This is a genomic window from Streptomyces sodiiphilus, from assembly GCF_039529215.1.
In the GTDB taxonomy this organism is placed as follows: Bacteria; Actinomycetota; Actinomycetes; order Streptomycetales; family Streptomycetaceae; genus Streptomyces; species Streptomyces sodiiphilus.
The window spans coordinates 1-113,339 of the sequence record NZ_BAAAMJ010000008.1 but is presented as its reverse complement, the minus strand read 5'-3'; the positions used below and the strand labels follow the sequence as shown (position 1 = coordinate 113,339).

Genomic DNA, 113,339 nt, shown 5'->3' with positions numbered 1-113,339 from the left:
ATGGCACCGGTGGGGTCCTCGTGGCCGGCGTCCACGAGGTGTTCCAGGGCCCGCAGGCGGGCTGCCCGTGCGGGGTGGCGTTCGATGGCGACGAAGACGGCCCAGGAGTGGATGAAGGCTCGCAGCGGGGCGAGACTCCGGATCTGCAGGGCGTTGGCGGTCGCTTCGAAGAGATGACGAGTGAGGGCCGGGACCTTGCCGGGAGCGATGCGGGACACGGCGGCCCGGAGGGCATCGGGGGTGAGCTCGGGCATCGGGATCAGCGGGTCGTACGCGTCGGACGGTTGCACACCCACGTTGTCCCCCACGATCGCTGGTCAGGCCCGCTGCTGACGTGCGGGCTGAACCGGACCCAATGCTACGAACACTCTACTTTCCGTAGCTGCTCAGCAAGCACCGAGAGACTCCGCTGTCGGCGGGAGGGCGAACCGGCGGCTCTCCTGGACTCCCGGAATGCTTGATACGGACGCGGTCGGCAGGCGTGAGTGACGTACGGTTGCACAGGTGGCTTCGGCCGGTGGTGCGCCGCGCTCGGGTGGAGCGATGGGGCGGTCTGCCGGTCTTCTCAACTCGACAGGAGATGCCCAGCGATGCCCAGGACCACGCAGTTGCGTACATACACCGTCCGCGACGGGCTGCTCGACGAGTGGGTGGAGCGGTGGCGCAGCGACATCGTGCCGCTGCGGCTGGACTTGGGCTTCGAGATCGGTGGGGCTTGGGTTGACCGGGAACGCAGCCAGTTCATCTGGCTGATCTCCTATGACGGTCCCGAAACCTTTGAGGAGCGGAACGCGATGTACTGGGCGTCGCCGGAGCGCGAGGCGATGAGCCTCGATCCGGACGACTACCTCGTGCGCACTGACGACCGTACGGTTGAGCCTTGTTACTGATTCACGCGGGATCCGGCGGCAGCAGGTGCTGCCGCCGCTCCTCGGCGTCGAGGGTGCGGAAGACCCGCCCCCGCGCCCGGGCCTCCAGCCGGTCGTAGTCGGGGTCGGCCGACCACACGCGCGAGGTCCCGTCGGCGGACGCGGTGAGCAGCCGGGTACCGTCCCCGGACCAGGCCACCGAGGTCACCTTGTCCCGGTGCACACCGATGACGCCTGTCTCCTCGAAGGTGATGGCGGACCAGAGCCGTACCGTCCGGTCGTCGGACCCCGTCGCGAGGCGACGGCCGTCGGGTGACCAGGCGATGGCGCGGACCCGTCCCTCGTGGCCTTTCAGCACGTCGACACGTCTCCCCGTGGCGGAGTCCCACACGGCGGCCGTCCAGTCGCCGGAAGCTGTGGCCACACGCTCCTCGTCGGGTGACCAGGCAACGTCCTCCACGTAGTTGCCGTGCCCGCGCAGCACGGTCAGTTGAGTGCCGTCGGTGGTGTCCCACAGGCGGCAGGTGCGATCGTCCGAGCAACTGGCCAGCATTCGCCCGCTCGGAGACCAGGCCACACGCCCCACCCAGTCCTGGTGCCCCGTCAGTTTCATCAGTTCCGTGCCGTCGAGGGTCGACACCATGCGTACCGTGCCGTCGTGTCCGCCGGTCGCGATCCGTCGGGCGTCCGGAGACCATGAGCACCCCTCGACGGGTTCGCCCCGTGACTCGAACACGGTGCCGCCCGCGCCGTCGACAACACGGAAGAGGCCGTCCGCGGTGCTGAGGGCGAAGCGGTCACCGTGCGGTGCCCACGCCACGCTCCACACGCGTACGCCGGGCGCTGCCACCGGCCCGGCGGGCGTACCCGAGTCCGAACTCCAGACCCGCACGGTGCCGTCGTCCGAGGTGGTGACGAGACGAGCACCGTCGCCGGACCAGGCGGCCTGGTTGACCGGCCCGTCGTGCCCGCGGACCAGGACCGACTCGGCGCCCCGTGGCTGCAGATCCCATACCCGGCCGGTTCCGTCCGTCGACGCGGTGGCGAGCCGGGTACCCGACGGTGACCACACGACGGACCACACTGTGTCGGTGTGCCCGCGCAATACCGCGACCACCTTTGCGTCGTCGGTGGTGACGACACGAACGGTCCGGTCGGACGACGGGGTCGCGAGCATCCGGCCGTCCGGCGAGAAGGCAGGTTTCCACACGTAATCCGTGTGACCGCGCAGCAGCAGCCGCAGCGCGCCCGTACGGGTGTCCCAGACCCGTGCGGTGTGATCACCGGAACCGGTCGCCAGCAACTCCCCGTCCGGGGACCACGTGACGCCCTCGACGAACTCCGTGTGGCCGGTCAGGGTGGTCGTGGGTGATCCCGTCGCCGCGTCCCAGACGATCACCGTCCGGTCGTGCGAGGCGGTGGCGAGGCGAGTGCCGTCGGGTGACCAGGCGACGCCCCAGACGTCGCCTGTGTGGCTGCGTAGTTCGTGCACGAGCCGACCGGTGTCAGCCGCCCACACCCGTACGACCCGGTCCCTGAACGTCGCGGCCACTCGCAGCCCGTCCGGCGACCACGCCACCTGTCGTCCGATGTCTCCGGCACCGGTGAGCTGCCGGGCCAATTCACCGGATGTGACGTCCCAGACCCGTACGACGTGATCGCGGCCCGCGGTGGCCACCCGTGTCGCGTCGGGGGAGAAGCACACCGACTCGACCATGACCCCGTCGCAGGGCAGCACCCACAGCTGACGTCCCGACCCCGCGTCGTACACCCGGGCGGTGCCGTCTCTGGAAGCGGTGGCCAGCAGCTTGCCGTCGGCGGACCAGTCGATGTCCCGGACCGTGTCCGAATGCCCGTCCAACCGGGCACGGAGGTGGCCGGCAGCCAGCGCCGTCAGCAGCCCGCGCCGCGCTGCCGGTGTCGGCGCACACTCGCCGAGCGCGGCCAGGGAGAGCAGCAGCGCCCGTTCCGGCTCGGTCTCGGCACTCACGACCACCTGGCGGCCGATGCTGTCGGAGACACGGTTGAGAAAAGCCAGGTCCCGCCGCTGTGAGGCGTCCACGAGCGCGCGGGCAGGAGCCGACGCCTGCCCTGCCTCCTCCAGCGCGACCAGCCACCTCTGGGCCACCGCGAGCCGCTCACCGGTGAGGAGATAGTCCACGCTGCGCCCGGACCGTTCCCAGTCCGCGGCCCACCGCTCCAACTCGGCACGCTCCCGCAGACGTTCCGCCCGGGCCTCCGCCTCCTGCCGCAGAGGGGCCCACTGGCGGAACAGGGCTTCGTGCGTCACCTCGGCGTACGCCTCCCGGTGCCCACTTCCGTCCCCCGTCGTTCCGTCCGCCGCATCGGACCGGATGAGGCGCGCGTCGATGAACGCGTCCACCACGTACCGCTCCTGGTCACTGAGTTCGGACAGAGGCACCGGGCGGCGGGCGAGGTCACGCTCTTCGAGCGTGACGAACTTCAGTAGTACCCGCAGGACGAACTCGATGCCGTTCGGGGGGCCGAGGGCTGCCACGGTGTTGTCGGCCTGCCTCGCAAGCGCCCCCGCAACGCCCCCGAGCCGCTGGTACGTCTCCTCGCTGACCGTGCCGCCCGGTCCGCAGGCGAAGTACAGCTCTTGGAGGAGGTAGGCGAGGAGGGGAAGCGCATCATCCGTGCCGGTGTCGTCCATGATGGTCTCGACGAGACCTGGAGCGAACGAGATACCCACCAGAGCGCCCGGTCGCTCGACGACCTGAGCGAGCTGGGCCCTGTTCAAGGTGCCGATCGTCACCGGATGCTGCAGAAGCTGCGCGTGCCTGGTGGCGAGGAGCCTCCCGAGCAGGTCCACCCGGCAGGTGGCAAGGACCCGGACCGTGGGCTCCTGCCGGAGGCAGGTGTCCAGCGCTTCCAGGAACTGTTCCCGTTCCCGCTCGCCCGCAAGGGTGACGAGTTCCTCGAACTGGTCGATCACGAGCAGGATTCGCCGGAACTGCCCGCCACGCAGCCGTGATACCTCGGCCGCCAGGCTGTCCGGCCCCTGCCGAAGCCGTCGCACCACCGCGCTGGCCGGCTCGGTGCCACCGCCGGCCAAGGCCAGGGACGCGGCAACAGCGTTGAACGGGTTCGACCCCGGCGCGAACTTCGGCACGACGGTCCACCGGCGCCGACGCAGCCGCGGCATCACTCCGGCCTGTACCAGCGAAGACTTGCCGCTGCCGGAGGCCCCGGTCAGCAGCAGAAACCGGTCGGCCGGGCGGGAGCCCGAAGCGTGCAGCCTGCGTGTCAGCTCGGCAGCCTGGGCCTCCCGGCCGAAGTAGACGGCGGCTTCGTCCTCGCCGTAGGCGTCCAGCCCCGGGTACGGAATCCTGTCACGCGGCCACTCCGGCTGGTCGGGTGCCGGGTTCTCCAGCCGGTACACGACCACCTGGCCGACCACCATGGCTACGACGAGCAGCCCGATGGCCGGAATCGATACCCGCCGGATGGCCTCCAGCGCCCAGGGCACATCGGTTTCGTTGGTGGCGTAGTTGGTCGCGATGGCGAGAAGGCAGGCGACCAGCACCAGCATGATCTGGAGCACGACCTGCAGGCGCTGCCTCATGCGGGAACAGCCCCCCGCCGGCCTGTTCGACACCCGAGCATCACTGTCACGCCCCCGTCGCGCTCGTCATCCTGTGCCCTTTCGCGCACTCGGATCGTGCGCGTCCACGGTCCGGAGGTGCGAGGAAACCCCGGACATCATCCGCGGGTGACGAGGGAGGATCAAGAACATCAGCGGAAACCGGCCACTGGGACGCTCAGCCAAGAGGAATCGAGAAAGGGCACCGATCGCGGTGCCCTGGGTGGATGAGCATGGCAGACAGCGTGCCTCTTGTTCGTGTAAGTGCCCCCGGCAGGACTCGGACCTGCGCACACGGTTCCGGCTAGCGTTGAAAGCGGCAGTGAGGTGACGTGCCTATGTGAGCCCTTGTTCGATGCGGTCGGCCCATTCCCTCAGGGTCCTTCTCAAGGCGCTGACACCGGTGGCGTCGAGGCCGTAGGCCATGTAGTCCTCATCGTCCCAGTGGTCGACAGCCCGCAGGGCCTGGACGAAGGAACCGTGGTCGAAGCCCGGGTCGCGTTCTTCCGCCAGGCGCAGCAACTGATCGCCGGTGTAGTGGCCGGAGGAGAGGGCTGCGGCCACGTCCACGTAATCGCGTGCTTCTGCCCGGCTGAAGACCGTTGAGACCTTGTTCGCAACCGCGTCGTCAGGGTGCAGGACGGGGCCGATGTCCATGACGGCCGGTGGCTCGGCACGCCAGTCGTATCCCATCTCGACCTTTGTGGTCCGGCCGGCTGCGTCGGTGACGAGGAGCCGGGCGAACGTCTCGCCCTTGTTGGCGACTTCGACGGTCAGGCCGCTCGCGACGTATACGTCGTGGACGCGCCGGACCGCGTCGTCGAAAGCGGTTGGGTCGGACTGATCGGTGAACAGGTCCACGTCCTCCGAGATTCGCCGGAGAAAGCCGTGGGCCTGGACCGCGTACCCGCCGGCCAGTACGAATCCGTGGTCGGCCGTGGCCTGTAGCCCCGGCCGGGCCAGACGCGTGTGCAGGGGATTTATGGCCTCAGACTACGCGGCTGCCCGGTGTCGCAGCTCTGGAAAGCGCTCTTCCCACAGCCTCCAGACCTGCGGTGGCAACCACGGTGTCGGCCACAGCCGTACCAGCAGGTCGGCGTTGAGAAACGAACACAGGGCATCGAGGCTCATGGCTTCACGAATAACAGTTTCGTGCAGGCGTCGGCGGTCCTTGTCGACGGCGAGATCGTAGCGACGCTGCTGGGACCAGTCCAAGTCGATGGGCAGCACGACAGCCCCGTCTGTCGGCCCGACCAGCTCATCGAGTGAATCCGGAACCATGTACGGCAGGTGACCACGAAGGTGATCACCTGCAGGTCGTCGGCGCGGGCAAGGGCGACCATCGGCTGATCTTGCGGTCCCAGAAGCTCGGTCACTCGCTGTCGAGGGCGGGGAGGGTGGACGAGAGAGTCACGCGGTGTCCGCCTCATCGGTGTCCGTGCCCGGCGGGTTGCCTGAAGGCGGCCAGGAGGCGCATGCACGCCCTCGTCGGTTACGGGGCCGTGTTCCGCCTCGGCCGCCGTGATGAGTTCGTAGGGAACATCCCGCTCGATCTGGCGGGCGACGTCACAGGCGACGCAGGCGGGCTGTCCGTGCTGGGTGGCGTTCGATGGTGAGGAAGACGGCCGAGGAGTGGATGAAGGCCCGCAGTAGGGCAAGGCTCCGGATCTGCCTCGGTCGCGGGCCAGCCCTCTGGCGGTGCTCGGGCTGGAGTGCCGATCTCAAGGGCGAGCACGGTATTCGGCGGGTGCGCGGCACGTACCGAAAGGCCCCGCGGCCGACCTGTGAGTCGGTGGCGGGGTCCGGTGGCAGCAAGTGTGCCCCCGGCAGGACTCGAACCTGCGCACACGGCTCCGGAGGCCGATGCTCTATCCGCTGAGCTACGGGGGCGGGCTGCCGCTCGTCTGCGGCAACGACATGAACCTTACCAGTTCGACAGGGGTGGGTCGCACACCGTTTTGGGGGCCGGTGGATGTCGGGCGGGCGGGGGTTGCGCGTGCCGGGACGCGCGCGGGGGAGAGGGGCCTACGCGCGGGTAGAAAACTTCGGCAAAGCCCGGACGCGGGGTGCGGGGCGTGCCTACGCTGGTCGGGTGCCAGGCGTTCTGGGCCGGGTTCTCGTCGTTGACGACAGCCAGGCCATCAGGCAGCTGATCAGGGTCAATCTCGAACTTGACGGGTTCGAGGTCGTGACCGCGGCCGATGGCGCCGAGTGCCTGGAGCGGGTGCACTGCTTCCGCCCCGACGTGATCACGCTGGACGTGTCGATGCCCCGGCTGGACGGCCCGGGGGTGGTCGAGCGGCTTCGCCGGGATCCGGGCACTTGGCACATCCCGGTGGTGCTGGTCAGCGCCAGCTCCTCGCGGCTGCGGGTGGCCGCGGTGGACGCGGTGCTGGTCAAGCCGTTCGAGCCGGCCGAGCTGGTGCGGGAGGTGCGCCGGCTCTCGGAGAAGGGGCGGCTGCCGCAGGTCGTCCAGCTGGTGAAACCGGTGGCGGCACACCGGCGGTCCTCTCGTACGCTGACTCCGTGACCCCCGCGCAGCTCTCCGACGCCGTGCTGGACACCGTGCGATCCGTCGTCGGCAGCGGCGAGCTCAGCGCCCCGGTGCCCGAGCGCGCCGGTCTGCGGCGCCCGCCGCACGGCACGGCGCACTGGGCCACCGGCATCGCGCTGGCGCTGGCGGGCCCCGCCGGGCGCCCCGCCCGGGAGATCGCCGGATTGCTGCGGCAACGCCTCGCGGGCACCCCCGGGGTGCGGGCCGTGGAGGTGGCCGGGCCGGGGTTCCTGAACATCACCCTCGGGGAGGCCGGGGCGGCCGAGGTGCTGCGGGAGGTCCTGAGCGAGCCGGCGCCCGCGCCGCTCCCGGAGGACCCGGCGCGCGACGCGGACCTTTGGGCCGCCGCGGCCGGGGGAGACCGTCCCGCACTGCTGGTGCAGCGGGAGGACAACCCGCTGTTCCGGGTCCGGCACGCCCACGCGCACGTCCGGCGGCTGGCGCGCGGCGCCGCCTCGCTGGGCATAGCCGCCGGTCCCGCCGGCGGCCGGTGGCACCCCGCCGAACTGCGGGTCGTGCCGCTGCTGGCCGAGCGGCAGCGGTTCGCCGCCGCCGGGGCCGGGAAGCTCGCCCGCCACCTCGTGGCGGTGGCGGACACCTGGTCCGAGGCGGCCACGGCCGTCCCCGTGCTGCCGGTGGGCGACGAGAAACCCGGGGCCGTCCACCGCTCCCGGCTGGCCCTCGCCCTGGCCGCCGGGAGGGTGCTCGCCGGCGGCCTGCACCAGCTGGGCATCAGCGCCCCCGAACATCTGTAGACGGAAGAGACTTCACCTCATGAGCCGTTCCGCTCACCCCGCCGGGCCCCGGCACGCCGACGTGCTTCCCGAGGGCCACTACAGCCCTCCGCCCGCCGACCTGAACGCCCTCGACCCGCGGGTGTGGGCCCGCACCGTCACCCGGCGGCCGGACGGCCTGCTGGAGGTCGGCGGCATCGACGTGGCGACCCTCGCCCGGGAGCACGGCACCCCGGCCTACTTCCTCGACGAGACCGACTTCCGGGCCCGCTGCCGGGCCTGGCGCGACGCCTTCGGCAGCGAGGCCGACGTCTTCTACGCCGGCAAGGCGTTCCTGTCCCGGGCCGTGGTCCGCTGGCTGCACGAGGAGGGCCTGAACCTCGACGTGTGTTCCGGCGGGGAGCTGGCCACCGCGCTGGCCGCCGGCATGCCGCCCGCCCGGATCGCCCTGCACGGCAACAACAAGTCGGACGCAGAGATCGGCCGCGCCGTGGAGAGCGGCGTGGGCCGCATCGTGCTCGACTCCTTCCAGGAGATCGACCGGGTGGCCGGCGCGGCCGAGCGCGCCGGGCGCCGGCAGCCGGTGCAGATCCGGGTGACGGTCGGCGTCGAGGCGCACACCCACGAGTTCATCGCCACCGCGCACGAGGACCAGAAGTTCGGCCTGGCGCTGGCCGGCGGGCAGGCGGCCGAGGCGGTGCGGCGGGTGCTGGCGCGCCCCTCCCTGGAGCTGATCGGCCTGCACTCGCACATCGGGTCGCAGATCTTCGACATGGCCGGCTTCGAGGTGTCCGCCCGCCGGGTGGTGGGGCTGCTGACGGAGATCCGCGACGAGCACGGCGTGGAGCTGCCGGAGATCGACCTCGGCGGCGGTCTGGGCATCGCCTACACCTCCGAGGACGACCCGTGCGAGCCGCACGAGATCGCCAAGTCGCTGGGCGACATCGTGGCCCGGGAGTGCGAGTCGGCGGGTCTCGCGGTGCCGCGGCTGTCCGTGGAGCCGGGCCGCGCGGTCGTCGGCCCGACGGCGTTCACGCTGTACGAGGTGGGGACGGTCAAGCCGCTGGAGCACCTGCGTACCTACGTGAGCGTGGACGGCGGGATGTCCGACAACATCCGCACGGCGCTGTACGACGCGGAGTACTCGGTGGCACTGGCCTCCCGGGCCTCGGACGCGGGCCCGATGCCGGCCCGGGTCGTCGGCAAGCACTGCGAGAGCGGGGACATCGTGGTGCGGGACGCCTACCTGCCGGCCGACACCGCCCCCGGGGACCTGCTGGCGGTGCCGGCCACCGGCGCGTACTGCCGGTCGATGGCCAGCAACTACAACCACGTGCCCCGCCCGCCGGTGGTCGCCGTCAAGGACGGCGAGGCCCGGGTCATCGTCCGCCGCGAGACCGAGGAGGATCTGCTGCGGCTGGACGTCGGCTGAAGCGGGAGCCGATCCCACATACTGAACTGAGTACGGATGTGTCCGGCCGGTGCGGGAAACTGGCGGACCGTGGTGAGCTGAGAGGCGAGAATCAATGGTGCGTACGCGTCCTCTGAAGGTGGCGCTGCTGGGCTGTGGTGTGGTCGGCACCCAGGTGGCCCGCCTCATGACGGTGCACGCCGAGGACCTCGCGGCCCGGATCGGGGCCCCGCTCGAACTCGCCGGGATCGCCGTGCGCCGGCCCGACAAGCTCCGCGAGGGCGGCTTCGACCCGGCCCTGATCACCACGGACGCCGCCGCGCTGGCCGCGCGTGAGGATGTGGACGTCGTGGTGGAGATGATCGGCGGCATCGAGCCGGCTCGCTCCCTGATCACCGCGGCGTTCGAGCACGGCGCGAGCGTGGTCACCGCGAACAAGGCGCTGCTGGCCGAGGACGGCCCCGCGCTGTACGCGCAGGCCGAGAAGTACGGCGCCGACCTGTACTACGAGGCGGCCGTCGCCGGGGCCATCCCGCTGCTGCGCCCGCTGCGCGAGTCGCTGGCCGGCGACAAGGTCAACCGGGTGCTCGGCATCGTCAACGGGACCACCAACTTCATCCTGGACCGCATGGAGTCCAGCGGCGCCGGCTACGGCGAGGCGCTGCAGGAGGCGACGGCCCTGGGGTACGCGGAGGCGGACCCGACGGCCGACGTCGAGGGCTTCGACGCGGCGGCGAAGGCGGCGATCCTGGCCGGCATCGCCTTCCACACCCGGGTGCGGCTGGACGACGTCCACCGCGAAGGACTGACGGAGGTGTCCGCGGCGGACATCGCCTCGGCGCGCCGGATGGGCTGCACCGTCAAGCTCCTGGCGATCTGCGAGCGGGCGGCCGACGGCCGGTCGGTCACCGCCCGGGTTCACCCGGCGATGATCCCGCTCACCCACCCGCTGGCCTCGGTCCGCGAGGCGTACAACGCCGTCTTCGTGGAGGCGGACGCGGCGGGCCAGCTGATGTTCTACGGCCCCGGGGCCGGTGGCGCGCCCACCGCCTCGGCGGTGCTGGGCGACCTGGTTGCCGCCTGCCGCAACAAGCTGGCCGGTGCCCGCGGGCCCGGCGAGTCCGCCTATACCCAGCTGCCCGTCAGCCCGATGGGCGAGGTCGTCACCCGCTACCACATCAGCCTGGACGTGGCCGACAAGCCGGGTGTGCTCGCGCAGTGCGCCATGGTGTTCGCGGACCACGGGGTGTCCATCGACACCGTGCGGCAGACCGGCAAGGACGGTGAGGCGTCCCTGGTCGTCGTCACCCACCGTGCGCAGGACGCCGCGCTCAGCGCGACCGTGGAGTCGCTGCGCACACTGGACACCGTACGCGGCGTCGCGAGCATCATGCGGGTCGAGGGCGAGTAGGAGCCGAGGAAAGCCGTGAGCATCATGGACGTACCCACCACCCCCGCCGGTACCACCCCGGCCGGAACCAGCCGCCAGTGGCGCGGCCTCATCGAGGAGTACCGGGACCGGCTGCCCGTGGGTCCCACGACCCCGGTGGTGACGCTCCGTGAGGGCGGCACGCCGCTGGTGCACGCGCAGGAGGTCTCCGCCCGCACCGGCTGCGAGGTCCACCTGAAGGTGGAGGGCGCCAACCCGACCGGCTCCTTCAAGGACCGGGGCATGACCATGGCCATCAGCAAGGCCAAGGAGGAGGGCGCGAAGGCGGTCATCTGCGCCTCCACGGGCAACACCTCCGCCTCCGCCGCGGCCTACGCGGTGCGGGCCGGGATGGTCTGCGCGGTGCTGGTGCCGCAGGGCAAGATCGCGCTGGGCAAGATGGGCCAGGCGCTGGTGCACGGGGCGCGCATCCTGCAGGTGGAGGGCAACTTCGACGACTGCCTGACGCTGGCCCGCGGGCTGTCGGAGAAGTACCCGGTCTCCCTGGTGAACTCGGTGAACCCGGCGCGGATCGAGGGGCAGAAGACGGCCGCCTTCGAGGTCGTGGACATGCTCGGCGACGCCCCGGACATCCACGTCCTGCCGGTGGGCAACGCCGGCAACATCACCGCCTACTGGCGCGGCTACCGGGAGTACGCGGCCGACGGCCCGGCCTCCCGCACGCCGCGGATGTGGGGCTACCAGGCCTCCGGTGCCGCCCCCATCGTGCGCGGCGAGCCGGTCAAGGACCCGACCACCATCGCCACCGCCATCCGGATCGGCAACCCGGCCTCCTGGGAGCAGGCGGAGCGCGCCCGGGACGAGTCGGGCGGCCTGATCGACGAGGTGACGGACCGCCAGATCCTGGCGGCCTACCGCCTGCTGGCGGCCCGTGAGGGCGTCTTCGTGGAGCCCGCCTCGGCCGCGTCGGTCGCCGGGCTGCTCAAGGCCGCGGAGGCCGGTGCGGTCGAGCCCGGGCAGCGGATCGTGTGCACGGTGACCGGAAATGGCCTGAAGGACCCGGACTGGGCGGTGGCCGGTGCCCCGCAGCCGGTCGTCGTGCCGGTGGACGCCGACGCGGCGGCCGAGCGGCTGGGGCTGGCCTGAGGGCGTGAGCCGGGAGGTGCTTCGTGCGCCTCCCGTACGCCCTGTACCGCATGTGAACCGTCCTTCGATAGGCTGGTATTCGTCCCCCCGGGGATCAGCAGCGCGCGGGCCCGCCGGGCCGGTCGCCTCTCGTCCCCTTCCGGCCGCACGTGTGCCCCTGGGGACGTGCCGCACATCTGAGCAAGGAGCGTCATCGAGCGATGGCCCACCCCGCCTTCCGCGCCGCCGCCATACGGGTCCGGGTGCCCGCGACCAGCGCCAATCTCGGTCCGGGTTTCGACGCCTTCGGCCTGGCCCTCGGGCTGTACGACGACGTGGTCGTCCGGGTGGCCGACGCGGGTCTGGAGATCGACATCGCGGGGGAGGGGGCGGACACGCTCCCGCGCGACGAACGGCATCTGCTGGTGCGGTCCATGCGGACGGCCTTCGAGGCGCTCGGCGGGCAGCCGCGCGGCCTGGAGATCGTGTGCGCCAACCGCATCCCGCACGGGCGCGGCCTCGGCTCCTCCTCGGCCGCCATCTGCGCGGGGCTGATAGCGGCCCGCGCGGTGACCACCGGCGGTGACAAGCGGCTGGACGACGCCGCGCTGCTGGAGCTGGCCACGGAGATCGAGGGCCACCCGGACAATGTCGCCGCCTGCCTGTTCGGGGGCTTCACCCTGGCGTGGTCGGAGGCCGGCGCGGTGCGGGCCATCCGGATGGAGCCCGCCGCGTCCGTGGTGCCGGTGGTCTTCGTGCCCGCGCAGCCGCTGCTGACGGAGACGGCGCGCGGGCTGCTGCCGGAGACCGTCCCGCACGTCGACGCGGCGGCGAACGCCGGCCGGGCCGCGCTGCTGGTCGAGGCGCTGACCAGGCGTCCGGAGCTGCTCCTGCCCGCCACCGAGGACCGCCTGCACCAGGAGTACCGGGCCCCGGCCATGGCCGGAAGCGTCGACCTGGTGCACCGGCTGCGGGCGGACGGGGTGCCGGCCGTCATCTCCGGTGCGGGGCCGACGGTGCTCGCGCTGGCCGAGGAGGGCCAGGCGGACAAGACCGCGCGGCTGGCGGGCGACGGCTGGGCGGCCAACCGGCTGGCCCTGGACGGGGCCGGGGCGAGTGTGCTTCCCCTGGCGGGAGCCGGGCAGTGACGCGAATACCGGACACGGAGAGGGGGAATACAGGCAGCATCCGGTAGTGTTAACCTCAAGTCTGTAACGTACCGTCCTCGGGGGTCGGCCCGCACAGCGCATTCGCGGGTTGTTTTTCGGCGGCACGGTACCGACGGTGTCCCGGTTACTGGGACCACCTCTTCTTCCGGGAGCCTCCACTCTGCCTCAGCAGCCTGCAAGGCAGCACGAGCATGCTCCGGATGGTGCGACGATCCTTGGCGGTCCTTCGCACCGGACAGTGAACCGATCTCTCCGCCGCGTTGACCGGCGGGACCACCGCACCGGCCGGCCCTCGCAGGGACCGCAGCCGGAGAGCACGACCGGTCGCCGAGCCAGACAGGCCGACGTCCGCTCCAGGGAAGGACCCTTCGTGAGCGACACCACCGATCTGATGGGCGCGAGTGCCGACAGCGCCGACAAGACTGCCGGTGATGCCACCGCGTCCGCCACGGGCGCCGCCACCGCAACGGCCGCGCCGCGGCGCCGGCGTTCCGGTACCGGCCTGGAGGGCATGGTTCTGGCCGAACTGCAGCAGGTCGCTTCCCAACTCGGGATCCGGGGCACCGCGCGGATGCGCAAGAGCCAGCTGATCGACGTCATCAAGGAGCGGCAGGCCTCCGGCGGCGCCCCCGCGGCGGCCCCGGCTGCCACGTCGCCGGCCGAGGAGGACAAGCCGCGCCGCCGCACGACGTCCCGCGCCCGCACCGGTGACACCGGCGCGGACAAGTCCGCGCCGCAGCAGCAGATCGACATCCCCGGCCAGCCCGAGAGCAAGCCCGCCAAGGACGGTGGCCGCAAGGAGTCCGGCCGGGACGAGGCGCAGAAGACCGAGGCCCCCAGGTCCGACGCCGGCAAGGCGGACGGCGGCAGGGGCGAGGGCGGCCGCAAGGACGACGGCGGCAAGGGCGACGGCGGCCAGGGCGACCGTCAGGCCAAGCGGGAGCGCCGCGGCAAGGGCGGTCAGAGCCAGGGCGGTGGCCAGGGTCAGGGCGGCCAGGGCGGCGGCCAGGGCCAGGGCGGTGGCCAGGGTCAGGGCGGCGGCCGGGGCGCCAGGGACGACGACTTCGAGGGCGGGCGCCGCGGGCGCCGCGGCCGCTACCGGGACCGCCGGGGCCGCCGCGGGGGCCGCGAGGAGTTCGGTCCCGAGCCGCAGGTCTCCGAGGACGATGTCCTGATTCCCGTGGCGGGCATCCTCGACATCCTCGACAACTACGCGTTCGTGCGCACCTCCGGCTACCTGCCGGGCCCCAACGACGTGTATGTCTCGCTCGCCCAGGTCCGTAAGAACGGCCTGCGCAAGGGCGACCACGTGACCGGCGCGGTCCGGCAGCCCAAGGACGGCGAGCGCCGCGAGAAGTTCAACGCCCTGGTCCGGCTGGACTCGGTCAACGGCATGGGCACCGACGCCGGGCGCGGGCGCCCGGAGTTCAACAAGCTGACCCCGCTGTACCCGCAGGAGCGGCTGCACCTGGAGGGCGAACCCGGCGCGCTGACGCCGCGGATCATCGACCTGGTCGCACCGATCGGCAAGGGCCAGCGCGGGCTGATCGTGTCGCCGCCCAAGGCGGGCAAGACGATGATCATGCAGGCCATCGCGAACTCCATCACCCGCAACAACCCCGAGTGCCACCTGATGGTCGTCCTCGTCGACGAGCGGCCCGAAGAGGTCACCGACATGCAGCGGTCGGTCAAGGGCGAGGTCATCTCCTCGACCTTCGACCGCCCCTCGGAGGACCACACCACGGTCGCCGAGCTCGCCATCGAGCGGGCCAAGCGGCTGGTGGAGCTGGGCCACGACGTGGTCGTCCTGCTGGACTCCATCACCCGTCTGGGCCGCGCCTACAACCTGGCGGCGCCGGCCTCCGGCCGCATCCTGTCCGGCGGTGTCGACTCGGCCGCGCTCTACCCGCCGAAGAAGTTCTTCGGCGCCGCGCGGAACATCGAGGACGGCGGCTCGCTGACCATCCTGGCCACCGCGCTGGTGGAGACCGGCTCCCGGATGGACGAGGTGATCTTCGAGGAGTTCAAGGGCACCGGCAACATGGAGCTCAAGCTCGACCGGAAGCTCGCCGACAAGCGGATCTTCCCGGCCGTGGACGTCGACGCCTCCGGCACCCGCAAGGAGGAGATCCTGATGGGCGGCGAGGAGCTGGCCGTCGTCTGGAAGCTCCGCCGGGTGCTGCACGCGCTCGACCAGCAGCAGGCCATCGAGCTGCTGCTGGACAAGATGCGGCAGACCAAGTCCAACGCCGAGTTCCTCATGCAGATCCAGAAGACGACGCCCGCCCCGGGCAACGGCGGGGACTGACCCGCCGCGGGGGCCGCGGCGCTCTCCGTACAGGGCCCGTCACCGGTGCGTGCCACCGGTGGCGGGCCCGGTGCGTGCCCGGGCGGGAACCGCGGGGCCGCACATGCGGCGGTTCCGCTGAACCTCCAGAATGGGGGGAGGAGTCGTTCGGCCGGTCAGATGCCGCGGGCACGGGTCCGCGGACCGACCCCGCGGGGTGTCCCCGCCGCGACCGTGTGACCCGCCGGCCGCGCGGAGAGGGCCCCGCCTGCTGTGGAGGACTGAGGAGCACATGGCGGACGACATCCCGCACGCGGACGCCGGGCGCGCCGGCGACGCGTCCGCGGGCCCCGGGAGACCCGGGCCCGCACCCCGGCAGAACCCCGGCCGCCGGAGGGTGCTGCGGATCGCGGCGCTGACGCTGGCCGCCGCGATCCTGCTGGGAGGTGCGGGCGCCGCGGCCGTCTACCTCAAACTGGACGGCAACATCTCCGGCATCGACATCGACGCCGTGCTGGGCACCGACCGCCCCGAGGACCGCCCCGACGGGTCGCTCGACATCCTGGTCCTCGGCTCCGACGCGCGCCCCGAAGGCGACGGCGAGGGCTCCGACGGCGAGGCCAGGGCCGACGCCGCCATGATCGTCCACATCAACGAGGGCCACGAGAGCGCGACGGTCGTCTCGCTGCCCCGGGACACCCTGATAGCCCGCCCGGAGTGCGTCCTGGAGGACGGCTCCACCGTGCCCGCCGAGCGCCGCGCCATGTTCAACGAGGCGTACGCCGTGGGCGGCCCGGCCTGCGCCGTCAAGACCGTCGAGTCGATGACGGGCATCCGGATGGACCATTACCTGGAGATCGACTTCAAGGGCTTCGAGAAGATCATCGACACCCTCGGCGGTGTCGAGGTCACCGTGACCGAGCCGCTGGAGGACGAGAAGAGCCGGCTGAGCCTGGAGCCGGGCACCCACCGGCTCGACGGCGGCCAGGCCCTCGCGCTGGTCCGCACCCGCAAGAGCGTCGGCGACGGCAGCGACCTGGGCCGCATCAACCTCCAGCACGACTTCCTCCGCGCCCTGGCCGCGGAGGTCCGGGAGGTCGGCCTGTTCACCAGCCCCAAGAAGCTGTACCACCTCGCCGACACCGCCACCTCCGCGATCACCACCGACTCGGCCATCGCGTCGGTGGGCGACCTGTCGTCGCTGGGCCGCACCCTGCAGGGCATAGGGCCCGAGGATCTCCAGACGGTCACCCTGCCGGTCGTCTACGACGAGGAGGACCCCAACCGGGTGGTCCCCATAGAGGACCAGGCCGAACAGGTGTGGGAGGCGCTCAGGCGGGATCTGCCGGTCCCGGACTCCGCCATGAAGGACTCCGCGGCCGGCGAGTCCGAGGGCAACGGCCTGGTGCGGTAGGGGAACGACGCCGGGCCGCGTCAGGTCTGCCGTCCCCCGGCGCGGCCCGGGCCGTGGCGGCCCGGGTGCCCGTCGGCGCGGGGAATAACCGGCGGCTCCCCGCCCGTTTTGGCTGATGCGGCCGGTGCTGGCACACTGGTCCGTCGGTCCCGGTTCACGCGAGGCATACGGCCGAGCGACCCGGAGCCCTCCCCGATCTAGGAGACACCGTGAAGCGCGACATTCACCCGGAGTACGTCGAGACCCAGGTCAGCTGCACCTGTGGCGCCTCGTTCACCACTCGCAGCACCGTCGGTGACGGCAGCATCCGCGCCGACGTCTGCTCCGAGTGCCACCCCTTCTACACCGGCAAGCAGAAGATTCTCGACACCGGTGGCCGGGTGGCCCGGTTCGAGGCGCGCTTCGGCAAGATGGCCGGGTCCGCCAAGAAGTAGCGACCCACGGCGCCGGGCCCGGACGCTCCTCTCGGGGAGCGTCCGGTCCGGCGCCTTTTTCGGCGCCGGACGCTCCGGCGGCCGCGCGCCGCACCTCGGCCACAGCGTCACACCCTCATCTCTCTCCGGGAGCCCCACCATGTTCGAGGCGGTCGAGGAACTCATCGGCGAACACGCCGACCTCGAGCGGCAGCTCGCCGATCCCGCGGTCCACGCCGACCAGGCCAGGGCCCGCAGGATGAACAAGCGCTACGCAGAGCTGACCCCGGTCATCGCCGCCTACCGGGCCTGGAAGCAGTGCGGTGAGGACATCGAGACCGCGCGCGGCCTGGTGGCCGAGGAGCCGGAGTTCGCCGCCGAGGCCAAGAACCTGGAGGCGGAGCGGGAGACGCTGACCGACCGGCTGCGGCTGCTGCTCGTCCCGCGCGACCCCAGTGACGACAAGGACGTCATCCTGGAGATCAAGGCCGGTGAGGGCGGCGACGAGTCCGCGCTGTTCGCCGGCGACCTGCTGCGCATGTACCTGCGGTACGCCGAACGCACCGGCTGGCGCACCGAGATCATCGACGGCAACGAGTCCGCCCTCGGCGGCTGGAAGGACGTCCGGGTGGCCGTCAAGTCGCGGGGCGTCCCCGAGCCCGGGCGGGGCGCGTGGGCGCGACTGAAGTACGAGGGCGGCGTGCACCGGGTCCAGCGGGTGCCCGCCACCGAGTCGCAGGGCCGCATCCACACCTCCGCGGCCGGCGTGCTGGTGCTGCCGGAGGCCGAGGACATCGACGTGGAGATCGGCCCCGGCGACCTGCGGATCGACGTCTACCGTTCCTCCGGGCCGGGCGGGCAGTCGGTGAACACCACCGACTCCGCGGTGCGGATCACGCACGTGCCGTCCGGCATCGTGGTCTCCTGCCAGAACGAGAAGAGCCAGCTGCAGAACAAGGAGCAGGCGATGCGCATCCTGCGCGCCCGGCTGCTGGCCGCGGCGCAGGAGGAGGCCGACAAGGAGGCGTCCGACGCGCGCCGCAGCCAGGTGCGCACGGTGGACCGCTCCGAGCGGGTGCGCACCTACAACTACCCCGAGAATCGCATCTCCGACCACCGGGTCGGGTTCAAGGCGTACAACCTCGACCAGGTGCTCGACGGCGAGCTGGACCCGGTCATCCAGGCCTGCGTCGATGCCGACTCCGCCGCCAGGCTCGCGGCGGCCCAGTAGAACGTAGGGTGAGCCCCGTGACACCGTCTTCCCGTCCCCTGCTGCTGGCCGAGGTGGCCCAGGCCACCCAGCGGCTGGCCGACGCCGGAGTGCCGTCCCCGCGCTTCGACGCCGAGGAGCTGGCGGCCTATGTGCACGGCACCGAGCGCTCCCGGCTGCACACCGTCCGCGACAGCGACTTCGACGCCCGCTACTGGGAGGCCGTCGCCCGGCGGGAGGCCCGCGAGCCGCTGCAGCACATCACCGGGCGGGCGTTCTTCCGCTACCTGGAACTCCAGGTGGGCCCGGGGGTGTTCGTCCCGCGCCCGGAGACCGAGTCCGTCGTCGGCTGGGCGATAGACGCGGTCCGCGCGATGGATGTCGCCGAGCCGCTCATCGTGGACCTGTGCACCGGCTCGGGGGCCATCGCGCTGGCCCTGGCCCAGGAGGTGCCCCGGTCCCGGGTGCACGGGGTCGAGCTGGACGAGCGGGCGCTGCGCTGGGCCCGCCGGAACGCCGGGACCATCGCCGAGGGCAGCAGGGTCACCCTGCACCACGGTGACGCCCTCACCGCCCTGCCGGAGCTGAGCGGCCAGGTCGACCTGGTGATCTCCAATCCTCCCTACATCCCGCTCGGCGAGTGGGAGCACGTGGCGCCGGAGGCCCGCGACCACGACCCGGAACTGGCACTGTTCTCCGGTGAGGACGGCCTGGACACCATCCGCGGCCTGGAGCGCACCGCGCACCGGCTGCTGCGGCCCGGCGGCATCGTGGTCGTGGAACACGCCGACACCCAGGGCGGCCAGGTGCCGTGGATCTTCACCGAGGACCGCGGCTGGGCCGACGCGGCCGACCACCCGGACCTGAACAACCGGCCCCGGTTCGCCACCGCCCGCAGGGTCACCCGATGACGCGGAACGAAGAGGAGCACCACTGATGGCACGGCGATACGACTGCACGGATGTGGTCGACCGCAAGCACGGCCTGCGGGAGGCCGCCTCCGCCGTGCGCCGCGGCGACCTCGTCGTGCTGCCCACCGACACCGTCTACGGGGTGGGCGCCGACGCCTTCAACGCCCGCGCGGTGGGGGATCTGCTGGAGGCCAAGGGCCGCGGGCGGGGGATGCCCTCGCCGGTCCTGGTGGGCTCGCCGAACACCCTGCACGGGCTGGTCACGGACTTCTCCGAGCAGGCCTGGGAGCTCGTCGACGCCTTCTGGCCCGGGGCCCTGACCCTGGTGGCCCGCCACCAGCCCTCGCTGACCTGGGACCTGGGGGAGACCCAGGGCACGGCGGCGGTCCGCATGCCGCTGCACCCGGTCGCGCTGGACCTGCTGAAGGACTTCGGTCCGATGGCCGTCTCCAGTGCCAACCTCACCGGCCACCCGGCCCCGCAGGACTGCGACGCCGCGCGGGAGATGCTCGGGGACGCCGTCTCGGTCTACCTGGACGGCGGCCCCACCCCCGACACGGTGCCGTCCACCATCGTGGATGTCACCGGGCGGGTTCCCAAGCTGCTGCGCGCCGGGGCCGTGAGCGAGGAGGAGCTCCGCAAGGTCGTACCCGACCTGGAGATCTCGCATTGACCGCGGCTGCGGAGAGCGGGATACCGGCGCCCGCGGTGTCCGGAACCCCGGGCCAGGTGTTCCGCATACTGCACGTCAGCACGGGGAACGTCTGCCGTTCGCCGATCACCGAGCGGCTCACCCGGCAGGCGGTGGCGGACCGGCTCGGGTCCACCGGCGGGCTCGTCGTGGAGAGCGCCGGCACCTGGGGGCACGAGGGGGCGCCCATGGAGGAGCACGCGGCGCGGGTACTGACCGAGTACGGCGCGGACCCGGAGGGTTTCCTGGGCCGGGAGCTGCTGGACGAGCACGTCATCCAGGCCGACCTGGTACTGACCGCCACCCGCGACCACCGGGCGCAGGTCATCTCCATGGGGCACTCGGCGGGTTTGCGGACGTTCACGCTCAAGGAGTTCACCCGGCTGGTGCGCGCCATCGACATGGCGACGCTGCCGGCCCCCACCTCGGCGGACGGGCTGGTCGAGCGCGCCCGGGCGCTGGCCAGGGCGGCGGCAGCGCTGCGCGGCTGGCTGCTGGCGCCCAGCCCGGAGGCTGACGAGGTGCAGGACCCCTACGGTGCTCCCTTCCCCTACTTCCGCAGCGTGGGCGAGGAGATCAACGCCGCCCTGGACCCGGTCGTCACGGCGCTGACCGGTGTGCCGGCGGGCAGGCGCTGAGCGCGGTGCCGGTGCGGGGGCCCGCGGTCCGGGCAGTGGCCGCGGGGGCGGAGCATCCCGCACGGTGTCCTAGTGTGTCTGCTCAAGACCGGTGACGAACCCCTGGGGAGCCCGTGCGTGAATACCTGCTGACGCTGTGCGTCGCCGCGGCCGTCACCTACCTGCTGACCGGGCCGGTGCGGAAGTTCGCCATCGTGGCCGGGGCGGTCCCCGAGATCAGGGCGCGGGACGTGCACCGGGAGCCGACGCCGCGGCTGGGCGGCATCGCGATGTTCGGCGGGCTGTGCGCGGGGCTGCTGGTGGCCTCGCAGCTGACCAACACCGGGGATGTCTTCCGGCTGTCGGACGAGCCGCGGGCGCTGCTGGCCGGTGCGGGGCTGATCTGGCTGATCGGTGTCCTGGACGACAAGTGGGGCATGGACGCCCTGGTCAAGCTGGGCTGCCAGATGATCGCGGCGGGCGTCATGGTGCTGCAGGGGCTGACGATCCTGTGGCTGCCGGTGCCCACGGTGGGGGTGGTGGCGCTCACGCCCCTGCAGGGCACGCTGCTGACCGTGGCGATCGTGGTCATCACGATCAACGCGGTGAACTTCGTCGACGGCCTGGACGGGCTGGCCGCGGGCATGGTGTGCATCGCGGCCGCGGCGTTCTTCCTGTACGCCTACCGGGTGTGGTACGGCTACGGCATCGAGGCGGCCGCCCCGGCGACGCTGTTCGCGGCCGTACTCATGGGCATGTGCCTGGGGTTCCTGCCGCACAACATGCATCCGGCGCGGATCTTCATGGGCGACTCCGGCTCGATGCTGCTGGGCCTGGTGCTGGCGGCGGGCGCGGTGTCGATCACCGGGCAGGTGGACCCGGACGCCATGCGGCTGTTCACCGGTTCGGTGCGGGCCACCGTGCACGAGATGGTGCCTGTCTATCTCCCGCTGATCCTGCCGCTGACGATCATCGCGGTGCCGTTCGCCGATCTGGTGCTGGCCATTGTCCGGCGCACCTGGAACGGGCATTCCCCGTTCCACGCCGACCGCGGGCATCTGCATCACCGGCTGCTGGAGATCGGTCACTCACACAGCCGCGCGGTGCTGATCATGTACTTCTGGTCGGCGCTGATCGCCTTCGGCGCGGTCGCGCTGTCGGTGCGCCGGGACGGCTACCTGGTGGTGCCGGCGATCGTGCTGCTGAGCGCGATCGGGCTGGTGGTGCTGTTGCTGCCGCGTTTCACGCCGCGGGTCCCGGGGTGGGCGGAGCGGCTGGTACCGCCGCGCTACCGGCGTTCCCGGCGGCGGCGTCCGGCCGCGGACTCCTCCGCGGTGCCGCCCGGCCTGAACGGGGCGACGGCGGTGGGGGAGCGGCAGCGCTTCACCTTGCGAAGGAAGATCGACAGCCGGTCATAGGCCGGAGGTATTCCCCCGTCAGGACGTACCCAGCGGGTGTGAGTTCCTCCACACGGGGTGGGTAAAGACCTCATCAAATAGTTTGTGATAGCGTTCACGAGTCTCGAGCCGCGCATGTCGGGCCGGGACGACTCGTCAACGAGGCCGTACACGAGGACCGTCAACGAGGACACTGTTCCCCACGCCTGCCGGAGATCATCTTCCATGCAGTCCAATGACGCCCGGATAATTCGCGGCGCCGCGATTCCCACTGCCGTGGTCGGCGTGATCGTCACCGCGGCCGGGGCGGTCGTGGCGGGCGCGGACGGGGCGCTGGGCGCCGCTCTCGGCTCCCTGGTGGCCGCCGCGTTCTTCGGCGTGGGGCTGGTCGCGCTCGGTCATGTCGGACACCGCTGGCCGGAGCTGTTCTTCGGCGCCGCCTTCCTGATCTACACCACCCAGGTGGTCCTGCTGGTCATCGCGATGGCCCTGCTGCGGGACGCCACCTTCCTCAACGGCCGGGCGTTCGCCGCCGGCGTGCTGGCCTGCCTCTTCGCCTGGCTGACCGGACAGGTCGTGGCCCATGTGCGGCTGAAGGCGCCCTACGTCGATCCCACCCCTTCCAGTGGCCCCGAGGGGCCCGGCTCCGGCGGCCCCGGAGGGCCCGGGCAGGACGGCCGGGCATGACTGCCGGCGGGCCGTGTGCCCCCCGCGGTGGGGGCGGGATAAAGAGCTTCGCGGAAGGCTGCTACAGTCCGTCGCCGAGAGCCCGGCGAACACCGGTACGCGTGCTGTGCGGGACAGTCGCGTTCACTGATCCGGCTTCGACGGTGCCGCCCGGCCTGCGTGCCGGCCGGCTCCTCTCCCGCCACACTCCGTCCAGTGCCGACCCGTGGCATGCCGCCACGCCGACACATCGAGGTTGCCGTATCCATGCGTCACGCCGAAGGAGCTCACGGTGATTAGCGACCAGATGCTCGCCTTCGAGACCGACTGCCATCTGTTCCAGGACTGCGGCTTTCCCGCGCCCTCGGTGTGGTCGTTCATCTTCGAGCCGATGTTCACCGTCGGTCCGGTCGAGGTCAACAAGGCCATGGTGCTGGCCTTCATCAGCACCGCCCTCGTCGTGGGCTTCTTCTGGAAGGCGTTCGCGCGTCCGAAGGTGGTTCCCGGCAAGTTCCAGCTGCTGGCCGAGGTGCTCTACGACTTCGTGCGCCGCGGCATCGGGCGCGAGGTGATCGGAAAGAAGGCGGAGCCCTTCGTTCCGCTGCTGGTCTCGCTGTTCTTCTTCATCTGGATCATGAACATCTGGGCGGTCATCCCGATGGCCCAGCTGCCGGCGACGTCGATCATCGCCTACCCGGCCGCGCTGGCCCTGGTGGTCTGGGTCACGTACATGACCGTGACCTTCAAGACCAACGGGTTCGTGGGCGGCATCCGCAACCTGTGCGTCCCCGGCGGGCTGCCCAAGGGCATCTACGTCATCCTGACGCCGATCGAGTTCGTCTCGAACATCTTCGTGCGGCCGTTCACGCTCGCGGTCCGTCTCTTCGCGAACATGTTCGCGGGTCACCTGCTGATCCTGACCTTCATCATCGGCACCTGGTACACCCTGGGCACCGTGGTCGGCGCGTTCTACTCGGTCACCTCGCTGATCATGACGCTGCTGATCACCGTCTTCGAACTCTTCATCCAGGCGCTCCAGGCGTACGTCTTCACCGTGCTGACCGCCACCTACCTCGCCCAGGCGCTCGAGGAAGCTCACTGAGCCTCCGGAGCAGCCCGGCCCTCCAGACGTCCGGTGGACAGAACACCACCGGCCAACCAAGAGAAGGAACCAACTGACATGGACGTCCTCGCCGCCATCGAAGGCAACATCGGCACCGTCGGCTACGGCCTCGCCGCCATCGGCCCCGGTATCGGTATCGGCATCATCTTCGGTAACGGTGTCCAGGCCATCGCCCGTCAGCCCGAGGCCGCCGGCCTCATCCGGCAGAACATGCTGCTCGGCTTCGCCGTCGTCGAGGCCCTCGCGCTGATCGGTTTCATCGTTCCGTTCATCTTCAGCTGACCGGACCGAGGCCATAACTGTCCGAGGCCATTACTGACGAAAGGTCCACCATGATGTACCTGGCCGCCGAAGAGCCGCAGAGCCCTGTTCTGCCGGTGTGGCCCGAGGTCGTCATCGGCCTGATCTGCTTCGGCATCATCTTCGCTGTCTTCTACAAGTTCCTCGTCCCGCGCATCAACCAGGCGCTGGAGGAGCGGCGGGAAGCCATCGAAGGCGGCATGGAGAGGGCCGAGGCCACCCAGGCCGAGGCTCGCCAGACCCTGGAGGAGTACCGCGCCCAGCTGGCCGACGCCCGGCACGAGGCCGCGCGGCTGCGCCAGGAGGCACAGGAGCAGGGTGCCGCACTCATCGCCGAGATGCGTGAGGAAGGCCAGCGGCAGCGCGAGGAGATCCTCGCCGCCGGCCACGCCCAGCTCGCCGCCGACCGCAAGCAGGCCGCGGAGGTGCTCCGGCAGGACATCGGCAAGCTCGCCACCGAACTGGCCGGCAAGCTCGTCGGTGAGTCCCTGGAGGACCACGCCCGGCAGAGCCGCACCATCGACCGGTTCCTCGACGAGCTCGAGGAGAAGGCCGAGGCCGCCCGATGATGATGGGAGCCAGCCGCGAGGCGCTGGCTGCCGCGCGGGAGCGGCTGGACGCACTGGTGGACAACACCGGTGTGGACGTCGCCGCACTCGCCGGTGAGCTGGCCTCCGTCACCGCGCTGCTGGACCGCGAGGTCTCGCTGCGCAGGGTGCTCACCGACCCGGCCCAGGCCGGGGAGGCCAAGGCCGGACTGGCCGGACGGCTGCTGACCGGCCAGGTCGGCGGGGAGTGCGTCGATCTGGTGTCCGGCATGGTCCGTTCGCGGTGGTCCGCGTCGCGCGACCTGGTGGACGCCGTCGAGCAGCTGGCGGACACCACCGACCTGGTCGCCGCGGAGCGCCAGGGCACCCTGGACTCCGTCGAGGACGAGCTGTTCCGGTTCGGCCGGATCGTCGCGACCTCGCCGGAGCTGCGCGGAGCCCTGGGCGCGAAGGACGACAGCCCGGCCGCCAAGGCCGCGAGGAGCGAACTGGTGCACCGGCTGCTCGGCGGCCGTGCCCAGGACGTCACCGAGCGCCTGGTGGTCAGGCTCGTGGAAAATCCGCGAGGCCGTAGCCTGGAAGCGGGACTCGAAGCGCTGTCCGCGCTCGCCGCGGAGCGGCGGGGCCGCTCGGTGGCGATGGTCACCTCGGCGGTACCGCTCACCGACGCGCAGCGGCAGCGCCTGGGCGACGTGCTGGCCAGGCTGTACGGCCGTCCCGTCCAGCTCAACCTCGACGTGGACCCCACGGTCCTCGGCGGGATCTCCGTCCGGATCGGCGACGAGGTCATCAACGGCACCGTCTCCGACCGCCTCGACGAGGTGGTCCGGCGGATGGCGGGCTGACGGCGCACACCGCCCCACCAACTCAACAAGCAGTATTCAGCGGCCCGAGTTGGGCCGTACGAGCTGCGGATCCCCGGGGGGACGCCCCCCGGGCCCAGCCGGGAAACACTTACGGTCCCAACTAGGAGAGCAGGGAACCCAGATGGCGGAGCTCACGATCCGGCCGGATGAGATCCGGGACGCGCTGGAGAATTTCGTCCAGTCGTACACGCCGGACGCCGCCTCGCGCGAAGAGGTCGGCACGGTATCGCAGGCCATGGACGGCATCGCGAAGGTCGAGGGTCTTCCCTCGGCCATGGCGAACGAACTGCTGAAGTTCGAGGACGGCACCCTCGGCCTCGCCCTCAACCTCGAGGAGCGCGAGATCGGTGCCGTCGTCCTCGGTGAGTTCAGCGGCATCGAGGAGGGCCAGCCGGTGCGCCGCACCGGCGAGGTGCTCTCCGTCGGCGTCGGCGAGGGCTACCTCGGCCGGGTCGTCGACCCGCTGGGCAACCCGATCGACGGCCTCGGCGAGATCGGCACCACCGAGCGTCGCGCGCTGGAGCTGCAGGCTCCCACGGTCATGCAGCGCAAGTCGGTGCACGAGCCGATGGAGACCGGCTACAAGGCCGTCGACACCATGACCCCGGTCGGCCGCGGTCAGCGCCAGCTGATCATCGGCGACCGGCAGACCGGCAAGACCGCGCTGGCCGTCGACACGATCATCAACCAGCGCGACAACTGGCGCACCGGCGACCCCAGCCGCCAGGTCCGCTGCATCTACGTCGCGGTCGGCCAGAAGGGCTCCACCATCGCCTCCGTGCGCGGTGCGCTGGAGGAGGCCGGTGCCCTGGAGTACACGACCATCGTGGCCGCCCCGGCCTCGGACCCGGCCGGCTTCAAGTACCTGGCCCCCTACACCGGCTCGGCCATCGGCCAGCACTGGATGTACCAGGGCAAGCACGTCCTGATCGTCTTCGACGACCTGTCGAAGCAGGCCGACGCCTACCGCGCGGTCTCCCTGCTGCTGCGCCGCCCGCCGGGCCGCGAGGCCTACCCGGGCGACGTCTTCTACCTGCACTCCCGGCTGCTGGAGCGCTGCGCCAAGCTCTCCGACGAGATGGGGGCCGGCTCGATGACCGGTCTGCCGATCGTCGAGACCAAGGCGAACGACGTCTCGGCGTTCATCCCGACCAACGTCATCTCCATCACCGACGGCCAGTGCTTCCTGGAGTCGGACCTGTTCAACGCGGGCCAGCGGCCGGCGCTGAACGTCGGTATCTCCGTCTCCCGGGTCGGTGGCTCCGCGCAGCACAAGGCGATGAAGCAGATCACCGGCTCGCTGCGCGTGGACCTCGCCCAGTTCCGCGAGCTGGAGGCGTTCGCCGCCTTCGGTTCCGACCTGGACGCGGCCTCCAAGGCGGCCCTGGAGCGCGGCAAGCGCATGGTGGAGCTGCTCAAGCAGGAGCAGTACAACCCCTTCCCGACCGAGAACCAGGTCGTCTCCGTCTGGGCCGGTACCAACGGCATGATGGACGACATCCCGGTCGAGGACATCCGCCGCTTCGAGAAGGAGCTGCTGGACTACCTCGGCCGCGAGTACCGGGACCTGATGACCGGCATCCGTGAGGGCGGCAAGATGTCCGACGACACGCTGCAGGCCGTGGCCGGCGCGGTCAACAAGTTCAAGCAGCAGTTCGAGACCGCGGACGGCAAGCTGCTGGGCGAGGGCTGATCCATGGGCGCTCAGCTTCGCGTATACAAGCGCCGGATCAAATCCATCACGGCCACCAAGAAGATCACCAAGGCGATGGAGATGATCGCCGCCTCGCGCATCGTCAAGGCGCAGCGCCAGGTGGCGGCCTCCACTCCGTACGCCGAGCAGCTCACCGAAGCGGTGGGCGCGGTGGCCTACAGCTCGGACATCAAGCACCCGCTGACCACCGAGTCCGAGCACCCGGTGCGGGCCGCGCTGCTGCTCATCACGAGCGACCGCGGTCTGGCCGGCGGCTACTCCAGCAACGCCATCAAGGCCGCGGAGGAGGCGACCGCCCGGCTCATCAGTGAGGGCAAGGAGGTCAAGTCCTTCGTGGTGGGCCGCAAGGGCGCCTCGTACTACTCCTTCCGGGAGCGCCCGGTGGAGGAGTCGTGGACCGGCTTCACCGACAGCCCGACCTACGAGGACGCCAAGCGCGTGGCGGCACCGCTCATCGCCGCCATGGAGAAGGACACCGCCCACGGCGGCGTGGACGAGCTGCACATCGTCTTCACCGAGTTCGTCTCGATGATGACGCAGACCGCGGTGGACCGGCGGATGCTGCCGATGACCTTCGGGAAGTCGGCCGAGGACTCCGCGGCCGTCTTCACCAAGGGCGCCCAGCTGCTGCCGCTGTACGACTTCGAGCCGGGGGCCGAGCAGGTCCTCGACGCCCTGCTCCCGCGGTACGTGGAGAGCCGGATCTACAACGCCCTGCTGCAGTCGGCCGCTTCCGAGCACGCCGCCCGCCGCCGGGCGATGAAGTCGGCCACGGACAACGCGGAAGACCTCATCAAGTCGCTCACGCGGCTTGCCAACGCGGCCCGCCAGGCCGACATCACCCAGGAAATCAGCGAGATCGTCGGTGGCGCGAGCGCCCTGGCCGACGCGAGCGCGGGGAGTGACCGATAACAATGACTGCTTCTGTTGAGACGGCCCCACAGACGGGCACCTCGACGGGTCGCGTCGCGCGGGTCATCGGCCCGGTCGTGGACGTGGAGTTCCCCGTCGACTCGATGCCGGAGATCTACAACGCGCTGACCGTCGAGGTCGTGGACCCCTCCACCGAGGGTGCCACCAAGACCCTGACCCTGGAGGTCGCACAGCACCTGGGCGAGGGCCTGGTGCGCGCCATCTCCATGGAGCCCACCGACGGCCTGGTGCGCCAGGCCCAGGTGACCAACACCGGCAACGGCATCACCGTGCCGGTCGGTGACGTCACCAAGGGCCGGGTGTTCAACACCCTGGGCCGCATCCTGAACGAGCCCGAGGCCGAGGCCGAGGTCACCGAGCGCTGGCCGATCCACCGCAAGGCCCCCGCCTTCGACCAGCTCGAGTCCAAGACCGAGATGTTCGAGACCGGCCTGAAGGTCGTCGACCTGCTGACCCCGTACGTCAAGGGCGGCAAGATCGGTCTGTTCGGTGGCGCGGGCGTCGGCAAGACCGTCCTCATCCAGGAAATGATCATGCGTGTGGCCAAGCTGCACGAGGGCGTTTCCGTGTTCGCCGGCGTCGGCGAGCGCACCCGTGAGGGCAACGACCTGATCGAGGAGATGGCCGAGTCCGGGGTGCTTCCCCAGACCGCGCTGGTCTTCGGCCAGATGGACGAGCCGCCGGGCACCCGTCTGCGGGTGGCGCTGGCCGGTCTGACCATGGCGGAGTACTTCCGCGATGTGCAGAAGCAGGACGTGCTGTTCTTCATCGACAACATCTTCCGCTTCACCCAGGCCGGCTCCGAGGTGTCCACCCTGCTGGGCCGCATGCCCTCCGCGGTGGGCTACCAGCCGAACCTGGCGGACGAGATGGGTGTGCTCCAGGAGCGCATCACCTCGACCCGTGGTCACTCGATCACCTCCATGCAGGCGATCTACGTGCCCGCGGACGACCTGACCGACCCGGCCCCGGCGACCACCTTCGCCCACCTGGACGCCACCACGGTGCTGTCGCGGCCGATCTCGGAGAAGGGCATCTACCCGGCGGTGGACCCGCTGGACTCCACCTCCCGGATCCTGGACCCGCGGTTCATCTCGCAGGCCCACTACGACTGCGCCTCCCGGGTCAAGGGGATCCTGCAGAAGTACAAGGACCTCCAGGACATCATCGCCATTCTGGGTATCGACGAGCTCGGCGAGGAGGACAAGCTCACCGTCCACCGCGCCCGCCGTATCGAGCGCTTCCTGTCGCAGAACACCCACGCGGCGAAGCAGTTCACCGGCATGGACGGCTCGGACGTCTCGCTGGACGAGTCCATCACCGCGTTCAACGCGATCGCGGACGGTGAGTTCGACCACTACCCCGAGCAGGCATTCTTCATGTGCGGTGGCCTGGACGACCTGAAGGCCAAGGCCAAGGAGCTGGGCGTCTCCTGACCCCGCTCCGGTGCGAGGGGGCGGGACGGCCGTCCCGCCCCCTCGCCCGCCCCACCACAGACTTTGATCAAGAACTTCACGACCAAGAACCAGTGATGAGGAGCCATCGTGGCTGAGCTGCACGTCGAGTTGGTCGCCGCGGACCGCCAGGTCTGGTCCGGCAAGGCCGGCCTGGTCGTCGCGCGCACCACGTCGGGCGACATCGGCATCATGCCCAACCACCAGCCGCTGCTCGGCGTGCTGGTCGAGGGCCCGGTGACCATCCGCACGACGGGTGAGAGCGGGGAAGGCACGGTCGTCGCAGCGGTGCACGGCGGCTTCATCTCGTACACGGACGGTAAGCTGACGCTCCTGGCGGAGGTCGCCGAGCTGGCCGAGGAGATCGACGTCGAGCGCGCGGAGCGGGCGCTGGAGGGCGCGAAGGGCGACGCGGACGCGGCCGCCGAACGACGCGCCGAAGTGCGACTGCGCGCCGCGGCGGCCGGACGCTGACACGGTGTAGTTGAAGGTCCACGAGAGCGAGGAGGTCGGTCGGCATGGTCCTCGCTCTGCTTGCCTGCGGTGCGGTGCTCGCACTGGTACTGCTGGGGCTGCTGGTCTTCGGGATGCGCCGGCGCATCATCCAGCGCTCCGGCGGCACCTTCGACTGCAGCGCCCGCTGGGAGCCTCCCCGGTCCGGGCAGTCGGCGGGCAAGGGATGGATCTACGGGGTCGCCCGGTACAACGGGGATCACATCGAGTGGTTCCGGGTGTTCTCCTATGCCCCACGGCCCCGGCTCACCCTGGAGCGTGACCGGATCCAGGTGCGCGAGCGCCGTCACCCGCAGGGCGACGAGGAGTTCGCGCTGCTGTCCGGCGCTCTGGTTCTCAACTGCCGGCACGACGGTCTCGATCTCGAACTGGCGATGAGTGAGGACGCCCTCACCGGCTTCCTGGCGTGGCTGGAGGCCGCGCCCCCCGGTCAGCGCGTCAACGTCGCCTGAGACCTGTCCTCGTCCTCGGCGCGGCCCTCGCTCGAAGCACATGGAGCAGCCGGGGAGAGGGGGGCCTCCCCTCTCCCCGGCTGCGGTCTGCCGGGCCGCGGGTTACCGCAGGCCGTTGTGGATGGCGGTCACGAGCTCGCCGCCCGTGGTGTCACCGCTGAACTCCCAGAAGAAGGCGCCGCCCAGACCCTGCTGCTTGGCGTAGGTCATCTTCCCGGCGACGGTCTGCGGGGTGTCGTAGCTCCACCACTGGTTGCCGCAGTGGGCGTAGGCGGTACCCGCGATGGTGCCGGTGGACGGGCAGCGGTTCTTGAGGATCTTGTAGTCCTCGATGCCCTGTTCGTAGGTGCCCGGGGCCGGTCCGGTGGCGGTGCCGCCGGGGGCGGACTGGGTGACGCCGGTCCAGCCGCGGCCGTAGAAGCCGATGCCCAGGGCCAGCTTCTCGGGCGGGACGCCGAGGGCAATGAGCTTCTGGATGGCGGCGTCGGAGTGGAAGCCGGCCTGCGGGATGCCGTTGTAGGCGTGCAGCGGGGAGTGCGGAGCGGTCGGCCCCTGCGCCGCCCAGGCGCCGAAGAAGTCGTAGGTCATGACCAGCAGGTAGTCGCTGTACTGGGCGCCCCTGGCGTAGTCGGCGGCGTCGATCTTCCCGCCCTCGGAGGCGTCGGCGGTGATGGCGGCGGTGACCAGCTGGTCGCCGAACTGGGTGCGGAAGGCGCGCATCATGTCGCCGAACACCTTCGGTCCGCTGTTGTCGCAGGTGTTGCCGCAGGCGTTGGGGTACTCCCAGTCCAGGTCGATGCCGTCGAAGACGCCGGCCCAGCGGGGGTCGTTGACCAGGTCGTAGCAGGACTTGGCGAACCGCTCGGGGTTCTGCATGGCCTGGCCGAAGCCGTCGGACCAGGTCCAGCCGCCGAACGACCACAGCACCTTGATGTGCGGGTGCTTCTCCTTGAGCTTCTTGAGCTGGTTGAAGTTGCCGCGCAGCGCGCCGGTGTCCCAGGAGTCGGCCGTGCCGTCCACGCTTTCCGCGGCGCTGTAGAAGCGGTCGGTGGCGGCGTAGGCGTCACCCATGGTGCACTCACCGCCCTGGACGTTGCCGAAGGCGTAGTTGATGTGGGTGATCTTCTCGGCGGAACCCGAGTCCACGATGTTCTTGACGTGGTAGTTGCGGTCGTAGACGCCCCACTCGGTGAAGTACCCGAGGTTGATGTGGTCCGCGCCCGGGCCTCCGCCGTCGCCGGGGGTGCGCACGGTCAGCGGGGAGCTTGCGGGGCCGGTGCGGTCCGCGGTGTCACGGGCGATCACCGTGTAGGTGTAGGAGGTGCCGGCGGACAGCCCGGTGTCGGTGTGGCCGGTCCGGGTGGTGGTGGCCACCACGGTGCCGTTGCGCAGCACGTCGTAGTTCTTGATGGCGGTCCCGCCGGTGGCGGGGGTCCAGCTCAGTTCGACCGAGGTGGCGGTGACCGATCCGGCCACCGGGGTGCCGGGGGCGCCGGGACCTTCCGGCTGGGGATCGGAACCGTCGCAGGAGGCTCCGTTGACGCGGCAGCCGGAGGGGCTGCCGGAGCCGGTGCCGTTGAAGCCGAAGCTGGCGCTCTGGCCGGGGGCGAGCGGGCCGGCCCAGGCGGGGTTGGTGGCCGTGTAGCGGTTGCCGTCCCGGGTGAGGCGGGCGTCCCAGGCGGTGCCGGCCGTGGTGCCCTCGGGGAAGGTCCATTCGACCGTCCAGCCGGGCAGCGGGGCGGAGCCGGTGTTGGTGATGGTCCACTGGCCGGTGAACCCGGTGCCCCAGTCGGAGACCTTGGTGTACGTGGCGGAGGCGGTCGCCGCCTGGGCGGGGCTCGCCAGGGCCACCATGGCGGTCAGGGGGAGGGCGAGCGCGGTGAGGACGGCGATCAGGGCGCGTCTGAGCCCTCGGGCTCTTCTGCGGTCCGGGCTGTGTTCAGGTCTCACGTGAGGCTCCTGGAGTGATCGGTGGGACAGGTGCGGCCGGACGGCCGATGGGGGGAGGCGCCGTTCCGGCCGTGCCGCGGTCGTGTCATGGCGCTGTCACCGCAACGTGCCGCGAGCGTAGAGAGGTCTGGACCATAGGTCAATAGGTCTGGACCAAAGTCCAGTTGGGTGGGGAAGCGACGGAGCGGACCGGCGACGCCGCGCGCCGTGGTGGCGCCCCCGAAGGCGGCGTAGGATCCGCCTTCCGGGCGCACGCGTGGGCCTCGCACCGCTGTGACCAGGGAGGGTGAGCATGGAACCGGAGCAGAGGGCCACCCCGTCGCCCGACGGGCGGGCCGCCGGGGAACGGGCCGCGGAGGAGCCGGAGGGCGGCGAGGCGGCGTGCCTGCTGCACCGGGTCTGCCCCGAGTGCGGACGCCTCGCAGACGACCCCCGTGCCCGCGAGTGCGCGCGATGCGGGAGAGGGCTGCCCCCGCACTGACATCACAGGCGGGCCGCCGCCCTCGGGCGGCGGCAGGCAGCCGGGAGAGGGCTCAGGCCCCCCTTGCGCCCTCCCCCGGCTGCGGCCCGGGGCCCCTGCCGCCGCAGTCCTCCGTGGATGGCGGTCATGAGTGCGCCGTCGGGAGTGTCACCGCTCCGCCCAGCGGCAGCGCCACGGCCGCCGCGAGGGCGACGACCGCGCGGCGGGTGCGGCGCGCGGCTCGTTCTCCGGTACTCAACGGCTGCTCCTCGAAGTCGATCCGGCCCGGGCCGGACAGGTGGGGGTGACCGCGTGCCGTGCTGCTGCTACGCGGTGGGAGGGGAGCCTAAGCAGGTCTGGACCAGCACGCAATGGGGTGCCGACCGCCTTCGGGCCCTCTTCGGGCAGCCTTAAGATCCGGTTAAGACCCGTCACCGGAAAGGGCCGGAAAGGACCGTGGCGGTCGGGAACGCGAGCCGGCGGCCCGTCAGATCTGCTGCTCGCGGGCGAGGATGGCCGCCTGCACCCGGCTGCGCAGCCCGAGCTTGTGCAGCACCCTGCTGACGTGGGACTTCACCGTGGCCTCGGCCATCCGCAGACTGCCGGCGATCTGGGCGTTGGACATTCCGCGCCCCAGCAGGCCCAGCACCTCCCGTTCCCGCGGGGTCAGTGAGGGCAGCGCCCGCACCGACGGGCCCGGCTCCGCGGGCGCAGGCTGCCGGCGGGCGAACTCGGTGAGGAGCCGCCGGGTCACCTCCGGCGCGATCAGTCCCTGCCCGCCCGCAACCGTGCGCACGGCGGAGACCAGGGTCTGCGCGTCGCTGTCTTTGAGCAGGAAGCCGGTGGCCCCGGCCCGCAGCGCCCCGAAGACGTAGGAGTCCAGATCGAAGGTGGTGAGCACCAGGACATCGGCCAGGCGCTCGGCGGTGATCCGCCCGGTGGCGGACACCCCGTCCAGGCGCGGCATCCGAAGGTCCATCAGCACCAGATCAGGACGCAGCTCACGGGCGAGCCGCACTGCTTCCTCGCCGTCCGCCGCCTCCGCCACCACCTCGATGTCCGGGGTGCTCCCCAGAATCAGGACCAGACCGGTACGCACCGCCGCCTGGTCCTCGGCGACGATCACCCGGATGCTCACGGCAGGTGGCCTCCCTCCCCGGATCTCCCGGCGTCCACGGGCAGTTCGGCCCGGACCCGCCAGCTGTCACCGGCCGTGGTCCGGCCGGCCTCGAAGGTACCGCCCAGGAGTTCCGCGCGCTCCCGCATGCCCGTCAGGCCGGCGCCCGAGCCCGGCGCCCGAGGCCCGTCACGGTCGCCGTACGGGCTGGTGACCGTGATGCTCAGGACGCCGTCGTCCAGCCTGATCCACACCACCACCTCCCCGGCAGCCGCGTGCTTGACCGCGTTGGTCAGGGATTCCTGCACGATCCGGTGGGCCGCGAGTTCGACCGGTGCGGGCAGGCGGGTGCCGGGGGCGCGTTCGTCGCGGGCGCCGAAACGCAGGCCGGACGCCGCACCGCCCCGTCGGGCCCGGTCCAGCAGAACCCCGAGACCGTCCGGCCCCGGAACGATCTCCACGCCGTCCCCGGCGTCCGGATCCCGCAGAATGCCGATCAGCCGGCGCATCTCCGCCAGGCCCTGCGTGCTGTTCTCCCGGATCACCACCAACGACTCCCGGGCGGCCGGCCACTGGTCCAGCGACAGGGCGGCCGTGGAGTGCACTGCTATGGCGGAGAGATGATTGGCCACCACGTCGTGCAGTTCCCTCGCCATCCGGGCCCGCTCCCCGGCCACCGCCTGGACCCGGTCCATCTCGGCCAGCAGTGCCGTCTGCTCGGAGCGCAGCCGCTCGGCGAGGGCGGCGTTGCGGTGGTCGCGCACGACCACGCCGGTCCAGGCGGGCGCGACGGTGAGAGAGGCAGTAATCACCCCCGCGACCAGCGCGTCCGGGTGCGGGCGGACGGCCAGCACGGCGATCGTCACCGCCACCGAGAACACCACGGACAGGGGCAGCAGGGCCCTGGACCACCGCCGGGGGCCGTAGAGCACCGCCGCGTAGACCAGGTCGGAGAACAGCACCAGCACGACCAGGAGCGGGCCCGTGAACAGATCGGCGGCCACCGCGGCGGCGGCCAGCAGGAGTGCCCAGGGCTGCGCCGTCCGGCGCAACGCGGCGGCCGCGCACATCGCCAGCAGGGGAATCAGCGCCGGACCCGCGGCGTGCTCGGGCAGCGGCCCGACGACGGAGAACCCCAGTGCGATGCTCAGGACACCGGCGGCCAGACCGACGCCGGCGATCAGCAGGTCATGGCGGTGCGGGCGGGGCAGCGACGGCATGACTCCATCTCAGCACGGCCCGACGGCCCGGGTCCTCGGCCGGGTCGCTCCGGTAGAGTCCCGCCAGCCGGTCCGGCGGAGCGACGGACCGAAAGGCACAACAGGGGGATACCCATGATGGTGATCGGGGCGATAGCGCTGGTGGCGGCGGCGGTCTGTGCCGTGCTGGCACATCGGGCGCAGGGCAGGGTCAGGGCCATGACGACAGCCGAGACGCTCCCGGTGGGAGAACTGAGAGAACTGCACCGGGCGGCGGCCGACGCGGCGGGGGAGGGCAACTTCCGGTACCGCTGCGAAGTGGTCGGAGTGGCACAGGCGTCCGGCTCCGGGGAACTCACCGCGGAGCTGTCGGGCACCGCCTGCGTGTGGCACCGGCACACGGTCACCCACAAGTACTGGGAGACCACCACCGACAGCGAGGGCAACCGCAAGCGCCAGGAGCGCAGCTCGGTCGTCTCCCAGCACATCAGCGGATCGCCGTTCGCCGTCCGGGACGACACCGGGGAGATCACCGTCGACCCGGCCAAGAACCGCGTGGACGGCGCGGAGAAGGTGCTGGACCGCTTCGAGCGCGGCGGCCGCACCGGCGCCGAGCTCCGCATCGGCTCCCTGTCGGTGCCGCTGACCTCCGGAGGCGGCGACACCATCGGCTACCAGCACGAGGAGTGGGTGCTCCCGGCCGGCCGCAGGCTGTACGTGCTCGGCGAGGTCAGTGACGCGGGCGGCAGCCTCGTCATCGGCGAGCCGGAGGACGGCGGGCACTTCATCGTGTCCACCCGCAGCGAGGAGGAACTGGTGCGCTCCGGGCTGCGGCAGAGCACCGGCTTGCGGGTGGCGGCGGCGTGCTGCGCGGGCCTGGGCGTCGTTCTTCTGGTCCTCGGCCTGCTGGGCTGAACCACGCCCGGGTCACCGGACGGCGCAGCCGGACCGGCGGGCGACTGCGACGAAAGATGCAGAACCGTATCCTCACCGGCGACGACGCGCCGGGCGGCACGACCGGGCAGGCTGAGCGGGACGGAAGGAGCCCGCATGATCGTCGCCCTCGTCGTAGCCGCCGAGATCGCGTTCTGGATGGTGCTCGCCGCCGGGCTGGCCGTGCGCTACCTGCTGCGCAGGCCCGGGGCCGGCGCGGTGCTGCTGTTGTGCGTGCCGCTCGTGGACCTGTTCCTGCTGGCCGCGACGGCGATCGACCTGCGGGCCGGGGCCCAGCCCTCGGCCGCGCACGGGCTGGCCGCCCTCTACCTCGGGTTCTCCGTCGGTTACGGCCACTACCTGATCCGGTGGGCGGACGGCCACGCCGCCCACCGCCTGGGCGGCGGGCCCCGGCCGGTCCCGCCGCCCCGCTACGGCGTGGCCAGGGCCCGGCACGAGACGGTGATGTGGCTGCGGACCTTGGTGGCGGTCGTTCTGGCCTGGGCGGTGCTGGAGATCATGATCCAGGTCATCGCGGACCCGGTCCGCACCGAGGCGCTGGGGGAGTGGCAGGGGCGCGGATGGGCGGTGGCCGGTGTCCACGCCGTCATCGCCCTCACCTACTGGGTGTGGCCCAAGCGGACGCCCCGGGAGCCTCAGCGGTTCTCGCCGGGCACCCAGAGCACGTCGCCCACCTCCTGATTGGCCGTGCGGGCCAGGATGAACAGCAGGTCCGACAACCGGTTGAGATAGGTGGCGGTGAGCTGGTTCATGGACTCCTCGTGCTCGGCCAGCGCGGCCCAGGTGGAGCGCTCGGCGCGCCGGACCACCGTGCAGGCCTGGTGCAGCAGCGCCGCGGCCGGGGTGCCGCCCGGCAGGATGAAGCTGCGCAGCTTCTCCAGGTCCGCGAGGAAGCGGTCGCAGTCCGCCTCCAGCTTGTCGATGTAGCCCTGCTCGACGCGCAGCGGCGGGTGCTCCGGGTCCGGCACGACCGGGGTGGCCAGGTCGGCGCCGACATCGAACAGGTCGTTCTGCACCCGGACCAGCACGGCACGCACCTCCTCCGGCAGTTCGCCGAGCGCGAGTGCCACCCCGATCACGGCGTTGGCCTCGTTGACGTCCGCGTAGGCCCCGATCCGCAGATCCGTCTTGTGGGTACGGCTCATGTCGCCGAGCGCTGTCGTGCCCTGGTCGCCGGTGCGGGTGTAGATCCGAGTGAGGTTCACCATGGGGCGAGAGTAGCGCCGGGACCCGGACGGGCCACCCGCCGCCCCGCCGCCCGCCGGCCCCGTGGGCGCCGCCGGAGGGGCGAACTGCCCCGCGTGGCATGTGATGTCCAGCATATGAGACGTGACGCGCATCTCTTCTCCCCCCACCGGCGACTCACGGCGACTAGGGTCCAGCTGAGAGGCACCAACCGCAGCGAAGGGGTTATGGACGTGGCCAGGAAGCTCGCCGTCATCGGGGCCGGACTCATGGGGTCCGGCATCGCACAGGTGTCCGCACAGGCGGGCTGGGACGTGGTGCTGCGCGACGTCACCGATGAGGCGCTGGCCCGGGGAAGGGCCGGCATCGAGGCCTCTTACGAGAAGTTCGTCGCCAAGGGCAAGCTGGACGCGGCGGATGCCCAGGCGGCGCTCGCCCGGATCACGACCACCACCGATCTGGACGCGGCGGGCGACGCCGACGTGGTCGTCGAGGCGGTGTTCGAGAAGATCGAGATCAAGCAGGAGATCTTCCGGACCCTCGACGGACTGGTGAAGGACAGCACAGTGCTGGCCTCCAACACCTCCGCCATTCCCATCACCAAGATCGCGGCGGCCACCGGACGGCCCGAGCGTGTGGTGGGCACACACTTCTTCTCGCCGGTCCCGATGATGGGCCTGTGCGAGCTGGTGCGCGGGCACAAGACGAGCGACGAGACCCTGGCCGCCGCCCGGGAGTTCGCCGAGAGCACCGGCAAGACCTGCATCGTCGTCAACCGGGACGTCGCCGGCTTCGTCACCACCAGGCTGATCTCCGCGCTGGTGGTCGAGGCCGCCAAACTGTACGAGTCCGGGGTCGCCACGGCCGAGGACATCGACGTCGCCTGCAAGCTGGGCTTCGGACACGCCATGGGGCCGCTCGCCACGGCCGACCTCACCGGCGTGGACATCCTGCTGCACGCAACCGAGAACATCTACACGGAGTCCCAGGACGAGAAGTTCGCCCCGCCGGAGCTGATGCGCCGGATGGTGGACGCCGGCGACCTCGGGCGCAAGAGCGGCCAGGGCTTCTACAGCTACTGACCACTCCCTTCGCGGCCGTCCGTGCCCGGCCGGGCCCGGCCCCGGTCCGCCTCACCCGCTTGGGTGGTTTGGACACCGGCTCGGGTACGGACGGAAACCGCGTGACCACCGGAGCGGTCGTTTCCGGTAACACTCGAAAGACACAGGACCCAGCAGGCAGCACATCCGGGGAGCACACATGCACATCAAGGGCGACCACACCGAGCTGGTCGTCGGAGGACGCCTGGACGTGCGCAGTGCCGCCGACGCCCGGACCGCCCTGCACCTTGCCCTGGACTCCGGCGAGGGGGACCTGGTGCTGGATCTGGCGCAGCTGGACTCCTGGGACGCGACCGGCCTGGGGGTCATCATGGGAGCGCACCGCCGGGCGGGACGCTGCGGCCGGCGCCTGGTGCTGCGGGCCGTACCGCCGCAGATGCAGCGGCTGCTGGTGGCCACCCGGCTGCACAGGATTCTTACGATCGCGTCATGACCCCTCGTGGTCCGCGAAAAGCCCTCTACGATGCCGGGGCGGCCCGGTGACAGGCGCCGGCCGGCCGCAGTGGTAGCAACGAGAGCGTTGACATGGCCAGCGGCGTCGTCCGCCCCGCACCAGAGGGACTGTGACCAATGGAGAACCACCCGGCACCCCACGGCGACAAGCCCGCAAGGCAGCAGCAGGCCGGGGGCGGACCGGGGCGCATCGTGGAGATCGTCGCCGGTGACTTCCTGCTGACGGTCAACCCGGTGGACGGCAGCGAGATCGAGTCCTGCCCTCCCGGCCGGCGCCCGATATCACCGCGCCGCCGGCCGGCACCGGACGGCGGCGGCGCGGGACTGCCGGGCGCCGCGAGCCGTCCGCTGCTGGAGCGCGAGGAGGAGCGGGAGCGGCTGACCCGGCTGCTGACCAGGGGCAGGTCGGTGCGGCTGACCGGTGCCCGCGGCACCGGCCGCACCTCGTTGCTGGCGGCGGTGGCCGCGGACTGCGCCGACCTGGCCCCGGACGGAGTCATCAGCCTGAGCGGCCACCGGCGCAACGCCGACGATCTGCTCCAGGAGCTGTACGCCGCGGTCCACCAGTCGCTGAAGTACCGTCCCGGCCCCACCGAACTGCGCGCCGCACTGCGGGAAATCGGCGCGGTGGTGATCCTGGACGACCTGGAGTTCGGAGGCCAGGCCCTCCAGCGGCTGCTGACCGCCACCCCCGAGTGCGCCTACCTCATGGCGGCCACTCCCGAGGTGCCCGCGCCGTCCGGTGAGCCGCACATCGAGGAAGTGGCACTCTCCGGGCTGAGCCGGACAGCATGCCTGGAAATGCTCGAAACCACCGCCGGGCGGCCGCTGACCGGTGAGGAGACCGACTGGGCGGCGGACCTGTGGTTCGAGTCCGAAGGGCTTCCGCTGCGGTTCCTGCAGGCCGGTGCGGTGCTCCGGGCCGGTGGCGGCACCGACCGGGACCCGATCGGCACGCTGGCCGGAGGACTGGACGACGGCGCGCGGGAAGCACTCCGGATCGCCGTGGCCCTCGGTGGCGAACTGCCGGGCCGGGCACGGCTGTCGGAGCTGATCGGGGAGGCCGGAGCCGACGGCGTCCAGGACCGTCTCCTCGACTGCGGGCTGGTCACCTCGGCCGGCGGCCGTCACCGGCTGGCATCCGGGGTGACCGAGCGACTCACCGAGGCCGGCTACGACCGCGACGCCGCCGACCGGGCGCTCACCGCTGCCCAGCACTACACCTGGTGGCTGTCCGAGCCCGCCGCAAGCCCTTGGGAAGTGGCCGGCGAGGGAGAGGCGCTGGTGGCGGTCGTCACGGCCGCCCAGCGCGCCGGTCACGCGGCCGCGGTCACCGCCCTGGCCCGCACCGCCGCCCCGCTGCTGGCGGCCTCGCTGCGCTGGGGAGTGTGGGAGCGGGTGCTGCGCAGCGGCCAGGAGTCCGCCCGCACGGTCGGCGAGGTGGCCCAGCAGGCCTACTTCCACCACGAGCTCGGCGTGCTCGCCGTCTGCCAGGGGCAACTGGACCGGGCGCGGGCCGAACTGGAGGCGTCGATCGCCCTGCGCGGCGTGCTCGCGGACACCGGTGGAGCGGTCGCCGGAAGGCGGGCGCTGGCGCTGGTGGACGACCTGACCGCACCGCGCGCCCTGCCCGCCGCCCCGTCCTCGGCCGCCGGCGGGCCGCTCGCGCTGACCAAGGGCCCGGCCGTTCCCCCGGCCTCCGTGCCGGACACCGCCGAGCAGGTCTTCGGACCGTTCGGGGCGACCGGTGCGGACGGCGGGGACAGCGGGCACGCCGCGGACCGCGACGCGGGCACCGAGGCCGTCACCGAGGTCATTCCGCGACAGGCGCCGCCCACCGCTCCGACGGTGCACGAACAGCCGGCCGGGGTGCGCCGGATGGCAGTGGCCGGTGCCCGCCGCAACGCGGTGGCCGCCGGAGCCGGAGTGCTGCTGGCGGCCGTGCTCGGCACGGTGGTCACGCTCGGCATGACCTCCGGCGAGGGCGATGTGGCCGACGACGAGCGGCCCACCGGCCCCACGCTCGGCGAGCCGGACAGCGGGCCCAGCCACGAACCGGCCGCTCCCACCGAGGACGAGACGGAGGAGGAGCCTCCCCAGGAGGACCCGGTCGTCGAGGACCCGGTGCCGACGGAGGAGGAGACCTCCGAGGAGCCCGTGACTCCTTCGGAAAGCTCCGAGCCGACGTCCACCCGGGACCCCGCAGAGAGCACGGACGGCGGCCGGACCGGCGGCTCCCCGGGAGGACCCAGCACAAGTCCCACGACCACTCCGCCGAATCCCGGTGACGACGAGGAGGACCCTGGTCCGACCGAGGACCCCGAGGACCCCACGGGGGGGAGCAACGGCGGCGAGGACGACGAAGGAGGCTCGGACAGCCCACCGAGCAGCTCGGCGACCGCAGAGCCGTCGCCCACCGCCACCACGGGGGGCACCATCAGCCCCGGGCCGTCCACCCCCGAGGGCCCGCAGACCGTCACCATCTGAGCACCGCGAGGGCGTGAGGAGGCCGGGCAGCCGCCCCGGTCTCCTCACGACCGGGCGCCGGGCGTCAGAACAGGCGGAGCTTGTCGTCGTCGATGCCGCGCAGCGCGTCGTAGTCCAGCACCACGCAGTCGATGCCCCGGTCGGTGGCCAGCACGCGGGCCTGCGGCTTGATCTCCTGGGCGGCGAAGACGCCGCGGACCGGGGCGAGGTGCGGGTCGCGGTTGAGGAGTTCGAGGTAGCGGGTCAGCTGCTCCACGCCGTCGATCTCACCGCGCCGCTTGATCTCGATGGCGACCGTGACACCCCCCGCGTCCCGCCCCAGGATGTCCACCGGGCCGATGGCGGTGGGGAATTCCCGCCGGATCAGTGTCCATCCCTCGCCGAGGGTTTCCATGCGGTCGGCCAGCAGTTCCTGGAGGTGGGCCTCCACGCCGTCCTTGATGAGACCGGGGTCCACGCCCAGTTCGTGGGAGGAGTCGTGAAGGACTTCCTCCATGGTGATGATCAGTTTCTCGCCCGCCTTGTTCTGGACGGTCCACACGCCCGAGCCGTCCCCGTTGTCCTCCTTGAGCGTGCAGGGCGGAGACATCCAGTTGAGGGGCTTGTACGCCCGGTCGTCGGCGTGGATGGAGACCGAGCCGTCGGCCTTCACCAGGATCAGACGCGGTGCCGCGGGGAGGTGAGCGGTGAGGCGGCCGGCGTAGTCGACGGAGCAGCGGGCGATGACGAGACGCATGGTCGGTCACGCTACTGGACGACCGGCCGGGAGTGCCACGTCACCTCGGGCGTGACCGATTCCGGAAGAATCACTGTTCGGGGATGGCCAGTTATGTGCCCGTTCCACTGACATTGCGGTGCCGGGCGGCTTACGGTGGGGAGCGGGGACTGTCGCCGTACGCGGTCGTCCGGTTACCCGGGCCTGCCCGGCTGCGCGCTTCCCCGAAGCCATCCGCCCGACCCCTGACCTCGGGGGTCCGAGAGGAGAACTCCATGTCGCTCGACGTCTCACCGGTGCTGCTCGAGCAGGCTGAGCGGGGCGAGGTCGATGAAGCGGCTTTCGTCGACTGCGTTCGTGAGTCCCTGCCCTATGCCTGGGGCATGATCAGCTCCCTGGCCGCACAGCTCAAGGTGGACGGCGGTGAGTTCGCCGACAACACCACTCCGCCGCCGGACGAGCAGGCCCGTGGCCAGCTGCTGCGTGCTCTCGCCAGCGACGCGATACGAGGTGCCCTGGAACGGCACTTCGGCGTGCGGCTGGCCTTCCAGAACTGCCATCGGGTTGCGGTCTTCCCGCTGGACGCGGCGGTCGACGACCGCCTCGCCCGCTTCCGCTCCATCCGGGGGCAGCTCCTCAACCAGTCCCCGGAGCTGCGTGACTGCTGATCACTGACCTTCCCCGGCCGGTCCGGCGGCCGGCGAAAGCTGTTCAGCGCGCCGCGGCCACCGGCACCACCCCGGGCACGGTGTGTGCCGCTGCTGCCGTGTCCCGCGGCAGCAGCGGCAGCACCTCGGCGCCCAGCCGGCGGATGTTCAGTTCGGTGGCGGCCGTGTCCCCCGAGCCCTCGGCGAGCAGTGCGAAGCGCCTGATACCGGTGCGCTCCGCGGTGGCGGCGAGCCGGTCCGCACACAGCCGGGGCGGGCCGACCGGGTGGAGGTCGCACAGCAGCTCGGTGTAGGCCAGCGGATCCCGCATGGGGCGCTCCCGGCCGTCCACGGTCCGGTGCGCCGCCAGCCCTTCACGGAACCAGCCGGGCATCGCGCGGCGCAGGGTCCGCACCGCCTCCGTCCTGGTGTCGGCGATCTGCACCACGCCCGCCGACACGTGCTCGGCACCCGCCACGGCCTCCGGGCTGTGGCCGGCCTCCCGGGCAGCCGACCGCCACAGTGCCACGGCGTCAGCCTTCTCCTCGTCCCCGGTGTGCATGCCCAGCAGCATCGGAAGACCGTGCCGGGCCGCCAGCCGCACCGTGCCCGGCGAGGTGCAGGCGACGATCACCGGAGGCTGCTGGGCCGGGCGGGGGACGACCGGCACCTCGCGGAACCGGTAGCGCTCGCCGTCCGCTCCGACCCGCGGTTCGCGCAGCCAGCGCAGCAGCAGGTCCAGCGATTCGGGGAATCCCGTCTCGTAGGCCGCTGCCCCTCCGCCGAAAACCTCCAGGTCGGTCCAGGGACCGCCGCGGCCCACTCCCAGGGTGAAGCGCCCGCGTGAGGTCAGATGCAGCAGCGCGGTCTGCTCGCCGAGCGCCACGGGGTGCACGTTGGGCAGCACGCTGACCGCCGTGCCCACCCCGATCCGACGAGTGCGCCCCAGCAGGAAGGCCGCGAGGGTGGCCGCTGACGGGCAGACTCCGTACGGCACGAAGTGGTGCTCTGCCAGCCAGACCGCGTCGAGCCCGGCTGCCTCGGCGGCCCCGGCCCCGCGCAGCGCCCGCTCCAGCGCTTCCTCCGCCGACTGGCCGGGGTACTGGCCGGCCAGTACGAACGTCCCTACCCGCATTGGACCTTGCCCTTTCTCCGAAGGATCCGTTACGGCAATAACGCGTGACACGTGCCGGGGGCACGGCCTCCTGGGGTGTAGTTTTTCGGATGATCACTGGGCGGCCCTGATCACGGCGAATCCGGCGGGAGTCCGGGCGGGGGCCGGCCGCAGGAGTCCGCCGCGGTGCGTAGGCTGGTGACGGCGTGCCGGTCACCGCACCGTCCGCCGTGCCCGACGGTCCGTCCCCCAGCAGAGGTGTTCCGTGTCCCCGCGTCGCAACCGTCCTCGCGGCCGCAGCCTGCCGTCCGGCAGCCGGAACGAGGGAGCCGGGGAGCGGTACGGGCTGGAGCACACCGAGACCTGGCGCGGTGAGGACTGGGTCGTGCGCGGGATCACGGGAAGTGCCGCGGGCAAGCATTACCGCTGTCCCGGCTGCGACCAGGAGATACCGCCGGGCGTGCCGCATGTGGTGGCCTGGCCGGCGCACGGCGCGGTGGACGACCGGCGGCACTGGCACCGGGCCTGCTGGAACGCCAGGGACCGGCGGGCTGCCCGGACCCGGCGGTCCCGGGACGCCCCCCGCTATTGAGACGTCGGCCCCGGTGCCGTCACCGCCCCGTCCGCCGGGGCGGCGACGGCACCGGGGCAGGGACGCTCAGGCGTCCGTCGCCGTCACCCTGGCGTAAGCGGAGATCAGGGCCGCCAGCGTGACCGCGGCCAGCAGCCCGAGCAGCGGCCAGCCGGTGCTGTCGACGTCTCCGTCCATCGGGATGCCGTACAGCGAGGCAAGACCGTTGAGCGGGGAGTACTCGATCAGCACCTCGCGGGCCGTGTACAGGCTCTCGCCCACCATGAACAGGGCCGCCAGCAGCGGCAGCACCACCAGGCCGATCATGGCGGTGATGGCACCGGCGGAGTGCCGCAGCAGCGCGCCCACGGCCAGCCCCAGCAGCCCCAGCAGGGAGACGTAAAGCGCCGCGCCGACGGTCGCTCCCAGCCACTGGTCCGCCGTGGCCACCAGCTCACCGTTCACGATCGAATCGGCCAGGCGGTCATCGTGCACCCCGTAGGACGGAACCGTCTGGCCGCCGAGCATCGACGAGTGGATCAGGCTGGTCAGGGCGGTGGCCGCCAGCGTCATCGTGAAGGCCAGCAGGAAGAAGACCACGGCCTTCGCCAGCAGGACCCGCCCGCGCTGCGGGCAGGCGGTGAGGGTGGTGCGCATCATGCCGGTGCCGTATTCGGAGGTCATGACCAGCACGCCCAGCGTGATGATGCAGACCTGACCGAACATCAGGCCGAAGAAGCCGCCGGAGAGCAGCGGCATGCCCACCCAGTCCTCGGAGCTGAGCGCCATGGCCAGCAGAAGGCCGATCCCGACGGTGACCAGGAACATGACGGCCAGCGTCCACACGGTGGAGCGCACCGTGCGGATCTTCGTCCACTCCGACAGCAGGGCGTGGCCCAGGTGCGTGCGGCGCTCGGGAATGGGCGAGGTGTACACGACCGGCGCGGGGCCGGGCGCACCCTGCGGCCCCGCCGGAGGCGGGGGCACCGGCGGCATCTGCCCGGGGGCCTGCCACGACGCCTGCCCGGGAGCCGGTGGGGACGCCGGGGTCTGCGGGGGCGACTGGGGCGGGGGAGGGGTCGGGCTGCTCATCGCGTGTTCTCCTGCGGCTGTGCGTACGACGGGGACTGCGGTGCCGCTGCGCCCGGCGGCGGTCCGAAACCGCCCTGTGCCGGCGGGCCCCAGCCCTGCGGCGGGGGTGCGTATCCGCCCTGCGGCGGGACGCCGGCGGCGGGCATCTGGAGGCCGGCGCGCGGGTCGGCGGTCGAGCGGTAGTCCACCGCTCCCTGGGTCATCCGCATGTACGCCTCCTCCAGGGACGCCTGGTGCGGCGACAGTTCCCAGAGCCTCACGTCGGCCCCGTGCGCGATGTCGCTGATGCGGGGCAGCGGCACACCGACGACCCTCAGGGCGCCGTCCGGCTCCGGGTGCACCTGGCCGCCTGCCTCGCCCAGCGCCTTCACCAGCCGGTCACGCGCCTCGGCGTCGTCCTCGGGGGTGCGCACCCTGGCGTAACCCGTGGAGTTCTGGACGATGAAGTCCTGCACCGGCAGGTCGGCCATCAGCTGGCCGCGGCCGATCACGATCAGGTGGTCCGCGGTCTGCGCCATCTCGCTCATCAGATGGCTGGAGACGAACACGGTCCGGCCCTCGGCGGCCAGCTGCCGCATCAGCTGGCGCACCCAGCGGATGCCCTCCGGGTCCAGCCCGTTGACCGGCTCGTCGAAGAGCAGCACCTGGGGGTCTCCGAGCAGCGCCGCGGCGATGCCCAGCCGCTGCCCCATACCGAGCGAGAACCCCTTCGAGCGCTTGCCGGCCACGTCCTGCAGTCCGACGACGCCCAGGACCTCGTCGACCCGCCGGAGGGGAATGCCGGACAGCTGCGCCAGGCACCGCAGGTGCGCCCGTGCGCTGCGCCCGCCGTGCCGTGCGTTGGCGTCCAGCAGAGCCCCCACCTGCCGCGGGGCGTTGGGCAGCCGGCGGTACGGGTGGCCGCCGATGGTGACGCTGCCGTGGGTGGGCGCGTCCAGACCCAGAATCATGCGCATGGTGGTGGACTTCCCGGCGCCGTTCGGGCCGAGGAAGCCGGTGACCTTGCCAGGCTGGACGTGGAAGGTCAGGTCGTGCACGGCTGTCTTCGAGCCGTAGCTCTTCGTCAGACCGATGGCCTCGATCATCGTGCTTGCCCCTGTGTGTTCGGTCGGGGCGTGATCGCACAACCTGTGTACCGCCCCCGTGGAGCTCCGACCCTATCGGCGGCGCACCGCCGTGGGCAGCCCCGGAATGCAACAGTCCGTCCACAACCCGGGCCGGTCCGTTTTCCGGCTCCACGCGCGACGGCGCCGGAGCCGCGCCCGGCAGGGGCTGCGGCTCCGGCGCCGTGGAACGGTCCGGCCGGAGTGCGGATCAGCGCGACTGCTGAGCCGGCACCCCCTTGGACAGGCCGTCGTCGCCGTCGTCGCTGTCGCCGAGCCCGGCCGCCGCGGCCACCTGGGCACCGGTCAGCGTGGCCAGCATCTCGCGGACGTTGGTCAGCTGGGCGTTGATGCTGTCCCGGCGGTTGGTCAGGGCCGCCAGTTCGCGCTCGGACTCGCTGCGGACGCGGTCGGCCTTGGCGTTGGCGTCGGCCACGATGTCCTCGGCCTGACGCTGCGCGGTCTCCACCGTCTGGCGGGCGCGGCGCTCGGCGTCGGTGCGCAGCTTCTCGGCCTCCAGGCGCAGCTGCTCTGCCCGGTGCTCGATCTCCGCCAGCCGCTTCTCGGCCTTGGCCTGCCGGGAGGCGAGGTCGCGTTCGGACTGCTCGCGGCGCTTGGCGAGGTTGGTCTCGAAGTCCGCGGCGGCCTGGGCGGCCTTGGCACGGGTGTCCTCGAAGAGGGAGTCGGCCTCCTCCCGCTTGGCCTGGGCGTCCTTCTCGGCCTCGGCGCGCAGCGAGGCCGCGTCGCCCTTGGCCTTCTCGATGATCCGGTTGCCCTCGTCCTCGGCCTTGGCCTTGCGGTCCGTGGCGTAGGACTCCGCGTCGTTGCGGACCTGCTGGGCGGCGGCCTCGGCGAGCTCGCGGTGCTGCTCGGCGGCCCGCCGGGCCTCCTCGCGCAGGTCCTTGGCCTCCTCCTCGGCGAGGCGGAGGATCTTCTCGACGCGCGCACCGAGCCCGGCGTAGGACGGCTCGGAGTCGTTGATCTGGGCCTGCGCGTTCTGCGTCTCGAGGTGCAGCTCCTCGATCCGCTTCTCCAGGGACGTGATGCGAGCAAGCGCGCTGTCGCGGTCGGCAACGAGCTTCGTGATGCGGTCGTCCACCTGCCCGCGGTCATAGCCACGCCGCACGAGCTCGAAGCCGAAGGGGGAGGATGTGTCGCTCATGGGGTTCCTGTCGATTCAGACGGGTGAGTCAGACGGGGTGCGTCTCAGAGTGCGTCCGGCCGGAGCACCCGGATATGCCCTCGGGGGAATCCTAGGGGGCAAACCGGCGTGTCATCGAGCGGATGCGCGTTCTCTGTGGAGAATGTCTGGTCCGGCGGCTCTTTTCCGCCCGTTCGGGTGTCAGGGCGGAAGCCGGCCCCCGAAGGCCGCTCCGGCAGTGCTCCGCCGGGTCGTCAGCCGCCCGATTGCTTGCCTCCCTGACGTCCGGCGGCCCCGGCACCGACGGCACCGTTGGAGGTCGTTCCCTTGCCCGGTGCGGGCGGTGCCTCGAAGGACACCAGGGCCTCCAGGACGTCCTGCACCCGGGAGATCTCGGCGTTGATGTCCTCGCGCCGACGGGCCAGCTGGTCCAGCTCGCGCTTGCCGGCCTCCACCGTGCGCTTGGCCTCCTGCTTCGCGTCGGCACGTGCCTTCTCGGCCTCGCGCAGTACCTCGGCACGCTTCTTCTCGGCGTCCTTCAGCAGCGACTCGGCCTTGCGCACCGCGGCGATCCGGACCTTCGACGCCTCGGCGTCGGCCTCGGCCAGCATCTTCTCCGCCTCGGCACGGGCCTGCGCGCGCTGCTCCTCGGCGGCGCCCACCAGCTTGTCCACCCGCTCCCCGGCCGCCCGGGTGGCCTCGGCGGCCTCCCGCCGCGCCCGGTCGTGCAGCTCCTGGATCTCCGTCTCGGTCCTGGTCCGCAGCTCCTCGGCCCGCTCCCTTATGGCGGCGGCGTCCCGGCGGGCCTCCTCCAGCAGGGTGTTGGCGTCGCCGCGGGCGGTCTCCACCAGTTCGGCGCCGGTGGCCCGAGCCTCCCGGACGACCCGCTCGGCCTCGGCGCGGGCGGCACTCACCATCCGGTCGGACTGCTCCTCGGCGGCGGCGGTCGTGCGCACCGCTTCCTGCTGCGCCTTCGCCAGCAGTCCGTCTGCCTGCCCGGCTGCCTCGCTGCGCGTGCGCGCGGCGTCGGCGCGCGCGGTGTCCCGCACCTCGTCGGCCTCCGCCCGGGTGCGCTCCGCCTCCTCCTGGGCCGCGGCCCGGGTGCGCTCCGCCTCGGCGATGGCCTCCGTGACGGTGCGCTCGGCCAGCGCCGCGGCGGCTTCCTTCTCCTCGGCGGACACCTTCAGCACCCGGGCCGCCTCCCGCTCGGCCTCCGCGCGGCGTTCGGCGATCTCCGCCAGAGCCTCCTCGCGCAGGCCGGAGACGGAGTCGCGGACCTTCTGGGCCTTCTCCTCGGCGGCCGAGACGAGCGCCTCGGCCCGCCGCTCGGCCTCCTCCACCTGCGACCGGGCGGAGGCCAGCAGCTCCTCGCTCTGCTCGTGCGCCCTGGTCCGCTCCTGGTGCGCGGCCTCCCGTGCCTCCTCCAGCAGAGTGTCGGCCTCCCGGCGCAGGCGGGCGGCCTCCTCCTGGGCGGTGCTCAGCGCCTCGGCGGCCTCGGCGCCGGTCCGTTCGGCCGCGGCGTCCGCCTCGGCCCTGACCCGGTCGGCGGCCTGCCGGGCCTCGGTCCGCAGCCGCTCGGCCTCCGCCGTCGCCTCGCCGCGCAGCCGCACGGCCAGCTCCTCGGCCTCGGCGCGGGACCTGGCGGCGTCCGTGGCCGCCTCGTCCTTCAGCTTCTGAGCGGCCTGCTCGGCCTGTTCGGTCAGCGCCCGGATGCGTTCGGCGGACTCCGCGCGCAGGCGTTCGGTCTCGGCGGTGGCCTCGCTGCGCAGCCGTTCGGCCTCCGCACGGGCCTCGGCCAGCGCCGTCTCGGCGTCGGCCAGCCGCTGCCCGGCCTCCTCGCGCAGCCGCGCCAGCTCGCCGGCGGCGGCCTCCCGCTCGGCCCGCACGGCCCGCTCGGTGTCGGCGCGCAGCTTCCGGACGGCCTCCTCGGCCTCCTCGGTTGCCCTGGCGGCCTGCCGGTGGGCGTCGGCCAGCAGTTCCTCGGCCTCGGACCGCGCCTTCTTGAGCGCCTCCTCGGCCTGGGTGCGCAGAGTCCGGGCCCGGTCGATGGCCTCGGTGCGGACCCGCTCGCTCTCGGCGACGGCGGCCGTCCGCGTCTCCTCGGCGTCGGCCTTGGCCCGGGTCAGCAGCTCCTCGGCGCTGGCCGCGGCCTCCTCGATCTGCCCGACCGCCTCGCTCCGGGCCTCGGCGCGGATGCGCTCGCCCTCGGAGTTGGCCTCGGTCCGCAGCTGCTCGGCCTCGCCGCGCAGCCGGCGTGCCTCCTCCTGCAGCTCGACGGTCTTGGCGCGGTACTCCTTGGTGTCGTCCTTGGCCGTGCCCTTGAGCTGCTCGGCGGTGTCGTGCGCCTCGTCGATGAGCCGGGCGGCCTCCGCCTCGGCCTCCGAGCGCAGCCGCTCGGCCTCCTCGCCGGCCGCCCTGGTGGTGGCCCGTGCCTCGCGGGCCGCCTTGTTCAGCACCTCCTCGGCGGTGCGGGCCGCCTCGGCGAGCTGGGCCGCGGACTCCTCGGCAGACCTCGTCCTGGCGTCGTCGGCCGCCTCGGCCAGCAGCTGCTCGGCCTTGGCGCGGGCGTCGGCCAGCAGCTGCTCGGCCTCGGCCTTCAGTCCCTGGGCCTCCTCGGTGGCCCCGGCCACCAGCCGGGCCACCTCGGCCTTGGCGGTGGCGGTGCGCTGCTCGTACTGCGTGCGGGCACCGGCGAGCTGCTTCTCGGCCTCCTCCCGCGCCCGGGCGACGACCAGTGCGGCCTCCTCGCGGGCGGCGCGCAGGGCGTTCTGCGCCTCCGTCATCCGCTCCTCGGCCTTGCGGACCAGTCCGGCGGCCTCCCGGCGCCCGGACTCCGCCTCGGCGGTGGAGGTGGAGCGCAGCCGCTCGGCGTGTTCGGTGGCCTCCTGGGCCTGCGCGGAGGCGGCGGCCAGCATCCGCTCGGCGTCGGTGCGGGCGCGGCGCAGCAGCTCCTCGGTCTCGGCGCGGGCGCGCTCGGTCTCCATGGCCAGCCGGCGGCGGGACGCCTCGGCCAGCTGGTGGGCCTCGGCGCGCGCCTGTGCCAGCGCCCGCTCGGCCTCGGCCCGGGTCTCCTCCAGCAGCCGCCGGGCCTGGGCCTCGCTGCGGGCCCGGACCTGCTCGGCCCAGGCGACGTTCTCGTTGACGTGCGTCTCGACGGTCGCCCGGCGCTGCGCCAGCTCCTCGTCGAGCTGCTGCCGCCGGCGCACGCCCTCGGCATGCAGCTCGGCCTCCATGCGGGCGCGCTGCTCCGACTGCTCCTGCAGCACGTGCTGGGTGCGCGCCCGGGCCTCGCGCAGTTCGCGCTCGGCCTCCGACCGCATCTGGTCGGCCTGCATCTGGGCATTGCGCAGCAGCTGCTCGGCGTGGCCCGAAGGGTCGCCGTAGGCGGGCCGGAGAGCCAGATGGCGGCGCGCCTCGTGCAGCTTGGCACGCAGGACCTCGACCTGGTAGCCGAGGTCGTCGGCGTGATCGACGGCCTTGTCCCGCTCCTTTTTCAGCCGTGCCATCTCGGCTTCGAACTTCGAGAGGTGGTCGTCAGCCTCGTAGCGGTCGTTGCCCCGCACTGCGCGGTCCCATCCGTCCCCTGGTCGTCGTCACATCGATCGGTCTGCCGGATCATCGGCCGAACATGGGACGAGAGAAGCGAGCCCATTGCCCCGGCTCGGGCCACTCTACCGGCCGGGGCAGCCCACGTCAGTGCTCCGCGGATCCATCCGGTGACGAACCGGCGGCTGTGACCAGTTCGGTGAGAACTCCGTGACAGTCCTTGGGGTGCAGAAACGTGATGCGGGAGCCCATGGAGCCGGTGCGCGGCTCGTCGTAGAGCACCCGGACACCCTTGTCGCGGATGGCGTCGGCGTCGCCGTCCACGTCCGCGGTCCCGAAGGCGATGTGATGTACGCCCTCCCCGTTCTTCGCCAGCCACTTGCCGACCGGCGAGTCCTCCCGCACGGGCTCCAGCAGCTGCAGGTAGGAGGCACCGCCGTCGTCGGTGCCGTTGATCCTGAGCATGGCCTCCCGGACCCCCTGCTCCTCGTTGACCTCGGTGTGGAACACCTCGAAGCCGTACGTGGCACGGTAGAACTCGACGGTGGTGTCCAGGTCGAAGCAGGCGATTCCGATGTGATCGATACGCGTCAGCATCTCTCCAGTCCAACGCCACACCGGGTGATGGCGCAACGTGCGCACCGTCACAGCCTCCAGCCGGTGACCGGAGCGGAAGCCGCTCAGTAGATTGGCGTGAACCCTCGTTCACTCCTTCAGTAACCAAGGAGCCGCACCATGACCGGAACCAACGGCACCACGTCAGTGATCGTCTCGGGGGCGCGGACCCCGATGGGCCGGCTCCTCGGCTCCCTCGCCTCCTTCTCGGGCGCCGACCTGGGCGGATTCGCCATCAAGGCGGCCCTGGAGCGGGCCGGTATCGGCGGCGACCAGGTCCAGTACGTGATCATGGGCCAGGTGCTCCAGGCCGGGGCCGGGCAGATCCCGGCGCGCCAGGCCGCCGTCAAGGCGGGCATCCCCATGAACGTCCCGGCGCTCACCGTCAACAAGGTGTGCCTGTCCGGCCTGGACGCCATCGCGCTGGCCGACCAGCTCATCCGGGCCGGCGAGTTCGACGTGATCGTCGCCGGCGGCCAGGAGTCCATGACCAACGCGCCGCACCTGCTGCCCAAGTCGCGCTCCGGCTACAAGTACGGTGCCGTGGAGATGCTCGACGCCATGGCGCACGACGGCCTGACCGACGCCTTCGACAACATCGCGATGGGCGCCTCCACCGAGCACCACAACACCCGCCTGGGCATCGGCCGGGCCGAGCAGGACGCGATCGCCGCCGCCTCGCACCGGCGGGCCGCCGCCGCGCAGAAGAACGGCCTGTTCGAGGCCGAGATCACACCCGTGGAGATCCCGCAGCGCAAGGGCGACCCGGTGCTCTTCTCGCAGGACGAGGGCATCCGCGGGGAGACCACCGAGGAGTCGCTGGCCAAGCTGCGCCCGGCCTTCTCCAAGGACGGCACCATCACCGCCGGCTCCGCCTCGCAGATCTCCGACGGCGCCGCCGCGGTGGTCGTGATGTCCAAGGCGAAGGCCGAGGAGCTGGGCCTGGAGTGGCTCGCCGAGATCGGCGCCCACGGCAACGTGGCGGGTCCGGACAACTCTCTGCAGTCGCAGCCCTCCAACGCCATCCGGCACGCCCTGGGCAAGCAGGGCCTGGACGCCGGCGACCTGGACCTGCTGGAGATCAACGAGGCGTTCGCCGCCGTCGCCGTGCAGTCCATGAAGGACCTGGGCGTGGACTTCGGGAAGGTGAACGTCAACGGTGGTGCCATCGCCCTGGGACACCCGATCGGGATGTCCGGCGCGCGGCTGGTGCTGCACCTGGCGCTGGAGCTCAAGCGGCGGGGCGGTGGCACCGGGGCCGCGGCGCTGTGCGGCGGCGGCGGTCAGGGCGACGCCCTGATCATCAGCGTCCCCCAGCAGTAACCACTCCGCGCACTGACGCGGCGAAGGCGACACGAGGAGCACAGCAGCGATGGCGGTCGACGTCCCCGATCTTGTCAGCAGGGCCCGGCAGGGGCAGCCACGGGCGGTTGCCCGGCTGATCTCGCTGGTGGAGGGGGCGTCGCCGCAGCTGCGCGAGGTGATGGCGGCGCTCGCGCCGTACTCGGGCCGCGCCTATGTGGTCGGGCTGACCGGCTCGCCCGGCGTCGGGAAGTCCACCTCGACGTCGGCGCTGGTCAGCGCCTACCGCCGGGCGGGCCGGCGGGTCGGTGTGCTGGCCGTGGACCCGTCCTCGCCGTTCTCCGGCGGCGCGCTCCTGGGCGACCGGGTCCGGATGGGGGAGCACGCCTCCGACCCCGGCGTCTACATCCGGTCCATGGCCACCCGCGGCCACCTGGGCGGACTGGCCTGGGCCGCCCCCCAGGCCGTCCGGGTGCTGGACGCGGCGGGCTGCGACGTCGTCCTGGTCGAGACGGTGGGCGTCGGGCAGTCGGAGGTGGAGATCGCCTCCCAGGCCGACACCTCCGTGGTCCTGCTGGCGCCCGGAATGGGCGACGGCATTCAGGCGGCCAAGGCCGGGATCCTCGAGATCGGTGACGTCTTCGTGGTCAACAAGGCGGACCGGGACGGCGCGGACGCCACCGTACGGGAGCTGAACCACATGCTGGGCCTGGGCGAGTCGCGGAGCCCGGGCGACTGGCGGCCGTCGATCGTCAAGACGGTCGCGTCCCGCGGAGAGGGTGTGGACGAAGTCGTGGAGGCACTGGAGAAGCACCGTGCCTGGATGGAGGAGCGCGGGGTCCTCACCGAGCGCCGGCGGCGCCGCGCGGCGCACGAGGTGGAGACCATCGCCGTCACCGCCCTGCGCGAGCGCATCGGCGACCTGCGCGGTGACCAGCGGCTGGGCGTGCTCGCCGAGCGCATCGTGGCCGGGACGCTCGACCCCTACGCGGCGGCCGACGAGCTGGTCGCCGCGGTCACCGAGGACCGCTGACCCGCCGGAACCGGGCCCTCAGCGGGCCCTGGTGCCGTAACGGGGCCCGAGGTCCGGCTCCGCCGTGCTCTGCAGTTCGGTGACCAGCCGGTGCCGGGTGACCAGGTCGTGCAGCAGACGGCGGGTCTCCCCGGCCGGCAGACCGGCGGTCCGGGCGACCTCCTCCAGATGCACCTCCTCCCCGCCGTGGCGGTACTCGGCCTGCGCCACCGCGCCGAAGACCGCCGCGTGTGCCTCGGTGTACCGCGCGCCGGCGGAGGCGCCGGGAGCGGGGGCCGCGCGCCCGTCCGCAGGCCGGCCCTGCCGCTCCTGTCCGTCCTCCCGCCACCGCTGCTTGCCGCGGTGCCGGGTGGCCAGGCGTTCGTCGTGCCGCACCGCGTGGCGGTGCGGCAGGTGCGTGCGTTGCTTGGACGCGCCTGTCGTCACGCCCCGGGCGCTGGGCTCCTCGCCCTGCTCCCGGGCCCGGCGCCCGGCGGCGCGGCGCTGTTCCTCGTTGCCCTCGACCTTCTTGCGCACCATGGGATCGACCTCCCGTGAGTGGTCGGCGAGCCGGCCGCCGGCCGCTGCCCGCCGGGTGGGCGCCTTGGGTCCGGCCACCGGCCGGACGGCGGAGCGCCGTCCTCGGCCCGCTCCCGGCACCCCTTCGGTGTGTCGCTTCGTCCGTGTCTTCCAGCGTACGGGCTGCCCGCCGCCGGGTACGAAAGCGCCCGCGGTGCCGGTCGGAGGGCGGCGCGCGGTTTCGTACGTGATCAGGGGCGGGCGCGTTCGGCCCGCAGGTGCTGGGCGACCGGTTCCAGGGACGCGCGCAGCGCCGCCAGGTCCTCGGGCGGGAGGAGATCGATGAAGTGGCGGCGGACGGAGGCGACGTGGTGCGGGGCGACCTTCCGCATGGTGGCCCAGCCGTGCTCGGTGAGGACGGCGAACAGGCCGCGCTTGTCGGACGCGCAGTTCTCCCGGCGCACCAGCTCCGCCCGCTCCATCCGGGTGATCTGGTGGGAGAGCCTGCTCTTGGACTGCAGCGTGGCGGCCGCGAGGTCGCTCATCCGCATCCGGTGATCCTCGGACTCGGAGAGATTGACCAGGATCTCGTAGTCGTTCATGGTCAGCCCGAAGGGCTGGAGGTCCCGCTCCAGCCGGAGCGTGAGCAGTTTGCTGACGTCCAGGTGGGTGCGCCAGGCGCTCTGCTCCGCGTCGGTCAGCCAGCGGGTCCCGGTCTCGGTGTCCATGCTGCGAACTCTATCCAGCCGGACCCCCGGGCCGAGATCGCCCGGAAGGCTGCCACAATGAGAGAGCTTGTGCATCCGTTCACATGACGCGAAAGTGGCCCCCATGGATCCCAAGACGGCTTCCGCCCTGCGACGGCTCCGGCTGGTGTCCGCCCCCGAGGCGGTCTCCTTCCTCCTGCTCCTGGTCGCCTCCGTGCTGAAGCGCACCACCGAGTTCAATGCCGTGCCGGTGCTCGGCGCCGTGCACGGTCTTCTCTTCGTCGTCTACGGCCTGCTGTGGCTCGACGCCTGGAACCGGGCCCGCTGGCCACTGACGACCGCGGGCTGGTACTTCCTGATGTCGGTCGTGCCGGCCGGGGGCTTCTTCGCCGAGCGGCGGCTGCGCCGTGAGGAGGAGGCCGGGGTCATCGCGGCCCGGGCCCGCCGCGAGGGCGTCGTCAACGCCTGACGGGCCGGGTGTGGCCGCCCGCACGGCCGAGCGCCGGGCTCCTCCCGCCTCCCCGAGCCCTTCTTCCGGGCGCCGCGATACCCGCCAACACCTGGGCCCCCGGGCCGGTTTGCCGCCGGCCGGGGGCCCCAGTGCTGCCCGTCGCAGTCCCTAAACCCGGACGTGGCGTTTTCGCCCGGACGGCCCCTCCCGGTTCGACTTCGTCACCCTCCTGCCGTGTGGTGGAGGTGTCGGCTTTGTCGAATTCCTGGAGGGCATGGTGCGGCGAGAGGGCTACGACTACGAGACCTACAGCCGTCTCGCGGGACCGTTCACCGAGCCGGGCCCGGACTACCGGGTGCAGTTCCGGAGCCTGATATCCCAGGAGCCGCACCGCATACGGGCGGTCCTGCTGATGACACTGGCACCACTGCTGTCCCTGGTGCTCCTGCTGTGGCTCGTCTGGCCGAGCCACTGGACGGACCGGGACAACGCGCCGCTGTGGCTGCTCGTCGCGGATGCCACGATGCTGCTCTGCATCGGGCTGATCGAGAGCTTCCGGCTGGTCAACATCCTCTCGATCGGCCACGCCACCATGGTCGCCCGCGACCCGGTCCCGGTGCTGCCCGAACCCGGCACCAAGGTGGCCTTCCTCACTACGTACGTACCGGGCAAGGAACCCCTGGCGATGGTCCGGGCCACGCTGGAGGCGGCCGTCTCGCTGCGGCACGACGGCCTGCTGGACGTCTGGCTGCTCGACGAGGGCGACGACCGCGAGGCCAGGGAGCTGTGCACCGAACTCGGGGTCCTGCACTTCAGCCGCAAGGGCGTCGAACGCTGGAACCGGCCCACCGGGCCCCATCGCGCGAGGACCAAGCACGGCAACTACAACGCCTGGCTGGACGCCCACGGCTGGTCCTACGACTTCTTCGCCTCGGTGGACACCGATCACGTGCCGCTGCCGAACTACCTGGAGCGGATGCTGGGCTACTTCCGCGATCCCGACGTCGCCTTCGTGGTCGGCCCGCAGGTCTACGGGAACTACGACGGGCCCGTCACCAAGTCCGCCGAGAGCCAGCAGTTCCTCTTCCACGCGCTGATCCAGCGGGCCGGAAACCGCTACGGCGCCGCGATGTTCGTGGGCACCAACAACGCGGTGCGGATCTCCGCGGTGCAGCAGATCGGCGGGCTGTACGACTCGATCACCGAGGACATGGCCACCGGATTCGAGCTGCACCGGTCCCGCAACCCGGTGACCGGGCAGCGATGGCGTTCCGTCTACACCCCCGACGTGCTGGCGGTCGGTGAGGGCCCTTCCACCTGGACCGACTTCTTCACCCAGCAGTTGCGCTGGTCGCGCGGCACCTACGAGACGATCCTGCGGCAGTACGGCAGGGGCGGCCGGCGGCACTCGCCCGGCAAGCTGCTCAGCTACTCGCTGATGCTGGCCTTCTACCCGATGGCCGCCCTCACCTGGATGCTGGGAGTGCTCGGATGCGTGCTCTACCTCAACCTCGGTGCCTCGGGGACGCAGGTGCCGGCCGCCGTCTGGCTGATGCTCTACAGCGATGTCGCGGCCCTCCAGATCGGCCTGTACATCTGGAACCGGCGCCACAACGTCAGCCCTCACGAGCCGCAGGGATCCTCGGGCCTGGCAGGCATGATCATGTCGGCGCTCTCCGCGCCGGTCTACGCCCGCTCGCTGCTGGACGCCCTGCTGCGCCGCAAGAGTTCGTTCGTGGTCACCCCCAAGGGGCAGGAGGCGAGCCCGGACCGGCTCGCCACGTTCCGGCTGCACCTGTTCTGGGCAGCCGTCCTGGCGGCGTCCTTCGTCGTCTCCGTGTGCCTGAACCACACGCACGTGGCCATGCGCACCTGGGCCCTGCTGGCGCTGGCCGTCTCCCTGGCCCCCCTGACCATCTGGGCGGTGGCCGGCCGCCGTGCCCGCCGGGCGGCCGCCGTCCCCCGTTCCGCCGCCGGGACCGCCCAGCCCGCGACCGTGTCCGTCTCCGCCCCCGAGCCGGCGGAGGACCCCGACGAGGCGCGGGAGGACAGGCCCGCGCTCGCCGCCACCAACCGAGGGAGCTGACCCATGCAGTACCGCCCCGGCCCCCGCCTGAAGAAGACCGCCATCGGCACCGGAGTGACCCTCCTGCTGGCGGGGCTCAATCTGCCGGCCGCCATGAGCTTCGCGCAGGACCGGCTGCACGAGTACCGGATCAGCCGGCCCGCCTACCAGGCGCAGTACGGCTCCTGGGAGATCGTGGACGTACCGGAAAAGTACCGCACCAATGCCATCCACGCGGCGCTGCTGCGTACCGGAAAGGTACTGCTCATCGCCGGCTCCGGGAACGACGAGGAGATGTTCGAGGCCGGCACCTTCGAGTCGGTGCTCTGGGACCCGGCGGACAACACCTTCCGTCACGTTCCGACCCCGGACGACCTGTTCTGCGCCGGCCACGCCGCGCTGCCGGACGGCCGGCTGCTGGTTGCCGGCGGCACCGCCCGGTACGAGATCCTCGGCGACGCGGTGCGTCACGCCGGCGGGGCGATGGTCATCAAGAACGAGGATCCCGACCGCGGCAGGGAGTTCCCCGAGGGGACCCGGTTCCGCTCCCCGGCGGGTGTGGAGTACGTCAGCGAGACAGCCGTCACCGTTCCCCCCGCCCGCAAGGAGACGGTGCCGGCGGAGGAAGGGGAGCGGGGCGAGGAGCAGGAGCGGATCACCGCCTCCGAGGTGCGGGTCTTCGTGGTGGCCACGGTCGAGGGGGAGGAGGGCGTCACCACCGGGCCGGGGCAGTACGAGATCGTGGGACTGCGGGGCAAGGACGCGGACAACCTCTACGGGCTCGCCGAGGAGATGACCCTGGAGGACCAGGACTTCCACGGCCTGAACGTCGCCTACGAGTTCGACCCGGAGGCTGAGCGCTACGTGCCGGTGGCGCCGATGGCCGAGGCGCGCTGGTACCCCACCCTGACAACCCTGCCCGACGGCAAGGTCCTGACGGTGTCGGGGCTGGACGACATCGGCCAGGTGGTTCCCGGCATCAACGAGATCTACGACCCGGAGACCAAGGAGTGGACGACCGGCCCGGAACGTTACTTCCCCACCTACCCGGCACTGTTCCTGGCCGAGGGGGGCAAGATCTTCTACACCGGCTCCAACGCCGGATACGGGCCGGACGACCAGGGCCGCGTGCCGGGTATCTGGGACCTGGAGGAGAACAGCTTCACCGAGGTCGGCGGGCTGTCCGACCCGGACCAGCTGGAGACCTCCGCGTCGCTGCTGCTGCCTCCCGCCCAGGACCAGCGCTTCATGGTGCTGGGCGGCGGCGGGGTGGGCGAGTCGGAACTGTCCACCGCGCGTACCGCGCTGATCGACCTGAGCGAGGAGGACCCCGCCTACCGGGACGGGCCCGAACTGCCCCAGGGCACCCGCTACCTGAACAGTGTCATCCTCCCGGACGACACGGTGTTCACCACCGGTGGCTCACGGGACTACCGGGGCCGCAGCCGCAGCGACATCCTGGCGGCCCAGTTCTACGACCCGGTGGAGAACGCGTTCCGTCCGGCCGCGGACCCCACCGTCCCGCGGAACTACCACGCGGAGGCGCTGCTGCTGCCCGACGGGAGGGTCGCGACGTTCGGCTCCGATCCGCTGTTCGCCGACAAGGACAACACCCGGATGGGCCGCTTCGAGCAGCGCATCGAGGTGTTCACCCCGCCCTATCTGCACGCGGGCAACGAGGAGGACCGTCCCGTGCTCGGTGACGGCCCCGGGGAACTGGAGCGGGGCGGCGAGGCCACCTTCCGCACCGAAGACCCGCAGCGGGTGGCCGCCGCCCGGCTGATCCGGCCCAGTGCCGTCACCCACACCACCGACGTGGAACAGCGTTCCCTGGGGCTGGAGGTCGAGCGGGGGGAGGACTCCGTCACGGTGACGGTGCCCGAGGACCCGTCGCTGGCCCCTCCCGGCTGGTACATGCTGTTCGTCACCGACGACGGCGGCACCCCCTCGGAGGCGGTGTGGGTCCGGCTTCCGTGACCCGCGGCCGGCCCCCGGCCCGCCGGGCGTCGTCTCAGTGCGACGCCCGGCGGGCCAGCTCCAGGGCGTACTCCGGCCACCACTGGCCGGGCGCCGGCCCGCCGCGGCACTCGCCGTCGGACTCGCCGGGCCGCTTGATCCACAAGTAGGCGTCGATCAGTTCGTCACCCGTGTCGGTGGTGGGCGGGACGCCCAGGCCGCGGCCCGGCGGATTGCACCACGCCTCGTCACCCGGCTCGTCCAGCGGGCCGTTGCCGTTCCGGCTGGTGTCGATGACGAAGTGCGCGCCGTCCAGGAGCCCGGACAGCTCCCGGCCGTACCGCGCGCTGTCCTGCAGGGTCTGGAAGTTGGAGACGTTCAGGGCGAAGCCGTCGGCGTGCGCGATGCCGGACCGCCACAGCGGTTCGGCCAGCGCGCCGGGGTCGGGGATCCAGCTCGGGTTGCCGGCGTCGATGTAGACCCGGGTGTTCGGCTGTGCCTTGAGCCGGTCCACCGCCTCCGACAGGACCTGGTAGCGCTCCTCGTGGTACATCGCGTCGGTGCAGCCGTCGGCGAGGTGCGGTACCGCGTCCGGTTCCAGCACGACGATGGCGTCGGCGTCCTCCAGGTTGTCGGCGAAGGAGCCGATCCACTCCTGGTAGGCGGCCACATCCGGGGCGCCGCCCTGGGAGTACTGCCCGCAGTCGCGGTGCGGGACGTTGTAGGCCACCAGCACCGCCGTGCGGCCCTCGGCCCGTGCGGCCTCGGCGATCAGCTTCACCTCGGGGCCCGGATCGTCCTCGCCGGTGGGCCAGTGGGCCAGCGGCTGCTCGGCGATCCGGCTCAGCACCTCGGCCTCCTCGGAGCGGCCCTCCCGTTTCCACCGCTCGACCTGCTGGGCCGCGGGGCTGTCCGGGTCCACCCAGAATTCGCCGGACTCGGCGCTCTCCGGTTCGCCCGGACCGGACGGCTCCGCGCCGGCGGAGGCGGCGCCGTCCCCGGGGGACGAACAGCCGAGGACGAGAACCAGGGCGCCGGCGAGCACGGCGGCCGCGGCGGCCCTCGGCCCGCGGCCCGGGCGGGCACCGGGGGGAAGGACGGATCCGTACATGGAGCAATCGTGCCATGACACACCGTCATGGACCGGTATCCGCGCGGGCCCGCCGCGCTCCGGCGGGCCGCTGAGGTCTCCCGGTCCGTGAGACGAGGGCTCCCGGAGGGTGATCAGCCGGTATGGTCGCTGCCGTGCCGAAACCGCTCAGTCTGTCGTTCGATCCGATCGCTCGTGCCGAGGACCTGTGGAAGCAGCGCTGGGGACCGGCGCCCTCCATGGCGGCCATCACCTCGATCATGCGGGCGCATCAGATCCTGCTGGCCGAGGTCGACGCGGTGGTCAAGCCCTACGGGCTGACTTTCGCGCGCTACGAGGCACTGGTGCTGCTGACCTTCAGCAAGGCCGGTGAGCTGCCCATGTCGAAGATCGGCGAGCGGCTGATGGTCCACCCCACGTCGGTCACCAACACCATCGACCGGCTGGTCAGGTCCGGTCTGGTCACCAAGCGTCCCAACCCGCACGACGGCCGGGGCACGCTGGCGTCGATCACCGACCGGGGCCGTGAGGTGTGCGAGCGGGCCACCGGGGAGCTGATGGCCATCGACTTCGGGCTCGGGGTCTACGACGACGACGAGTGCTCGGAGATCTTCGCCATGCTGCGGCCGCTGCGGGTGGCGGCCCGGGACTTCGTGGAGGAATGAGCCGGGTTACGCTCTGGAGCATGAAGCAGAGCGTTCTGACCCGCTACCGGGTCATGGCCTACCTCACCGCGGTGATGCTGCTCGTGCTGAGCACCTGCATGGTGTTCAAGTACGGCTTCGACATGGGCGAGGGTGTCACCTTCGTGGTGTCGCAGACGCACGGGCTGCTCTACATCATCTATCTGATCTTCGCCTTCGACCTGGGGCAGAAGGCCCGCTGGCCGGTCGGCAAGCTGCTGTGGGTGCTGCTGTCGGGCACCATCCCGTTCGTCGCGTTCTTCGTGGAGCGGCGGATCACGGCCGAGATCAGGCCGCTGATCGAGGGTGCCGAGCAGCCGCCGGCGGGGCCGGAACGGGAGACCTCGCAGCCCGTCGGGGCCTGAGCCCTCGGGGCCCGTGGGAGCCCCCGCGGGCGCCGGGTTTCCGGCCGCCGGGCGTACCCCGGTCGACAGTTAGTTGGACGTCCAAGTAAATTGGCCGTATGGACGCTGACGCCATCGCTCAGGGCCGCCGTCGGTGGCAGGCCCGTTACGACGCCGCCCGCAAGCGGGACGCCGACTTCACCACGCTCTCCGGGGATCCGGTGGAGCCCGTCTACGGCCCGCTGCCGGGGGATTCCTACGAGGGCTTCGAGCGGATCGGCTGGCCGGGGGAGTTCCCCTTCACCCGGGGCCTGCACCCGACCGGCTACCGCGGCCGCACCTGGACCATCCGCCAGTTCGCCGGCTTCGGCAACGCCGAGCAGACCAACGAGCGGTACAAGATGATCCTGGAGGCCGGTGGCGGAGGGCTGTCGGTCGCCTTCGACATGCCGACCCTGATGGGCCGCGACTCCGACGACCCCCGCTCGCTGGGCGAGGTCGGCCACTGTGGGGTCGCCATCGACTCGGCCGCCGACATGGAGGTCCTCTTCCGGGACATCCCGCTGGGCGACGTCACCACGTCGATGACGATCAGCGGACCCGCCGTCCCGGTCTTCTGCATGTACCTGGTCGCTGCGGAGCGGCAGGGCGTGGACCCGGCCGTGCTCAACGGGACCCTCCAGACGGACATCTTCAAGGAGTACATCGCCCAGAAGGAGTGGCTCTTCCAGCCGGAGCCGCACCTGCGGCTCATCGGCGACCTGATGGAGCACTGCGCCCGCGGCATCCCGGACTACAAGCCGCTGTCGGTGTCCGGATACCACATCAGGGAGGCGGGCTCCACCGCGGCGCAGGAGCTGGCGTACACCCTGGCGGACGGTTTCGGCTACGTGGAGCTGGGGCTGAGCCGCGGGCTGGACGTCAACACCTTCGCACCGGGCCTGTCGTTCTTCTTCGACGCCCACCTGGACTTCTTCGAGGAGATCGCGAAGTTCCGCGCCGCCCGCCGGATCTGGGCCCGCTGGATGCGCGACGTCTACGGGGCGACCAGCGAGAAGGCCCAGTGGCTGCGTTTCCACACGCAGACCGCCGGGGTCTCGCTGACCGCGCAGCAGCCCTACAACAACGTGGTGCGCACCGCTGTGGAGGCGCTGTCCGCGGTGCTCGGCGGGACGAACTCGCTGCACACCAACGCGCTGGACGAGACCCTGGCGCTGCCCAGCGAGCAGGCCGCCGAGATCGCCCTGCGCACCCAGCAGGTGATCATGGAGGAGACCGGCGTCACCAATGTCGCCGACCCGCTGGGCGGCTCCTGGTACGTCGAGCAGCTCACGGACCGGATCGAGGCGGACGCCGAGAAGATCTTCGAGCAGATCAAGGAGCGCGGCCGCAAGGCGGTGCCCGGCGGCGACCACCCGATCGGGCCGATGACCTCGGGTCTGCTGCGCGGCATCGAGGACGGCTGGTTCACCGGGCAGATCGCCGAGGCCGCCTTCCGGTACCAGCAGGCCCTGGAGAAGGGCGAGAAGAAGGTCGTCGGGGTCAACTGCCACACCGGCTCGGTCACCGGTGAGCTGGAGATCCTGCGGGTCAGCCACGAGGTGGAGCGCGAGCAGGTCAGGGCGCTGGCCGCCCGTAAGGCCGCCCGCGACGAGGGGGCGGTCCGGTCGGCACTGGACGCCATGCTGAGCGCGGCCCGTACCGACGCCAACATGATCGGCCCCATGCTGGAGGCGGTCCGCGCGGAGGCGACCCTGGGCGAGATCTGCGGTGTCCTGCGGGAGGAGTGGGGCACCTACACCGAGCCCCCCGGCTTCTGAGTCCCACCGGTGCCTCTCGCCGGCGCGGCCGCCCGGCCCGCCGGGCGAGGGGCACCGGCGCACCCGGCGCCGGGAGAAAGCCCGGCGCGAGGCCGTCAGCCGGTCCGCGGACCGGCCCCGGTGAGACCGCCGGTCACCAGTGCGGCGAAGTCCCTGGCCCAGTCCTCGTCCACCGGCTCGCTGCTCACCAGCGCCCGGTGGATCACCGAGCCGGCCACCACGTCGAATATGAGGTCCACCGTACGGGCGGCCTGCCGGGCCCCGGCGTCCCCCGGCGGGTCGGGGGCCAGTTCTCCGCGGTCCTGCGCGCGGGCCCGGCCGCGCAGCACCAGCGCCTTCTGCCTGCCCACGATGGCCGAGCGGATGCGGGCGCGCAGTGCCTCGTCACGGGTGGCCTCGGCGAGGACCGCCATCAGGCCGGTCTTCGTCTCCGGCTGCTCCAGCAGCGCGGCGAAACGCAGGACCACCCACTCGATGTCCGCCGCCAGGCTGCCCCGGTCGGGCAGCTCCAGGCGTTCGTCGAAAAGGTCCGCCACGGCGTCCACGACCAGCTCGCTCTTGCCGGGCCAGCGCCGGTAGAGCGTGGTCCTGGCCACCTGGGCACGGCTCGCCACGGCGCTCATCGTCAGCGCGGACCAGCCCAGCTCGACCAGGGCGGAGCGGGTGGCGGACAGGATCGCCCGGTCCGCCGCCGCGCTGCGGGGCCGGCCCGCGCCGCGCGGCCGGTTCTCGGGTGGAGATGCCATGGCGGAACCTTACCGGCGAGTAGGGGGCTTGCCGTAATACGCTACGACCCGTAGCGTAAGGGTCGGCGTACAGAATCGCGCCGCGAAGGGGGGAGACTGGTCTCATGCAGCCACGCAACATGTCCATGAGCGGAGCAGTCGATCTCTCCGCGGTGAAGGCCGCCGCCGAGGCCAAGGAGAAGGCGGAGCGGGCCCGGGCGCAGCGCGCAGCGCAGCCCGGCGGGCAGCAGGCCGCCGGTGCCGCCCAGCTGGTGATCGATGTCGACGAGGCCGGTTTCGAGCGCGAGGTGCTGCAGCGCAGCGCCGAGGTCCCGGTGGTCATCGACTTCTGGGCGGAGTGGTGCGAGCCCTGCAAGCAGCTCGGCCCGCTGCTGGAGCGCCTCGCCCAGGAGTATGCCGGCGGCTTCGTGCTCGCCAAGGTCGATGTCGACCGCAACCAGATGCTCTTCCAGCAGTTCGGTGTGCAGGGCATCCCCGCCGTCTTCGCCGTGATCGCAGGCCAGGCGCTGCCGCTGTTCCAGGGCGCTGCCCCCGAGGCGCAGATCCGCCAGGTGCTGGACCAGCTGATCCAGGCGGCCGAGCAGCGTTTCGGCATTGCCGGCGCCCGTGTGGAGCCCGGGCAGGCGCAGCCGGGCGAGCAGGGTCCGCCCGAGCCGCCGGAGGACCCGGTGCTGGCCGCTGCCCACGCGGCCCTGGACGCGGGCGACCTCGGCGGCGCGGTGCAGGCCTACCGGAACGTGCTGGACGGGGATCCGCAGAACGCCGAGGCCCGTCTCGGTCTCGCCCAGGCCGAGCTGCTGGGCAGGGTGCAGGGGGTGGACGCCCAGCGCGCCCGCAAGGACGCCGCGGACCGCCCGGACGATGCCGCCGCACAGCTCGTGGTGGCCGATCTCGACCTGGTCGGCGGCCATGTCGAGGACGCGTTCGGCCGGCTGGTGGACACCGTGCGGCGCTGCGCCGGCGAGGAGCGCGAGCAGGCCAGGCTCCGGCTGCTGGAGCTCTTCGAGGTGGTCGGTCCCGAGGATCCGCGGGTGACCGCTGCCCGTGGCGCGCTCGCCCGGGTGCTTTTCTGAGACTGTCCGGCCCGGACGGCAGGCGGCGGCCGCGTTTTACCAAATCTTGGCATTAGCGGCCGCCGCTCACGCTCGGTGAAGTGACAGGCGCGTTTCCCGGATGTTTCGCCCGGTTGAGCACCGCCTGTCCGCCTCTCTCCTCCTCACGCTGTGTGCATACCGGCGGGGGTGTCGCGGCCTGCCCGGACGCTCTCATTACTCGTTAGTAACCAGCCCCTTGTGCGGTGCGGTGAGATGCACCACGATCGGCCGAGCCGACATGGGTCACGTGTCGGCTCCGGCACAGGGGGGTTCCCGCCGCCGGCGGGACCTGTCCGGGGGCTGCGCCCCGCGCGGCCAGTGACTGTCACCCGGGGAGCTCCCCGGGGGCATCGCGCTTCTCCTCTCCAGGCTCCGAGGCGGTCCACGGACCCCGGGCGGCGAGGGCCGGAGATGTTTGTCCGAGAAGGAGGAAAGTCATGGAGTCACAGGCTCGTGGCGGCACCAGATGGAAGCGGTTCGGGCTGGTCATGGTGCCCAGTGTGGCCGCCACCGCCGCGATAGGTGTCGCCCTGTCCCAGGGCGCGCTCGCCGCGTCGTTCGCGGTCTCCGGCCAGCAGTTCAAGGTCACCACCGACCGGCTCGAAGGCACCGGTTTCAGCCAGTACGGCGCCGTCAACATCAAGCACGACGACGAGATGGTCCCGGTGGCGGTCTCGGCCTTCAACCAGGCCACGATCACCAATCTGTGCCAGTCGGTGGTGGTTCCGGCGCCGGTGATCGGTGACATCACCGTCAAGCTCGGCGCCGGTGGCAAGGGCCACAAGCCGGTGGAGGCCAAGAACCTCTTCATCGACATCGCCGACCTGAACGCCAACGCGACCTTCACCAACATCGACATCGGTGTGAGCTCGGACCACCTGACCAAGGGCCCCAAGCCCAAGGCCGGGGAGCACCGGGTGCCGGGTTCCTTCGCCCAGCAGGCCGAGAAGGCCGTGCTGACCGACGTGAAGCAGACCGCGTGGGCCACTTCCGCAGGCACGTTCAAGCTCAACGGGCTCAACATGAGCCTGCACCGCGGCAAGAACGAGTGCTACTGACGGTAAGCACCACCACCGGTGGCGGGGGTCGTGCGGACCCCCGCCACCGGCAGGGCCCCCGGGCCTCCCCACGATCCGCCGATGTTCTGCGCCACCCAGGGAGTTCCGCGCAATGAGCACCACCACTGATCAACCGAGCACCGCCTCACGCCTTGCCCGGGGCCGCGCCGCGTTCCGGGACTGGAGAGGGCAGCGGCCCTTCTGGGCCGGACTGTTCACCCTGCTCGCCGGGCTGCCCATCGGGTACTTCCCTTACGCGAACGTCACTTTGGGCGAGGTCACCATCCGGATGGCCACCACGGCGGGCGGCGGTTCGCTGGTCATCGGCGTGCTGCTGGTCGTCCTGGGACTGACCATGTGGTTCCAGCGGCACGCCCGGATCTTCGCCGGCGTCGCGGCCATCCTGCTCGCACTGGTCTCGCTGGTGGTCTCGAACTTCGGCGGGTTCGTGGTCGGTTTTCTCCTGGCGATGTGCGGTGGCGGCATGTCCATCGCCTGGGCGCCGGGAGAGCGTGAGGAGGAGCGGGAGGAGGGGGCCGCACCGGCCCCCCGGACGCCCGCCGGGCCGGTCCGCGGCACGGGCAGTGCCCTGGACGGCTTCACGGGGATATCGACGGAGCAGGGGAAGGGAAGGCATCGTGCCGAGTGACGGACCGGCCGGGCGTGAGGGCGCGCGGCACGCCGCCGAGCGGAAGTCGTTGCTGAAGCGACTGAACAGACCTGTGGGCAGGGCCGCCTCGCTGGCGGTCATGCCGTCCGCGATGCTGCTCGGCATGGGGGTGGGCTCTCCCCTTGCCAAGGCGGAGCAGCAGCCGGAGAACCCGTTCCGGGACGGTCCGTGCGTCGAGATGCCGGACGTCACCGAGGAGGAGCGCGACGCCGCCGCGGAGCAGGAGTCCGCACAGGACGCCGCCGTGGAGGAAGCGGCCGAGGAGGCCGCCGCGGAGTCCGGACGCGAGGACGGTGCGGCGGACGGCGGAGGCACACCGGAGCGGACGGCGCCCTCGCCCTCCCCGGAAGCCGGGACCGGCGGCGACACCCAGGGGGAGACCACCGAGCCCCGGGAGCCGGCCGGCGACGGTACGGAGCAGGAGCCGGAGGCCGCAGCGGAGCCCGAGCGGAACCCGCTGGACCCGCTGGGGCTGGGCCCTCGCCTGGAGCAGTTCGGCCAGGACGTCACGGACTTCTTCACCGGAGGAAGGAAGAAGAGCGAGCCGGGGGAGGAGACCCCCGCCGCCGAGGTGCCCGCCGAGGAGCCGGCCGCGACCCCCGGTCCTGCGCCCTCCGCCGGGCAGCAGGAGGCCGGGACGCCGGAGACCGTCCCGGCGGGCGGATCGCCCACCGGGGAGCCCGCGCCCGCACCGTCCTCACCGGCCGGTGAGGAGGCCGCGGGGGAGGACACGCAGCCGGAGACGGACGAGGCCGAGGAAGCCGATCCCTTCGCACCCGACGCCGACGGCAAGGTGCCGTTCCCCTGCCCGGAGACGATGGAGGTCCCCGGGGAGGACGAGGCCACCCCGGTGGTGCTGCCCGACGAGGCGTGGTTCCTGGACGCGAAGTACCTCACGCTGCGCGGCCTGAAGTACCACGGCGTCGTCAACGTCAGCACGGCGAACGGCTCCGTCAAGCAGGTGCTGAAGTTCACCGCCGACCGGCTGGACATCGGCAACCTGCACCAGATCGTCAACGGTGAGGACGGCCTGCGGTACCACGTCCAGGCCGCCGACGGCAGCAACTCGACCTTCCGCAACGGCAAGGTCACCATGTACACCGAAAAGCTGGAGGGCAAGCTCTTCGGGCTGATCCCGATCGTCTTCGACCCCGAGCACCAGCCGCCCCTGGACATCCCGATCGCGCACTTCACGGACGTGTTCGTGACGCAGGCCGGCCAGTTCGGCGGGGAGCTGACGATACCCGGTATGCGCCAGTACATGACCCACGGCTGACACCGCGGAACGCCGCGGGCCCGGCTTCCTCACCCTCCGGCGGAGGGCGGGGGAGCCGGGCCCGCGGCGGTCGCGCCGAGGTTCACACGCCCTGGCCGCCACCCAGGTGGTGGACACGCACCATGTTGGTGGTGCCGGCCACTCCGGGGGGAGAGCCGGCGGTGATGATCATGATGTCGCCCTCGTTGTAGCGGTTGAGCTTCAGCAACTCGGCGTCGACCAGGTCGACCATCTCGTCGGTGTGGTCCACATGCGGCACCAGGAAACTCTCCACGCCCCAGCTCAGGGTGAGCTGATGGGCGGTCGCCCGCTCGGTGGTGAAGGCCAGGATCGGCTGGACCGCCCGGTAGCGGGAGAGCCGGCGCGCCGTGTCGCCGGACTTCGTGAAGGCGATCAGGGACTTGCCGTTGAGGAAGTCGGCCATCTCGCAGGCCGCCCGGGCCACCGAGCCGCCCTGCGTGCGGGGCTTCTTGCCGGGCACCAGCGGCTGCAGACCGCGCGAGAGCAGGTCCTGCTCGGCGGCCACCACGATCTTGGACATCGTCTTCACCGTCTCGACCGGGTACTGTCCCACCGACGATTCCGCCGAGAGCATCACCGCGTCCGCGCCGTCCAGGATGGCGTTGGCCACGTCGGAGGCCTCGGCGCGGGTCGGCCGGGAGTTGGTGATCATCGACTCCATCATCTGGGTCGCCACGATCACCGGCTTGGCGTTGCGGCGACACATCTCGATCAGCCGCTTCTGCACCATCGGGACCTTCTCCAGCGGGTACTCCACCGCCAGGTCGCCGCGGGCCACCATCACGCCGTCGAAGGCGAGCACCACCTCCTGCATGTTCTCCACCGCCTGCGGCTTCTCCACCTTGGCGATCACCGGCACCCGGATTCCCACCCGGTCCATCACCTGGTGCACGTCGCGCACGTCGGCGGCGCTGCGGACAAAGGAGAGCGCGACCATGTCGCACCCCATCCGCAGGGCGAACTCCAGGTCCGAGACGTCCTTCTCGGACAGCGCGGGGACGTTGACGGCGACGCCGGGCAGGTTGATGCCCTTGTGGTCGGAGATGACCCCGCCCTCGATGACGATGGTCCGCACCCGCGGGCCGTCCACCTCGGTGACCTGCAGGGCGACGTTGCCGTCGTTGATCAGGACGGTCTCGCCCTTGGAGACGTCGCCCGGCAGCCCCTTGTAGGTGGTGCCGCAGATCGTCCGGTCGCCCTCGACGTCCTCGGTGGTGATGGTGAACTCGTCCCCGCGGGAGAGCTCCACCGGACCGTCGGCGAAGGTCTCCAGCCGGATCTTCGGGCCCTGGAGATCGGCCAGCACACCCACCGGGCGGCCGCACTCCTCCGCCGCCTTGCGGAGCCGGTGATACCGGTCCTCGTGCTCCGCGTGGCTGCCGTGGCTCATGTTGAAGCGGGCTACGTTCATGCCCGCGTCGATCAGCGTCTTGAGTTGCTCGAAGGAGTCGACGGCGGGACCCAGCGTGCAGACGATTTTGGAACGGCGCATGGAAGCGATCCTATTCGATTTGTTCCGTGCCTGAATAATGTAGCCGGGCGTCAGCCGTTGACCAGGGCGAACGCCTGTGTGGCGATCTCCAGTTCCTCGTCCGTGGGCACCACGGCGACCGCCGTCGCGGCGTCCTGCGGAGAGATCAGCCGGGCCGAGTCCCCGGGCGCCGCGTTCAGCTCCGGATCCACCGTGATGCCCAGCCCTTCCAGCCCGGCCACCGCGGCCTCCCGCACGGCGGGGTTGTTCTCCCCGACGCCCGCGGTGAACGCCACGGCGTCCACGCGGCCCAGGACGGCCAGGTAGGCACCGATGTACTTCTTGATCCGGTACACGTACACGTCGAACGCCAGCCGGGCCGCCCAGTCGCCCTCCTCGACCCGCCGGCGGATCTCCCGCATGTCGTTGTCCCCGCACATGCCCAGCAGGCCGGAGCGCTGGTTGAGCAGGGTGTCGATCTCCCCGACGGACATTCCCGCCACCCGCGACAGGTGGAAGACCACCGCCGGATCGATGTCACCGCTGCGGGTACCCATCACGAGCCCTTCCAAGGGGGTCAGCCCCATGGAGGTGTCCACGCACCGGCCGCCGGCCACCGCGGACGCCGAGGCGCCGTTCCCCAGATGGAGCACGATCACGTTCACCTCGGACGGGTCCCGCCCCAGCAGCCCGGCAGTGCGGCGCGACACGAACGCGTGCGAGGTGCCGTGGAACCCGTACCGCCGGATCCGGTGCTCGTCGGCGGTCCGCATGTCGATGGCGTACCGCGCCGCGTGCTCCGGCATCGTGGTGTGGAAGGCGGTGTCGAAGACCGCGACCTGCGGCAGGTCCGGATTCAGCGAGCGGGCCGTGCGGATGCCGGCGAGGTTCCCGGGGTTGTGCAGCGGCGCCACCGGCACCAGCCGTTCGATCTCGGCCAGCACCTCGTCGTCGATCAGCCGTGGCTCGCTGAACACCGGCCCGCCGTGCACCACCCGGTGTCCGACGGCCGCCAGCCGCGGCGAGGCGGGACCCACCCCGTCCGTGTCCAGCTCCTCCGCGATCAGCCGCAGCGCCTCCTCGTGGCCGGGCACCGATGTCTCCCGGACCCGCTCGCCGCCGTCGGCGGTGCGGTGCACCAGGCGCGCGCCGCGCTCCCCGATGCGCTCCACCAGCCCGGCCGCCGCGCGGGACGGGCCGTCCATGTCCAGTACCTGGTACTTCACCGACGACGAACCCGAGTTGAGCACCAGTACGCAGCTCGCCCGGGCGGGGAGACCGGTCACGCGGGGGGTTCCTTCCGTTCCGACGGGGGGTCGCCCTGTGCCTGGACGGCCGTGATGGCGACAGTGTTGATGATGTCCTGCACCAGGGCACCGCGGGACAGGTCGTTGACCGGCTTGCGCAGCCCCTGCATGACCGGTCCGACGGCGACCGCGCCGGCCGAGCGCTGGACCGCCTTGTAGGTGTTGTTCCCCGTGTTCAGGTCGGGGAAGATCAGCACCGTCGCCTGCCCGGCGACCTCCGAGCCGGGCAGCTTGGCCGCCGCCACCACCGGCTCGACCGCCGCGTCGTACTGGATCGGTCCCTCCACCAGCAGCTCCGGGCGGCGCTCGCGGACCAGTTCGGTGGCCCGGCGGACCTTGTCCACCTCCGCGCCCGAGCCGGAGTCACCGGTCGAGTACGACAGCATGGCGACGCGCGGCTCCACGCCGAACTGCCGCGCGGTGGCGGCGGACTGGATGGCGATGTCCGCCAGCTCCTCGGCGTCCGGCTCCGGATTGACCGCGCAGTCCCCGTAGACCAGGACCTTGTCCGCCAGACACATGAAGAAGACGGAGGACACGATCGAGGTGTCCGGCTTGGTCCTGATCACCTCGAAGGCGGGCCGGATGGTCGCCGCGGTGGAGTGCGCCGCCCCCGAGACCATGCCGTCCACCAGCCCCTCGTGCACCATCAGAGTGCCGAAGTAGGAGACGTCGCAGACGACGTCGTAGGCGAGCTCGTAGGTCACTCCCCGGTGCCGGCGCGCTTTCGCGTAGACCTCGGCCAGCCGCTCGCGCAGCGGGGAGGTCTGGGGGTCCACCACCCGGGCGGTGACGCCGTCCTCCGCCGCCACCTCGTCCGCGCTCAGCAGCCGCAGGTCCAGGCCCAGATCCGCGGCCCGCTTGCGCACCGCCGTCTCCTCGCCCAGCAAGGTCAGATCACACACGTTGCGGCGCAGCAGCACCTCCGCGGCGCGCAGCACCCGCTCCTCGGTGCCCTCGGGCAGCACCACGTGGCGGCGGTCGGTACGGGCCCGCTCGATCAGCTCGTGCTCGAACATCATGGGCGTCACCCGGTCGCTGCGCACGACCGACAGCCGCCGGCTGAGCGCGGCGGTGTCCACATGGGACTCGAACAGGCCCAGCGCGATCTCCGCCTTGCGCGGTGAGGCCGCGGTCAGCTGGCCCTCCAGCCCGGAGAGCTCGGTGGCGATCCTGAAGGAGCCGCCGGGCACCAGCAGCACGGGGGTCCCCGGGGCCAGCCGCTCGGCCAGCCACAGGGTCTCCCGGCCCGGGTGCAGGTCCAGGGTGAGCAGGATGCCGGCGATCGGCGGGGAGCCCGCGGAGTGCGCGGCGAGCGCGCCGATGACCAGATCGGCGCGGTCCCCGGGGGCGAGGACCAGGCAGCCCTCGGTGAGCGCGGGAAGGAAGGACTGGATCGTCGCGCCGCCGAAGACGAAGTCGCGCACATCCCTGGCCATGCCGGTCTGATCGCCCTGGAGCACCCGGGCGCCCAGCGCGTCGGCTATCTGGCGGACCGTCGGTGCGGAGAGCGCCGGGTCCTCGGGCACGACGTGGACGGGTTCGGGCAGTTGCTCCCCGAGCGACAGCGCGGCACGCAGGGCCTCACTGTCGGACACCCGGTTCACGACGGTGGCCAGCACCTCACAGCCCAGCGAGGTGTAGGCGTCGTGCGCGTTGCGCACCTCGGCGACCAGCGCCTCGGCGCTCTGCCCCCTGCGGCCGGTGCCGCCTGCCGGAGGCGGACCCGCGAGACCGCCGACCACCGGCAGGACGACCGCGCCGAACTCGTTGGCCAGCCGGGCGTTGAGCGCCAGTTCGGCCGGGAGCCCGGTGTCGGCGAAATCGGTGCCCAGCACCAGAACGGCCTCGTGGTCCCGGGCCACGGTGTGGAAGCGGTCGACCAGCCGGGTGATCAGTTCGTCGGTGCCGAGGTCGGCCTGCAGTGCGGCGGCCTCCGCGTAGCTCATCCCGGTCGCGTGGTCCCCCGGGCCCAGCCGGTAGCGGCCGGTCAGCAGACCGAGCACGGGGTCGGTGCCGTCGTGGCCCAGCGGGCGGAACACCCCCACCCGGTCGACCTGACGGGTCAGCAGTTCCATGATGCCGAGCTCGACCACCTGCCGGCCGTCACCGCGGCCGATCCCGGTCACGTACACGCTGCGGGTCACCGCCCGGTCCTCTCCGCCTGGCCCACCTGCGCCCTCTCCTCGGTTCCTGCCGCCGCGCCCGTCCGGACGGCAGGGCCGCGCCCCGCGCCGCATATCCCCCATAACGGAACGTCCGTACTCTTGACCTTACCCGCGCGTCCGCTCCACCGGGGACAATGTGGGGAGTGTGACGCGTTCAACGGGGCCCGCGGGCCGTGAAAGAATCCGGCTGGCCCCGAGGATGCGGCCGGACCACCCAGACCAGCGACCAGGAGAGAGTCCTCATGCGCATCGGAGTCCTCACCGCCGGCGGTGACTGCCCAGGCCTCAACGCCGTGATCAGGTCGATCGTGCACCGCGCCGTCGTGGACCGGGGCGACCAGGTGATCGGGTTCGAGGACGGCTTCAAGGGGCTGCTGGACGGCCGCTACCGGGAGCTCGACATCAACGCCGTCAGCGGCATTCTGGCCCGTGGCGGGACCATCCTGGGATCGGCCCGGCTGGAGCGCCACCGGTTGCGCGAGGCGTGCGACAACGCGGAGCAGCTCCGCCAGGAGCTCGGCCTGGACGCGCTGATCCCGATCGGCGGCGAGGGGACCCTGACCGCGGCCCGGATGCTGTCGGATGCCGGCCTCCCGGTGGTCGGAGTGCCCAAGACCATCGACAACGACATCTCCGCCACCGACCGCACCTTCGGCTTCGACACCGCCGTCGGCGTGGCCACCGAGGCCATCGACCGGTTGAAGACCACCGCCGAGTCCCACCAGCGGATCATGGTGGTGGAGGTGATGGGCCGCAACGCCGGCTGGATTGCCCTGGAGTCCGGGATGGCCGGCGGCGCGCACGGCATCTGCATTCCCGAGCGTCCCTTCCGGGTCGACGGCCTGTGCAAGATGGTCGAGGAGCGCTTCGCGCGCGGCAAGAAGTTCGCGGTCATCTGCGTGGCCGAGGGAGCCGCGCCCGCCGAGGGCGAGATGCCCTACCGGAAGGGTGAGATCGACCAGTACGGCCACGAGCGGTTCACCGGCATCGGCAACCAGCTCGCCGTGGAGCTGGAGCGGCGTCTGGGCTACGAGGCCCGGCCGGTCATCCTCGGTCATGTGCAGCGCGGCGGCACCCCGACGGCCTACGACCGGGTGCTGGCCACCCGGTTCGGCTGGCACGCCGTGGAGGCCGCGCACCGGGGCGAGTTCGGCATGATGACCGCGCTCAGCGGAACCGACATCGTGATGGCACCGCTGTTCGACGCGACGGCCGTGCTGAAGACGGTCCCGCAGCAGCGGATGGACGAGACCGAAGCCGTCTTCTGACCGGCCCTCATCACCTCCTCGCCCGGCCGGGCGAGGAGGGGGTGGGCCGCCGCGGCGCCCCGCGGCCGCGAACGGGGGGCACGGCGGATTCGCGGCGCTCCCGCGCTCGCTGTCGCCCCCGGCCCGGTCCGCCCGGCCGGGGGAACGGTTAGGTTGCTGGCCATGGTCGATACAGCAATCACGAACGGATACATCGTCCCCGTCGCAGGAGACCCCATCGACGGCGGCACGGTCCTCATCAGCGACGGCCGCATCGCCGCCGTGGGACCCGCGGCGGAGGTGACGGTCCCCGAAGGCGCCCGGACCGTCGATGCCTCGGGAAACTGGGTCCTTCCCGGCTTCGTGGAGGCTCACGGCCACCTCGGGGTGCACGAGGAGGCCGAGGGGTGGGCGGGCCAGGACACCAACGAGATGACGGATCCCAACGGCGCGCGGATGCGGGCCCTGGACGCGATCAACCCCGCCGACACCGGCTTCGCCGACGCGCTCGCGGGCGGGGTGACCAGTTCCGTCATCAAGCCGGGCTCCGGGAATCCGATCGGCGGGCAGACCGTCGCCGTCAAGTGCTGGGGACGCAGCGTCGACGACATGCTGATCCGGGAGCCGGTCAGCGTGAAGAGCGCGCTCGGCGAGAACCCGAAGCGCGTGTACGGCGACAAGAAGCAGCTGCCCTCGACCCGGCAGGGAGTCGCGGCGGTGATCCGGGACGCCTTCACCCGGGCCCAGGACTACCGGGCCAAGCGGGACCACGCGCTGGCCGAGGGCACCCCCTTCGAGCGTGACCCGAGCCTGGAGGTGCTGGTGCGGGTGCTGGACCGGGAGATTCCCTGGTGCCAGCACACCCACCGGGCCGACGACATCGCCACCGCGATGCGGCTGGCCGACGAGTTCGGCTACCGGCTGGTCATCAACCACGGGACGGAGGGTCATCTGCTGGCCGACGAGATCGCCCGCCGGGAGATACCGGTGATCACCGGTCCGCTGTTCACCACCCGGGTGAAGGTCGAGGTGCGCAACCGGACGCTGGCCAACCCGGGCATCATGGCCCGCGCGGGGGTCAAGCTGGCCATCACCACCGACCACCCGGTGGTCCCCGTCAACTTCCTCGTCCACCAGGCCACGCTCTGCGTCAAGGAAGGGCTGGACCGGGAGACGGCGCTGCGCTCGATCACCGTCAACCCCGCCGAGATCATGGGCCTCGACGACCGGGTGGGCTCCCTGCGGCCGGGGCTGGACGCGGACGTGGTGATCTGGTCCGGCGACCCGCTGGACGTGATGAGCCGGGCCCTGCGGGTCTTCGTCTCCGGCCGGGAGGTGTACCGGTACGACACCGCCACGCGGCAGGGCACCGTCGCCGACCCCTACTACCGGGACGCCGGGTGACCGCGGGGCCGGGCGGGAGCGGCGGGACCGCACCTGCCGCATTCTCCCCGTCCGGCCCTACACTCGTGGCCAACTGTGTGCCCGTCGTATGGAGATGACGGGCAGAACCGGGGGAGAAGAGACGATATGACCGGCGAGACCGCGTTCAGCCGCAACTACCGCGACCTGTCCCGCAGACAGGGAACGGAGGCCGGATTCCAGTTCGAGTTCTCCTGTTCCCGCTGCCGCGACGCCTGGCGGTCGCCGTTCGAGCCGTACGGCAGCGGCCGGGCGGCCGGCTGGCTGGGGCGCGGCGCCGGAATGGCCCGCAGCCTGCTCGGCGGGCAGACCGGCCACACCCTCAGCCGCGCGGCGGACGGGCTGGCCGGCGCGGGCTGGGGCAAGGCCCGTGACGAGGCGTTCGGGCGGGCCGTGGACAGCGCCCAGCGGCACTTCAGCCGCTGCGCCCGGTGCACCGGCCAGGTCTGCGGCCGGTGCTGGGACGCCGACCAGGGCCTGTGCCTGAAGTGTGCCCCGGACACCGCGGCGGAGGTGCTGGCGGCCAAGCGCCGGGGGCTGAACCGGGAGGCGGCCAAGCAGGCCCAGCAGGCGGGCGAGGCCCAGGGCGCCCGGTACGACGTGGACACCGCGCGCCAGCTGGTGTGTCCGCAGTGCTCCACCGAGACCGGGGGAGGGGCCTTCTGCCACGGCTGCGGACACCGGCTGGCCCAGCAGGACGCCTGCGCGTCCTGCCACACGGACCTGCCGGCCGGCGCCGCGTTCTGCCCCGGCTGCGGCACCCCGCGAGGACAGGGCGGCTGAGCCCGGCCCGGGACCGGCGCGCCGGTCCCGGGCCGGTGGGTCCGCGCGTCCGGCCGGTCAGCCGACCGGACGCAGCCACAGGGTGGCGAGCGGAGGCAGGGTGAGGAGGACGCCGGCCTCCCGGCCGTGCCACGGGACGGGCCTGGTGGGAATCGCCTCGCCGTTGCCCACGCCGCTGCCGCCGTACCGTCGTGCGTCGGTGTTGAGCACCTCGGTCCAGGCCGGGACGCCGGCGGGCACGCCCAGCCGGTGGCCGTGGCGGACCACCGGCGAGAAGTTGCAGACCACGATCAGCGGGGATCCGTCGGCGGCGAACCGCAGGAAGGACAGCACGTTGTCCTCCCGGGCCCGGTGCGAACCGGCGTCGATCCACTGGAAGCCGCCGGGGTCGGTGTCCCGTTGCCACAGTGCCGGGGTCGCCCGGTACGCGCGGTTGAGGTCGCGCACCAGGTCCTGGACCCCGCGGTGGTCGCCCGCCGCGCTGTATCCGGGGTCCAGCACCCACCACTGCGGCCCCTCGGCCTCGGACCACTCCGCGCCCTGGGCGAACTCCTGCCCCATGAAGAGCAGCTTCTTCCCCGGGTGGGCCCACATGTACCCGAGGTACGCCCGGTGGTTGGCGCGCCGCTGCCACCAGTCGCCGGGCATCTTGGATACCAGCGCCTGCTTGCCGTGCACCACCTCGTCGTGCGAGATCGGCAGCACGTAGTTCTCCGAGTAGGCGTACACCATGGAGAACGTCATCTCGTCGTGGTGGTGGGCGCGGTGCACCGGATCCTTGGACATGTACACCAGGGAGTCGTGCATCCAGCCCATGTTCCATTTGAAGCCGAAGCCCAGCCCGCCGAAGCCGCCGGGGCCCGTGTGGTGCGTGGGACGGGTGACCCCGTCCCAGGCGGTGGACTCCTCGGCGACGGTCACCACGCCGGGACAGCGCCGGTAGACCGTGGCGTTCATCTCCTGCAGGAACGCCACCGCGTCCGGGTTCTCCCGCCCGCCGTGCGCGTTGGGACTCCAGCCGCCCTCCTCGCGGGAGTAGTCCAGGTAGAGCATCGAGGCCACCGCGTCGACCCGCAGGCCGTCGATGTGGAACTCCTCGCACCAGTACACGGCGTTGGCGACCAGGAAGTTGCGGACCTCCTTGCGGCCGTAGTCGAACTCCAGCGTTCCCCAGTCCGGGTGCTCGGCCCGGCGGGGGTCGGCGTGCTCGTACAGCGCGGTGCCGTCGAACCGGGCCAGTGCCCAGTCGTCCTTCGGGAAGTGGGCCGGCACCCAGTCCATGAGCACCCCGATCCCCGCCCGGTGCAGGCGGTCCACCAGGTACTTGAGGTCCTCGGGGGTGCCCAGCCGGGCCGTGGGGGCGTAGTAGCCGGTGACCTGGTAGCCCCACGAGCCGCCGAAGGGGTGCTCGGCCGGCGGCATCAGTTCGACGTGCGTGAAGCCCATGTCCGTGACGTAGGCGGTCAGTTCATCGGCCAGCTCGCGGCAGGAGAGTCCGGGCCGCCAGGACGGCAGGTGCACCTCGTAGACGGACACGGGGGCGGTGTGCGAGGAGCGTGCGCCCCGGCCGGCCATCCAGGTGCCGTCCCCCCAGCGGTAGCCGTCCAGGGGATGCACGACGGAGGCGGTGGCCGGCGGGCATTCGGTGCGGCGGGCCATCGGATCGGCCCGCACGGTGTGCGAGCCGTCGGGCCGGCAGATGTCGAACTTGTAGAGCGTGCCGGGACCGACGCCGGGCACGAACAGCTCCCACACCCCGCTGGATCCCAGTGAGCGCATGGGGTGTCCGGTGGGGTCCCAGTGGGTGAAGTCGCCGGTGACCCGCACCCCGCGGGCGTTGGGTGCCCACACGGTGAACCGGGTGCCCCGCTCGCCCTGATGGGTCATCGGGCAGGCCCCCAGGGCCTTCCACAGCTCCTCGTGCCGGCCCTCGGAGATCAGGTGCAGGTCGAACTCCCCGAGCGCGGGAAGGAACCGGTAGGGGTCGCCCGTCTCGTGGGCGGGCACGTCCTCGCCGTAGTCCACCAGCAGCCGGTAGGCGGGGATCTCCTCCAGCGGGAGCACGGCGGCGAACAGCCCGTCGCCCTCCGCGGCCAGGCGGGCGCGCAGTCCGGCGGCGAGGACCGTGACGCCCCGGGCGTGCGGGCGCAGCGTCCGCACCAGCACTCCCCCCTCGGCGCGGCGGGCGCCCAGCAGCGCGTGCGGGTCGTGGTGTTCCCCGGCCAGCAGCCGGACGCGGTCCTCCGCGGGCAGGGCGGCGGCCGCCCGCGTGCCCTTCAGCAGCGGCCGGGAGCCGGGCGCCGGACCCGCGGGAGCGGAGGGCACGGGCGCGCTGCGGCCGGCCGGGAGGGGGAGGGGCTCGGGACGGGTGGCGGACGTGTGCGGTCGCACGGCGGATGACCTCCGGGGCAGTGGCGGTGAGGAGCGGGCGGGGGCGGGTTGGTCAGCGGTGCGCTCCGGCCGGCGGCAGGGCGGCCAGCCGGCGGATGGCGGACATCGGGACGTGCAGCCAGCCGGGCCGGTGCCGGGCCTCGTACAGCACCTCGTAGACGGCCTTGTCCGTCTCGTAGGCGCGCAGCAGTTCGGGCTGGCCCAGCGGGTCGGTTCCGCCGGCCTCGGCGTAGCCGCGGCAGTACGCGGTCCGGCTGGCCCGGGCCCAGGCCTCGGCCCACGGTCCCGAGGCGACGTGCTGGCAGGCGGCGTAGTCGAAGGAACGCAGCATCCCGGCGATGTCCCGGACCGGCGGCTGCGGGCGCCGGCGTTCGGCCAGCGGACTGGCGGGTTCCCCCTCGAAGTCGATGACCGTCCACCGTCCGGTGCCGCCGTCGGGGCCGGCCGGGCGCAGCACCTGGCCCAGATGCAGGTCGCCGTGCAGCCGCTGTGCGGTGCAGCGGCCACCGCGCCGGGCGAAGTCGGCCAGTGCCTCGAACGAGCGGCGCAGCCCCGCGCGGTAGGGGCGGAGCGCGGGGACCGCGGCGGTGGCCGCGGTCAGCCGTTCGTGCATGGCGGTGGCGGTCTGCTCCAGCTGGGAGCGGTGCAGCACCTGGGTGGGCAGCGCACCGGCGAGCGCGGTGTGCACCTCGGCGGTGGCGCGTCCGAGCGAGTGCGCGGCGGCCCCGAAATCGGCGCGGCGGGCGAGTGCGCCGGTGGCGAGCTGCCAGCCGTCGGCGCAGCCGGGCAGGTAGGGCTGGAGGACGCCGAGCGTCATGGGGTCGGTGCCGGTGTCCGGGCCGGCGGCCTCGAACCAGGCCGAGGGGGCCGGCACCCGGGTGCAGCCGGCCCGGGCCAGGGCCAGCGGGAGTTCCAGGTCCGGGTTGATCCCGGGACTGACCCGGCGGAACACCTTCAGAATGTGGGAGGTGCCGTAGACGACGGAGGAGTTGGTCTGCTCGCCGTCCAGCAGCCGGGCCGGCGGGGCGGTGGGGATCGCGCTGCCCGGTGCGCGGGAGAAGGAGAGCGGGCCCAGGGTGCCGGGGGTGCGGAACCGTTCCAGCAGCAGTGAGGCCAGCCGGGGGTCGGCGAGCGCCTCGTACACGGACCGGCCGTGCAGAGGTCCGTCCGCGGGGCGTCCGACGAGCGCGTGGGCGAGCGCCGGCGGGAGTACCGGACGCACCCCGAGGAGCAGTTGGTAGCAGTCGTCGCCGGCCTCCCCGGGGGCTCCGGCGGAAGGAGCGGGCACCTGCTGGGCGGCCGGAGGCCGGTGATCCCGGCCGGGGAGGGTGCGAACCAGCAGGTGCAGCAGCCCCGGTACGGTGCCGTCCGCCCGGCAGGGCAGCACTTCCGTGACGGAGACCAGCGTGAGACCGCCCAGCGGACGGCCCTTTCCGGCGAACCAGCGCTGCCGGGGCAGCCAGCGCGCCAGCAGCCCGGTCAGGGACCGCAGCAGCGCACCGCCGTCAGCGGCGGCAGTGAAGGGAAGCGGGGGCGGAGCCGTCCGGGGCGAGGAGCTTTCCGACATGGCGTCCTTTCCCCGGGCACACTGAAGATATGCTGAAAGTGTCCCGGATGTCGGCTTGTGTCGTCCGATGGCGGGGGACGTGTCGCGAAGGACCGGCCGTGCGAGTGAGGGCCGTCGCGCATGTGGGACTGTGCCGGGGCGCGGGCCGGTGGCGCGGACGCCGTCCCACGGGTCCGGGACGGTCTCCCGGACCCGTGGAGAGCGACGCCGTGTGGACGCCGTCAGCCGGCCGGGGGCCTGCGCAGCCGGAACCAGTAGAAGCCGTGGCCGGCCAGGGTCAGCAGGTACGGCAGGTCTCCCACCGGGGGGAAGCGGACGCCGCCGATGAGCTCCACCGGATGGCGGCCCGCCCATGCCTGCAGATCCAGCTCGGTGGGCTGGGAGAACCGGGAGAAGTTGTGCACGCACAGGACGACGTCGTCCTCGTGCTCCCGGAGGAAGGCGAGAACGGCCGGGTTGGAGGAGGGCAGTTCGGTGTAGGTACCCAGCCCGAAGGCCGGGTTCTGCTTGCGGATCTCCACCATGCGCCGGGTCCAGTGCAGCAGCGACGCCGGTGAGCTCATCGCGGCCTCGACATTGGTGACCTGGTAGCCGTGGACCGGGTCCATGATCACCGGCAGGAACAGCCGGCCCGGATCGCAGGAGGAGAAGCCCGCGTTGCGGTCCGGCGTCCACTGCATGGGGGTGCGCACCGCGTCCCGGTCGCCGAGCCAGATGTTGTCACCCATGCCGATCTCGTCGCCGTAGTAGAGGATCGGCGAGCCGGGCAGCGACAGCAGCAGTGCGGTGAAGAGCTCGATCTGGTTGCGGTCGTTGTCCAGCAGGGTGGCCAGGCGCCGCCGGATGCCGATGTTGGCCCGCATCCGGGGATCCTTGGCGTACTCCGCGTACATGTAGTCGCGCTCCTCGTCGGTGACCATCTCCAGGGTCAGCTCGTCGTGGTTGCGCAGGAAGATGCCCCACTGGCAGCCGTAGGGGATCTGCGGGGTCTTGGCGAGGATCTCCGAGACCGGGTAGCGGGACTCGCGCCGCACCGCCATGAAGATGCGCGGCATCACGGGGAAGTGGAACGCCATGTGGCACTCGTCGCCGCCCCGGTCGAAGTCGCCGAAGTAGTCGACGACATCCTCCGGCCACTGGTTGGCCTCGGCCAGCAGCACGGTGTCCGGGTAGTGCGCGTCGATCTCGGCCCGGACCCGCTTGAGGAAGGCGTGCGAGGCCGGCAGGTTCTCGCAGTTGGTGCCCTCCTCGGCGTACAGGTAGGGCACCGCGTCCAGGCGGAAGCCGTCGATGCCCAGGTCCAGCCAGAACCGCAGGGCGGAAATGATCTCCTCCTGGACGGCCGGGTTCTCGTAGTTGAGATCCGGCTGGTGCGAGAAGAAGCGGTGGAAGTAGTACTGCTTGCGCACCGGGTCGAAGGCCCAGTTAGACGCCTCGGTGTCGACGAAGATGATGCGCGCGTCGGCGTACCGCTTGTCGTCGTCGGCCCAGATGTAGTAGTCCCCGTAGGGGCCGTCGGGGTCGCTGCGGGACTGCTGGAACCACATGTGCTGGTCGCTGGTGTGGTTCATGACGAAGTCGATGATGACCCTGATGCCCCGCTGGTGCGCGGCGTCCACGAACTCCACGAAGTCGGCCAGGTTGCCGAACTCCGGCAGTACGGAGGTGTAGGCCGACACGTCGTAGCCGCCGTCACGCAGCGGTGATTCGAAGAAGGGCGGCAGCCACAGGCAGTCGATGCCCAGCCACTGCAGATAGTCCAGCTTGGCGGTGAGGCCTTTCAGGTCGCCGATTCCGTCGCCGTTGCTGTCCTGGAAGGAACGCACGAGGACTTCGTAGAAGACCGCGCGCTTGAACCACTCGGGGTCGCGGTCGCGGGCGGGCGTGTCCTCGAACATGTCGAGGACCGGCTCATTGACGCTCATGGTTGGGTGACCCTCCGGTCGGTGAGGACGGTCGCAGAGCAAAGATGTGAGCCGACGAGGCGTAGGCGTCCCTACGGCCCGGCTCCAGCCGCACATAGTTGTCCCTGCCCCAGTGATAGGTCTCCCCGGTCAGCTCGTCGAGCACCGGGAAGGGCTCGGCTCCGCCCGCCTGCGCGGGCGTGAGTCCGAGCTCCGGCAAGTCCAACGACACCGTTGCTTCGTGGGTATCGTGCGGATCGAGGTTGACCACGATCAGCACCGTGTCGGCGTGTGGTGTCCGGGTCCGCTTGGAGTAAGCCAGGATGTGCTCGTTGTCGGTGCGGTGGAAGCGCAGACCACGCAGCTGCCGCAGGGCGGGGTGCCGCCTGCGCAGCCGGTTGAGGGCCCCGATCAGCTCGGTGATGGAGGTGCCCTCCCGCTCGGCGGCTTGCCAGTCGCGCGGGCGGAGCTCGTACTTCTCGGACGCGGCGTACTCCTCGCTGCCGGGCGCCGCGGGGGTGGCCTCGCACAGTTCGTAGCCGGCGTACATGCCCCAGGAGGGGGAGAGGGTGGCCGCGAGCACTGCCCGCGTCTCGAAGGCGGGGCGGCCACCGCTCTGCAGGTGGACGGGCAGGATGTCCGGGGTGTTCACGAAGAAGTTGGGGCGCATCCAGGCCGCTGCGGGGCCGCTGAGCTCGGTGAGGTATTCGGTGAGCTCGCGTTTGGTGGTGCGCCAGGTGAAGTACGTGTAGCTCTGCTGGAATCCGATCGCGGCCAGCGTGTGCATCATCGCGGGCCGGGTGAACGCCTCGGCGAGGAAGATGACGTCGGGGTCGGTGCGGTTGATCTCGCCGATCACCTTCTCCCAGAACACCACCGGTTTCGTGTGCGGATTGTCGACCCGGAAGATCCGCACCCCGTGGGACATCCACAGCCGCAGAATGCGCACGGACTCGGTGACCAGCCCGCGGAAGTCCTCGGTGAAGTCGACCGGGTAGATGTCCTGGTACTTCTTGGGCGGGTTCTCGGCGTAGGCGATGGAGCCGTCCGGGCGCTTGCGGAACCACTCGGGATGCTCCTTGACCCAGGGGTGGTCGGGACTGCACTGGAGGGCGAAGTCCAGCGCGATCTCCATTCCGAGCTCACGGGCGGTGGCCACGAAGGCGTCGAAGTCGGCGAAGGTCCCCAGGTCGGGGTGGAGCGCGTCGTGTCCGCCGTCCTCGGAACCGATTGCCCAGGGACAGCCGACGTCATCCGGTCCGGCGGTCAGGGCGCCGCCCGGCCCCTTGCGGAAGGTACGGCCGATGGGATGGACGGGCGGCAGATAGACGACGTCGAATCCCATCGCGGCGATCTCCGGCAGCCTCCGGGCCGCCGTGCGGAAGGTTCCGGAGACCGGAGCCGAGCCCGCGTCGCCGGCGCGCGCGCCCTCCGAGCGCGGGAACATCTCGTACCAGGAGCCGAAGAGCGCCCGCTCACGCTCCACCACGAGCGGAAGCGGCCGGGAGGTCGTCACCATCTCGCGCAGCGGGTGGCGGTCCAGAACGGCGGTGACCTCCGGAGCCAGGGCGCCGGCAAGTCGGGTCGCGCCCGGCACGGAGGTGTCCCGCAGCGTCCGCGCGGTGTCCAGGAGGAGGCGCCGGCCGTCGCTGCGGGGCACTCCCGCGGCGGCCCGCTCCAGCAGCTGTGCCCCCTCCGCCAGCGTGAGCTCGGTGTCGGCGCCCGCCGGGATCTTCACCGAGGCACAGTGCCGCCAGGTGGTCAGCGGGTTCCCCCAGGCCTCGACGGCGTAGGTCCAGCGCCCCTCGGCGTCGGGGGTGACGTCCGCGCCCCAGCGGTCGGTGCCGGGCGCCAGTTCGCGCATCGGGATCCACGGGCCGCTGCGGCCGCGCGGGTCGCGCAGCACGACGTTGGCCCCGACCGCCTCGTGCCCTTCCCGGAAGACGGTGGCAGTGACCTGGAAGGTCTCGCCCGGAACGGCCTTGGCCGGGCGGCGCCCGCAGTCGACGAGCGGCTGGATGTCCAGAACAGGGATGCGACCGATCATGGGGGATCACCTGGAGGGTCGGGGTGGCTATTTTCGTCATTTTTATGGGGCTTTGTCCTTTGTATCTGCTCGGTGGCCGCCTCGTGGCCCGGGGGCGTGGCGGCTCCAGTGCGCGTTCACCCGTGTGGGGGTGTATGAGGCAGGGTGTTGACATCTGGCGGTGCTCCGGAGGCCTCGGCGGGCGTCCGGCGGAGAAGACGGGGCGGTGCCGGGGTCCGATGGCGCTCTTGCAGGGAGCCGTGCACGCCTGCTTCCCGCGCCCCGGCGCGAACCGTCCTGTCCGCTGTCGCCGCAGGTCCGGGCCCGGTTGCCGAATACCGGGCCCGGGGCTGGTCTCAGCTCGGTATCACCGTCCGGCAGCCCGTTCACAACTATGTAGATGCGCAGTAATGTGCGGACGTCCAACACGCCCGACCACACCACCGACCCCTGAGGTGGACGATGCGAATTGCACGAACAAAAGCCGTCTCGGCGCTGGCTGCCACGCTCGCGATCGGCGTGATCGCGACCGGCTGCAGCAGCGAGCGCGGCGACGATGGCGCCGACGGCGGCGCATCGGAGACCTTCGTCTTCGGCGCGGCCGGGGACCCGGCATCCCTGGACCCGTCGCTCGCGAGCGACGGGGAGACCTTCCGGATCTCCCGTCAGGTCCTGGAGACCCTGCTGGACCACGAGTCCGGCGGCTCCGAACTGGTCGGTGGCCTGGCCGAGACCTGGGAGCAGAACGCCGAGGGCACCGAGTGGACGTTCAACCTCCGTGAGGGTGTGACGTTCCACGACGGCGAGGAGCTGACGGCCGAGGTCGTCTGCCAGAACTTCGAGCGCTGGTACAACTGGACCGGCACCTACCAGTCCAAGGCGCTGTCGTACTACTGGCAGGCCGAGTTCGGCGGCTTCGCCCAGAACGAGGGCGAGGACATCCCCGACGCGAACTTCGCCGGCTGCGACGCCCCGGACGAGCTGACCGCCGTCATCAACCTCCACCAGCCCTCCGCCGTCTACCCCGGCGCGTTCTCGCTGGCCGCCTTCGCCATTCACTCGCCCAAGTCCCTCGAGGCGTACGCCGAGGACGAGGCCACCGGTGAGGGCGACGCCATCAACATGCCCGACTACAGCCAGGAGGCCGGCACCATCGCCGGCACCGGGCCGTTCCAGCTCTCCAAGTGGGACAAGGGCAACGGCGAGGTGACCATCGACCGCTTCGACGACTACTGGGGTGACGAGGCCGGCGTCGAGCGCATCGTCTTCCGCACGATCTCCGACGAGGGTGCCCGCCGTCAGGCGCTCCAGACCGGCGAGATCCACGGTTACGACCTGGTCGCTCCGGCGGACGTGGACACCCTGGAGTCCGAGGGCTTCCAGGTCCCGGTCCGCGGCGTGTTCAACCTCTTCTACATGGCGATCACCCAGGAGAGCCACGAGGCCCTGGAGGACCTGGACGTGCGCACCGCCATCGCGCACGCCCTGGACCGGGAGACCCTGGTCAACACCCAGCTGCCGGACGGCGGCGTGGTGGCGACCCAGTTCGTCCCGGACACCGTCGACGGCTACTCCGACAACGTCACGCTCTACGACTACGACCCCGAGCGGGCGCGTGAGCTGCTCGCCGAGGCCGGAGCCGAGGACCTGACCCTGGAGTTCTGCTACCCGACCGAGGTCACCCGCCCGTACATGCCGGCCCCGGCCGACCTGTTCGAGCTGATGAAGGCCGATCTGGAAGAGGTGGGCATCACCGTCCAGCCGCGGCCCATGAAGTGGACCCCGGACTACCTGGACACCACCCGCGACGGCGGATGCAACCTGTATCTGCTGGGCTGGACCGGTGACTTCAACGACGCCTACAACTTCCTGGGCACCTGGTTCGACGGGTACTCCAAGGAGTGGGGCTTCCGCAACGACGAGATCTTCGACGCGCTGGCCGAGGCGTCCGTCGAGCCGGATGTCGACACCCGGGTCGCCATGTACGAGGAGATCAACGAGCTGGTCATGGACTTCCTGCCCGGCGTCCCGATTTCCTCCTCGCCCCCGTCCATCGCGTTCGCCGACAACGTGAACCCGCCGAACGTCTCCCCGCTGACGCAGGAGAACTTCGCGGAGATCTCCTTCAAGTAGGACGCGTCTGCCCAGGTCCGCCCGGCCACGGCACATCCGTGGCCGGGCGGACTGCTGAGCGTGAATCGTAAGAAAGGGGCGGCACCGGGGTGTTGCGTCTCATCGTCCGCAGACTGCTGCAGCTCATCCCCACGCTGCTGGGTCTGTCGGTTCTGTTGTTCCTGTGGTTGAACCGATTGCCCGGCGGCCCGGCGGCCGCCCTGCTCGGGGAACGCGCCACGGCGGCCGACCGGCGGCAGGTCGAAGCCATGCTCGGGCTGGACCAGCCGGTGTGGATCCAGTACGGCCGCTTCATGCGGCGGCTGGCCGAACTCGACCTGGGCACCTCGGTCCGCACCGGCCGCCCGGTCTGGGAGGAGTTCACCCAGCGTTTCCCGGCCACTGTCGAACTCGGCATCGCGGCGATGATCATCGCCATTCTCGTCGGTGTCCCGCTCGGCTACTTCGCGGCCAAGCGCCGCGGCAACTGGCTGGACGTCTCGGCGGTCTCCGGATCGCTGATCGGCATCTGCATTCCGGTGTTCTTCCTCGCCTTCATCCTCAAGGCGATCTTCGCCGTGAACCTCGGCTGGTTCCCCAGCGTGGGACGCCAGTCCACCGGCATCAACGCCACGGAAGTGACCGGCCTCCATGTGCTGGACGGTCTGCTGACCGGTGAATGGGACGCGTCCTGGGACGCGCTGATGCACCTGGTGCTGCCCGCCATCGCGCTCTCCTCCATCCCACTGGCCATCATCACCCGGATGACCCGGGCCAGTGTCCTGGAGGTCCTCCAGGAGGACTACGTCCGCACGGCCGAGTCCAAGGGACTCCACCAGCGGGTGGTGCGGGCCCGGCACGTCATGCGCAACGCCCTCCTCCCCGTGATCACCGCGGTCGGCCTGCTCACCGGCGGCCTGCTGTCCGGAGCGGTGCTGACCGAGTCGGTGTTCGCCTGGGGCGGCATCGGCTCCTTCATACGCATCGCCATCGACGCCCGCGACTACCCGGTGCTCATGGGCTTCATCCTGTTCATCGCGCTGACCTACGTCCTCATCAACCTCCTGGTCGACCTCGCGTACAGCGTCATTGATCCGAGAGTGCGGGTGCACTGATGAGCACGAAGACCGACAAGATCGACCGGCTCGCCGAGCTCACCGCCGCCACCGAGACCTCCGGCGGCGCGAGCCTGTGGGTGGAGGCCCTGCGGCGGCTGCGGTCCAGCAAGATGGCCATCATCGGCGCGAGCATCATCGCGGTGTTCGTGGTGCTGGCCGTGATCGGACCGTGGATCGCCCCCTACAGCCCCACCGCCCAGCTCTGGCGCGGCGAGGTCTTCCCCAACCAGGGCCTGTTCATCGGCCCCCGTGCCGACAACTGGCTGGGCCTGGACCACCTGGGCCGCGACGAGATGTCCCGGCTGCTGGTCGGGGCCCGGCAGACGCTGCTGGTGGGTGTCGTGGCCACCCTGATCGGCTTCACCGTGGGAGCGCTGATCGGCGGTGTCTCCGGTGCCGCCCTCTCCCTCGGCGGCGCCTGGGGCCGGCGGCTGGACGCCGTGCTGATGCGCGTCATCGACATGATGCTGGCGCTGCCCTCGCTGCTGCTGGCGGTGAGCATCGCCGCGATCCTCGGCCAGTCCCTGACCACCGTCATGATCGCCGTCGGTGTGGTGCAGATCCCCATCTTCGCCCGGCTGCTGCGCGGCTCCATGCTGGCCCAGGGCGGCTCGGACTACGTGCTGGCCGCCCGCGCGCTCGGCGTGCGCCGGCGCCGGATCGTGATGGCCCACGTGCTGCCGAACTCGCTCGGCCCGGTCATCGTCCAGGCCACCCTCGCCCTGGCCACCGCCATCATCGAGGCCGCCGCGCTGTCCTTCCTCGGCCTGGGCAACCCGGACGCCGCCCAGCCCGAGTGGGGCGTCATGCTCGCCCAGGCACAGCGGTTCTTCGACCAGGCGCCCATGATGGCCGTCTATCCCGCGCTGGGCATCATCATCACCGCCCTCGGCTTCACCCTGCTGGGCGAGGCCATGCGGGAAGCGCTCGACCCGAAACTGCGGAGCTGACCTGATGCCACTGCTTTCCGTGGACGAACTGACGGTGACGTTCACCGGCCGCGGCCGGCGCGACGTGACCGCCGTGTCCGGCGTGTCCTTCTCGGTCGACCAGGGCCAGGTCGTCGGCCTGGTCGGGGAATCCGGCTGCGGCAAGAGCGTCACCTCGCTGGCGCTCATGGGGCTGCTGCCCCGGCAGGGGGTGCGGACCGGGGGCCGGGCGGACTTCGACGGGCAGGACCTGCTGCGGATGAGCAACTCCGCGCTGCGGGACCTGCGCGGCAAACAGCTCGCCATGATCTTCCAGGACCCGCTGTCCTCCCTGAACCCGGTGGTGCCGATCGGCCTCCAGGTCACCGAGATCCTCACCCGGCACCGCGGCCTGCGCGGCCAGGCGGCCCGCAAGGAGGCCGCCCACCTGCTCGACCGGGTCGGCATACCCGACCCCACCCGGCGGCTGAAGGAGTATCCGCACCAGCTGTCCGGCGGCATGCGGCAGCGCGCCCTGATCGCGATGGCGGTGGCCTGCGCCCCGCGGCTGCTGATCGCCGACGAGCCGACCACCGCGCTGGACGTCACCATCCAGGCCCAGATCCTGGAGCTGCTGAAGGAGCTGGTCGACCAGGAGGGCACCGCCCTGCTGATGATCACCCACGACCTCGGCGTGGTGGCAGGCCTGTGCGACGAGGTCAACGTGCTGTACGCCGGGAAGGTCGTGGAGGCGGCCGGCCGGCGGCCGCTGTTCGCCGCGCCCGCCCACCCCTACGCGCACGGCCTGCTCGGCTCGATCCCCCGGCTGGACGCGCCGCGAGGTGAGCCGCTCACCCCCATCCGCGGCTCCATCAACGACACCATCGCCTGGCGGGACGGCTGTGCGTTCGCGCCGCGCTGCGACTTCTACACCCTGGAGTGCCTGCAGGGCACCATCGAACTGACCGAACCGCACCAGCCCGGCCACCAGGTCCGCTGCGTCCACCCGGTGCCGCCCGCGAAGGCGCCCGGACACCACGTGCTGGAGAAGGAGGACGGGGCATGAGCCTGCTGGAACTGGACAACCTGAAGGTTCACTTCCCGGTCAAGAAGGGCATCGTCTTCGACCGCACGGTCGGGCACGTCTACGCCGTGGACGGGGTGTCGCTGGCGGTCGAGGCCGGCCAGACCTACGGCCTGGTGGGGGAGTCCGGCTGCGGCAAGACCACGCTGGGCCGGGCCGTCCTGCGGCTGGTCGACATCACCTCCGGCGCGGTCGTCTTCGACGGCACCGACCTTGCCGGGCTCCCCGAGGAGGAGATGCGCCGCTCGCGGCGCCGGCTCCAGATGGTCTTCCAGGACCCGCTCGGCAGCCTCAACCCCCGGCAGAACATCGAGTCCATCCTCTCCGAGGGCATGGCCGCGCACGGCATCGGCGCCGACCGCGGCGAGCGCCGGGAGCGGATCCGGGAGATCCTCACCCGGGTCGGTCTCCCGGCCAACGCGCTCTCGCGCTACCCGCACGAGTTCTCCGGCGGCCAGCGGCAGCGCATCGGCATCGCCCGCGCGCTCGTGCTGGAGCCGGACGTCATCATCTGCGACGAGCCGGTCTCCGCGCTGGACGTCTCCATCCAGGCCCAGGTGATCAACCTGCTGGAGGAGCTCCAGGAGTCCATGGGCCTGACCTACCTGGTCATCGCCCATGACCTGGCCGTGGTGCGGCACATCTCCGACGTCATCGGGGTGATGTACCTCGGCGCCCTGGTGGAGGAGGCCTCCAGCGACGACCTGTACGCCGCGCCGAAGCACCCCTACACCCGTGCGCTGATGTCCGCCGTGCCGGTCCCGGACCCCGAGGTCGAGGACACCCGGGAGCGGATCCTTTTGCTGGGGGACCTGCCCTCGCCGGCGAACCCGCCGGCCGGCTGCCGCTTCCACACCCGGTGCCCGTGGAAGCAGGACACGCTGTGCACCACCGAGCGCCCGGAACTGCGGGACCTCGGCGACGGGCACAAGGTGGCCTGCCACTGGGCGGCCGAGATCGCCGACGGCACCCTGCGGCCCACCGCCGAGCTCGCCCCCACCCTCCTGAAGGAGGAGGCCGGCGAAGGGACCGGCGAGGAGAGCGGTCCGGCGGACCCGGCGTGAGCCGTGCGCGTGTCCCCGCCCCGCAGGGCGGGGACACGCGCATCCGGGCGCGGGGTTCCCCGTGCGGGTGGTTATCGGCGCCGTTCCTCAGCAATCGGGCGCAGCGGTGCGGTGCGGGGCGATATGCCCGGTCTACCGTCGAGCTGTGAAGGCCATCCGTCGTTTCTCCGTACGTCCCGTCCTTCCCGACCCCCTCGGCCCCCTCCAGGAGCTGGCGCTCAACCTCCGCTGGTCCTGGCACCCCGAGAGCCGCGAACTGCTCAGATCCGTCGACCCCGAGGGCTGGCGGGCCGCGGGCCGCGACCCGGTGCGTCTGCTGAGCAACGTGACCGCCGACCGGCTCACCGCACTGGCCGGCCGCCGGTCCTTCCTGAGGCAGCTCCGGCTCGCCCAGGAGGACCTGCGGGACTACCTGACCGGCCCCCGCTGGTACCAGCAGGCGGACGACCCGCGGCTGCCCCGCGCCATCGCCTACTTCTCGCCCGAGTTCGGCATCACCGCCGCCCTGCCGCAGTACTCCGGCGGACTGGGAATCCTCGCCGGGGACCACCTCAAGGCCGGCAGCGACCTCGGCGTCCCGCTCATCGGTGTCGGCCTGCTCTACCGTCACGGCTACTTCCGTCAGAGCCTGTCGCCCGACGGCTGGCAGCAGGAGCAGTACCCGGTGCTCGACCCGTACGAGATGCCGCTGGTGGAGCTGACCGGCCCCGACGGCAACCAGGTGCGGGTGAGCCTCGCACTGCCGGGCGGCCGCACCCTGTACGCCCAGGTGTGGCAGGTCCAGGTCGGCCGGGTGCCCCTGCTGCTGCTCGACTCGGCACTGGCGGAGAACGCCCCCGCCGAGCGCGACGTCACCGACCGGCTCTACGGCGGGGGCAGCGAGCACCGCCTGCTTCAGGAGATGCTGCTGGGCATCGGCGGCGTCCGCGCGGTCCGCGCCTTCTGCCGCATCACCGGGCATCCCGAGCCCGAGGTCTTCCACATGAACGAGGGCCATGCAGGCTTTCTCGGCCCGGAGCGGATCCGCGAGCTGGGCGAGGCGGCCCGCCTTCCCTTCGACGCCGCGCTGCGGGCGGTGAGGGCCGGCACCGTCTTCACCACCCACACGCCGGTCCCGGCCGGCATCGACCGCTTCTCGGAGGAACTGGTCGCCCGTCACTTCGGGCAGGGCGCCGAACTCTCTGGCCTGGACCGCGAGCAGCTGCTCGCCCTGGGCCGGGAGCCGTCCGGGTCCGCCGCGCCCGGCGGCGGGACGACCGCGGGCGAGGAGCCTCCCTCGTTCAACATGGCAGTCCTGGGGCTGCGCACCGCCCAGCGCGCCAACGGGGTCTCGACCCTGCACGGCGGCGTGAGCCGGGAGATGTTCGCGGGACTGTGGCCCGGCTTCGACCCCGCCGAGGTGCCCATCACCTCCGTGACCAACGGCGTGCACGCCCCCACCTGGACCGACGACGCGGTGCTGCGCGCCCGCACCGGCAAACTGTCCGACGCGGCGCTGTGGGACCTGCGCCGCGCGCTGCGCGAACAGCTGGTGCACGAGGTGCGTGCCCGGGTCCGCACCTCCTGGACGCAGCGCGGCGCCGGACAGGCCGAGCTCGGCTGGGTGGACGACGTCCTCGACCCGGACGTGCTCACCCTCGGCTTCGCCCGGCGCGTCCCGGCCTACAAGCGCCTCACCCTCATGCTGCGCGATCCCGGCCGGCTCCGGGCCCTGCTGCTCCACCCCGAACGGCCGGTGCAGCTCGTGGTGGCGGGCAAGGCACATCCGGCGGACGAGGGCGGGAAGCGGCTCATCCAGGAGCTGGTGCGGTTCGCCGACGACCCCGGGGTCCGGCATCGCATCGTCTTTCTCCCGGACTACGGCATGGCCATGGCGCTGCCGCTGTACGCCGGCTGCGACGTGTGGCTCAACAACCCGCTGAGGCCGCTGGAGGCGTGCGGCACCTCCGGCATGAAGGCGGCTCTCAACGGCTGTCTCAACCTGTCGGTGCGCGACGGCTGGTGGGACGAGTGGTACGGCCCGGACTTCGGCTGGGAGATCCCCACCGCCGACGGCCCGGCGGCCGCCGACCCCGCCCGGCGCGACGCGGTCGAGGCCACGGCGCTGTACACCCTGCTGGAGGAGCAGGTCGCCCCCTGCTTCTACGAGCGCGGACCGGACGGGGGCCGGCTGCCGCGGCGCTGGCTGGAGATGGTCCGGGCCACGATGGAACGGCTGGGGCCGATGGTGACGGCGGAGCGGATGCTGCGCACCTATGTCGAGGAGCTCTACGCCCCGGCCGCCGCCGCGCACCGGGCCCACGGCCCGCAGGCCGCCCGGGAGCTGGCGGGCTATGCCGCCCGGCTGCGCCGGGAGTGGCCCCGGGTCGCCGTGGACCACGTCGGCACCGGACCGGAGCCGGCGGCGCTCGGCGGCAGGCTGTCGCTGCGGGTGCGGGTCGCGCTCGGCGATCTGGAACCGGAGGCGGTGCGGGTGCAGGCCGCCGGCGGCCGGGTGGACGGAGACGACCGGCTCACCGACCCGGTGACCGTCGACCTGGAGCCGGCCGGCGGGCCGGACATCTCCGGCCGCTGGACGTACGAGGGCAAGCTGGCACTGGACCGGGCCGGGCCCTTCGGCTGGACCGTCCGCATCCTGCCGGCGCACCCCCTGCTGGTCTCGGACGCCGAACTGGGCCTGGTCGCCCAGCCCGAGGAGGCGGTCACCGAGACCCCCGGCGTGCTCTTCCGCTGACCGCGCCCGGGCAGGACCCGCCCCGCCGGTCAGCCGGCGAGGCTGTCCCGCCAGGCGCGGTGCAGGCCGGAGAACTGTCCGCCGCCGCAAATCAGTTCCTGTGGGGAACCGTCCTCGACGATGCGTCCGCCGTCCATCACCAGCACCCGGTCGGCGATCTCCACGGTGGACAGCCGGTGGGCGATGACGACGGCCGTGCGGTCCTTGAGGACCGTCGTCATGGCGTCCTGCACCGCCTTCTCACCGGGCACGTCCAGCGAGGAGGTGGCCTCGTCGAGAATCACCACCGCCGGGTCGGCGAGCAGGACCCGGGCGAAGGCGACGAGCTGCCGCTGGCCGGCCGAGATCCGCCCGCCGCGCTTGCGGACATCCGTGTCGTAGCCCTCGGGCAGGGCGGCGATGAACTCGTGGGCACCGATCGCCTTCGCCGCCCGCTCGATCTCCTCCCGGCTCGCCTCCGGCTTGCCGATGGCGATGTTCTCGGCCACCGTGCCCGAGAACAGGAACGCCTCCTGCGTCACCATCACGACCCCGCGCCTGAGGTCGGCCGGAGTGAGCCGGCGCAGATCCACGCCGTCGAGCAGGACCCGGCCGAGCGTCGGGTCGTAGAACCGGGCCAGCAGCTTGGCGAGGGTGGACTTGCCCGCCCCCGTCTCGCCCACCACGGCCACGGTCTGTCCGGCCGGCAGCGTCAGGGAGAAGCGCGGCAGCACCTCACCACCGGTCCGGTAGGAGAAGGAGACCTGGTCGAAGACGACCTCGCGGCCGGGCATCGAGGCCGTGCGGGACGGCAGCGGCACCGGGTCCCGGGGCGCGGGCACGTCGGGGCTCTGGGCCAGCAGCCCGGCGATCTTGTCCAGCGAGGCGGAGGCCGACTGGTAGTAGTTGAGGATCATCGCGAACCGGTCGAGCGGGTCGTACAGCCGCCGCACGTACAGCACGCCCGCGGCGAGCACGCCCAGCGCCAGATCCCCGGCGGCCACCCGGTGGGCGCCCCACAGCGCGATGACGGCCAGGGTGACGTTGGCGATGATGCGGGAGGTGATCACGAACCGCGCCATCTCCAGGATGGTGCTGCCGTTGACCTGCTGGTGGTGCCGGTTGAGCCGTTCGAAGGCGGAGTCGTTCGCCTTCTCGCGGCGGAAGGCCTGCACCGGCCGGATGCCGCCGAGCGTCTCGTTGAACCGCACGATGACCGAGGCGATGGCGGTGGACCGCTGCCGGAACAGCTTGCCGGCCCGCCGGCGGTAGCTGCGGGTCAGGAGGTAGACGGGGTAGAACGACAGCAGGGCCGCCGCTCCCAGCCCGAAGTCGAGGTAGAACAGCAGCGCGGTGATGTAGACCACCGACACCACCACGGTCAGCAGCTCCTGCAGCCCTTCGTCGAGCAGCTCGCGCAGCGACTGGACGTCGCTGGTGGAGCGGGAGATCACCCGCCCCGAGGTGTACCGGTCGTGGAAGTCCAGGCTCAGTGCCTGGGCGTGCCGGTAGATCCTGCCGCGCAGGTCCAGCAGAACGTTCTGGCTGACCCGCGCCGCCAGCCGCACGAAGGCGTACAGCAGCAGCCCGGCTCCCAGCGCGCACACCAGGTAGACGGCGGCCAGCACGCCCAGCGGGCCGAAGTCGTCCGCACGGACGGCGGGCACCCCGCGGTCGATGGCCAGGGCGATCAGCAGGGGGCCCGCCTGCACCGCCGCCTGCTGCAGCAGGAGCAGCACCGCCACCAGCAGCACGGAACCCCGGTGCGGGCGCAGCAGGGAGCCCAGTAGCCTGCGGGAGGCGCCGCGCGGAGCGGGAAGGTCGTCGTCGGCGACCGGATCGGGAGCGGCCTGCGGACCGCCGGGGGAGGCGCCGGCGCCCTCGCGCGGTTCGGGCCGGTCGGTGACTGCGGTGGTCAACGGACGGACACCTCCTGCCGCTCTCCGGTCATCAGAAAGCGGTACTCGGGGCTGCTCCGCAGCAGTTCGGCGTGGGTGCCGACCGCCGCGATGCGGCCGCCGGAGAGCAGTGCGACGCGGTCGGCCAGCATGACGGTGGACGGCCGGTGCGCCACGATCAGCGCGGTCGAGGTCGCCAGGACGTCGCGCAGGGCGGCCTCCACGCGGGCCTCGGTGTGCACGTCGAGCGCGGAGAGCGGGTCGTCGAGCACCAGGAACCGGGGGCGGCCCACCACGGCCCGGGCCAGGGCGAGGCGCTGCCGTTGCCCGCCGGACAGGCTCAGCCCCTGCTCGCCGACCTCGGTCTCGGGGCCGTGGGGCAGCGCGTGCACGAACTCGGTGGCCTGGCAGATCGCGAGGGCGCGCTCGAAGGCGGCCCGCTCTTCCTCCTCGTCGGCTCCGGGACCGGCGCCCATCATGACGTTCTCCCGGACGGTCGCGGAGAACAGGGTGGGCTCCTCGAAGGCCATGGCGACCCGGCGGCGCACCTCGTGGCGGGGGAGGGCGGCGATGTCGGTGCCGTCCAGTGTGATGGTGCCGGAGGTGGCGTCGTGCAGCCGCGGGACCAGCGCGGTGAGCGTGGTCTTTCCGCTGCCGGTGGCCCCCACCAGCGCCATCGTCTCGCCGCTGCGGATGTGCAGGTCGATGCCGTCCAGGACGGGCGGGCTGCCGGGGGGTGCGTCGGGGTGCCGGAAGACGACGCCGTCGAACCGCAGCCCGTCGCCCGTCCGGCCCTCCGGCGCGGTCCGGACCGCGGCCGGGGCGGACCCGGGCGCTGCGGGCTCGGGCGGGATCTCCGAGTCGAGCACCTCGAAGTACCGGTCGGCGGCGGTGGCGGCCTCGTTGCACATCGCGAGGATGAAGCCGATCGACTCGATCGGCCAGCGCAGTGCCAGCGCGATGGCGGTGAAGGCGACCAGGGTCCCGGCGGTGAGCGTGCCCTGGGCGACCTGCACGACGCCCACCACCAGCGCGGCCCCCAGGAACAACTCGGGGACGATCATGATGACCGCCAGGATCCAGCCGAGCAGCCTGGCCTTGCCCAGTTCGGTGCCGCGCAGCTTTCCGGAGAGCGCGCGGAACGCCTCGGCCTGGCTGCGGTGCCGGCCGAATCCCTTGATGATCCGGATGCCGAGGACCGCCTCCTCCACCACCGTGGTGAGGTCGCCCATCTGGTCCTGGGCGCGGCGGGCCGCCAGCGAGTACTTCTTCTCGAAGGCCGTGCACACCCAGATCAGCGGGAGCACCGGTGCGATGAGGATCAGCCCGAGGGTCCAGTCCAGGGAGAGCAGGATGACGCAGCCGACCGCGATGGTGGTGCCGTTGACGATCAGAAAGGTAAGCGGGAAGGCGAGGAACATCCGCAGCTGCTGCAGGTCGCCAGTGCCCCGGGAGAGCAACTGGCCCGAGGACCAGCGGTCGTGGAAGGAGACCGGCAGCCGCTGGACGTGCCGGTACAGGCCGGCGCGCAGGTCGGCCTCCACACGGGCCAGGGGCCGGGCGACCAGCCAGCGGCGGAGGCCGAACAGCAGGGCCTCGGCCAGGCCGACGGACAGCAGCACGGCGCCGCCCAGCCAGATGCCGGCGGTGTCCCCCTCGGCGATCGGGCCGTCGACCATCCACCGCAGGATCAACGGGATGACCAGAGCCATGGACGAGGCCACGATGGCGACACCGGCCGCCGAGAAGAGCCGGAACCGCACGGGCCGCACATACGGCCACAGGCGCAGCAGGGAGCGGACGACGGAGCGTTTGCGAGCGGCGGGCGCCGCGGGTTCGGCGGTGTGGGGGGCTGAGGCAGGCATCAGGGGCGATCCTATGTTTTGCCACTGACACTTCTCATGGGGTTTTCGGCAGTGCCGGGCGTCCGCCGCCGGTGTCGGTGGTCGCCTCTATGGTGGGAACCATGAGTGTCAGGCAACAGCAGGCGGAGCTGGAGGAGCTCCAGGCGGCGCTGCGCGTCGCCTACGACCTCGCCTTCGACCAGGAGCCGCCGGCGGGAGAGCAGGCCGAGGTTCTGGTGGACGCGTTGCGCAGGGCGCTGGTCGCGGCGCAGGCCCTCAGCGACGGCCCGGGGGAGACGGGCTGCCGGGAGCATCCGCGCGGGGCGGTGGACCCGCTCCACGGTGACAAGCAGGATCCGCTGCCGCCCGGCTGGGGCAGGTGCCTGCTGTGCAACGACCGCCGGCGTCGGGCGGCCGGGAGGCGCCGGCGCTGACCGTTCGCGTCCGGCCGCGGGTGCCGGGCGGACCGGCGGGGATCTCAGCCGGTGCGGCGGCCGGTCACCCTCATCTCGAACCAGGTGCACTTGCCGCGCGGCAGCAGGTCCACTCCCCAGCGGTCGGCGATCGCGTCGACCAGGAAGAGACCGTGTCCGCTGGTCTCCAGCCCCCGGATGGGCAGCAGGCAGGGCAGCGCACGGGAAGGGTCGCGGACCTCGGCCCGGATCCACCCGCGCCGTCGGCGGATCCGCAGCCCGAGGAACTCGGCCCCGGTGTGCTGGATCACGTTGCCGGTCAGCTCGGAGACCAGCAGCACCGCGTCGTCGGTGAGGCGGGGAGGCAGCAGCCAGTGCTGCTGCAGCAGTTCCCGGGTCCAGGCGCGCGCGGTGGCGGCGGACTCGGGGCGGGCCGGCAGGCGCAGCTCGGCCGATGCCGGAACCCCGGCCGAGCGGGCCGCGGACCCGGCCGGTTCGTCGATGTCCGTGATGCCTCGCGCCCGGGCTCCCGCCGTTGCTCCCATGCCCCCATCATGGCCGGTCCGGGAACCGGGCGCCGGTCGTTCGGCGGGATGCGCGGACAGTGGAGGAGTACGGCCGGTACGGGGGGCGGGGGCGGCGCGTCCGTGATGCCCCGAACGTCCGGCGATGCCCGGGCGGGGAGGGCCCGGCGCGCCCGCCGGCCGGCACGGGCGGGCCCCCGCCTCCGCACACACCTGCGACGGGCGTCAGAGGAACCGCGCCTTGCCGGGGCCCTCCTCGACGAAGCTGCGCATGCCGCGCTCGCGGTCCTCGGTGGCGAAGAGCCCGGCGAACCAGGTGCGCTCGATGGCCAGGCCGGTGTCGATGTCCGTTTCCAGGCCGGCGTCCACCGATTCCTTGGCCGCGCGGAGCGCGATGGCCGGTCCGGCGGCGAGCTTCGCGGCCCAGGCGTGCGCCTGCTCGTAGACCTCGGCGGCCGGGACCACCCGGTCCACCAGTCCGATGGACTGCGCCTCGGCGGCGTCCACCATGCGTCCGGTGAAGATGAGGTCCTTGGCCTTCGACGGGCCGACCAGCCGGGCCAGCCGTTGGGTCCCGCCCGCGCCGGGGATGAGGCCGAGCAGGATCTCCGGCTGGCCGAGCCGGGCGTTGTCCGCGGCGATCCGGAAGTCGGCGCACAGCGCCAGCTCGCAGCCGCCGCCCAGCGCGTAGCCGGTGACCGCGGCGACCACCGGCTTGGGGATGCGGGCCACCGCGGTGAACGCCTCCTGGAGGTCCCGCGAGCGGGCCACCATGGCGGCGTGGTCCATCTCCCGCATCTCCTTGATGTCCGCGCCGGCGGCGAAGACCTTCTCGCCGCCCCACAGGACCACCGACCGCACGTCCTCGCGCCGGGTGATCTCCCCGGCCAGTTCGCGCAGCCGGTCCTGCACCGCGATGTCCAGGGCATTCATCGGCGGCCGGTCCAGCCGGATGGTCCCGACGCCGTCCGCAACGTTCAGATGCACAGTCATGGCGGCAGGGTAACGCGCGTTAACGCGCGTCACCCCGCCGCCTCCCGGTGCTGACGGGTTACTGCCCGGCGCCCCACTCGCTCCACGGCATGTTCCAGCCGTTGATCCCGTTGTCCGGGGCGATCTGCTTGTCGTCGGAGTTGATGACCTCGACGACGTCACCGATCATCGTGTTCTGGTAGAACCAGGCGGCCGGGGTGCTGCTGTCCCCCCGGCCCTGCACGTCGCGCAGGCCGATGCAGCCGTGGGTGTCGAGCCGGCTGCCGAAGGTGTCGGCGCTGGACCAGTAGTTGCCGTGCAGGAAGGTACCGGACTGGCTCAGCCGCATGGCGTGCGGCACGTCCGGGATGTCGTAGTCGTAGCCGACGGTGGCCCCGTCCATCCGCAGTTCCTGGTGCAGCTCGCTGACCACCATGATGCCGTTCCAGGTTTCCTTGCCGGGCGCGCCGGCGGTGACGGGGATCGTCTTCAGCGGCTCGCCGTCCCGGACCACTTCCATGGTCAGGGAGTCGATGTCCACGGTGCTGACCTGGCTGCGGCCGATGGTGAAGGACACGTCCCGGTGCAGGGTGCCGTAGACGCCGGGAGCGCCTTCGACGCCCCGGACACGGAACTTGACGTCGACCTCGGTGCCCGGCTCCCAGTAGCTCTCCGGGCGGAAGTCCAGCCGCTGGTTGCCGAACCAGTGGCCGCGCACCTCCACCTCGGGCTCGGTGGTGATCTCGATGGCGTCCCGTACGGCGGCGGTGTTCTCGATGGGGGTGTCGAAGGTCAGGGACAGTGACATGCCCACCCCGACGGTGGCCCCGTCGGAGATGTTCCACGAGCTGGCGAACGTCGCACCGGCCGCCACGGTGGTGAAGGACGAGGTCTCGGTCACCTGCTCGCCGGAGCCGTTCTCGCCGACCGCGCGGACCGTGTACGCGGTGTCGTTGGCCAGGTGCTCCGAGGGCTCCCAGTCCGTCCCGTCCTCGGAGAGCCGCCCGGGTATCTCCTCGTCCTCGTCGCCCGTGACCGTCACCTCGGACAGCGTGCCGCCCTCCGCGGTGACCCGCAGGCCGCCCGAGGTGGGCACGTCCTGGCTGCCGTCCTCGGGGGTGATCGCGATCTGCACCCCGGCGGTTTCCTTCTCGCCCCCCTGGCCGGCCTTCTCGCTCGCCTCGCTGCTCGCGCTGCACGCCGTCACCAGCAGCAGCAGTACCCCGAGCAGTGCGGTGGCCGCGGCGGAAGCCCTGCGGCTCCCCGGCTGCGTCCTCACCATGGTTCTCCCCTCACGCGCACCTCAGCGGCGTCCTCGACCCCGTGGGAACGCCGCTTCTCATGCCAGGTAATCACACTGATTCGGTGTCAACACCCCCGGATTGTCACTGTTCCGTCGCAGTTCCCGGCGGCACCGGGGGGGTACGGACGCGGCCGCGGCGGCAAAGCGCCGATTCCGGGACAAACCTGATTGAATGTCATGCGAAGTCGGCCCTTGCCGAAGGGCGGGCGGACCACCGTGAAGAGACCCCGGGAGAACCGGGGAAGTCCCGGCCACCGGCCGGGCGATCCCCCAGGAGGCGGGCACGTGTCGCAGGCACCCGAGCAGCGCGCAGCCGCCGGCCGCGGCGGCACCGGTCCGGCAACGGTGGGCGGTCTGCCCGCCCAGCCGGTGGACGGCGCACGCCCCGCGTCCGGGCTCTCCCCGGCCGGCCGGCCGGAGCCGCGGAGGGCAGTGTGGCCCGGAAGTCCGCATCCGCTCGGCGCCCGCTTCCTGGCAGGCCCGGACGGCACGGAGGGCACCAACTTCGCCCTGTGGTCGGCCGGCGCCGACGCCGTCGAGCTCTGCCTGTTCGACGAGGAGGACCGCGAGATCCGCTGTCCGCTGACCGAGCTCACCCACGAGATCTGGCACGGCTTCGTGCCCGGGGTGCGCCCCGGACAGCGCTACGGCTACCGCGTGCACGGCAGCTGGGACCCGTGGAGCGGTGCCCGCTGGAACCCGGCGAAGCTGCTGCTCGATCCCTACGCGCGGGCTGTCGACGGGGAGTACGCCCTCCCGGCCGAGGTCTACGGGCACGCCCGCGACTGGCCGGAACAGGAGCTCGCCGACACCGTCCGGGACGACCGGGACTCCGCGCCCTTCGTCCCCAAGGGCGTCGTCGTGCACGACCAGGACACCTGGGCGGACGACCGGCGGCCGAAGACCCCCTGGGCGGATTCGGTCATCTACGAGCTGCACGTGCGCGGCTTCACCATGCGCCACCCGGGGATCCCGCCCGCGCTGCGCGGCACGTATGCCGGACTGGGGCACCCGGCGGCCGTCGAGCATCTGAGCCGGCTCGGGGTCACGGCCGTCGAGCTGCTGCCCGTGCACCAGTTCGCCCACGAGGACCACCTGCTGCGCCGCGGCCTGCGCAACTACTGGGGCTACAACTCCATCGGCTACTTCGCCCCCCACTCCGGCTACAGCGCCGCGGGCAGCCGGGGGCAGCAGGTCGGCGAGTTCAAGTCCATGGTGCGGGCCCTGCACGACGCGGGGATCGAGGTCATCCTCGACGTCGTCTACAACCACACCGCCGAAGCGGGCGAGCTGGGGCCCACCCTCTCCCTCAAGGGCATCGACAACGCCGGCTACTACCGGCTGGCCCACGACCTGCGCCGCTACGCCGACTACACCGGATGCGGCAACACCCTGCACGTCGTCCAGCCGCACGTGCTGCGCCTGATCACCGACTCGCTGCGCTACTGGGTCCAGGAGATGGGTGTCGACGGCTTCCGCTTCGACCTGGCCGCCGCGCTGGCCCGCTCCATGCACGACGTCGACATGCTCTCCCCGTTCCTCGCCGTCATCGCCCAGGATCCGGTGCTCCGCCGCGTCAAGCTGATCGCCGAGCCCTGGGACATCGGCAGCGGCGGCTACCAGGTCGGCGCCTTCCCGCCGCTGTGGACGGAGTGGAACGACCGCTACCGCGACACCGTCCGCGACTTCTGGCGCGGGGCGGTGCCCGACGTCCGGGACCTGGGATACCGCCTGTCCGGGTCCAGCGACCTCTACGCCTGGGGCGGCCGCAGGCCCTACGCCTCGGTCAACTTCATCACCGCGCACGACGGTTTCACCCTGCGCGACCTGGTTTCCTACGAGCGGAAGCACAACGAGGCCAACGGCGAGGACAACCGGGACGGCAACGACGACAACCGGTCGTGGAACTGCGGTGCGGAGGGCGGGACCGAGGACGGGAAGGTGGCCGCCCTGCGCCGCCGCCAGCTGCGGAACATGCTCACCACCCTGCTGCTGTCCACCGGGGTGCCGATGCTGGTGGCCGGCGACGAGATGGGCCGCACGCAGCGCGGCAACAACAACGCCTACTGCCAGGACAACGAGCTCAGCTGGATCGACTGGTCACTGCCGGAGGACCCGGCCTGGCGGCCGCTGCTGGAGCTGACGACCCGGCTGATCGCGCTGCGCGGACGGCACCCGGTGCTGCGCCGCCGGGCCTTCTTCTCCGGGCGCCGGCACGGTCCGCAGGGAATGCGGGACCTGGGCTGGTTCGCGGCGGACGGCCGGGAGATGACCGAGGACGACTGGCACGCACCCGGCCTCACCCTGGGCATGTTCCTGTCCGGCCGCGACATCCCGCAGCGCGACGCCAAGGGCGTCAGGGTGACCGACGACAGCTTCCTGGCGATCTGGCACGCGGCGGCCGGCCGCATCCGGTTCCCGCTGCCCGGACCGCCCTGGGCCGGCAGCTACGAGCTGGTGGTCGACACCTCACGGGAGGACCAGCGCGAGGCGCCCGGCAGTGTGCACCGCGGCGGCGCCGCGATCACCGTGCCGGAGCGTTCGGTGCTGCTGCTGCGGGCGGTCCAGTCCCCGCCGGACACCCGTGCGGCGGACGACGCGCCGCCTTCCGGCGAGACCGACGGAAACGGACGGTGAGCGGCCCCGGGCCGGATCCGCGCCGCCGCGCGGTTCCGCTAAGGTGACCGCGTCCGGGACCACCCGCGTCGGGCGGGTCCGGCCCGGGACACGCGCGAACAGGGGAGCCCCATGGCGGACATCGAGTCGGCACGCACCATCTTCGAGCAGTTCGACATCGACGGCGACGGCTTCGTCACCGCGGCCGAGCTGCGGCAGGTGCTCGCCGAGGTGGGCGGGACCGATGTGCCGGAGGAGACCGCGCAGGCGCTCATCGACGCGAACGACGGCAACGGCGACGGCCTGCTCTCCTTCGAGGAGTTCTGGGCCGCGCGCCAGGCGGCCCGGAACTCCTGAGCGGCCGCGGGGCGCCGGGCTCACACCCGGGGAAAGCGGGCCTCCAGCTGCCAGACCACCGGGTTGTCGCGCAGCTCCTCGTGCATGTCGAAGAGGTCCGCGAGCAGGTCGTGCAGGAAGTCGCGTGCCTCGCGGCGCAGCTCCGTGTGCGTCACGGTCAGCGACGGCTCGCCCTCCGGCCGCCAGTCGGCGGTGATCTCCACATGGCCGAAGCGCCGTGAGAACCGCAGCAGTTCGGTGGACTCGGTGAAGTCCAGCGTGGCCCGCTGCGGGCGGGAGGCGCGGCTGCCCAGCGGGTCGGCGTCCAGCTGCTCGGCGATGTCGCACAGGGCCCAGGCGAAGTCCAGCACCGGGACCCAGCCCCAGGCGGTGGCCAGCTCGTGGTCGGTCCGGGTGTCGGCCAGATAGACGTCACCGCAGAACAGGTCGTACCGCAGCGCCCGCACGCCGACGGTGCGGTAGTCGGTCTGCGGAGGGTCGGGAAAGCGGCCGGAGAGCGCGTAGCCGATGTCGAGCACGGTCCCGATGGTGGCATGCCGCCCGCCGCCGTGGCGCACCGGGCGGACGGGCGGGCTACCGGCGCCGCGCGACGAACACGAACTCCCTGCCCGGCCGGTCGGGCGCGTCCCGGACGTCCTCCACCTCGAACCCCTCCTCGGCCAGGTCCGCCTCCACCTCCCGGCGCTCGCGGAACCGGAGCGTCGAATCCGACGTCAGTACCTGCCCGTCCGCCGCGAACACGAAGGTCCAGCGGAAGGTGACCAGTGGCCCGTCGACCTCGGTCACCTCGCACCAGGTCTCCACCGCGCCGACGCCCGGGAGCCTCGCCACGCGGTGTGTCGCCTCCCGGTTCCATCCCTCCCAGGCGCGCCGGGCCGGATCCCGGGTCTCGAACACCAGGTGTCCGCCGGGCCGCAGCGCCTCGCGGGCGCCCCGCAGCGTCCCCCGCCACGCCGTCGGGCCGGCGATGGCCTGGGCGACGTTCGCCGTCATGGTCGCCAGGTCCGTGCGCAGCGGCGGAAGGGCCGTCGCGTCGCCGCAGATCCACCGCACCCGCTCGCTGCCCGGCTTGCCCCGGGCCACGTCGAGGGACGCCCGCGCGGGATCGACGCCGACGACCTCGATGCCCCGGCCGGCCAGCAGGAGCGCGAACACCCCTGTCCCGCAGCCGATGTCCAGCACCCGGCGGGCCCCGAACTCCTCGGCCATCAGGAGATACGCGTCGAGATCGCTGCGATCGGGGTCGAGCGGATCGTAGACCGCGGCCAGGCGTGGATGCGCGAAACACTCGTCAGCCATGCGGCCGACCGTAGGGGAGCCGGGAGGGCGTGTCTCCCCGTTTTCCCGCGACGGCAGGCCCGCCCGGTGGCCCGGAACCCGCGCAGCGGCTCTGCGATGCTGGGAGTGTGGAGCCGCCCCCCGTCCCGGAACCCGTCCGCGCCGAGCCGCCCGGCTCGACTTCCCGCACTCTGCTCACCCAGTCGTGGCTGGACCTGGCGTTCCTGCACTGGGCCGTCGATCCGGGGACCGTCGCTCCGCTGCTTCCGCGAGGGGTTTCCCCCGACACCCTGCACGGGACCACCTACGCGGGCCTGATCGCCTTCCGGATGCACCGGGTGGGGTGGCTCGGTCTGCCCGGGGTCCCCTACCTGGGCAGTTTCCCGGAGACCAACGTCCGGCTCTACTCGGTGGACCGCCATGGGCGGCGCGGCGTGGTGTTCCTGTCGCTGGACGCCTCCCGCCTGCTGCCGGTGGCCGTGGCCCGGCTGTTCTTCCGGCTGCCGTACGTGTGGTCCGCCATGGCCGTGCGCCGCGAGGGCGACACCTTCACCTACACCAGCAGGCGGCGCCTGCCGCGCCGGGGGGACGCCCGCTGCCGGATCACCGTCCGGGCCGGTGAGCGCATCGAGCGCCCCACCGAACTGGAGGATTTCCTGACCGCCCGGTGGGGGCTGCACTCGGCCTTCTTCGGCCGGCAGCTGTACCTGCCGAACACCCACCCGCGCTGGCCCCTGCACCGGGCCCGCCTGCTGCACTGCGAGGAGAACCTGATGGCGGCGGCCGGGCTCCCCGAGCCCGGGGGCGACCCGGTGAGCGTCCTGTACTCCCCGGGGGTGCTCGTCCGGTTCGCCCGCCCGGCTCGTCTGGCCGGCCTCCCCACACCGTGACCGGGTGGCGGATATCACCTCGGGGAGGCGTTCGCTGAGTGCGCTCACTGAGTATGCTCAGCGATATGGAAGGTGACGCGAAGAACGAGGCGCCCCTCGGCGGTGACATGCCGCCACCCGGCGGTGTCCGGAGGTGGCGCAAGGAGCAGACCCGGCGGGCTCTGCTGGAGGCGGCGCGCGCGGTGCTCGCCCGCCGCGGACTCGCCGGGCTCACCACCCGGGAGGTCGCGGCCGAGGCCGGGGTGGCGGTCGGCACCTTCTTCGTGCACTTCCCCGATCTCGACACGCTGATCGAGACTTTGCTCGACGAACGGATCGCCGCCGCGCTGGAGACGGCCTTCGCCACCCTCCCCGAGACGGACGACCCGGTCGACCGGCTCGTGCACGTCGCCCGGAAGCTCTACGAGAGCTACGACAGCGAACCCGACCTCTCGCGTCACTACCTGTCCGCCTCGCTGTTCCACACCAACCCCCACGGCCCGGCCGAGCGGCGGATGGCGGAGTTCCGGGAGTGGGTGACCCGGTGCCTCACGCAGGCCGAGGCCGCCGGCACCAGCGCCCCGGTCGACCCGGTCCTGGCCTTCACCGGCTACTTCTCGCTGTACTTCGGCATCCTCGTGGCCGGCCTGCGAGGACAACTCGACCGCGCCGCACAGCTCCGGCTGCTGGAGGACTCCCTCCGGCGGCTCCTCACCACCGAGGGACCCGCATGAACATCCTCGTCGTCGGGGGCGGGATCGGCGGTCTGACCGCCGCACTCGCTCTCACCCGGGCAGGCCATCACGTCACCCTGGCCGAGCGCGCCCCCGCGTTCGAGCCCGTCGGAGCCGGCATCATCCTGGCTCCCAACGCCACCGGGGTGCTCGCCGCACTGGGCGTCGGACTGGCCGGTCACGGCCACGCGCTTCCCTCGCTCGACCTGCTGCGGGCGGACGGGAAACTGCTGGGCCGGGTGGAGACCCAGCGGCTCTCCGGCCGCTTCGGACCTCTGTGGTCGCTCACCCGGCCGGCACTGCACGCAGCCCTGCTCGACGCGCTGCCCCCCCAAGTCCAGGTGATCCACGGGCACTCGCCGAGTGCCCTCCGGGACACCGGTACGGCCGTCGAGGTGCGCTTCGAGGACGGCGGTACGGAGTCCTACGACCTGGTCGTGGGAGCGGACGGGATCCGATCCACCGTCCGGGAACTGCTCCTGGGCCCCCTGGCCCTGCGGTACAGCGGGGTCACCTGCTGGCGCGGTATCACCCGCAATCCCGGCCTCACCCGGGCCGCCGAGGCGTGGGGAGACGGAACCCGGGTCGGCACCGTCCCACTGCCCGGGGAGCGGCTGTACTACTTCCTCGTCCGGACCGCCCCGCCGCGCGCCCCCGCCCCCGACTGGCCGGGAGGGTTCCGCGACGTCTTCCGCGGCTACCGGGCGGACGCCGGCGCGCTGCTGGACGCCCTGACGGAGCGGCCCCCGCTCCACCACGACCTGGAGGAACTGCCGGCCCCGGTCTGGGGACGGGGCCGTGTCGTCCTGCTCGGGGACGCCGCCCACGCCATGACCCCCAACCAGGGCCAGGGCGCGGCCATGGCCGTCGAGGACGCCTACGCGCTGGCGCGCGCGCTCGCCCCCGGAGCGGAAGGGGCGCTGAGCCGCTACACCGCGCTGCGCCACCGGCGAGTGCGCCGCGTCCAGCTCACCTCGCGCCGGCTGGGGCAGGCAGCCGGGTGGCGCGGCCCCGTGGTCCGCGCCGCGCGGGACACCCTCGTGCGCGCGATGCCCCGCCCCCTGGCTGACGCCCAGTACCGGCGCCTCGTCCAGCCGGCGCTGGACCTCGTCGGAACCTCCCGCCCGGACGGGACGGGAGTCAGCACTCGATGATGTTGACGGCGAGGCCGCCGCGGGCGGTCTCCTTGTACTTGACGGACATGTCCGCCCCCTGTCGCACTATGCCTTTGACCTGCATATTCGAGGGTAGCCGAGGGGTACTCGGCACCGGCAGGGACTTCTCAGGGACTTTCGGCCGCGAGGGACCTTGCAGCCAGGCGTCCATGGCGGCGAGGCCGCGCTGCCCCGCACCGGGCATGAAGTGAGCGTAGTGGTCGAGCGTGACCTTCGGCGTCGAGTGCCCGAGCCACTTGGAGAGGCTGACGATCGACTCGCCGGCCTCCAGCTGCACGCTCGCGTACGTGTGGCGGAGGACGTGGAACATGTCCTCGCGCGGAGCGGCGTAGCGCAGTACCCGACGAACCCGGTTGCCGTCGTGTCGCACCTTCTCGCCCACTGGCTTGATCAGCCCGGCGGCGGCGAGCGCACGCTTCCAGCTGCGGTCGTTCCAGGTGCGGTAGTAGATGCGGTTGCCGTGCGAAGAGGTGAGGATCAGGCCACGGTGATCGGCTTCCGTTGACGCTCCTCGAGCGCGGTGGACGGAGCCTCGGGGTTCCGCCACGGGAGCGTGCAGGGAGTCGACGGGAACCGGCGGAAGTGAGAGCGCGCCCTCACCGCCAGGTTGGCCGGCAGCGGGACATCGCGGATCTTGCGCCCCTTGGGGAGCGAGAAGTAAGGGCGTCCCTTGATGTCCCACCTGAGCTGGCGGCGGACGTGAACGACGCCGGCCTCGAAGCGAAATCCTCCTCGGCGAGACCGAACGCTTCGCCTTGGCGCAGCCCGAGGCCGATGCCGAGGTCCACCGCGATCTGGTAGCGGTCCTGCAGCTCCGCGCGGACGGTATCGACGACCTCCCTCGACCACGCCTTCGCCTTGCTGTCGGTCGCACGCGGCGGCTTGACGCTGTTCGTGGCCTTCATCGGGTTGCGGAGCAGGCGTTGGTCGTCGACGGCACTCCCGAGTATCGACGACAGATGCCCCCAGATCACCTCCGCTGTCGACTCCTCCACCCTCGCGAGGAGCGCGGTCTTGAAGGTCCGCAGAGCCGAGGCGTCGATCTCGCGCAGTGCGTAGTCGCCCATCAACGGGATGATGTGGTTCCAGATGCGGCTGCGCATCGGGTCCGCCGTCGAGGGCTCGTCGGACCGGCCGGCCCACCAGTGGTCGACGATGTAGTCGGCGAGAAGGATCTCCCCCTTGCGGGGATCGACGAACTCGCCACGGCTGGAGTCGGTCTTGGCGCTCGCGAGCCACTTGGCGTCCTAGCTCGTCTCGAACGACCGGTCCTGGATGCCGGGAATGCCCTTGACTCGGTAGCGCTTGCCGGTGCCGTAGATCGCGGTCCGCTCCCGCTTCCCGGTCACCTTGTCGGGGCGCTTCTTCAGCCATCGGTCCTCTGTGTAACCCGCCATGACGGGGCCCTCCAAGTGGTGCGTGATCATGAACTGGTCAGTGCCAACACGTCCTGCGGCACGTTCCAATCCCCGTTTCGAGGATCTCTTTCGGGGAGCGCGGACGCGGGAGCCGCCGTGTCACCTCGCTGTCCTCGAGCGCCGTTGCGGCTTCCGGTTCAGCGGGTCGAGGGCACGGTTGGAACGGGAATCCGCTCGCTCCTGGTCGCAGACCCACTCGTCGAGCGCCGTGATCCGGTACATCACGCGCCGCCCCATGCGGAAGCTGGGCGGACCCTGTCGGCGGTGTCGCCAGACGTACAGCGTGTTGGGGGAGATGCCGAGGTACTCGGCGGCCCTCGGGAGGTTCAGGAAGGCAGCCTCTTGTGCTCCGCTCGGCTCCGGCATGGGTCGACTCCTGTCGTGTGTGGCGATGACAGGACGAGATTCCAGAGAAAGGGCGAGTTGGACGAACCGGATTCTTGAGATAGAGGGGGCGGCACTGAGGTGGAACTTGTGATGCCGTAGCAGCTGACGGTGTTGTCGGCTGCGCCAAGGCTGAGGCATGGGATGTGTTAACGAGAGGCGGGCCGAACGCTGAACGACAGATGTATCGCGGGAAGTTAGTACTCCAGCCGTAGATGTGGATCTTCATGTTTCGGACTGGCGGCGTCGGTAGTGGCAGTCGCGGGCTCGGGCTTGGTGACGGCGGCGCCATAGTGACCAGCGCAGACGGTGACTCCGTGGGTCGTGGGTGGGCTGTGCCGGGGTGGTGAACAGGTGCTGGATCTCGTTGCAGGTCAGGACGATCAGCCCCTGGGGGGCGGGCCGAAGGCGGTGCTCGGCGGCGCGGACGACGGCGAGGAAGGCGTGGGCCAGCATGGCGAGGGTGGTCCACCGCTGCCACGGGGTGAAGTGGCGGACCTGGTGCTGGTCGAGGCCGACGAGGCCCGTGCCGGACTGGAAGGTCTCCTCGATCCGCCATCGGGTCCCGGCGACGCGCACCAGAACGTGCAGTGGAACCGGGTGCGGGCTGTAGCAGCGGTAGTAGGCCAGCTCACCTGTGGTGCGGTTGCGGCGGATCAGCAGCCGGTAGGTGCCCGGTGTCACCTCGGGCACGAGGTCGATGGTGGCCCAGTCGTAGTGGCGTGGCCCCTTCGCGCCTCGCCCTGCCGACAGGCGCTGCCAGGCCCTGCGCGGCACCTTGCGCATCAGTGCGTCGACGCGGAACTTCCCTGCCGGGGTCGTCACTTCCGTGCGGCACGACGTCGCCATCACGTAACCGAGGCCGTGTGCGGCCATGGTGTCCAGCAGGGCGGGGCTGCCACCGTAGACCTCATCGCCAGTGGCCCACGCCGCTTGGTGACCCGCGTCCAGGAACCGCTCGATCATTGCGGCGGCCAGCTGCGGCTTGGTGGCGAAGAGGACCTGCTCGGGATCCATGCCGGCGGCCCGGCAGCGGTCGGGGTCCTCGACCCACACCCTGGGCATGTACAGCTCCCGGTCCACCGCGGCGTGGCCGTGCGGGGTGGCGCAGACGAGGTGGACCGCTACCTGGGAGTTCTCGATTCGCCCCGCGGTGCCGGTGTACTGACGCTGAACCCCGACGGTCGCCGTGCCTTTCTTCAGGTCTCCGGTCTCGTCCATGACCAGCACGGCCTGGTCGTCCCCGAGGTGCTCGACGACGTAGTCGCGCAGATCGTCACGAACGGCGTCGGCGTCCCACTTGGCCCGCTCCAGCAGGTGCTGCATGCCGTCCGGCGTGGCCTCGCCCGCCCACTCGTCGGGTAGCTCCGGCGCATTGCTGCGCCGGAGCCCCCTCAGAACCGGCCGTGCCCGCTTTCCAGGCAACCGGCTCAAGCAAGCCCTCAGGCTCGCAGGCGTGCAGCTTTCCTGGCCTCACTGTCATCTCTGGTAAGCCGTCGATGACAGTGAGTGTGCGTGAGTCGAAGTACGGCTTGACCGTTCGGCGTGCCATGTCCGGGGATGGCGCTGACCGCGTGTTTGCGCAGCGCCTTCCGGGTGACGGAGAGCCATCGTTCCCATTCCTGCGGGCTCTGTGGCTCCCGGTCGGCGAGCAACAGCAGCCCTCGGCATATGGGGCATCGGCCATGCTGTGCCTGCAGGAGACGGAGCATGGCTCGCGAGACCGGGGGTTTGCTGCGGCGGCGCCGACTGGCCCAGTACTCGGTGAGGGACGGGTCATCCGGAGATGCCGTTCCCGTGACGAGCTGGTGCCGAACAATCTTGGTCCAGGCGAATTTCCGGAGGTAGTAGCCGGTGTCCCTGCTACCGAACACCCATCGGTCCTGCCTGGCGGGGTTGAACATACCGAAGTACCGGTTCACGACCCAGCGCCTCAGTTTGTTCGGATGCGTGAGTCTGGCCCACTTGTAGGTCAGTCTCCACACATGATGATCCAGCGCCTGAAAAGCGCGGCTGGATACCCCGATCCGGTAATAGGCTGCCCATCCGGTGATGATCGGGTTAAGCGTGTGGATCACCCCGTCGGAGTTCGCCCCACGCAGCTTCCTCATCTCGGTGGAGAGCCGTTTCCGGATTCTCTGCAGGGCATCCCTACTCGGCTTGGTCAGCAGCTTTCCGCGGTGTCGGCGGATGTTGAAGCCCAGGAAGTCCACGCCCTGGTCCAGGTGCGTGATCCGGGTCTTGGCCTCGTTGAAGACCAGCCCTCTGGGCTTCAGCCAGCTGGCAAGCCGCGCCTTGACCTGCTCGGCCTGTTCACGTGAGTGACACAGCGCGAGAAAATCGTCGGCGTAGCGGATGACCACGGGCGATCCGGCCGCCACGTGCGCGGCATCCGTGCCGAGCCGGAGATAGACGACCCCGGCAGCAGTCTCCATGCCGTGCAGAGCAACATTCATCAGCGCGGGGCTGATCACACCGCCTTGAGGCGTTCCCTCTTCCGTCGGTGTGAACCAGCCGTCCTCGACCACACCCGATTTCAGCCATTGCCGGACCAGTCCCCGAGCGGGGAAACTGCCCAGCGAGGCATAGATATGGTCGTGATTGAGCCGATCGAATGCCGCTTCCAAATCCGCGTCAAGCACCCACAGGCGTTTGGCATTCCTTCCTTTCCCCGCCTGATGAATAGCCTTGATCGCGTCGTGGCAACCACGGCCGGGCCGAAATCCATACGACCTCGGCTCGAACCGTGCTTCCCACTCGGGCTCCAGTGCGTTGAGCGCGACAGCCTGAAGTGCCCTGTCGGCGATCACGGGAATTCCGAGTGGGCGGCGGCGCCCGTTGTTCTTCGGCACATATACCCGCTTGACCGGCTGCGGTGACCACGGCGCGGTCCGGCGCTGCGCCCAGTCGGCCAAGTCGGCCTTGTCCTGGGCGCTCACGATGACCTTGCCGTCGACACCCGCCGTCTTGCGGCCAGCGTTGACCTCCGTCACCCGCCGCACGCTCATCAGCGCGTTGGCACGCGAACGGAGCATCAATTTCTGCAGGTTACGGACCTTCTTCAGGTCTCCTGCCTGCGATGCCGCGAAGATCCGCTGCCTCAGACGCCGTACGTCCTTCTCAACCGTCCGCCACTGCACAGCGTCCCAGTCGAGCGGCCCGTCCTCAGGTCCGTTCACCCCAGCCGCCGCGGTGTCGACAGCGTTCGCCTGCACCATGGCTGTGGTGTCCAACTTGTCCCTCGGTTCCCGCGTCGTTCGTCATCGTTCCTCGCAGGCTCACCCGACCCGCGTCGGCACCCTTTCGGGTCGGAGCAGGGGCTCCTATCCGGCCAGTTATGCGGGAGCCGCTGACGGAGGAGTCAGCCTCGGTTCCCGGTTTCCTGCTGCCTTTCGGCCACCGGCATTCGCTTCTCAGGTCGTCCTGCACCCGCCACGGACATCCGCGTCCCTCACGGTCCGCCTACCAGGCCAGCGCATGCCCGCCTGGGCCGTGACGGGGTTGTCACGTTCCGCATGAGTGAGCTACGACCGGGTTGGGCGCCCTCTGCACCCCGGGGACGGTGGTGCGCTCCCGGCTGACCTAAGGGCTGTCCCGTAAATGATCTACGGCATGCTCGA

Annotated in this window: 99 protein-coding genes, 1 tRNA gene and 1 pseudogene (1 of these 101 running past the window's edge); 61 read left to right on the top strand and 40 right to left on the bottom strand. The window is 71.7% G+C overall.

What is annotated here, in order from left to right:
• Positions 1–296 carry the 5' portion of a hypothetical protein gene (locus tag ABD299_RS03845; RefSeq protein ID WP_344258834.1) on the bottom strand. Its footprint begins 163 nt before the window's first position, so only the first 296 of its 459 coding nucleotides appear in the window; its start codon is at positions 294–296; its stop codon lies off the left edge, out of view.
• Positions 297–590: 294 nt separating this feature from the next.
• Here ABD299_RS03845 and ABD299_RS03840 point away from each other — a divergent pair, with 294 nt between their 5' ends.
• Complete coding sequence (locus tag ABD299_RS03840; RefSeq protein WP_344258832.1) at positions 591–890, top strand: NIPSNAP family protein; 300 nt, start codon at positions 591–593, stop codon at positions 888–890.
• A 1-nt stretch (position 891) separates the two neighbouring features.
• On the opposite strand, the gene ABD299_RS03835 is transcribed toward ABD299_RS03840, so the two are convergent.
• From ABD299_RS03835 to ABD299_RS03825, 3 genes are all read right to left on the bottom strand, one after another.
• Entirely contained in the window at positions 892–4,455 is a 3,564-nt protein-coding gene (locus ABD299_RS03835) for an nSTAND1 domain-containing NTPase (RefSeq protein WP_344258830.1), read from the bottom strand.
• A gap of 354 nt (positions 4,456–4,809) precedes the next feature.
• Entirely contained in the window at positions 4,810–5,436 is a 627-nt protein-coding gene (locus ABD299_RS03830; RefSeq protein ID WP_344259017.1) for a nucleotidyl transferase AbiEii/AbiGii toxin family protein, read from the bottom strand.
• 30 nt (positions 5,437–5,466) lie between these two features.
• Entirely contained in the window at positions 5,467–5,703 is a 237-nt protein-coding gene (locus tag ABD299_RS03825) for a transcriptional regulator (RefSeq protein ID WP_344259041.1), read from the bottom strand.
• 245 nt (positions 5,704–5,948) lie between these two features.
• On the opposite strand from ABD299_RS03825, the gene ABD299_RS25105 reads away from it, so the two are divergent.
• A complete protein-coding gene (locus tag ABD299_RS25105) occupies positions 5,949–6,089 on the top strand; it encodes a hypothetical protein (RefSeq protein WP_425581244.1) in 141 nt (46 codons plus the stop codon).
• A gap of 202 nt (positions 6,090–6,291) precedes the next feature.
• Here ABD299_RS25105 and ABD299_RS03815 read toward each other — a convergent pair.
• Positions 6,292–6,363: transfer RNA gene (locus tag ABD299_RS03815), tRNA-Arg, on the bottom strand.
• 202 nt (positions 6,364–6,565) lie between these two features.
• On the opposite strand from ABD299_RS03815, the gene ABD299_RS03810 reads away from it, so the two are divergent.
• The 24 genes from ABD299_RS03810 (at position 6,566) to ABD299_RS03695 (ending at position 30,365) form a co-directional block, all read left to right on the top strand.
• Positions 6,566–7,003 carry a response regulator gene (locus ABD299_RS03810; protein ID WP_344258828.1) on the top strand — a complete coding sequence of 146 codons (438 nt, stop codon included), beginning with the start codon at positions 6,566–6,568 and terminating at the stop codon, positions 7,001–7,003.
• Positions 7,000–7,782, top strand: a complete 783-nt coding sequence (locus tag ABD299_RS03805; protein WP_344258826.1) for a DALR anticodon-binding domain-containing protein — start codon at positions 7,000–7,002, stop codon at positions 7,780–7,782. The genes ABD299_RS03810 and ABD299_RS03805 overlap by 4 nt, the downstream gene beginning before the upstream one ends.
• Before the next feature lie 19 nt (positions 7,783–7,801).
• Positions 7,802–9,193 carry a diaminopimelate decarboxylase gene (lysA, locus tag ABD299_RS03800; RefSeq protein ID WP_344258825.1) on the top strand — a complete coding sequence of 464 codons (1,392 nt, stop codon included), beginning with the start codon at positions 7,802–7,804 and terminating at the stop codon, positions 9,191–9,193.
• 94 nt (positions 9,194–9,287) lie between these two features.
• On the top strand, positions 9,288–10,583 hold the full coding sequence (locus ABD299_RS03795; RefSeq protein WP_344258824.1) for a homoserine dehydrogenase: 1,296 nt from the start codon (positions 9,288–9,290) through the stop codon (positions 10,581–10,583).
• Positions 10,584–10,607: 24 nt separating this feature from the next.
• On the top strand, positions 10,608–11,708 hold the full coding sequence (gene thrC / locus ABD299_RS03790) for a threonine synthase (protein WP_344259015.1): 1,101 nt from the start codon (positions 10,608–10,610) through the stop codon (positions 11,706–11,708).
• A 200-nt stretch (positions 11,709–11,908) separates the two neighbouring features.
• Positions 11,909–12,835 carry a homoserine kinase gene (gene thrB, locus ABD299_RS03785; protein ID WP_344258823.1) on the top strand — a complete coding sequence of 309 codons (927 nt, stop codon included), beginning with the start codon at positions 11,909–11,911 and terminating at the stop codon, positions 12,833–12,835.
• Positions 12,836–13,226: 391 nt separating this feature from the next.
• The gene (gene rho, locus ABD299_RS03780) at positions 13,227–15,164 is read left to right on the top strand and encodes a transcription termination factor Rho (RefSeq protein WP_344258822.1); all 1,938 of its coding nucleotides are present in this window, start codon (positions 13,227–13,229) and stop codon (positions 15,162–15,164) included.
• Positions 15,165–15,435: 271 nt separating this feature from the next.
• Positions 15,436–16,557: an LCP family protein gene (locus tag ABD299_RS03775; RefSeq protein ID WP_344258821.1), complete on the top strand. Its 1,122-nt coding sequence runs from the start codon at positions 15,436–15,438 to the stop codon at positions 16,555–16,557.
• A gap of 209 nt (positions 16,558–16,766) precedes the next feature.
• Positions 16,767–16,991: a 50S ribosomal protein L31 gene (gene rpmE, locus ABD299_RS03770; protein WP_344258820.1), complete on the top strand. Its 225-nt coding sequence runs from the start codon at positions 16,767–16,769 to the stop codon at positions 16,989–16,991.
• A gap of 139 nt (positions 16,992–17,130) precedes the next feature.
• Positions 17,131–18,201 (top strand): peptide chain release factor 1, encoded by a 1,071-nt coding sequence (prfA, locus tag ABD299_RS03765; RefSeq protein ID WP_344258819.1) that lies wholly within the window; start codon positions 17,131–17,133, stop codon positions 18,199–18,201.
• Positions 18,202–18,218: 17 nt separating this feature from the next.
• Positions 18,219–19,091, top strand: coding sequence for a peptide chain release factor N(5)-glutamine methyltransferase (gene prmC / locus ABD299_RS03760; protein WP_344258818.1), 873 nt, complete (start codon positions 18,219–18,221; stop codon positions 19,089–19,091).
• Positions 19,092–19,116: 25 nt separating this feature from the next.
• On the top strand, positions 19,117–19,764 hold the full coding sequence (locus tag ABD299_RS03755; RefSeq protein WP_344258816.1) for an L-threonylcarbamoyladenylate synthase: 648 nt from the start codon (positions 19,117–19,119) through the stop codon (positions 19,762–19,764).
• A 20-nt stretch (positions 19,765–19,784) separates the two neighbouring features.
• Positions 19,785–20,420, top strand: a complete 636-nt coding sequence (locus tag ABD299_RS03750; RefSeq protein ID WP_425581251.1) for an arsenate reductase/protein-tyrosine-phosphatase family protein — start codon at positions 19,785–19,787, stop codon at positions 20,418–20,420.
• Between the two features lie 113 nt (positions 20,421–20,533).
• Positions 20,534–21,817 (top strand): MraY family glycosyltransferase, encoded by a 1,284-nt coding sequence (locus ABD299_RS03745; RefSeq protein WP_344258814.1) that lies wholly within the window; start codon positions 20,534–20,536, stop codon positions 21,815–21,817.
• Positions 21,818–22,021: 204 nt separating this feature from the next.
• Positions 22,022–22,483, top strand: a complete 462-nt coding sequence (locus ABD299_RS03740; RefSeq protein ID WP_344258813.1) for a Cg1360 family ATP-synthase-associated protein — start codon at positions 22,022–22,024, stop codon at positions 22,481–22,483.
• A 286-nt stretch (positions 22,484–22,769) separates the two neighbouring features.
• On the top strand, positions 22,770–23,564 hold the full coding sequence (gene atpB, locus ABD299_RS03735; RefSeq protein ID WP_344259014.1) for a F0F1 ATP synthase subunit A: 795 nt from the start codon (positions 22,770–22,772) through the stop codon (positions 23,562–23,564).
• 78 nt (positions 23,565–23,642) lie between these two features.
• Positions 23,643–23,867, top strand: coding sequence for an ATP synthase F0 subunit C (atpE, locus tag ABD299_RS03730; protein ID WP_344258812.1), 225 nt, complete (start codon positions 23,643–23,645; stop codon positions 23,865–23,867).
• A 50-nt stretch (positions 23,868–23,917) separates the two neighbouring features.
• A complete protein-coding gene (locus ABD299_RS03725) occupies positions 23,918–24,454 on the top strand; it encodes a F0F1 ATP synthase subunit B (RefSeq protein WP_344258811.1) in 537 nt (178 codons plus the stop codon).
• Positions 24,454–25,278: a F0F1 ATP synthase subunit delta gene (locus ABD299_RS03720; protein WP_344259012.1), complete on the top strand. Its 825-nt coding sequence runs from the start codon at positions 24,454–24,456 to the stop codon at positions 25,276–25,278. Before ABD299_RS03725 ends, ABD299_RS03720 begins: the two co-directional genes overlap by 1 nt.
• 142 nt (positions 25,279–25,420) lie before the next feature.
• Complete coding sequence (gene atpA, locus ABD299_RS03715; protein ID WP_344258810.1) at positions 25,421–26,992, top strand: F0F1 ATP synthase subunit alpha; 1,572 nt, start codon at positions 25,421–25,423, stop codon at positions 26,990–26,992.
• Between the two features lie 3 nt (positions 26,993–26,995).
• Entirely contained in the window at positions 26,996–27,925 is a 930-nt protein-coding gene (locus tag ABD299_RS03710) for a F0F1 ATP synthase subunit gamma (protein ID WP_344258809.1), read from the top strand.
• A 2-nt stretch (positions 27,926–27,927) separates the two neighbouring features.
• Positions 27,928–29,382, top strand: coding sequence for a F0F1 ATP synthase subunit beta (atpD, locus tag ABD299_RS03705; RefSeq protein WP_344258808.1), 1,455 nt, complete (start codon positions 27,928–27,930; stop codon positions 29,380–29,382).
• A gap of 108 nt (positions 29,383–29,490) precedes the next feature.
• Positions 29,491–29,874, top strand: a complete 384-nt coding sequence (locus ABD299_RS03700) for a F0F1 ATP synthase subunit epsilon (protein WP_344258807.1) — start codon at positions 29,491–29,493, stop codon at positions 29,872–29,874.
• 44 nt (positions 29,875–29,918) lie between these two features.
• Positions 29,919–30,365, top strand: coding sequence for a DUF2550 domain-containing protein (locus ABD299_RS03695; protein WP_344258806.1), 447 nt, complete (start codon positions 29,919–29,921; stop codon positions 30,363–30,365).
• Positions 30,366–30,467: 102 nt separating this feature from the next.
• Here ABD299_RS03695 and ABD299_RS03690 read toward each other — a convergent pair whose 3' ends face one another.
• Positions 30,468–32,315 carry a glycosyl hydrolase family 18 protein gene (locus ABD299_RS03690; RefSeq protein ID WP_486388904.1) on the bottom strand — a complete coding sequence of 616 codons (1,848 nt, stop codon included), beginning with the start codon at positions 32,313–32,315 and terminating at the stop codon, positions 30,468–30,470.
• 292 nt (positions 32,316–32,607) lie between these two features.
• Between ABD299_RS03690 and ABD299_RS03685 the strand changes: the two genes are divergently transcribed.
• Positions 32,608–32,796 carry a hypothetical protein gene (locus tag ABD299_RS03685; RefSeq protein WP_344258805.1) on the top strand — a complete coding sequence of 63 codons (189 nt, stop codon included), beginning with the start codon at positions 32,608–32,610 and terminating at the stop codon, positions 32,794–32,796.
• 466 nt (positions 32,797–33,262) lie between these two features.
• Here the strand turns inward: ABD299_RS03685 and ABD299_RS03680 are convergent, their stop codons facing one another.
• Together ABD299_RS03680 and ABD299_RS03675 are read right to left on the bottom strand one after the other, a co-directional pair.
• Positions 33,263–33,913 carry a response regulator gene (locus tag ABD299_RS03680; RefSeq protein WP_344258803.1) on the bottom strand — a complete coding sequence of 217 codons (651 nt, stop codon included), beginning with the start codon at positions 33,911–33,913 and terminating at the stop codon, positions 33,263–33,265.
• The gene (locus tag ABD299_RS03675) at positions 33,910–35,112 is read right to left on the bottom strand and encodes a sensor histidine kinase (protein ID WP_344258802.1); all 1,203 of its coding nucleotides are present in this window, start codon (positions 35,110–35,112) and stop codon (positions 33,910–33,912) included. Before ABD299_RS03675 ends, ABD299_RS03680 begins: the two co-directional genes overlap by 4 nt.
• Positions 35,113–35,226: 114 nt before the next feature.
• Here ABD299_RS03675 and ABD299_RS03670 point away from each other — a divergent pair, with 114 nt between their 5' ends.
• Complete coding sequence (locus tag ABD299_RS03670) at positions 35,227–36,006, top strand: E3 ubiquitin ligase family protein (RefSeq protein WP_344258801.1); 780 nt, start codon at positions 35,227–35,229, stop codon at positions 36,004–36,006.
• Positions 36,007–36,141: 135 nt separating this feature from the next.
• Positions 36,142–36,726, top strand: coding sequence for a hypothetical protein (locus ABD299_RS03665; protein ID WP_344258800.1), 585 nt, complete (start codon positions 36,142–36,144; stop codon positions 36,724–36,726).
• Here ABD299_RS03665 and ABD299_RS03660 read toward each other — a convergent pair.
• The gene (locus ABD299_RS03660; RefSeq protein WP_344258799.1) at positions 36,681–37,253 is read right to left on the bottom strand and encodes a cob(I)yrinic acid a,c-diamide adenosyltransferase; all 573 of its coding nucleotides are present in this window, start codon (positions 37,251–37,253) and stop codon (positions 36,681–36,683) included. The genes ABD299_RS03665 and ABD299_RS03660 overlap by 46 nt on opposite strands.
• A gap of 210 nt (positions 37,254–37,463) precedes the next feature.
• Between ABD299_RS03660 and ABD299_RS03655 the strand changes: the two genes are divergently transcribed.
• The 3 genes from ABD299_RS03655 to ABD299_RS03645 all read left to right on the top strand — a co-directional run bounded on the left by ABD299_RS03655 (position 37,464) and on the right by ABD299_RS03645 (position 41,291).
• Complete coding sequence (locus ABD299_RS03655; RefSeq protein WP_344258798.1) at positions 37,464–38,312, top strand: 3-hydroxyacyl-CoA dehydrogenase family protein; 849 nt, start codon at positions 37,464–37,466, stop codon at positions 38,310–38,312.
• Between the two features lie 178 nt (positions 38,313–38,490).
• Positions 38,491–38,784, top strand: a complete 294-nt coding sequence (locus ABD299_RS03650; RefSeq protein ID WP_344258797.1) for an STAS domain-containing protein — start codon at positions 38,491–38,493, stop codon at positions 38,782–38,784.
• A gap of 137 nt (positions 38,785–38,921) precedes the next feature.
• Complete coding sequence (locus ABD299_RS03645; protein WP_344258796.1) at positions 38,922–41,291, top strand: P-loop NTPase family protein; 2,370 nt, start codon at positions 38,922–38,924, stop codon at positions 41,289–41,291.
• Between the two features lie 64 nt (positions 41,292–41,355).
• Here the strand turns inward: ABD299_RS03645 and nucS are convergent, their stop codons facing one another.
• The gene (gene nucS / locus ABD299_RS03640) at positions 41,356–42,027 is read right to left on the bottom strand and encodes an endonuclease NucS (protein WP_344258795.1); all 672 of its coding nucleotides are present in this window, start codon (positions 42,025–42,027) and stop codon (positions 41,356–41,358) included.
• A gap of 254 nt (positions 42,028–42,281) precedes the next feature.
• On the opposite strand from nucS, the gene ABD299_RS03635 reads away from it, so the two are divergent.
• Positions 42,282–42,674, top strand: coding sequence for an SCO5389 family protein (locus ABD299_RS03635; RefSeq protein WP_344258793.1), 393 nt, complete (start codon positions 42,282–42,284; stop codon positions 42,672–42,674).
• 43 nt (positions 42,675–42,717) lie between these two features.
• Here ABD299_RS03635 and ABD299_RS03630 read toward each other — a convergent pair whose 3' ends face one another.
• Positions 42,718–43,788: an LLM class flavin-dependent oxidoreductase gene (locus tag ABD299_RS03630; RefSeq protein WP_344258792.1), complete on the bottom strand. Its 1,071-nt coding sequence runs from the start codon at positions 43,786–43,788 to the stop codon at positions 42,718–42,720.
• Between the two features lie 244 nt (positions 43,789–44,032).
• Between ABD299_RS03630 and ABD299_RS03625 the strand changes: the two genes are divergently transcribed.
• Complete coding sequence (locus tag ABD299_RS03625) at positions 44,033–44,359, top strand: ATP/GTP-binding protein (RefSeq protein ID WP_344258791.1); 327 nt, start codon at positions 44,033–44,035, stop codon at positions 44,357–44,359.
• A gap of 66 nt (positions 44,360–44,425) precedes the next feature.
• Here ABD299_RS03625 and ABD299_RS03620 read toward each other — a convergent pair whose 3' ends face one another.
• The 5 genes from ABD299_RS03620 to mce form a co-directional block, all read right to left on the bottom strand.
• Positions 44,426–45,430, bottom strand: coding sequence for an ABC transporter permease (locus ABD299_RS03620; RefSeq protein ID WP_344258790.1), 1,005 nt, complete (start codon positions 45,428–45,430; stop codon positions 44,426–44,428).
• Positions 45,427–46,515, bottom strand: a complete 1,089-nt coding sequence (locus ABD299_RS03615; protein WP_344258789.1) for an ATP-binding cassette domain-containing protein — start codon at positions 46,513–46,515, stop codon at positions 45,427–45,429. Before ABD299_RS03615 ends, ABD299_RS03620 begins: the two co-directional genes overlap by 4 nt.
• Positions 46,516–46,744: 229 nt before the next feature.
• Positions 46,745–47,695, bottom strand: coding sequence for a coiled-coil domain-containing protein (locus tag ABD299_RS03610; RefSeq protein WP_344258788.1), 951 nt, complete (start codon positions 47,693–47,695; stop codon positions 46,745–46,747).
• 233 nt (positions 47,696–47,928) lie between these two features.
• A complete protein-coding gene (locus ABD299_RS03605) occupies positions 47,929–51,237 on the bottom strand; it encodes a hypothetical protein (RefSeq protein ID WP_344258787.1) in 3,309 nt (1,102 codons plus the stop codon).
• Positions 51,238–51,367: 130 nt separating this feature from the next.
• Positions 51,368–51,817, bottom strand: coding sequence for a methylmalonyl-CoA epimerase (mce, locus tag ABD299_RS03600; RefSeq protein WP_344258786.1), 450 nt, complete (start codon positions 51,815–51,817; stop codon positions 51,368–51,370).
• Positions 51,818–51,955: 138 nt separating this feature from the next.
• Here mce and ABD299_RS03595 point away from each other — a divergent pair, with 138 nt between their 5' ends.
• Complete coding sequence (locus tag ABD299_RS03595; protein WP_344258784.1) at positions 51,956–53,158, top strand: acetyl-CoA C-acetyltransferase; 1,203 nt, start codon at positions 51,956–51,958, stop codon at positions 53,156–53,158.
• A gap of 49 nt (positions 53,159–53,207) precedes the next feature.
• Positions 53,208–54,170, top strand: coding sequence for a methylmalonyl Co-A mutase-associated GTPase MeaB (meaB, locus tag ABD299_RS03590; RefSeq protein ID WP_344258783.1), 963 nt, complete (start codon positions 53,208–53,210; stop codon positions 54,168–54,170).
• 18 nt (positions 54,171–54,188) lie between these two features.
• Here meaB and ABD299_RS03585 read toward each other — a convergent pair whose 3' ends face one another.
• Both ABD299_RS03585 and ABD299_RS03580 read right to left on the bottom strand, forming a co-directional pair.
• On the bottom strand, positions 54,189–54,767 hold the full coding sequence (locus ABD299_RS03585) for a helix-turn-helix domain-containing protein (protein ID WP_344258782.1): 579 nt from the start codon (positions 54,765–54,767) through the stop codon (positions 54,189–54,191).
• Positions 54,768–54,919: 152 nt separating this feature from the next.
• Entirely contained in the window at positions 54,920–55,396 is a 477-nt protein-coding gene (locus ABD299_RS03580; protein WP_344258781.1) for a MarR family winged helix-turn-helix transcriptional regulator, read from the bottom strand.
• A 103-nt stretch (positions 55,397–55,499) separates the two neighbouring features.
• Between ABD299_RS03580 and ABD299_RS03575 the strand changes: the two genes are divergently transcribed.
• The 3 genes from ABD299_RS03575 (at position 55,500) to glxA (ending at position 59,868) form a co-directional block, all read left to right on the top strand.
• A complete protein-coding gene (locus ABD299_RS03575; protein WP_344258780.1) occupies positions 55,500–55,844 on the top strand; it encodes a DUF3817 domain-containing protein in 345 nt (114 codons plus the stop codon).
• Positions 55,845–56,100: 256 nt separating this feature from the next.
• Positions 56,101–57,912: a glycosyltransferase family 2 protein gene (locus tag ABD299_RS03570; protein ID WP_344258779.1), complete on the top strand. Its 1,812-nt coding sequence runs from the start codon at positions 56,101–56,103 to the stop codon at positions 57,910–57,912.
• Positions 57,913–57,915: 3 nt separating this feature from the next.
• The gene (gene glxA, locus ABD299_RS03565; protein WP_344258778.1) at positions 57,916–59,868 is read left to right on the top strand and encodes a radical copper oxidase GlxA; all 1,953 of its coding nucleotides are present in this window, start codon (positions 57,916–57,918) and stop codon (positions 59,866–59,868) included.
• Between the two features lie 34 nt (positions 59,869–59,902).
• Here glxA and ABD299_RS03560 read toward each other — a convergent pair whose 3' ends face one another.
• The gene (locus tag ABD299_RS03560) at positions 59,903–60,958 is read right to left on the bottom strand and encodes a glycoside hydrolase family 6 protein (RefSeq protein WP_344258777.1); all 1,056 of its coding nucleotides are present in this window, start codon (positions 60,956–60,958) and stop codon (positions 59,903–59,905) included.
• A gap of 134 nt (positions 60,959–61,092) precedes the next feature.
• Between ABD299_RS03560 and ABD299_RS03555 the strand changes: the two genes are divergently transcribed.
• The 3 genes from ABD299_RS03555 (at position 61,093) to icmA (ending at position 63,784) form a co-directional block, all read left to right on the top strand.
• Positions 61,093–61,602, top strand: coding sequence for a MarR family winged helix-turn-helix transcriptional regulator (locus tag ABD299_RS03555; protein ID WP_344258776.1), 510 nt, complete (start codon positions 61,093–61,095; stop codon positions 61,600–61,602).
• A 20-nt stretch (positions 61,603–61,622) separates the two neighbouring features.
• Positions 61,623–61,985 (top strand): DUF3817 domain-containing protein, encoded by a 363-nt coding sequence (locus ABD299_RS03550; RefSeq protein ID WP_344258775.1) that lies wholly within the window; start codon positions 61,623–61,625, stop codon positions 61,983–61,985.
• Between the two features lie 98 nt (positions 61,986–62,083).
• Positions 62,084–63,784 (top strand): coenzyme B12-dependent isobutyryl-CoA mutase large subunit, encoded by a 1,701-nt coding sequence (gene icmA / locus ABD299_RS03545; RefSeq protein WP_344258773.1) that lies wholly within the window; start codon positions 62,084–62,086, stop codon positions 63,782–63,784.
• 95 nt (positions 63,785–63,879) lie between these two features.
• Here the strand turns inward: icmA and ABD299_RS03540 are convergent, their stop codons facing one another.
• Positions 63,880–64,530, bottom strand: a complete 651-nt coding sequence (locus tag ABD299_RS03540) for a TetR-like C-terminal domain-containing protein (protein WP_344258772.1) — start codon at positions 64,528–64,530, stop codon at positions 63,880–63,882.
• Between the two features lie 104 nt (positions 64,531–64,634).
• Between ABD299_RS03540 and ABD299_RS03535 the strand changes: the two genes are divergently transcribed.
• The 4 genes from ABD299_RS03535 to ABD299_RS03520 all read left to right on the top strand — a co-directional run bounded on the left by ABD299_RS03535 (position 64,635) and on the right by ABD299_RS03520 (position 68,628).
• Positions 64,635–65,603 (top strand): tetratricopeptide repeat protein, encoded by a 969-nt coding sequence (locus ABD299_RS03535; RefSeq protein WP_344258770.1) that lies wholly within the window; start codon positions 64,635–64,637, stop codon positions 65,601–65,603.
• A 458-nt stretch (positions 65,604–66,061) separates the two neighbouring features.
• Positions 66,062–66,682: a DUF6230 family protein gene (locus ABD299_RS03530; protein ID WP_344258768.1), complete on the top strand. Its 621-nt coding sequence runs from the start codon at positions 66,062–66,064 to the stop codon at positions 66,680–66,682.
• A 112-nt stretch (positions 66,683–66,794) separates the two neighbouring features.
• Positions 66,795–67,331: a DUF6114 domain-containing protein gene (locus ABD299_RS03525; RefSeq protein WP_344258766.1), complete on the top strand. Its 537-nt coding sequence runs from the start codon at positions 66,795–66,797 to the stop codon at positions 67,329–67,331.
• Complete coding sequence (locus tag ABD299_RS03520; protein ID WP_344258764.1) at positions 67,321–68,628, top strand: hypothetical protein; 1,308 nt, start codon at positions 67,321–67,323, stop codon at positions 68,626–68,628. Before ABD299_RS03525 ends, ABD299_RS03520 begins: the two co-directional genes overlap by 11 nt.
• Before the next feature lie 82 nt (positions 68,629–68,710).
• Here the strand turns inward: ABD299_RS03520 and pyk are convergent, their stop codons facing one another.
• The 3 genes from pyk to pta are packed head-to-tail and all read right to left on the bottom strand — an operon-like array spanning position 68,711 to position 73,574.
• Positions 68,711–70,141, bottom strand: a complete 1,431-nt coding sequence (gene pyk, locus ABD299_RS03515; RefSeq protein WP_344258762.1) for a pyruvate kinase — start codon at positions 70,139–70,141, stop codon at positions 68,711–68,713.
• Between the two features lie 50 nt (positions 70,142–70,191).
• Entirely contained in the window at positions 70,192–71,406 is a 1,215-nt protein-coding gene (locus ABD299_RS03510) for an acetate kinase (RefSeq protein WP_344258760.1), read from the bottom strand.
• Positions 71,403–73,574 carry a phosphate acetyltransferase gene (gene pta / locus ABD299_RS03505; RefSeq protein ID WP_344258758.1) on the bottom strand — a complete coding sequence of 724 codons (2,172 nt, stop codon included), beginning with the start codon at positions 73,572–73,574 and terminating at the stop codon, positions 71,403–71,405. The genes ABD299_RS03510 and pta overlap by 4 nt, the downstream gene beginning before the upstream one ends.
• A 263-nt stretch (positions 73,575–73,837) precedes the next feature.
• Here pta and ABD299_RS03500 point away from each other — a divergent pair, with 263 nt between their 5' ends.
• The 3 genes from ABD299_RS03500 to ABD299_RS03490 all read left to right on the top strand — a co-directional run bounded on the left by ABD299_RS03500 (position 73,838) and on the right by ABD299_RS03490 (position 77,047).
• Complete coding sequence (locus ABD299_RS03500; protein WP_344258756.1) at positions 73,838–74,863, top strand: 6-phosphofructokinase; 1,026 nt, start codon at positions 73,838–73,840, stop codon at positions 74,861–74,863.
• 162 nt (positions 74,864–75,025) lie between these two features.
• Positions 75,026–76,246, top strand: a complete 1,221-nt coding sequence (locus tag ABD299_RS03495; protein ID WP_344258754.1) for an amidohydrolase — start codon at positions 75,026–75,028, stop codon at positions 76,244–76,246.
• A 126-nt stretch (positions 76,247–76,372) separates the two neighbouring features.
• Positions 76,373–77,047, top strand: a complete 675-nt coding sequence (locus ABD299_RS03490) for a double zinc ribbon domain-containing protein (protein WP_344258752.1) — start codon at positions 76,373–76,375, stop codon at positions 77,045–77,047.
• 57 nt (positions 77,048–77,104) lie between these two features.
• Here the strand turns inward: ABD299_RS03490 and glgB are convergent, their stop codons facing one another.
• The 4 genes and pseudogenes from glgB to ABD299_RS03470 all read right to left on the bottom strand — a co-directional run bounded on the left by glgB (position 77,105) and on the right by ABD299_RS03470 (position 84,956).
• On the bottom strand, positions 77,105–79,945 hold the full coding sequence (glgB, locus tag ABD299_RS03485; protein ID WP_425581243.1) for a 1,4-alpha-glucan branching enzyme: 2,841 nt from the start codon (positions 79,943–79,945) through the stop codon (positions 77,105–77,107).
• A gap of 676 nt (positions 79,946–80,621) precedes the next feature.
• A pseudogene (locus ABD299_RS25100) lies at positions 80,622–81,005 on the bottom strand (maltokinase N-terminal cap-like domain-containing protein); the annotation flags it as partial.
• A gap of 221 nt (positions 81,006–81,226) precedes the next feature.
• Entirely contained in the window at positions 81,227–82,930 is a 1,704-nt protein-coding gene (gene treS / locus ABD299_RS03475) for a maltose alpha-D-glucosyltransferase (protein WP_344258745.1), read from the bottom strand.
• A complete protein-coding gene (locus ABD299_RS03470; RefSeq protein WP_344258744.1) occupies positions 82,917–84,956 on the bottom strand; it encodes an alpha-1,4-glucan--maltose-1-phosphate maltosyltransferase in 2,040 nt (679 codons plus the stop codon). The genes treS and ABD299_RS03470 overlap by 14 nt, the downstream gene beginning before the upstream one ends.
• A 441-nt stretch (positions 84,957–85,397) precedes the next feature.
• On the opposite strand from ABD299_RS03470, the gene ABD299_RS03465 reads away from it, so the two are divergent.
• The 6 genes from ABD299_RS03465 (at position 85,398) to glgP (ending at position 93,955) form a co-directional block, all read left to right on the top strand.
• Positions 85,398–87,068 carry an ABC transporter substrate-binding protein gene (locus ABD299_RS03465; RefSeq protein ID WP_344258743.1) on the top strand — a complete coding sequence of 557 codons (1,671 nt, stop codon included), beginning with the start codon at positions 85,398–85,400 and terminating at the stop codon, positions 87,066–87,068.
• A gap of 89 nt (positions 87,069–87,157) precedes the next feature.
• Positions 87,158–88,162 carry an ABC transporter permease gene (locus ABD299_RS03460; RefSeq protein ID WP_344258742.1) on the top strand — a complete coding sequence of 335 codons (1,005 nt, stop codon included), beginning with the start codon at positions 87,158–87,160 and terminating at the stop codon, positions 88,160–88,162.
• A complete protein-coding gene (locus ABD299_RS03455; RefSeq protein ID WP_344258741.1) occupies positions 88,162–89,115 on the top strand; it encodes an ABC transporter permease in 954 nt (317 codons plus the stop codon). The genes ABD299_RS03460 and ABD299_RS03455 overlap by 1 nt, the downstream gene beginning before the upstream one ends.
• 4 nt (positions 89,116–89,119) lie before the next feature.
• Positions 89,120–90,139 carry an ABC transporter ATP-binding protein gene (locus ABD299_RS03450; protein WP_344258740.1) on the top strand — a complete coding sequence of 340 codons (1,020 nt, stop codon included), beginning with the start codon at positions 89,120–89,122 and terminating at the stop codon, positions 90,137–90,139.
• Positions 90,136–91,221 carry an ABC transporter ATP-binding protein gene (locus ABD299_RS03445; protein WP_344258738.1) on the top strand — a complete coding sequence of 362 codons (1,086 nt, stop codon included), beginning with the start codon at positions 90,136–90,138 and terminating at the stop codon, positions 91,219–91,221. The genes ABD299_RS03450 and ABD299_RS03445 overlap by 4 nt, the downstream gene beginning before the upstream one ends.
• Before the next feature lie 145 nt (positions 91,222–91,366).
• The gene (glgP, locus tag ABD299_RS03440) at positions 91,367–93,955 is read left to right on the top strand and encodes an alpha-glucan family phosphorylase (RefSeq protein WP_344258737.1); all 2,589 of its coding nucleotides are present in this window, start codon (positions 91,367–91,369) and stop codon (positions 93,953–93,955) included.
• Between the two features lie 29 nt (positions 93,956–93,984).
• Here the strand turns inward: glgP and ABD299_RS03435 are convergent, their stop codons facing one another.
• Both ABD299_RS03435 and ABD299_RS03430 read right to left on the bottom strand, forming a co-directional pair.
• Positions 93,985–95,853, bottom strand: coding sequence for an ABC transporter ATP-binding protein (locus ABD299_RS03435; protein ID WP_344258735.1), 1,869 nt, complete (start codon positions 95,851–95,853; stop codon positions 93,985–93,987).
• On the bottom strand, positions 95,850–97,697 hold the full coding sequence (locus ABD299_RS03430) for an ABC transporter ATP-binding protein (RefSeq protein ID WP_344258733.1): 1,848 nt from the start codon (positions 97,695–97,697) through the stop codon (positions 95,850–95,852). The genes ABD299_RS03435 and ABD299_RS03430 overlap by 4 nt, the downstream gene beginning before the upstream one ends.
• 101 nt (positions 97,698–97,798) lie before the next feature.
• Here ABD299_RS03430 and ABD299_RS03425 point away from each other — a divergent pair, with 101 nt between their 5' ends.
• Entirely contained in the window at positions 97,799–98,110 is a 312-nt protein-coding gene (locus ABD299_RS03425) for a hypothetical protein (RefSeq protein WP_344258731.1), read from the top strand.
• Between the two features lie 44 nt (positions 98,111–98,154).
• Here the strand turns inward: ABD299_RS03425 and ABD299_RS03420 are convergent, their stop codons facing one another.
• The 3 genes from ABD299_RS03420 to ABD299_RS03410 form a co-directional block, all read right to left on the bottom strand.
• Positions 98,155–98,634 carry an ATP-binding protein gene (locus tag ABD299_RS03420; RefSeq protein ID WP_344258730.1) on the bottom strand — a complete coding sequence of 160 codons (480 nt, stop codon included), beginning with the start codon at positions 98,632–98,634 and terminating at the stop codon, positions 98,155–98,157.
• Between the two features lie 204 nt (positions 98,635–98,838).
• A complete protein-coding gene (locus tag ABD299_RS03415) occupies positions 98,839–99,606 on the bottom strand; it encodes an enoyl-CoA hydratase/isomerase family protein (RefSeq protein WP_344258728.1) in 768 nt (255 codons plus the stop codon).
• Positions 99,607–99,664: 58 nt separating this feature from the next.
• On the bottom strand, positions 99,665–100,867 hold the full coding sequence (locus ABD299_RS03410) for a L,D-transpeptidase (RefSeq protein WP_344258726.1): 1,203 nt from the start codon (positions 100,865–100,867) through the stop codon (positions 99,665–99,667).
• A 306-nt stretch (positions 100,868–101,173) separates the two neighbouring features.
• Here ABD299_RS03410 and glgX point away from each other — a divergent pair, with 306 nt between their 5' ends.
• Positions 101,174–103,525, top strand: a complete 2,352-nt coding sequence (gene glgX, locus ABD299_RS03405) for a glycogen debranching protein GlgX (protein ID WP_425581242.1) — start codon at positions 101,174–101,176, stop codon at positions 103,523–103,525.
• 111 nt (positions 103,526–103,636) lie between these two features.
• Positions 103,637–103,861 (top strand): EF-hand domain-containing protein, encoded by a 225-nt coding sequence (locus tag ABD299_RS03400; RefSeq protein ID WP_344258723.1) that lies wholly within the window; start codon positions 103,637–103,639, stop codon positions 103,859–103,861.
• A gap of 20 nt (positions 103,862–103,881) precedes the next feature.
• Here the strand turns inward: ABD299_RS03400 and ABD299_RS03395 are convergent, their stop codons facing one another.
• Together ABD299_RS03395 and ABD299_RS03390 are read right to left on the bottom strand one after the other, a co-directional pair.
• Entirely contained in the window at positions 103,882–104,379 is a 498-nt protein-coding gene (locus ABD299_RS03395) for a hypothetical protein (RefSeq protein ID WP_344258722.1), read from the bottom strand.
• 55 nt (positions 104,380–104,434) lie between these two features.
• Complete coding sequence (locus ABD299_RS03390) at positions 104,435–105,160, bottom strand: class I SAM-dependent methyltransferase (protein ID WP_344258720.1); 726 nt, start codon at positions 105,158–105,160, stop codon at positions 104,435–104,437.
• Between the two features lie 107 nt (positions 105,161–105,267).
• Here ABD299_RS03390 and ABD299_RS03385 point away from each other — a divergent pair, with 107 nt between their 5' ends.
• The 3 genes from ABD299_RS03385 (at position 105,268) to ABD299_RS03375 (ending at position 107,896) form a co-directional block, all read left to right on the top strand.
• Positions 105,268–106,029 carry a YqjF family protein gene (locus ABD299_RS03385; protein ID WP_344258717.1) on the top strand — a complete coding sequence of 254 codons (762 nt, stop codon included), beginning with the start codon at positions 105,268–105,270 and terminating at the stop codon, positions 106,027–106,029.
• Between the two features lie 65 nt (positions 106,030–106,094).
• Entirely contained in the window at positions 106,095–106,742 is a 648-nt protein-coding gene (locus ABD299_RS03380; protein ID WP_344258715.1) for a TetR/AcrR family transcriptional regulator, read from the top strand.
• Positions 106,739–107,896 carry an FAD-dependent monooxygenase gene (locus ABD299_RS03375; protein ID WP_344258713.1) on the top strand — a complete coding sequence of 386 codons (1,158 nt, stop codon included), beginning with the start codon at positions 106,739–106,741 and terminating at the stop codon, positions 107,894–107,896. The genes ABD299_RS03380 and ABD299_RS03375 overlap by 4 nt, the downstream gene beginning before the upstream one ends.
• Here ABD299_RS03375 and ABD299_RS03370 read toward each other — a convergent pair.
• From ABD299_RS03370 to ltrA, 6 genes are all read right to left on the bottom strand, one after another.
• Positions 107,883–108,464 carry a hypothetical protein gene (locus ABD299_RS03370; protein WP_344258711.1) on the bottom strand — a complete coding sequence of 194 codons (582 nt, stop codon included), beginning with the start codon at positions 108,462–108,464 and terminating at the stop codon, positions 107,883–107,885. The genes ABD299_RS03375 and ABD299_RS03370 overlap by 14 nt on opposite strands.
• A 49-nt stretch (positions 108,465–108,513) precedes the next feature.
• Positions 108,514–108,984, bottom strand: coding sequence for a hypothetical protein (locus tag ABD299_RS03365; protein ID WP_344258709.1), 471 nt, complete (start codon positions 108,982–108,984; stop codon positions 108,514–108,516).
• A 180-nt stretch (positions 108,985–109,164) separates the two neighbouring features.
• On the bottom strand, positions 109,165–109,314 hold the full coding sequence (locus tag ABD299_RS03360) for a hypothetical protein (protein WP_344258708.1): 150 nt from the start codon (positions 109,312–109,314) through the stop codon (positions 109,165–109,167).
• 120 nt (positions 109,315–109,434) lie between these two features.
• A complete protein-coding gene (locus ABD299_RS03355) occupies positions 109,435–109,701 on the bottom strand; it encodes a helix-turn-helix transcriptional regulator (protein WP_344258705.1) in 267 nt (88 codons plus the stop codon).
• Positions 109,702–109,944: 243 nt separating this feature from the next.
• On the bottom strand, positions 109,945–111,165 hold the full coding sequence (locus ABD299_RS03350) for an IS701 family transposase (RefSeq protein ID WP_425581250.1): 1,221 nt from the start codon (positions 111,163–111,165) through the stop codon (positions 109,945–109,947).
• The gene (gene ltrA / locus ABD299_RS03345) at positions 111,162–112,937 is read right to left on the bottom strand and encodes a group II intron reverse transcriptase/maturase (RefSeq protein WP_344258703.1); all 1,776 of its coding nucleotides are present in this window, start codon (positions 112,935–112,937) and stop codon (positions 111,162–111,164) included. The genes ABD299_RS03350 and ltrA overlap by 4 nt, the downstream gene beginning before the upstream one ends.
• Between the last annotated feature and the right edge of the window lie 402 nt (positions 112,938–113,339).

Excerpts from the sequence above, each read along its gene's own strand:
- ABD299_RS03840 (WP_344258832.1), top strand. The coding sequence starts at position 591 with ATGCCCAGGACCACGCAGTTGCGTACATACACCGTCCGCGACGGGCTG.
- ABD299_RS03835 (WP_344258830.1), bottom strand. The coding sequence starts at position 4,455 with ATGAGGCAGCGCCTGCAGGTCGTGCTCCAGATCATGCTGGTGCTGGTC.
- ABD299_RS25105 (WP_425581244.1), top strand. The coding sequence starts at position 5,949 with ATGCACGCCCTCGTCGGTTACGGGGCCGTGTTCCGCCTCGGCCGCCGT.
- lysA (WP_344258825.1), top strand. The coding sequence starts at position 7,802 with ATGAGCCGTTCCGCTCACCCCGCCGGGCCCCGGCACGCCGACGTGCTT.
- ABD299_RS03795 (WP_344258824.1), top strand. The coding sequence starts at position 9,288 with ATGGTGCGTACGCGTCCTCTGAAGGTGGCGCTGCTGGGCTGTGGTGTG.
- thrC (WP_344259015.1), top strand. The coding sequence starts at position 10,608 with ATGGACGTACCCACCACCCCCGCCGGTACCACCCCGGCCGGAACCAGC.
- thrB (WP_344258823.1), top strand. The coding sequence starts at position 11,909 with ATGGCCCACCCCGCCTTCCGCGCCGCCGCCATACGGGTCCGGGTGCCC.
- ABD299_RS03775 (WP_344258821.1), top strand. The coding sequence starts at position 15,436 with ATGGCGGACGACATCCCGCACGCGGACGCCGGGCGCGCCGGCGACGCG.
- prfA (WP_344258819.1), top strand. The coding sequence starts at position 17,131 with ATGTTCGAGGCGGTCGAGGAACTCATCGGCGAACACGCCGACCTCGAG.
- ABD299_RS03755 (WP_344258816.1), top strand. The coding sequence starts at position 19,117 with ATGGCACGGCGATACGACTGCACGGATGTGGTCGACCGCAAGCACGGC.
- ABD299_RS03740 (WP_344258813.1), top strand. The coding sequence starts at position 22,022 with ATGCAGTCCAATGACGCCCGGATAATTCGCGGCGCCGCGATTCCCACT.
- atpB (WP_344259014.1), top strand. The coding sequence starts at position 22,770 with ATGCTCGCCTTCGAGACCGACTGCCATCTGTTCCAGGACTGCGGCTTT.
- atpE (WP_344258812.1), top strand. The coding sequence starts at position 23,643 with ATGGACGTCCTCGCCGCCATCGAAGGCAACATCGGCACCGTCGGCTAC.
- ABD299_RS03725 (WP_344258811.1), top strand. The coding sequence starts at position 23,918 with ATGATGTACCTGGCCGCCGAAGAGCCGCAGAGCCCTGTTCTGCCGGTG.
- ABD299_RS03720 (WP_344259012.1), top strand. The coding sequence starts at position 24,454 with ATGATGGGAGCCAGCCGCGAGGCGCTGGCTGCCGCGCGGGAGCGGCTG.
- atpA (WP_344258810.1), top strand. The coding sequence starts at position 25,421 with ATGGCGGAGCTCACGATCCGGCCGGATGAGATCCGGGACGCGCTGGAG.
- ABD299_RS03710 (WP_344258809.1), top strand. The coding sequence starts at position 26,996 with ATGGGCGCTCAGCTTCGCGTATACAAGCGCCGGATCAAATCCATCACG.
- atpD (WP_344258808.1), top strand. The coding sequence starts at position 27,928 with ATGACTGCTTCTGTTGAGACGGCCCCACAGACGGGCACCTCGACGGGT.
- ABD299_RS03695 (WP_344258806.1), top strand. The coding sequence starts at position 29,919 with ATGGTCCTCGCTCTGCTTGCCTGCGGTGCGGTGCTCGCACTGGTACTG.
- ABD299_RS03685 (WP_344258805.1), top strand. The coding sequence starts at position 32,608 with ATGGAACCGGAGCAGAGGGCCACCCCGTCGCCCGACGGGCGGGCCGCC.
- ABD299_RS03675 (WP_344258802.1), bottom strand. The coding sequence starts at position 35,112 with ATGCCGTCGCTGCCCCGCCCGCACCGCCATGACCTGCTGATCGCCGGC.
- ABD299_RS03670 (WP_344258801.1), top strand. The coding sequence starts at position 35,227 with ATGATGGTGATCGGGGCGATAGCGCTGGTGGCGGCGGCGGTCTGTGCC.
- ABD299_RS03665 (WP_344258800.1), top strand. The coding sequence starts at position 36,142 with ATGATCGTCGCCCTCGTCGTAGCCGCCGAGATCGCGTTCTGGATGGTG.
- ABD299_RS03660 (WP_344258799.1), bottom strand. The coding sequence starts at position 37,253 with ATGGTGAACCTCACTCGGATCTACACCCGCACCGGCGACCAGGGCACG.
- ABD299_RS03650 (WP_344258797.1), top strand. The coding sequence starts at position 38,491 with ATGCACATCAAGGGCGACCACACCGAGCTGGTCGTCGGAGGACGCCTG.
- ABD299_RS03645 (WP_344258796.1), top strand. The coding sequence starts at position 38,922 with ATGGAGAACCACCCGGCACCCCACGGCGACAAGCCCGCAAGGCAGCAG.
- nucS (WP_344258795.1), bottom strand. The coding sequence starts at position 42,027 with ATGCGTCTCGTCATCGCCCGCTGCTCCGTCGACTACGCCGGCCGCCTC.
- ABD299_RS03635 (WP_344258793.1), top strand. The coding sequence starts at position 42,282 with ATGTCGCTCGACGTCTCACCGGTGCTGCTCGAGCAGGCTGAGCGGGGC.
- ABD299_RS03630 (WP_344258792.1), bottom strand. The coding sequence starts at position 43,788 with ATGCGGGTAGGGACGTTCGTACTGGCCGGCCAGTACCCCGGCCAGTCG.
- ABD299_RS03620 (WP_344258790.1), bottom strand. The coding sequence starts at position 45,430 with ATGAGCAGCCCGACCCCTCCCCCGCCCCAGTCGCCCCCGCAGACCCCG.
- ABD299_RS03615 (WP_344258789.1), bottom strand. The coding sequence starts at position 46,515 with ATGATCGAGGCCATCGGTCTGACGAAGAGCTACGGCTCGAAGACAGCC.
- ABD299_RS03610 (WP_344258788.1), bottom strand. The coding sequence starts at position 47,695 with ATGAGCGACACATCCTCCCCCTTCGGCTTCGAGCTCGTGCGGCGTGGC.
- mce (WP_344258786.1), bottom strand. The coding sequence starts at position 51,817 with ATGCTGACGCGTATCGATCACATCGGAATCGCCTGCTTCGACCTGGAC.
- ABD299_RS03595 (WP_344258784.1), top strand. The coding sequence starts at position 51,956 with ATGACCGGAACCAACGGCACCACGTCAGTGATCGTCTCGGGGGCGCGG.
- meaB (WP_344258783.1), top strand. The coding sequence starts at position 53,208 with ATGGCGGTCGACGTCCCCGATCTTGTCAGCAGGGCCCGGCAGGGGCAG.
- ABD299_RS03580 (WP_344258781.1), bottom strand. The coding sequence starts at position 55,396 with ATGGACACCGAGACCGGGACCCGCTGGCTGACCGACGCGGAGCAGAGC.
- ABD299_RS03575 (WP_344258780.1), top strand. The coding sequence starts at position 55,500 with ATGGATCCCAAGACGGCTTCCGCCCTGCGACGGCTCCGGCTGGTGTCC.
- ABD299_RS03570 (WP_344258779.1), top strand. The coding sequence starts at position 56,101 with ATGGTGCGGCGAGAGGGCTACGACTACGAGACCTACAGCCGTCTCGCG.
- glxA (WP_344258778.1), top strand. The coding sequence starts at position 57,916 with ATGCAGTACCGCCCCGGCCCCCGCCTGAAGAAGACCGCCATCGGCACC.
- ABD299_RS03560 (WP_344258777.1), bottom strand. The coding sequence starts at position 60,958 with ATGTACGGATCCGTCCTTCCCCCCGGTGCCCGCCCGGGCCGCGGGCCG.
- ABD299_RS03550 (WP_344258775.1), top strand. The coding sequence starts at position 61,623 with ATGAAGCAGAGCGTTCTGACCCGCTACCGGGTCATGGCCTACCTCACC.
- icmA (WP_344258773.1), top strand. The coding sequence starts at position 62,084 with ATGGACGCTGACGCCATCGCTCAGGGCCGCCGTCGGTGGCAGGCCCGT.
- ABD299_RS03540 (WP_344258772.1), bottom strand. The coding sequence starts at position 64,530 with ATGGCATCTCCACCCGAGAACCGGCCGCGCGGCGCGGGCCGGCCCCGC.
- ABD299_RS03535 (WP_344258770.1), top strand. The coding sequence starts at position 64,635 with ATGCAGCCACGCAACATGTCCATGAGCGGAGCAGTCGATCTCTCCGCG.
- ABD299_RS03530 (WP_344258768.1), top strand. The coding sequence starts at position 66,062 with ATGGAGTCACAGGCTCGTGGCGGCACCAGATGGAAGCGGTTCGGGCTG.
- ABD299_RS03525 (WP_344258766.1), top strand. The coding sequence starts at position 66,795 with ATGAGCACCACCACTGATCAACCGAGCACCGCCTCACGCCTTGCCCGG.
- pyk (WP_344258762.1), bottom strand. The coding sequence starts at position 70,141 with ATGCGCCGTTCCAAAATCGTCTGCACGCTGGGTCCCGCCGTCGACTCC.
- ABD299_RS03500 (WP_344258756.1), top strand. The coding sequence starts at position 73,838 with ATGCGCATCGGAGTCCTCACCGCCGGCGGTGACTGCCCAGGCCTCAAC.
- ABD299_RS03495 (WP_344258754.1), top strand. The coding sequence starts at position 75,026 with ATGGTCGATACAGCAATCACGAACGGATACATCGTCCCCGTCGCAGGA.
- ABD299_RS03490 (WP_344258752.1), top strand. The coding sequence starts at position 76,373 with ATGACCGGCGAGACCGCGTTCAGCCGCAACTACCGCGACCTGTCCCGC.
- treS (WP_344258745.1), bottom strand. The coding sequence starts at position 82,930 with ATGAGCGTCAATGAGCCGGTCCTCGACATGTTCGAGGACACGCCCGCC.
- ABD299_RS03470 (WP_344258744.1), bottom strand. The coding sequence starts at position 84,956 with ATGATCGGTCGCATCCCTGTTCTGGACATCCAGCCGCTCGTCGACTGC.
- ABD299_RS03465 (WP_344258743.1), top strand. The coding sequence starts at position 85,398 with ATGCGAATTGCACGAACAAAAGCCGTCTCGGCGCTGGCTGCCACGCTC.
- ABD299_RS03455 (WP_344258741.1), top strand. The coding sequence starts at position 88,162 with ATGAGCACGAAGACCGACAAGATCGACCGGCTCGCCGAGCTCACCGCC.
- ABD299_RS03450 (WP_344258740.1), top strand. The coding sequence starts at position 89,120 with ATGCCACTGCTTTCCGTGGACGAACTGACGGTGACGTTCACCGGCCGC.
- ABD299_RS03445 (WP_344258738.1), top strand. The coding sequence starts at position 90,136 with ATGAGCCTGCTGGAACTGGACAACCTGAAGGTTCACTTCCCGGTCAAG.
- ABD299_RS03430 (WP_344258733.1), bottom strand. The coding sequence starts at position 97,697 with ATGCCTGCCTCAGCCCCCCACACCGCCGAACCCGCGGCGCCCGCCGCT.
- ABD299_RS03425 (WP_344258731.1), top strand. The coding sequence starts at position 97,799 with ATGAGTGTCAGGCAACAGCAGGCGGAGCTGGAGGAGCTCCAGGCGGCG.
- ABD299_RS03420 (WP_344258730.1), bottom strand. The coding sequence starts at position 98,634 with ATGGGAGCAACGGCGGGAGCCCGGGCGCGAGGCATCACGGACATCGAC.
- ABD299_RS03415 (WP_344258728.1), bottom strand. The coding sequence starts at position 99,606 with ATGACTGTGCATCTGAACGTTGCGGACGGCGTCGGGACCATCCGGCTG.
- ABD299_RS03410 (WP_344258726.1), bottom strand. The coding sequence starts at position 100,867 with ATGGTGAGGACGCAGCCGGGGAGCCGCAGGGCTTCCGCCGCGGCCACC.
- ABD299_RS03400 (WP_344258723.1), top strand. The coding sequence starts at position 103,637 with ATGGCGGACATCGAGTCGGCACGCACCATCTTCGAGCAGTTCGACATC.
- ABD299_RS03390 (WP_344258720.1), bottom strand. The coding sequence starts at position 105,160 with ATGGCTGACGAGTGTTTCGCGCATCCACGCCTGGCCGCGGTCTACGAT.
- ABD299_RS03380 (WP_344258715.1), top strand. The coding sequence starts at position 106,095 with ATGGAAGGTGACGCGAAGAACGAGGCGCCCCTCGGCGGTGACATGCCG.
- ABD299_RS03375 (WP_344258713.1), top strand. The coding sequence starts at position 106,739 with ATGAACATCCTCGTCGTCGGGGGCGGGATCGGCGGTCTGACCGCCGCA.
- ABD299_RS03365 (WP_344258709.1), bottom strand. The coding sequence starts at position 108,984 with ATGGGCGACTACGCACTGCGCGAGATCGACGCCTCGGCTCTGCGGACC.
- ABD299_RS03360 (WP_344258708.1), bottom strand. The coding sequence starts at position 109,314 with ATGGCGGGTTACACAGAGGACCGATGGCTGAAGAAGCGCCCCGACAAG.
- ABD299_RS03355 (WP_344258705.1), bottom strand. The coding sequence starts at position 109,701 with ATGCCGGAGCCGAGCGGAGCACAAGAGGCTGCCTTCCTGAACCTCCCG.
- ltrA (WP_344258703.1), bottom strand. The coding sequence starts at position 112,937 with ATGGTGCAGGCGAACGCTGTCGACACCGCGGCGGCTGGGGTGAACGGA.